This is a genomic window from Planctomicrobium aquicomposti (assembly GCF_051466325.1).
GTDB lineage: Bacteria > Planctomycetota > Planctomycetia > Planctomycetales > Planctomycetaceae > Planctomicrobium.
Window position 1 is genome coordinate 4,626,027 of sequence record NZ_CP195792.1, and the last position, 115,343, is coordinate 4,741,369.

Consider the following 115,343-nt stretch of genomic DNA (forward strand, 5'->3'; position numbering starts at 1 on the left):
GATTCGCGACTGGTCATCCGCAGAGGAGCGGGCCACGAGGCTGATCTGCTCGACCGCCGAGCTTTCCGCCGGTTCGCGATCGAGCGTGAACAGCAGAATCGTGCGGCCGATCTGGATCTGGTCCCCCGGCTGCAGCCGGGCCTCCAGCGCCGGCTGACCATTCAGATAGGTGCCGTTCGCGCTGCGCAGATCGACGAAGTGCCAGCTGTCCCCTTCGGGGAAGATTTTGATATGTCGACGGGAGACTTCGGTGTCGAGCACACGAATCTCGTTCTGGGCGCCCCGTCCGACGTAAATCGCATCGGCCGCCAGTTCATGTCGCCGCCCCTGATCTGGCCCCTGAATGACCAGTAACGTCGCTTCCAGCACGGAATGTTTCCGGATTCTAGGGCAGGTTGCTCGTTCCAGTGTCAGCGCTGCGATTGATGAAAAACGCGCAGCGGCGTGGCGAGAACGGGTCAATCCAAAGTCAAATTGGTCGCAGGGTTCCCGTTCCCGGCAGGGAATCCCCGGGGATCAAGTGACGACCGGGTCCGTTACTTCCAGTATTTCTGCGTGACCCACCAGATGGTGGCCGGCGCACTCAGGACAACCAGGTAAGGCAGATAGCCGATAAACGCCGGCAATGTGGCTTTCATCGGCGCGGACAGCATCGCCGGGAACATCGGGACCACGACACTCCAGCACATGAACAGCAGCCCCATCTGCTTCCGGGACTTCTGTTCTTCGGGCGTGAGCGAGGCAAAGCTCGCCCCGGCCTGACTGACTTTCGCGGGTTTGCCGGCATCTGCTTTGGCGGCCGGCTTGGCCCCCCCTTTGGCAGCAGGTTTGGCCCCACCCTTGGCCGGTGTGGCAGCGGGAGCTTTCACCTTGGCCTCGTCCCGCATCCCCGGAGCGTAGTACTGGGTGATCGCCTGATTGATGGCCCGCGGCGCAGCGATGATCGGTCGCACGGGAACGTCGTAACGCAGACGCAGTTCGTCTTCGAGTTCATGTTCCGGCTGATCGACGCAGGCCACGAGCAACTGGCCGTCATCAATAAACAGGGGAATGAAAGAGTGCGCCTTCACCAGCGCACGGGGCACGAGATCAAGAACGTTGTCCTCCGGAATCATGTCTTCCAGATCGACGTAGGAATATCCCAGCTGCACCGCCAGAGCCCGCGCGGCCTTCACCGGATCGACCAGTTTCATCTGAACGACGGCATCACGATGGCTGAGCCCACGGCGATCCGCGAAGACTTCTGCCTCCCGTTTCTGGTCGCGAGAGATGTCCCCCTGCCGGGTCAGAACGTCGAGAATCGGCTGTCGTCCAAAGTCATCCCGTTCGGCCGGGAACTCACGACCGAGAGTTTCATCATAATCCCGCTTCCGGTCCGGATCAGTGAGGCAGAGCATGGCCTTGGCCATCTCGTTCAACAGTTCCTGCGACTGCACGGAATACTGGCCGGTCGCATACTTGCGAACGTGAGCGTTCAACTTCTTGTAGTGCGCCCGCACTTTGTCGGGGTCATCTTCAAAGCGTTTGACCCGCAGCAACTCGTAGTGATCCGGCGGACGAGGGCCTTCCGGGATGCCCAGCCATTCCTTGTAAAAATCCATTGCAGAACCACTCTTGTCGAATGCCAGTGGAAAAACTGTCCGGCAGCTGCTCAATGCCGGACACCAGCTCAGTCAGGCGGACAGACGGGTCAGGCTATTCCACCGAGTACTCGCTGGCCAGGACTTCCAGACTGTCCAGGTTGTCATTCGTCAGTCCCGAGTCCCGTACAATCTCCGCCTTGGCTTCACTGTGCGAGGTCAGTTCACGGGCCCGGGCGTGAATCCGGCCGTTCTTGTCGTACAGATACGTCACTTCCACCGGGCTTCCCTTCGGCAGATTGTCGGGCAGTCCGGTAATGCGGAAGTCTCCGATCGTCGTACAGGCATCGGGATCGGTTGCATCCCCTTCCAGCACGCAGATATGAATCCGCTGCTGGTTCGGAGCGTTGGTGACGAACTTCTGTGACACTTCGAAGGGAATCGAAGTGTTCTTCGGAATCATGATGTGATTGATCTTCCGAGTCTTATTGTTCGGGTCGGTGATCTTGATTCCCAGTGAATGGGAATTCACATCGCTGGCCACCACGGATTTCAGCCGGTTCGACACCGCCTGAGCGAGGTGGCTGGCCCCGCCGGTCGCCTTGCTTTCCAGAATTGCGGCATGAATGGCGGCTCCCTGCGCGACCGCTTCTTCCGGAGTCACATCGCGGGTCGGAACCTTGCCGGTGACTTCGCGCAGCATGGTTTCGACCACGGGCATGTAGGTCGAGCCCCCCACGAGCACCACTTCGTCGAGTTCTCCCTTGCCGACCCCGGCCTGCTGCATCACCAGCTCGGTGGTATCGCGGGTCCGCTGCATGAGATCCCCGGTCAGACGCTCGAAGTCACCGCGGGTGAGCGCCACCGCCAGGTTCTTCCCTTTGTAATACGCGTTGATCGACATCTGAGCCTTCAGGCTCAGCTCGCGTTTGGCTTCTTCGCAGTCCTGCGTCAGTTGCATCATGGTTTCGGGATCTTCACGCGGATCCTCACCATGCTTTTTGTGGAACTGCTCGGCGATGTAGTCCACGATGCGGCGGCTCCAGTCGAGCCCCCCGAGCATCACATCGCCGTCGGTCGCCAGCACCTTGAAGTTGTTGGCTGTGTAACGGACCACGGTGACGTCGAAGGTTCCCCCGCCGAGGTCGTACACCATGATGGTCCGTTCCCCCTTGAACGCATCGGGACGTCCCAGCTGCCCTTTCTGCCAGGCCACCGCCAGGGTCGCGGCAGTTGGCTCGTTAATAATGTCGATCACATTCAGGCCGGCAATCTGCCCGGCGTCCTGCGTCGCCTTGCGGCGGACGTCATTGAAGTAATAGGGGACCGTGATGACCGCATTGGCCACGGGGCCCATGACCTTTTCCGCATCCTGCTTCAGCTTTTTGAGAATCAGAGCCGAGATGAATTCCGGCGTAAACTTCTTCCCCTGATAGACCACGAAGAAGTCTTTGTTCCCCATCTGGCGCTTGATCGCTTCCACGATGTTGCGTGGATTTTCGAGTGCCATTCGGTCACGGGTCGGCCCGACGATGATCTTGCCATCTTCACCCAGAATCACCACTGAGGGTGTAATCGTTTTCCCGTCGGCATTGGGAATCGCGATTGGCTCGCCTTGAGGGTTCAGCTGGGCAATGGTGGAGTAAGTGGTTCCCAGATCGACGCCAACAGTCTGCCCTTCAAGAATCTTCATGAGTCTCCCCGGTTGATCTGGCCACGGAATGCGGCCGCCTGCTGCAAGTACGATTTCCGCTACGACTGATCATTCATCCCGACTTCACCCGCGTAAGCAATTAGTGAAGGGGATTCTGCTGCTGGATGTGCTTGGATTCGCTATTCTGTCGCTGCCCCATAACGGATTTCAAGCCACTCGCCTACGATTGATTTGAGAACCGGTGCAATCCAACCGATCCTCCCATCCCAATCGCTCGGCGAATGCCGGAAATGGGTGTCAATTTTCATAAACCATCGAGCAGTGATTCGATTCCGTCGAAGTGATGAGTCCGCTAGCATTGCAGCAGCGGGGTTTCAGTGGACAGGGTGCCAGCACCGTGTCTCTGGGACATGATCACGTCTGCCTACAATACTTGTCGAGCCGCCGTTTTGGCTCGGCAACCAACCTCCTTGAGCAGCAAGGTCTTAAACGTGCCCACGACCAACTCCGCAAGAACCAACTCCGCCAGTCCCGCGACTCCTTCCTCCACCCGTCGCGATTTCCTGAAGACCGGCGCCGCCGCCAGCGTCACAGGCACACTCCTGGCCAACTTTGATGGCGTTGCCAAAGCCTTCGCCGATGGAAACGAGACCATCCGCGTTGGTCTGGTCGGCTGCGGCGGCCGCGGCTCGGGGGCTGCCTACCAGGCCCTGATGGCCGATCCTTACGCCAAACTCGTCGCCGTCGGAGATGCCTATCCCGAGCCGATCGCGAGCTGCCTGAAAACGCTGGGAGCGAGCAAAAAAGTTGAAGGGCGGGTCACAGTCGATCCGGAACAGCAACACTCCGGCCTTGATGCCTACAAAAAAGTGATCGACGCCTGCGACGTCGTGCTGCTCGCCTCCCCCCCGGGATTCCGGCCGGAGCATCTGGCCTACGCCGTGGAGAAAGGAAAGCACATCTTCTGCGAAAAACCGATGGCCACCGACGCCCCGGGACTGCGGTCGGTCATGGAATCGGTGAAAGTCGCCAAAGCGAAAAAGCTGGCCCTGGTCGCCGGTTTCTGCTGGCGCTATGACCTGCCCCGTCGCGAGTTCTTCAAGCGGGTACTCGACGGAGCCGCCGGTGATGTCGTGGCCGCCTACGGCACCTACCTGACCAGTCCCGTCAAACCGATGCCCGCCGCCGACACCCGTCCGGCCGGAATCACAGACGTCGATTGGATGGTCCGCAACTGGTACAACTTCTGTTGGCTCTCCGGAGACGGCCTCGTTGAACAGGCTGTGCATACCGTCGACTGGCTCGCCTGGGCCAAAGGGGATCAGACCCCGGTCAGCTGTGTCGGCATCGGCGGTCGTCAGATTCCCGCCAAGGGGGGAGACATCTACGACCACGTGGAAGTCAACTACCTCTGGGGAGACGGGACCCGCAGCTTCATTGCCCAGCGGCAGATTGCCGGATGTGCGGGGGACAACAGCCTGTACCTGTTTGGCACCAAAGGTCAGGGAACGATCGGCGGCCGGGAAATCACCCTGGCTGGGGAAACGATCTCCTCCGGCGGTCGCAAAGGTTCGAACCCGAATATGTATCAGGTCGAACACGATGAGCTCTTCGAATCGATCCGCAGCGGCAATCCGATCAACGATGGAGACCGGATGTGCAACAGCACGCTGATGGGCTTGATGGGCCGGATGTCGGCCTATACCGGCAAAGTCATTACCGCGGAAATGGCACTGAACTCCGAGGAGAAGCTGGTGCCAGACAATCTTACCTGGGAGACGCCGGTCACATTCCGGAGTCCGCCGCTCCCCGGCCTCACTCCCTTCATCTAAGGCTCGATGCGCTCAGATGTCCTATCCCAGAGTTTCCACGCTCAAGACAGCAGAACAGTTCCGTGCCTATCTCACCTCGCTGGGAGTCGAACTCCCCTTTGACGATGTGCTGCAGAGCGACGAGGCAGCCCCTCTCGCGCAGCCGATTGCGCATCGCGGCGGAGTAATTGGCAATCGATTCTGCATCTTGCCTATGGAAGGCTGGGACGGGACAACCGACGGACGCCCGACCGAGTTGACTCAGCGCCGCTGGGTCAACTTCGGTTTGAGCGGCGCCAAGCTGATCTGGGGGGGCGAAGCGGTCGCTGTCCGACAGGATGGCCGCGCCAATCCAAATCAGTTGATGATGAATGAAAGCACTCTCGCCGACATCATCGGCCTGCGCGAAGTGCTTGAAAAAGCCCACCTCGAACAGTTCGGCCGGACCGACGACTTGCTGGTCGGGCTCCAGTTGACCCACTCCGGACGCTTCGCCCGTCCCAATCAGAAATCTCGTCCGGAACCACGCATCGCCTATCGACACCCGGTTCTCGACCGGCGCCTGGGAATTACCGATGACAAGCCCATCTTCACTGACGACGAGCTGTCACGGCTGATCGAAGATTTCATCCAGGCAGCTGTCCTGGCTCAGAAGGCCGGATACCGCTTCGTCGACATCAAGCACTGTCACGGCTATCTCGGCCACGAGATTCTCTCCGGCTTTGATCGTCCCGGGATGTTCGGGGGCAGCTTCGAAAACCGCACCCGTTTCCTCCGCGAAATCGTTTCCGGAATTCATGCTGCCGCACCGGGGCTGGAAATCGGTGTCCGCGTCAGCGTGTTCGACTACACCCCCTACGAACCGGGGCCTGACCGCATCGGCGTCCCCTCCGCCAGTGCCCCCTACCGCTGTGCTTTCGGCGGCGACGGGACGGGCGTCGGCATCGACCTCACCGAGCCCCGAAAGTTCCTGCAGCTGCTCGAAGAACTCGACATTCGACTGGTCTGCGTCTCGGTCGGCAGCCCCTATTACAACCCCCATATCCAACGTCCGGCGATCTTCCCCCCTTCCGACGGTTATCTCCCTCCAGAAGATCCGCTGGTCGGTGTGGCTCGTCAGATCAAGGTGACTGGAGACCTGAAACGAGAGTTCCCGAACCTGCTGATTACCGGCTCGGGGTATTCGTATCTGCAGGAATGGCTCCCGAACGTGGGGCAGAAGGCGGTCGCCGCAGGCGATGTCGACTTTGTGGGACTGGGCCGGATGGTCCTTTCCTATCCCGAATTGCCGGCCGACGTCATCGCCGGGAAGACGATGGCCCGCAAGAAAATCTGCCGGACGTTCAGCGACTGCACCACCGCCCCGCGGAATGGAATCGTCTCCGGCTGCTATCCGCTCGATCCGTTTTACAAGGCGATGCCTGAACGAGAACAGCTGCTGGCGATCAAACAGGCGATGGAATAACGGCTCTCCCGCAGCCCGGGCACGCTTCCACGAAGCGGTCCCGGAACGATTCGGTTCCTAAGGGAGTCGGCCTGCTCGACAGAGATTTAAAAGATTGCCCCGCTCCATGCACTTCCCTGCTGCTGATGAGCCGATCGTTGAACTCGGAAAAGGGCGCTTCCTGCAACTGCTGAGCCGGGGAGGCTGGGAGTTCGCGGATCGGATTCGAGGCACCGGCGTCGTTGCGATCGTCGCCGTCACCGACAAAGACGAACTGGTCCTGACCCGGCAGTTCCGCCCCGCCATCGGGAAGCAGGTAATCGACCTGCCTGCCGGTCTTGTCGGCGACACGCCCGGATCGGAATCCGAGCCCTTCGAAGCCGCAGCCCGTCGCGAGCTGCTGGAAGAGACCGGCTACGAAGCCGGAATCCTCGAAACTGTCTTTACGGGCCCCTCCTCCGCCGGGTTGTCGACGGAGATGATCACCTTCTTCCGCGCCGATCAGGTCCGGAAAGTCGGCGCCGGGGGTGGAGACGAGTCGGAGTCGATCACTGTTCTGGTCGTCCCGCGGGCAGAACTGCGGGACTGGCTGCGGGGACACGAGAACCCATCCGAGTGCATTGATCCCAAAGTCTATGCCGCTCTGGGAATACTGGGGTCGTGAGACCGATTCCGGTGGGTCAATGCGTGGTGAATCACAGCAGTCGACTCACCATGTGAGGCGGCAAGAACTGAAGGCAAAAGGCCCGAATCCGGGCAGATTGCAGCAAATCGAGCCCCGTTCCCCCAAAAATGTGACACCGGTTGCCTCTCCAAATCCGAGAAAGTGCGGGTCCTCCTGATCCTCACGACTGGACCTGACGAAAAGATCTCAACCGTTGAACCTTGCAGGGTTTCCAGCCGCTTTCCGCGGTCGGAGCTGAGATGCGGAGAACTGGAAGTGAGTTTCCCCGCCGTTTCCGGTGGCCGACTTCTCCCAATTCAGCCTTTTCCCGGCAGGTGTCAGCGGATTACCATTCGCGGTAATGCAGGTTTTGCGGCGGTGGGTCGCTGCAGGCCAGCCTGATCCTATTGAGATCAAACGGTTCCCGACGTCTCACCGTCGTCGTCGAACCTGTACGGTTTGGGGAATACGGTGAGTTGCCAAAATCGGAGTTTGAGGATTATGCCTAGTCAAGATGAGATTTTCGGGACAGTGCAGGAAGTGCTTGTGGAGGCACTGGGAGTGGATGACGACGAAGTCACCCGCGAAGCGACCCTGATCGGCGACCTGGGTGCAGAGTCGATCGACTTTCTGGATATCGTCTTCCGCCTGGAAAAGGCATTCGACATCAAGATCCCCCGCGCGGAACTGTTCCCTGAAAACCTCGGCTCCGCCGATTCGGGCTACATCGCCGACGGCAAGGTGACCGCTGCCGGGATCGAAGAATTCCGCAAGCGCCTCCCCTACGCCAACATCGACAAGCTGGCAGCGAATCCCAAGGTGGAAAACATCTCCGACCTGTACACGGTCGACATGATCTGCAAATTCATCGGTGCCAAGCTCGGCTAGTGCTGACGGGTTGTTCCGGCCTGTGCACCGCAGTGGAGCGTGTGCAGAAGCAGGGAACGACCGGCACTCCGTTTCATCCGGAGCCGGAAAAATCATTCCCCCCGCAATCAGGGAGGCCATCACCGACGGCCTTCACGAAGGCGGTCAGCTCCGGAGTTCGGGATTCGCCGTTGAGTTGCTGACGTAAATCATCGCCCGTTCCGTCACCTGGCGGAACGGGCCTGCTGAAACACCAAGACCCTCTCGTCAGTCTGTGGTGAGAGTTCATCACCCGCCGCCAAGCCGGTCGGTGATTCACGGAAAGACCCATGCGCTGGTTCTGGATCGATCGATTTCTGGAGTTTGAAAGCGGCAAGCAGGCCCGCGCCGTGAAGAATGTCTCTCTTTCCGAAGAGCACCTTCACGACCACTTCCCCGGTTTTCCGGTGATGCCCTGCTCACTGATCATGGAAGGCATGGCGCAGACCGGCGGCATCCTGCTGGGGGAATCCCACAACTTCAAATACCTGGTGTTCCTCGCCAAGATTCCCAAGTTCGTTTCCCACCGCAGTGCGCGACCGGGCGACCAGCTGATCTACACCGCGCAGCTGCAGGAATCACGGGAGGAGGGGGGAATGACGACCGTCACCGCCCACTGCCAGGACGAACTGGTGGCCGAGGCGGAGATCGTCTTTTCGCATCTCACCGAGGCACAGGCGGGAATTCCCGCCAATGTCAGCCAGAAAAACGTCGTCCAGGTGGCACTGGCCGAGATTCTCTCCACGGTCAAAAATTCGACCTCTGCCTGAGTATTCCACGGTCGGACGCCGACCACGTTCGACCGGGTTCTGTGACGCATGGCTGAATCGACACGAGTGCTGATCACGCTGTGCACCTATAACGAACGTGAAAATCTCGAACTGCTGATTCCCGAGATCTTCCGCTACGTCCCGCACGCTGACCTGCTGATCGTGGATGACAATTCTCCCGACGGCACTGGCCGGTACGCTGCCGAACTGGCGCGGGATAATCCGCGGATCCATCTGCTGCAACGGCCGGGAAAACTCGGCCTCGGAACAGCCACGATGGCCGCCTTCGACTTCGCCCTGAAGCACGACTATACGTTCGTGATCAATCTGGATGCCGACTTCTCGCATCCCCCCCGGTTTCTGCCGGCTCTGCTGGCTGCCTCAGAGAACTTCGACGTCGTGATCGGCTCCCGGTATGTGCCGGGGGGAACGGTTGTCGGCTGGGGACCGCGACGCCACTTCATGAGTCGCGGCATCAATCTCTACGCGCGACTCATGCTCGGGCTACACACCCGTGACAACAGCGGCAGCTTCCGTTGCTATCGGGTCAGCAAGCTCCGCGAGGTCGACTGGTCGCAAGCCAAGGCGAAAGGCTATGCCGTCCAGGAAGAGATCCTGTATCGCCTCCGCTGCGTCGGCGCGACCTTCTGCGAAGTTCCCATCGACTTCGAGGAACGGCGGTTCGGGCAGACCAAGATCAACTGGAAAGAAGCGGTCTCCGCGGGCTGGGTCCTGTTGCGGCTGCGACTGCTGAAGTAACAGGGTGGAGCCGTATTCTCGTTCCCGTCTCCGCTCATTTCTCTCGATGAGCGGCGAAGCTCTGCGGGGCGAGAACTCGCAGTGCTGAAATCAGATCGCCCCCTCAGAACCTGTCGCCAGCGCGGGCGAGACAACGGACGCCGCTGCGAAGGGATCACCGGCCCGGCCGTGAGGAACGCAAAAAAAGCGGCGACTCTTTCGAATCGCCGCTTTTCCGTTGAACTGCATTTCACTGTGGATCAGGGAATCACGCCCCAACTGAAGGGGAGTTCGCCGATCCCCGCTCCCAGCGGAACGGTGGAACCGAAGTTATCACCCGATCCGAAGCCGGCGGTGTTGGACGGTGCGGAGACGCGGAAGGTGCTGACACCGACTCCCGAGTACTGGAAGTCGCTCGAGTTCCCACCAGCCCCCACGGTGTTGACCAGCGGCGGAGCGAAGATGCCCGTGCGACCTGCCAGACGCTGTGCGTTGCGTCCGCGAGTTCCCGAGGTGAACGGTCCGGCCGGGTCCTGTGCGTCGGTCCGGGACTTAAAGACCGATTCATCGTTCTCGAAGAAGGCTCCGAAGCGGGTCACGTCGACATCATCACCGGTGTTCCCGACGAAGTTCAGATCGAAGCGAGCCACCGGATCCTGCTGATAGCCGGTCGGATCGTAGTCCACCAGATCCCAGGTTCCCCCCGTGGTATCCGGAGTCACCGTGGAGACAAACGATTCGAACAGCACGTCTGCACCCGGATGACCCAGGATGTTGTTGTTGGTCACCGAGGCGAGGACACCCCCTGCCCCGGTCAGGTTGGCAGCCGTGAAGCCCAGACCGTTGCTCACGAACTGTCCGGCACTTTCATAGGCGTTGGCCGCGGTGCTGGCTCCGCTGGTTCCGACGCGGATCACCAGACCCGAGCCGTCGAAGCCGCTTCCCAGACCGTTGTTGATGACGGTGTTGCTGTCGAAGCCGAACACCAACTGCGGGTTGGCGAAGATGCTGCCGTCAGCATTCAGCGGGTCGGTTGCAGGTGCATCTACCGATTGCGTGGTCGAGGCGGTGTTCACCACATACACCCCTTCCAGGTTGTTCCCCTGAACCAGTCCGTTGTTGAACGAGACCTGTGCCAGGGTATCGCCGCTGACGAGCAGATTGATTCCGCGTCCCTCGTTGACCCGAATCTGGTTGTTGTCGGCGACGACCGTCAGATCCAGACCTTCCGAAGAGATCAGCTGCAATCCATCGCCCGCATTCTCCTGGATCAGGTTGTTGTTGATGGTGTGTGAACCACCGTTCAGAGCCACCCCATCGCCACCATTATTCAGCACGTTGTTGTTGGAGATGACGGTATCTGCACCGGCGAAGCTGATAATCCCTTCACTGGCGTTGTCGTTGATGTCGTTGTTGGTAATGGACGCGGTCAGGTTTCCTGCCGACAGATCAATCCCGTGAATCCCGTTGTTGGTGATCTGATTGTTATTGATCACCGTGGGGTCCGCAGGGTTCAGGGCAGCGGAGACGATCCAGATGCCGTCAAGACCGTTGGCGTCGAGGATGTTGCTGTCGATCGTCAGGTCATGCAGACCGGCGACATAAATCCCCGAGCCACCGTTGTTACTGATGGTGTTCTGCAGGATGTCGACGGTCAGCGAGCGGGAATCGGCCGGCACCACGATGGTTTCCATCAGCTCGATCCCTTCGTTTCCGTTGAAGGTGATCGTGTTGTTCGAGATGGTCGCGACCACGTCGGCGTCGTACTCGGCTGTCAGGGCAATTCCGCGATTCCCGTTCTGGGAGATCACGTTGTTATCCACGATGTAGGTGTCGGTCAGGTTGCCCACACTGCTGGTCAGGTTCAGACCATCGTTGGTGTTGTTGCTGAATTCGCTGTCCAGAATATTCACGGTTCCCACCAGGGCATTGCCGGTGCGGCGGAAGTTCAGACCGTCACCCTGGTTGCCGTTGGCCTGCACGTTCTGGATCGTCGGGTTCAGAGCACTGGAACTGAGATTCGCGAGAATCTGCATCCCGTGGCTTTCATTGCCGTTGAAGGTCGTGTTCACCTCTGCGGCATCACCAATCTGCAGCCCGGTCAGCACGGCGTTGTCGGTCGTGCGGATGTGCAGTCCTTCTCCATTGAAGGTGGTGTTGGTGCCGTTGACGGTCCCCGAAATGTCGGTGTGAGTCACGGTCACGCTGGCCTGGGAATCTTCGATCAGGCTGATGCCGATGCCGGCGTCGGTGTTTCCGGTGAACGTATTCCGGTCCGTTCCCCCACTGGAGGCCCCGGCCTGGAAGTTCAGGCGGGATGCATCTTCCGCCGTGATGTGCACACCCATTCCCAGATTGCTTTCCAGCGTATTCCGGGAGAAGTCCGCCACATCCAGAACGGAAGCGTCCTTCAGCGTGACCAGCACACCGTCCAGACCGCTGGTGCTGATGATGTTGTCGGTGAAGTTGCTCTGCAGTTCGGTCGTTCCCGCCAGTTCGATTCGCACACCCGCCCCACCGCTGTTGCCGGTGATGCTGTTGTTATCGAAGTCGATCTGCAGTGGCGTTCCGACGCCGGTCGGATTCACGATCCGGATCCCGTCACCAGCGGCATGACCGCTGATCGAGTTTCCGCTGACAGCACTACCGATGATGTCCGAGGAGGAGATAAGGAAGTTAATCCCGTTGGCACCATTGCCGGAGATGTCCGTGTTATCAGCGATCTGCAGATTGCTGACAGTGGTCGCCTGCAGATCGAGCAGGATGCCATCGGTCCCGTTTCCGGTGATGGTATTGCCCGTCACGGTCGTGTCGGCATTGAAACCCGCGATATCCCGGAACTGCAGGCCGGCAGTCCCGTTCGAGTCCAGAGTGTTGCCGCTGATGGTCGTTCCGGTCTGGGCCGAGAGAGTCGAATTCACCAGGATGCCGTCCCCGACGTTATCGGACGCACTGTTGTTGACGACCGTCAGGTCGGTGAGGCTCGAAATGGTCGAGGTGAGTTCAATCCCGTTGGTGCCGTTGCCATCTGCTGCGACAAAGGAGACGTTGAGATCTGAGGATGTCACCGCGAACAGATTCACTGACACCCCTGCGGTGGCGTTGTTCGACGCACTCAGGTCATGAATATCCAGGCCATTCACCAGCACGTTTTGAGTGAGCGTCGTCACGTTGATCGGAGCAATCGATCCTCCAAACACGTTGACCTGCACCCCGGCAGCTGCGTTACCGTCCGCAGAGGAAGTCCCATCGCCATTGAAGGCGGCAGCCGTCTGCAGAGTACTGAAGGATTCAATCCGCACACCGTTCACCGCGTTCCTGTCAAAGTTGCCGGCAGCCTGAACGGCCATCGAGTCGGCATTGTTGGCAATGGCGACCAGGCCATTGCCGCCGTTGTTGGAAGCGGTGGTATTGCCGGTCATGATCAGGGCACCGACGGAGCCGGCGTCATTCACAGTCAGGCTGATCCCGTTCAGGTCATTGTTGGAAGCAGAAGAGAGACCCGTGCTGAGGATCTCAGCAGTCATCTCGCCACCATTATCCACTGCGAATTCAAAGCCGTCGAAGGTATTGTTGTCGGCGACGACATCCGAGAAGCTCGCGGAGGCGACACTGCCAGCCCCGGTCGCATAACCGGCGATCCCCGAGCCCGCGTTCCCTGAGGCGGTCCCGCCGTTTCCGAGAACCTGCATCGTCCCGCCATTCAGGGCGGTGAAATCGAGGCCGTTGGATCCGTTATTGTCCATCGTCATGTCGGTCAGCTGGATCTGGACAGTGGCGTTGTCCGAGAGTGTCGAGATCCCGCTGAAGGCGTTGCCGGAAGCCGAGCCGTTGCTCAACTGAGCCAGCGCGACAGCCGAGTCGTCCGCATCGAGCATCACCCCGTAGGCTCCGTTGTTGTCAATCACGGTGTCATTCAGGTTCATGAAGGCCACGGAGTCGGCACCGCTGGCGGTAATTTCCACCCCGGAGCCGATGTTGCTGCTGATCGAGTTCCCGCCGGCGGTTCCGTTGAGACCGAAGGCTCCGGCCGTCACATTGGCGGTCACCCCGTGATTGCCGTTGCCGTCCACTGAGGTGTCAGCCAGCTGAACCAGCACATAAGACCCCGCCGTGTCGACGGTCGCACCGATTCCGTTCTGACCGTTGTTCCCGACCGAGGAACCATTCAGCCGCAGGGCGACATCGGCGGTCCCCGTTGAGGAGAGTTCGAAGCCGTTGTTGGTGTTTCCTTCCACGAGCACGCTGTCGAAGTCCATCGAGACGAAGCTGCTGGCTCCGCTCGCGTGGGCCCGCACACCGTTGCCGGAAGAACCCGAAATCGAACCGCCATTCCAGAATGAGGTGATCTGACCACCGGTTCCCCGCATCACGACATTGTCGACAGCGGCCGGACCATCGGCGGTCACATTGTTGAAGTTCAGAACCTGCTGGCTGCTGCTCTGGGCGACCAGGGCGATATTGCGGTTCGCATTGTTATCGAAGGAGCTGTTGCTGATGTTCGCCTGCAGCTGGCCAGAGGTGCTGGTGACGATATCGATACCGTCTTCACCCGAGTCGTTGCCGGTCACGTTGTCGAATGTCAGTGAGGCCATTCCGGCGGTGTCGACAGCACCGTTCACGGCATCGTCAGCAGAGCCGTCGATGGTCACGTCCCGGAAGACGGCGTTGAGTGTCGCCCCGCTGGTGACGCGGAACTCGAAGCCATTGTCACCGGCCATGCTCAGATCTGTGGGATCGACGAACAGGTTCAGGACAGAAGAGTTGTGAGCGTTGGTTTCGAGGTTGTCATCGAGGTTGCCCACGAGCGTGCTGTTGGTGATATCCAGCGAGACATTGGAACCCCCATCGGCGACAGCTCGCAGACCGTCGATACCGTTATTGGAAGCGTTCAACAGATCGAAGTCGATTTCTCCCGTGGCGTTGTTGGCCATGTAATCGACGCCGGTACCCGCGTTATCCGAGCTGTTCACTTCACTGAGCACACCGCTCATGTCGGCGTTGTTGACCTGCAATCGCAGACCTGCCACGGTCGCTCCGGTCGTCTCCAGGCGAGCGACATCGAGAGCGACGTCGCCACCCATCGCCCGCAGGGACGTCCCGAAGTTACCGCCATCGGTCCGCACGTCACGGGCCCACAGCAGCAACGGATCGGCGGAGGTATTGGCCACGGAAATCCCGGTTCCGCCGGCATTGACGTTGAAGTCGATGTTCTGCAGCACGCCGAGGCCGCTGGCGTTGGTGATGTTGATGCCGTTGGTCAGCGTGCCGGTCAGGTCCCGCAGACGGAAGTCCTGCACGTCAGTTCCCGCGATGCCGTTCATCGCGTTGATTTCGAAGCTGCGGACCACGTTGTGATCAGCCAGTGTGACGACCGGAATCGCACCACCCGAGCCCACGAGTACCGGGGCGGGGCCGACGCTGCTGAAACCGTCTTCCGGCAGGGCGATCGGACCGCGAGTTGTATTTACGATATGGGTCTGACCTTCACCCAGCAGCTGCTGGTAGTCGACCAGCTGAATCGTTCCGGTGGTATCACCGACTCCCGCCCGCACCAGGACCAGGTCAGACGAGGGGGCTGATCCCGGCAGGCTCTGGAACGGGTTTTCGAAACTGCCGTCCCCTCCCGGACCGGCGGTGTTGTCGACCCAGGTCAGGACGTAGTCGTTGCCGGTCCGCGGGTTGATGTACGGCACGAAGATGCCGTCGCGATCGACGTGAGTCTGCACGGGCCAGTTGCGGCGAACCTGATCGTAGCGCCGACCGTAGCCGGTGTAGTCCATGCCAAACCGCGTCGCCAGTGCATTGCCGCTGAAGCGAAGCTCGACGTTCAGGTTCAGGTTGGTACCGAACTTGTCGTCGTTGGTCACCATGAAGTTCACAGCCGTGCCGTAGGTGAAGCGGGCTTCCGCACGGGCTCGCACCCCGACTGTTTCCTGGCTGTTGTAAGCGACCACATAAGGACCGACATAAGCCCGCAGCCAGTCCGTTCCCGGAACACCGACCCCGGCTTCCGCATCCCAGCCGTAGTAGGCCCGTTCAAAGAACCCGATGCCGTTGGTTCCGAAGGTGTTCCCCATGTAGACGGGGATGTTGCCCGGATCATCAATGCCGACAAAGTTTTCACGGTTGCCGGTCGGGATATAGAAGTTGGTGCGCACGTCGAAGCCGGGGCTCAGGTATTCCCCGCCGATGCCAATCTGCTGATAGCGGAAGCCAGTATTCGACTCGTAGTTGTCGTACCAGCCGTTGACGCCCCACAGCCCGGCGCCGGAGTCCAGCCAGCGGTAACCGCCCCCGACGTTGAAGCCGATGCGTGAGTCGTCGGTCACCATCATGTGGGTTTCCCCGAACAGCTGGCTGTCGGTCCCTTCCCAGAGGGCGGACCGCAGACCGAAGCGGGACCAGCCGGTGGAGAAGCCCACCCCGTTCCCAATCATTTTGTCGAACAGCAGGTAGGTCCCGCCGTCATTGCTGAAGGCCATCGAGCCGCTGAAGCTATCCTCGTAGATCACACCCGGATCAGTCGGGCTGAGGATGACGCTCCCCACGGACGGATCTTGGCCGGAAGCGATTTCTGCCATCGTCCAGGGCAGCAGAAACAGGGCGAGCAGGCTGACTCGACGAGTCCAGTGCATGAGTCTCTCCAACAACCACTTCATTCAAGTGGAACACGATTCCAAGGGCCCGTCACCGGGCGACGCTTCCGCCGAAAACTCAACGCATCAACGAGTTGTGGCCGTTGTCCCCAGCCACTTCGCTGTTGTTCACCCAGCCGGCCCCCCCTGGGGACGATTTTCTGACGGTGGACGAACACAGACGGATCTGCGCGTTCATCAGAATCTTCGGCGTCGGCGCAGGTTGCGGATGAGTGAAAGTTTGACGGATCTAACGAAAGTGCCGCCAAAACCGGTTGTCGCGGTTGATCCAGATTTGCAAGCAACGCAAGACCCTCCTTTCTGCGCATTCCTCCTCGCACCCGCATTCCTCGCATGCTCGTGTAGAGATAAGGATCGACGTGGCACAGGCAGACTCTCTGTCTCCCGAAAGCGTGGCAGCGGTGGAAACTGCACCGCTCCCCCGTCCTGTCACAAATCCCGCTGGAACGACGGAGAGAACTGACCCGTCTCACGTTGTGACGATTTTCGCCCCAAGTCCTCCCAGCCGAACTAGGGCGCTCGCGAGACCGTTGTGGGCTTTCTACAATGGCAGCAGGGACCGGTGCGATTCGCACTGATCACCAACCCCTGCGGTTCGGCTTCCCGGAGAAGTTGACCGGCGGGGCGACCGGCAAAATCTGTCGGTGTGGCCCGGCAGGATTGGGTCCCACACGATGTTGCTGCAACTTGTAGCCATCCGACGCCGGGCAAGACCGGCGAACGTGCCAGGCGGAAACAGCACGAGATCAAACCATTCCATTCAATCCGTGAACGGCCCGGGCTGATCACGATGCAGCGACGACAGGCGCCTCACATGGCGAACGAAACCGAACTACTGGACGCCCTGCGACAGGTCATCGACCCGGAGTTGATGGTCAATATCGTCGACCTCGGTCTGGTGTACGAAGTGACCGCGGAAGAGGAAGGGAACGTGAAAGTTTCGATGACCCTCACCAGCCCCTCCTGTCCGGCCGGCCCGCAGATCATTCAGCAGGCCAAAATGGCCCTTGAACAACTGCCGGATGTGTCGGCCGCCGAAATCAAACTGGTCATGTCTCCTCCCTGGACGCCGGAGCGGATGACCGAAGAGGCCCGTGATCAACTGGGAATTTTCTAGAACAGGCTGCTCTTTCCAGTCCCCCGCAGCAAGAGTTTCGTATGGTGAGATGCTCACATCCGCGGGACGAAGAGGAAGTCAAAAAACAGAAGACTCTCGTAGGCTGCGGTCCACCCTCGCGGGCGCCCCGACCGCTGACCACGATGAACGCTGATAACAAAGATTGCCGGTGCCGTTCGGCCCTGCACAGACTGGAGACGTTTGGAATGAAACCACTGAGTCTGTTGGCACTGTCACTGCTCCTCCTGACCGGATGCGTCGCGGAGGCTCCGGATCCGGCGCCCCCCGTGCCGGCCCCGAAGGCCACAGCCGAGGATCACGACCACGACCACGATCACAACCATGATGATGAGGCAGAGGCGGCAGCCGGCGAGCCGTATCAGGTCGAGTTCGACACTTCCAAAGGGAAGTTTGTCATGGAGGTGGTCCCCAAGTGGGCCCCCCGGGGTGCCGCCCGCTTCAAGGAACTGCTCGACGAGCATTTCTTTGACGACGCCCGGTTCTTCCGGCTGGTCCCCGGCTTTGTCGTGCAGTTCGGCCTCCCCGCCGATGCGAAGGTCGCCACCAAATGGCAGCGCCGCCGGATTGAAGATGATCGGGTCAAGGTCCCGAATACTCCGGGAACAGTCACCTTTGCCACCAGTGGCCCCCATTCTCGGACCACACAGCTGTTCATCAACCTCGCCGACAACAGCGGTCAACTTGATGGGCAGGGATTCTCGCCCTTCGGCAAAGTGATCAGCGGAATGGATGTTATCGATGCCCTCAACAAGGAATATGGTGAGCAGCCGCAGCAGGACCGAATTCAGAAAGAGGGGAATGCGTACCTGAACAAATCGTTCCCCCGACTCGACTTCATCAAGAGCGCCCGCATTCTGCCTCAAGCCATTCCCTCGGAAAAACCGGCTGCGACAGAAGCGGAGCCGGCAAAAACCGAGGAGGCCGCGCCGGCCAAACCGGCAGCCGAACTCCCCAAGCCTGTCCACTCGGAACCGGCCAAGCCCGAACCGGTAAAGCCAGCTGACGAGCCGAAGTCCGAAGCTTCGAAGCCTGCCGACACCCCACCGCAGGAGCCTGCGGCAGAAAGTTCGAAGCCTGCAGATGAGAAGCCTGCTGAAGGCTCCGCTGACAAATAGCCCAGCGCAGCCCGATTCCCGATGGCATTCACCCCAAGGAGGATTCCCGTGCGTTACTGTCTGATGACTTTAGTCGCTTTCACACTTTTTTCCGGGCTCGCCCAGGCGCAGCCCGCAGCGGAAGCTCCCTACAAAGTGAAGTTCGAGACGTCCAAGGGAGAGTTCGTCGTGGAAGTCCACCCGGAATGGGCTCCTCTCGGTGCCGCCCGCTTCAAAGAACTCGTGGAGTCGAAGTTCTTTGACAACGCGAAATTCTTCCGCGTGATTGACGGCTTCATGGTGCAGTTTGGAATTCATGCCGATCCCAAAATCGCTGGGGAATGGCGCAGCAAGGTCATCAAGGACGACCCCGTCAAGCAGTCCAACACGCGGGGCATGATCTCGTTTGCCACCAGCGGTCCCAATTCCCGCACCACGCAGATGTTCATTAATTTCGTGGACAACAGCCGCCATCTCGACCGGACCGGTTTCGCTCCGTTCGCCCAGGTCGTTTCCGGGATGGATGTCGTCGATAAGCTGTACAGCGGATACGGCGAAGGGGCTCCCAATGGTCGCGGCCCGGATCAGTTCCGTATTCAGAAAGAGGGGAACGCCTATCTCGATCAGCAGTTCCCCAATCTCGATTTCATCAAGTCGGCCACGATCGTGAAGTAGTTCGACCGGCTCGAACAGCAGTTGACCTATTCGGCAGGTCGGCCGCCGCCGGCCTGCATCCTTTTCAATAGACGGAGAACCCTGTGTACCAGGTGAAGTTTGAAACGACTAAAGGGGATTTCGTCGTCGAAGTCCATCCGGAGTGGGCCCCCAACGGTGCGGAACATTTCCGTAAAATTGTCGAAGCGGGTGCCTATGACGAAGCACGATTCTTCCGGCTCGTCGAGAACTTCATGGTGCAGTTCGGCATTCCCGGAGATCCCAAAGTCGCTGCCGAGTGGCGTTCCAAGTCGCTGAAGGACGATCCGGTCAAGCAGTCCAACACGCGCGGCATGGTCACCTATGCCCAAACGAGTATGCCCAACAGCCGCACCACGCAGATCTTCATCAACTTCGGCGACAACAGCTTCCTCGACCGCCAGCGCTTCGCCCCCTTCGGCAAGGTGATCTCCGGCATGGAAGTCGTCGATGCCCTGAACAAGGAGTACGGCGAGCAGCCCGACCAGGGACAGATCCAGACCCGTGGAAACGCGTACCTGCAGGACCGGTTCCCCCGCCTGGACTACATCAAGAAGGCCACGGTGATCGAAGGCTGAGCGGAACGTTCCACCTGAACATGAGGACAGAGGCTGTCACATCCGACAGCCTCTATTCATGCGCCCACCATGAAATCTGCAAAGCCTGCGGAGGGCAATCCGGCAGAATCCCGCTGCCAGATCAAGAGAAGTTTCCGGGGACCACCGGCAGTTTCTGCCAGAGATGCAGGGGCCCGGCCACCAGATGTGGTAGCCGATTTTACAATTCCGGCGGGACTTCCCACAAAATCGTCAAGGTGCTTTACACCGTGAGAACCTGAGGTAACGTATGCAGATCTTGCCGGTCGGAACCATGCATCACGCACCGCCGGCAGTGAAGGCTGTGAACGCTCCTGTCGAGTATTCACGTCCTTCCGGACTGGTGGAACGAGTCCAGGTACAGGAATGGAATCCGATGCTGCTTCAGCCCGGCACTGCTGTAGTCCGAGGTTGTCTCTGCGAGGCTGGCCCCTACAGGCCTGACTTCCGGAGAATTGCTGGCACCAGGCTCCCTCTCTGAAACCGGCGGATAAACATTCCCATCCTGCGGCTGAGACGTAGCGATGGCCCCTGTTTGCCTGCTCTCCTGAACGCTTCCTCCCGACCGGACGGACGCTTCCCGTCACCGGAAGACAGCTCAATCACTGCGACCTTTCGATCAGCTCGCAGCCGTTTATTCAGACAAGGATGAGATGAATGAACAAGCCCGTAATCGCCATGAACGCCGATTTCCGTCCTGCTAAAGGAGACAGCTTCGCGTTCTCCTGGATTCACTCGGGATACTACGATTCGGTGTCCAGCAGCGGCGGCATCCCCATGATGCTCGCCCCGCTCGCGGAAGATGACGACCTCCGGGCTGTCCTCGAAAAAGTAGATGGTCTCGTGCTGACCGGCTGCAAACTGGACCTCGACCCGATCCGCCTGGGCTTCGAGAAGCACCCCATCACCCGCACCATGCCGGCCCGACGCGAAGACTTTGATCGTCGCCTCGCCCGCCTGGCCTTTGAAATGAAAATTCCGACCCTGGCCATCGGCTCGGGCATGCAGACGCTGAATGTGATCTGCGGCGGGACCCTGTTCCAGCACGTCGCCGAAGACGTGATGAAGTCGCTGTGTCATCGCGACCCCGTTGAAAACTGCCTGCGTCACGTGATTGAAATCGTCCCCGGCAGCCGGATGGATTCCATCTACGGGCCCGGAGAAATCCGCGTGAACAGCGACCACCACATGGCTGTCGACCAGCTGGCACACGTCTTCCGTGCTTCCGCGACCGCCATGGACGGTGTGATCGAAGCCTATGAGTCGGTCATGGAAAACTGGTGGTGCCTCGGCGTGCAGTTCCACCCGGAAAGCGAATCGGCTTCGGCTCTCGACATGCAGGTGTTCGAAGCCTTCATCGAAGGAGTCCGCGAACAGCAGGCTGTCGAAGCGGACGTGCTGCAGTTCGAGCCGCGCCGCCGCGTGGCCTGAACCTCTGGAGCATTTTGACATTTGATGGCCCCGTCCTCGCCACGCGAATGTCAGCATTTCACCAAACGAAACGCTGGCTGCGGGGGGACTGGACAGAGCAATCTGCTCTTGCTGACCAACTTCTTTCCGTCACGCGGCAGACTGTCCTGCACTGCAGGCATGTTGCCGCGTGACTGAAGGGGAGTTTTCCACTCCCAGCTCTGCGTTCCCATTCACCGTGTGTCGGTGTGCCGCTCATCGAGCATGATGCAACTCGCACGGGCAGACACCGGTGTCACGCCTCTATCCGGCCAGCGGACCGAGTCCCGCGAGTGTCGTCTGCGTCAGTGGATATCGATCGAGCAGTTCGCGAATGTCCTGCAAAGTCAGATTGCGCAAGGACTGCAGATCGTCCGCCACGCTGCGGTATTCCCGGCGATAGACCCAGTTATCCCCCAGCGCCGCGAGCCGTCCCATCGGACGTTCACTGCCGATCACGATTCGTGAAGCGACCTTGTTGCGGGCCTGTTCAAACTCTTCCAGGGTCGGTCCCGTCCGGTTGAACTCCTCATAGATCGCGGCGATTCGCTCGAGATTGCGATGCGTCTCTTCAGGCTGCGAGCAGAGGTACGTTGTCCAGGTGCCGCTGCCGTCGTAATCGTTGTAGCCCAGGTCGGCGGTCTCGGCGAGGCCGGTCTCCACCAGATCCCAGTAGAGGCGGCTGGCGCCATCGTCACCCACGATATTGGAAACAATCTCTGCGGCGAACCGGAGCGGACTCTGTGCCGAGGGGGCCGCTGCCAGCTGCATGACATGTTCCTGATTCATCGCCGGCCGCTGCTGCCAGACCCGTGAGGGGGCAGGCTGCGCCTCGACGACGACCCGTCCCGGCGTCCCTCGCTGCCAGTGGCCGCAATACGTTTCGGCAAGCCGCTGCAGCTGATCCCAGTCGATATTGCCCGCAGCGGCCAGCACCAGATTTGCCGCTCCATACCGAGCCCCGTGATAGGCCCGCATCTGTTCCGCAGCCAGTGAGGTAATGCTGGCGTTTGAGCCGAGAATGTTCTGCCCCAGCGGATGCCCTTTGAAGTGCAGGCCCATCGCCAGTTCATAGACGGCGAAGGCGGGCATGTCCTCGTACATGCCGATCTCTTCCAGAATCACCTGCTTTTCGACATTGAAGTCGGCTTCGCGCAGGCTGGGTCGCATCATGGCGGCCAGCAGTTCAAATGTCCGCTCCAGGTACTCCGGCAGAATGGCGGCGTAATAGAAGGTGACCTCTTCCCCGGTGCTGGCGTTCTGGCTGGCGCCCACTTCATCGAAGATGCGGTTGACGTCGGCTGCGGAGAACCGGTCGTCCCCCTTGAAGGCCATGTGTTCCAGAAAATGGGAGACTCCCGAGACGGCAAGGTCTTCGTCCCGGGCTCCTGTTTTCACAAAAAAGCCGACCGCCGCGCTTTGGGCCTGAGGCTTGATCTCGGCAACGATTTCAAGGCCGTTGGCCAGCACAGCATGCTGAAACTGCATAGGATTTTCTACATTCAATACGGACGGGCGGTGACCGGAAGCGGCTGACTCGAGAACATCTTGACATGTGATGCCCCCCCCCTCGCCACGCGAATGTCAGCATTCCATCATACGAAACGCTGACCGCGCGAGTACGGGAAAGAGCAACCGGCTCGAGAGCATTCCGATTCTAGTTCGAGCCGTCACGCCATGCAAAAGTCCGCGATGATCGACCGGACGCCCGAAACACGAGCATCCGGCCGATTCATGGATCCAGAGCATTCTGACTTTCCGTCGACGCAGCCTCGCCGCAGGCACTCGGCTTTTTCGTCAATCGAGCGGCGCACAGCGCGGGGACGGAACCGAGCAACCTGCGCTAAAAGTCATGAGCATCTTCACCGCCGTTAATCGTGGTGAGGGCCTCGAGAACACCGGGATCGATCTGATCACTGATCAATCTGACCGATCCATCTCCCAGTCCCATCAGCACTCCGTCGGGATGGCTGCCGCCAAAACCGTCGGGACCATTGAGGTACGGCTGCTGGGTGAAGGGGCGGATGGTTCCCCGGCCACCGGCTGCCCAGGGTCCGAGTTCTTGAGTCACTTCACTGGTCATCAGCGTTTGCGACAATCCGTCTTTCACATCGCTGAACCGGGTCACCCGATTATAGGCGAACATCCCCGCTTTGGGACTTGTCACGGGGAGTGTCGGTCCTGCTTCGCCCAGTCCGGCGATGCCGACGTAGTTGGAAAGGTTGGTTCCGGACCAGACGACCTCGCTCGGATTGTGGAACACGGGCAAGACGGTTTCGACAGCCGGTTCATTCGCCGGAGCGGCCCAGTCCAACTTCTGATTGATCTTTTCGTACAAAGCGGCCTGATCCAGATACGGCAGAATCGAGACCAGCCAGCTGAGCCGCTCATTCGGCTCGAGCTTGTCGTTGGGAATGGTCCCCTGCGGCAGATGGTCGTGCGTGTCTGCATAATTGTGAATGGCGAGGCCAATCTGCTTCAGGTTGTTCATCGACTGGGCGCGGCGGGCTGCTTCGCGAGCGTTCTGCACAGCAGGCAGCAGCAGTGAGACCATGACCGCCGAAGAGGCGACGCCGGTGTTGCCTCCCCCCAGGCTGCCTCCCAAAAGGGGGACGCCGGGAAGCGACTGCCGGGTGTACAGGCGACTGCCGTTGTCGGTCGGGGTCGACATGGCGACGTTATAAAACAGCGGATTCGTCACCAGCTCCGCCGGAGGAACGAGATCGGGAGTCACCGGGAAGGGTTGATCCTTGGGAAACACACCCGATTCTTTCATGCCGAGTTCCGCCAGCCCCAGCAGCGACGGGGCCAGGCTGACCAGCTGGCGAATCGGCGGAGTCGGATCCATCACCGTCACCGATGTGAACTCTGCGGGGAGCTCCGCCAGTTCGGAGGCCAACTCTTCCGCCGGATTGAACGACGCCAGATCCTCGTACATCCGCAGCAGTTGGGATTTCACCGCCTGCGGCATCATTCCCACAATCATCCATTCCTTGTCGACACTGATTGTCGGTGAGAAGAAGGGGGCCTTGGGAAATTCCAGATAGAACTTGGTATGTCCGTTTTCATTGACCTCGCGAAAGCGGAAGTCCTCGCCGGCCCGCTCCTGAATCTTATTCAGCAGGGTCCGGAGATTGGCCAGCAGCGTCCGGTGATCTTTCACGCTGACAACACCGACGGTTCCCAGCCCCAGAAATCCCTGGGCATCATCGGTATACAGGCAGTTGATATAGCCGAGCGGCGCGAATAGTTTCTCGACCGGTATGCCGAGTTCCCGCTCCACATCCTTGAGACCCTGTTCAAATTCTTTCCGATTCTGCGGCGGAGCGTAACTCAGCACCTCGCGGGAAACCGCGAGCAGCGTTTCGACCCCTTTCTGCCAGTTGAAGCTGGCCGCCGAAAAGCCGCCATGATGCCACGGAATGGCCGGCAGTTCTGCCCAGGTCAAGGTCTCCTGATCCTGCAGCGACATCAGCCCGGTCCGTTCTCCCGGTGCGTCCACAAACGTTTCCGACCAAAGCGCCTCACCTCGATAGCCGCTTTGAACAGCGACATGACTGAAGGTGTCGAGCCCCAGCACTTTCAAGGCTTCGTTCACCGTGGGTGACTGACCATCCGGACGCCGCGGCCCGGGAATGGTGATCTCGCCGAACATCTCCCGCAGCGTGCCGAAATCGAACCAGCCAACGCAGGTCATCGTGAATTCACGCTCGGCTTCAGGATCGGCATAACGTTCCCATAGCGGGTTCTTGGCCAGACTGTCCCGCTTCCCGTCAGCAACCTGAATGGCGTTGGCGACCGCATTGATGCCGATGGCAATCAGCATGTGGTCCCCCTCTTCCCACCAGCCGATTTCGGCAGGGGACTGGGGGATCATGGCGTATTCCACAAGTCGGGTCCCGATCTTCCGGGTGGTGACATTCAGGTTCAGCTCTTCCTCGTTTTCGACGAGGCTCTTGAGCAGTCCGACCCCTTCACCGCCGTTGTGAACGACAATCGTCCCCCAGACTGCGGGTGGTCCCTCGCGGGGGGGATCGACCGCCACACTCAACGACACGCCGTTTTCAAGAACATGGTGATACGCGGTGCTGACCTGCTCGGAGTCGTTGGCCTGTTCCATTAACAGCGTGACCAGCTGACGGGCCACATCCACGAGTCCCGACTCGAACAGCGCGGCATAGGCGGCAGTCTCTTCAAACGCCTCCTGATGCAGCAAACTCCCATCGAGCCGGGCATAAATGATGGAGTTCGAGGGCAACAGATCTTGCGGAGAATTCTCTCCGTTTTTCGCAAAACCAAAACCGTAAGTTGCGACGAGGCATCCCAGCCCCAGTGTCAACGCGACCAGCTTGAATCGCAGCAGCGACATCGAGCCCTCCTTCCGTGTGTCGATTGTGATTGTTCCCGGACGCTCCTGGATGACCGCGGAACCCGGCGCCAAAGTACCGCAACGGATGGCGGAATCGCAAGACTGCACAGTCGGCAGGTGGCCCAGCCGAACCGGCAATGAGTGAGACCGGAACGAAAAAGATCGGCCCCTCTGACAAGACAGGCTTACTTCAGCTGCCCCTGAATCGGTTCAAGCCCGATCGCATCAAACTGACGGATATCGACCCGATAGGGACGCCCCGGCGTCTCGAAGCTGCCAATCCGCGAGAGACATTGCTGCAGCCGCAGCAGTTTCTGATCAACCGTCGGCTCCAGCGCATCGGCACCGGGGGGACGGCCCCAGATGATGCGACTACCCCCGACCGTTTCAATCTCCAGGTTGAGCTGTTCCGGTGTTGCGAAACGATTCGCAGCCGAAACCAGAATCGCCTTGCAGTGGAAACGGTTCCAGTACTTTTCCAGATCCTGTTCGGGAGCGAGAATCGCCGCCAGCTGGGCTCCCGCCCGCACGGCATTGTCTCCCCAGGGGAATCCCGCCGCTGACTGTGGCTGCGTCGTAATCCCTCGAATGAGAGGTAATCGTCCCGTCTCGCCGATCTTGAAGTCCGAGGGGGGTAACAGAATCCCTTCCCGGTCAACCGGGTAAAGCCCCTTATCAGTCGCCACAAACGCGACTGGCTGTCGATATTCGACTTCGATGCGCAGCCCGGGCGCATTGGTGATCTGCACCGATTTCACGGACTGGATCCACGGATGTTTGCTCCACGCTTCCGCCACTTCCTGACAGAGACGTGGTTCCAGTAACGACACCGTCTCCGGCAGATTGGCCCCCTCCCGCACCTGTTCGGCGATCGTCGACGGAACCCACGCCGTCGGGGCATTGATTTCGATCCGGTCCAGAGTGAACTGGTATTCCGGTTGCTCAACGAGATTCGGCAGGAGCCAGGGCAGATAGGGCACCAGCACCACGATGGCTGTGAAGAACGCAGCAATGATCAGCGTTCCCGGTCGAAACAGCCAGTTCCTCAGAAACGAGGGTGCAGCAGGCTCCCCTGCTCCTGCCGAGGGAGGACGCGCTGGTTTCCGGGATTTCGTCGAGTTTGCCGCCGCTGCCATGCGAATCACGGTGAGTGCACGAGGAAAGATGTTCACTGCATCGGCAGACCCGCGGTCCCCGGGCCTTTGATTCGCAGGAATTCAGCATGTCCCGATCAGCCGACACAATCGCGCAGACTGTCAGACTCACCACCGAGAATCGGTCTGCGGATCACGCACACCGTGCGGCCGGCAACGCTCCCGGCAACCGCGAACGCTGCGCGAGCGCAGAGACGATCATCTCCTCGCAGAGCTGGCTCATCGACCAACCCACACTGGCGGCAGCTTTCGGAGCCAGACTATGCGATGTCATTCCCGGAATCGTGTTCACTTCGAGCAACCACGGTTGTCCGGCGGGGTCGACACGCAGATCCACCCGGCAGAGGCCGTGGCAGCCCAGCGATTTCACCGCCCGTAACGACAGATCACGCACGCGGCGGGTCACCGTCTGCTGCGGGTCATCCATGATGTCATAACGTGTCTGCACATCGCTGTACTTCGCCGCGAAGTCGAAAAACGAATGTGGTGTGGAGATGCGAATCGGTGGCAGCACCAGATCGTCCAGCACGGAGACGGTCCATTCTTCTCCCGGAATCGCTCGTTCCATAAAGATTCGATGATCGAACTGCAGCGCTGCCTCCGCCGCTGCCGCGAGCTGCGAGGGCTCCGTCACCAGCGTGACCCCCAGACTCGATCCCTGTGCTTCCGGCTTGATGACGAGCGGATAACCAATCTGCCCGGCCAGCTGCTGCAGCTGTTCGGCCCCCGCCCCGGCAGGAATTTCCCGATAGACCGGAGTCGGCAGGTTCTCTTCCAGAAACATCACTTTCGCGGCCAGTTTGTGAAAGGCCCGTTCGGAGGCGAGTGCGGAGCTGCCGGTGTAGCAGACCTGCAACGCTTCCAGTTCCCGCTGCACCGCTCCATCTTCACCATGCGTCCCGTGCAGCGCCAGAAATGCGACGTCGACGTCGGTCCAGTTCAACTGGGCCAGTGGAATCAGAGAAGGATCGACCGGACTGACACGATGCCCCGCCAGCCGCAGCGAGGCCATCACATTGGCGGCGGATTGCAGACTGATTTCCCGCTCGGCAGAATCGCCGCCGAGCAAGACGGCAACATGGAGCGGTGTCAGTGACATGGGTGAAGTCCTGAAGATCGGAGAATCCGAATGACGCATTTCGCTGCGATCACGACAGCAGTCGTCGACGGCACGCTCTTCGAAAGAATCGGCAGCGGTCTGAGGACCACTCCAGCGGGGCGCGCTGCTGACGGTTGAATCGTCTGGAAAACCTGTCCGGATCAACCGGTTGTACCTGGCGAAAGAAAATTCTTGAGGCTCGACCTTTTGAACCCGAATGATATTCTGACAGCCAGACATCGCGGTTTTCCCTGCACTGACGACTGCAGGTCAAAACCCCAGCCATTCCGCTTTCGGTGACCGACAGGAACAGCCAATGATTTCGTTGCGGCGGATCTCTTTGCCGGACTTTGGCGCCGCCGATGAAATTCCCGCGCTCCCTGTCTCCACTTACTTGGAACGGCTCGCGCTGACGATCGACCGGATGCGGGTGGAAGGACTCGATGTTCTGGCGATTTATGCCGATCGCGAACACTCGGCGAATCTGAACTTTCTGATTGGTTTCGACCCCCGCTTCGAAGAAGCCCTGTTCCTGATGGACCGCTCGGGGAAGCGGCTGCTGCTCGTCGGGAACGAGTGTTCCGAGTTCCTCCCACGCGATGAGCTGCAGATCGAATCCGAACTCTTTCAGGAATTCAGTCTGCTTGGTCAACCGCGCGATAGTTCGCGACCGCTCCTCACGATTCTCAGAGACTTCGGAATCCGCGGTAGAACCGTCGTCGGCTGTGTCGGGTGGAAGTACTACGACCGGGCGAATTTCCACTCCCCCGAAACGACCATCGAGATCCCCTCTTACCTGGTCGACGCCTTTCGTCTGCTGACCGACGACAACGCGCAGGTGCGCAACGCCAATGCCCTGCTGATGAATCCTTACGATGGCCTGCGGCTCCGCAACTCCGTGCATCAGCTCGCCCGGTTCGAATACGCGGGAACAAAGACATCTGAAAGTATCCTGTCGGCACTGAAGCATTTGAAGGTGGGCTGCAGCGAGAAAATTCTCGAACGCTTTTACGACAGTGGTGGACTCCCCCTGAACTGCCATGCCATGGCGAGCTTCGGTGAAAAAGCGCGGCGTGAACTCGCCAGCCCTTCCGACACTCGCGCGAAATTGGGTGAACCGTATACGATGGCACTCGGTGTGGAAGGGGCCCTGACCCGCCGGGCGGGGATGATCGCCCGAGGTCCGGAAGAGTTGTCCGACAGCCTCAAGACGTTTTACCCGCAGTTTGCCAGCAACTACTTTGAAACGGTTGCCACGTGGTATGAAAGCATCGCTGTCGGTGCCAACGGCGGGGCGGTCTACGATCGTGTGCAGATGGTGACTCGCAAGGACCTGTTTCAATTGGCGCTGAATCCCGGCCACTACATTCATCTCGATGAATGGATGAGTACCCCGTTCTTTAAAGGGAGTCAGGCCACGCTCCCCTCGGGGGCTGCACTGCAGGCCGATCTGATTCCTCTTTCCAAGGGCCCGTTCTGCTGCGCCAACGCCGAAGATGGTGTCGCTCTGGCCGACGAAAAACTGCGTCAGGAGTTTGCCTCTACCTATCCCGCAGCCTGGAATCGGATTCAGCTCCGCCGGGCCTTCATGCGCGATACGCTGGGAATCAAGCTGGACCAGAGTGTGTTACCGCTGAGTAACATTCCCGGCTGGTTCGCCCCTTATGCACTCAACCGCGACTACGCATTCATCAAGCATTAGCGCCGGTTGCTCTCGAAGATGTCCGCGCTGTTCCCGATCGATCAACCGGAAATGCTCCGTCTGCGGCAGGGCGTTCGGCGCCCAGACACTTGAGTCCCCGCGGAGTTGCCGATCACTGGTCACCCTGCCAACCTTTCCGGGTGACAGGCCTGAACCGTTGGACTGCCATTAGGCTGACCTGAACGGGTTGTCGAATCTTTCTCACGACAGCAACCGCGCCGCAGAGGACTCCCCTCTCGCTCACCGATTGACGTGACGGAAACATCGCAGCAGCCACTCTAAAAACCTTTGAAAAATGCCCTTTTCCGGCGGGGAAATCGGAGCTGACAGGCAGATTCCCTGAGGAGCGCTGAACACCTTCTCCCGGCAGAGATCGGCAATTTCCGGTCGTTGCGGGGAGCATCCCGAGCGAATAAGCTCACGATTGGTCTCGATCTCGAGCACATGGCAGTGCCCGCACCGCGGAATTTTCGCTGGATCAACAGCACCACCCCGCGTCAGAAGATCGGGGCGATTGAAGCGCAAGTCGGCCGCTGCGTCTCTTGTCGCAAGACACGATAAGTGACAACGCGGCGCCCAGCTGTTGACGTTCACAGCTGCCTGCTCACTTCTCCTGGATTGAACATAAGCACCATGCCCGCACTTCCGACTCTCTCGATTCCCGCAACGATTGACAGCGTCGAGCAGCTGGATGACCTCCTGAGCCTGCCGTCAGAAGCCGCGGTGGCGGCGATGGGCCGCATGCAGGGGGACCTGCTTCTCCTCGGAATCGGCGGCAAGATGGGACCAACACTGGCACGCATGGCAGTCCGCGCGAGCGAGATGGCGGGGGTCCGTCGGCGGGTGATCGGCGTTTCGCGCTTCTCCAGCCCGGAACTGCCGGCGGAACTGAACCGCTGGGGAGTCGAGACCATTTCCTGCGATCTGGGAGATGAGAACGCCGTTCGCGCACTCCCCGATGTTGAAAATGTCATCTTCATGGCAGGCATGAAATTCGGCTCGTCCGGAAACCAGCCACTGACCTGGATGATGAACGTGGAAGTCCCTGTCATGGTCTGCCGGAAGTTTGCCCGCAGCAGAATCGTGGCCTTCTCCAGCGGGAATATCTACGGCTTATCCCCCGCCGTGCAGGGGGGGTCGCGTGAAGAAGATCCCCTCGCGCCTGTCGGCGAATATGCCATGTCGATCGTCGGCCGGGAGAGAATGTTCCAGCACTTCAGCCAGGCGCTCGGCATTCCCACCCTGCTCCTGCGATTGAACTATGCGACCGAACTGCGCTATGGCGTGCTCGTGGATCTGGCACTCACCATCTGGAATGAACAGCCGATCGACCTCTCGATGGGCACGCTGAATTCCATCTGGCAGGGGGACGCCAATGCCGCAACGCTGGCCGCGTTCGACCATGTCGACAGTCCGGCGCGAATTCTGAATCTGGCGGGTCCTGAACTGCTGAGTGTCCGCAGAATCGCCGAGGAACTGGGACAGCTGCTGGGAAAAACTCCGAAACTGCACGGTACCGAAGCCCCCGACGCGATTCTCAGCAATGGACAGCGCGGTCAACAGCTGTGGGGCTATCCGCGGGTCGGCCCATCCCAGATGCTGAGCTGGATTGCTCACTGGGTCCGAACCGGGGGGCGGCTGCACAACAAGCCGACTCACTTTGAATCCCGCGAAGGCAAATTCTGAAGCACTCGGCGCACTTTCCCGCCACCCTGAAGCTCTCTTCGATCGTCATGGAAACATCAGTTCGTCAATCGTTGTTGCAGGGCATGGCCATTCCGGCCTGTCCGCTCGCCCTGAACGCCAACCGCCAGCTGGATGAACGGCGCCAGCGGGCACTCTGCCGGTACTATCTGGCAGCGGGTGTCGGGGGACTGGCTGTGGGCGTGCATACCACGCAGTTCGCCATCCGTGATCCGCAGGTCGGTCTGTTCGAGCCGGTCCTGTCCATCGCGGCAGAGGAACTCAAGCGGAGTGCGCGACCGGTGGTCCGGATCGCCGGGATCTGCGGACCGACACGGCAGGCGGTCGCGGAAGCCGAATTACTGCAGCGGCTGGACTATCAGGCGGGATTGCTCAGCCTGGCCGCACTCAAGGATGCCGACGAAGCGCAGCTGCTCGAACATTGCCGGATCATCGCAGAGAGGATTCCGGTCGTTGGCTTCTATCTGCAGCCGGCAGTCGGGGGGCGTGTCCTGTCGTACTCCTTCTGGCGGCGGTTTATGGAGATTGAAAATGTGGTGGCCATCAAGATGGCCCCCTTCAACCGCTATCAGACATTCGACGTGGTGCGGGCAGTCGCCGACTCCGGTCGAACAGACATCGCCCTGTACACAGGGAACGATGACAACATCGTCCTCGATCTGCTGACCCCCTTCCCGGCGAAAGAGGGGGCCAAAGAACTGCGGATCGTCGGCGGTTTACTGGGGCACTGGTCCGTCTGGACGCAGCGTGCCGTCGAGCTGCAGGCGACCTGCCGACAGCTCTCCCTGTCCGGACGGAGCATTCCCCCTGCCATTCTCCGGCTGGCGATTGAGGTCACCGACTCCAACGCCGCCTTCTTCGATGCCGCCAACGGCTTTGCCGGATGCATCGCCGGGCTGCATGAAGTGCTTCGTCGACAGGGACTACTGGAAGGGATCTGGTGCCTCGATCCCCATGAGACCCTCAGCCCGGGTCAGGCGGCGGAGATCGACCGGGTCTACCGCGATTATCCCCATCTGCACGATGATGATTTCGTCGCCGAACATCGCGATGAGTGGCTGAACGGTTAGAGTCGGTTGCTCTTTCCAGTTTCGGGCAACAGGCGCTTCGTCTGGTCCATGCTCCTTGTGCAGAGACTGGGGAAGCATTCGGCTTCGGAAGCAGATCCGGCAACTCGGCCTACGGCGAAGACTGCGGCCACCAGCGGCTGAGCCACGGAGCACGTACCTTGTGAGCGACCCGCTCGGAACGGGGTGAAACCACATGGGCCGCCGGGGCGCATTCCGTGGCCACGCAGTCCACCGGAGCGTCGCACGGAGCTCCATAGACCGGCAGAGGCTCTGCGGGAAGCATCGACGGTTTACGGGAGTCGGGGAGAGGTTCGGGTTCTGGGAGATACAACGTGTTGCCGCTCGATGTCCCGGCGGGTGTCGGGCTGAGATCCCGCTGCTGTTCGCCCGCTGCCAGAATCGTCTCTCCCGCGGGACGCCGAAAGAACGTGCGGGCCTGGGGAAACGCAATTCCAAAGAGCCGCTGCGGCTCGGACAGTGGCTGTGGTTGGGTGGCCGGTCGCTCCGGAATTGTCGCGGCAGCCGGTTCGGCCAGCACTTCACCCGGGGCGATCGTCTCGATCCGCTGTTCGAAAACAACCGGCGATCGGCGCGAGGGGGAGTGCGGTTTCGGTTCGGCTGCCAGGAGAGCTGAACTCAGGCAGAGTCCCCCTCCCAGCAGTCCGTAAAAGTCTCGGCGTCGCATCGTCAACAAAGTCTTCCGGGCTATGACCTGAAGAGTTCCAAATTCTGCCGTTGCAGGTGCACCTCGAGCCGTTGGCTCGTGCCGATCCTCACACCGCGCGTCTCGCGATCGATCATCACACCACTCCGCGTGGTGAGAACGGTCAGATCAACAATCAAAGTGCTCGATTCGCGAGGAATCGACCTCTGCACAGGCTGCAGGCTGTCAGGACCGGGAACCGGTCGGCATCGATGAGTCCCTGTCCGCGAGAGCCATCCCCCCAGTCGGCGCCCCGAGCAGTCACCCGCTCCGCAGGCACTGGTGGAGCAACCTGCTCTAGGCATCGGAAATCGGGGAATTGGAGGGATACACGCGACCGCCCGAATCGGCATTCCCCCAGCATTCCGCACCACTTGGACGCTACAATCGGAATAAAGCGAGTGATTCGAATTGCAGCAGGCTTACGCGTTCTCTCCACCACGCCCGGGATTTCACGATCCAAAAGTGTCCGAGTATCGAGAGTTACAACGCAACGGCGAGCCGCCCCCACATTTCCAACCGACGCAACCACTGAGGACAAAAGTGGTTAAAACGCAATTCCACAAAACGGATCAGGAAGCGCTTCGTCCGCACATTGACGCTCCCTGCCCCGGGTGCGAGACTCGAAGCAGTCCTCCCCATGACCTGTCCTCGCAGGAAACGGAAGCATGTCAACCAGTTGCGGACACCACTCCCATTCCGGGCCCGCGCCGACACAGCTGACCTGGCGGCTGGGGGGCACCCTCGGGCTGGTCACGCTCTATTTTCTGGCGGAACTGATCGGCGGTTTCTGGACCGGCTCCCTGTCGCTGCTGGCCGATGCCGCCCATATGTTCTCTGATATGGCGGCTCTGGCCCTCAGCCTGTTTGCCGCCCACATGGCGACCCGCAAACCGACCGTCCAGCAGACATTTGGACACCTGCGCGCCGAGATCCTGGCGGCGCTCGCCAACGGGGCACTGCTCTTTGTCGTCGCCGGGGGTGTCATCCATGAGGCGTATGAACGGTTCTCCAGCCCCCAGCCGATTCTGGCCGGGCCGATGCTCGGAATTGCTCTCGGCGGACTCGCCGTGAATCTGCTCAGCATGGCGGTGCTTCACGGAGGGCGGGAACACAATCTGAATCTGCAGGGGGCCTGGCTGCACGCACTGGGGGATGCGCTGGGGAGCATCGGTGTGATCGCTGCGGCGGCCCTGATCTGGATCTTCGGCTGGACGTGGGCCGACCCGCTGGCGTCCGTGCTCGTCTGCCTGCTGATCCTGTACTCCGCCTGGCAACTGGTTGCCGATGCCGTCCGCATTCTGATGGAATACGCCCCACGCGACATCGATGTGGAACATGTAAAGAAACAACTGCTCTCGGTCGACCATGTGGCGGAGATTCACTGCCTACATGTCTGGACCATCGCCAGCGGTCTCCGCGCCATGTCGGCCCATATCGTAGCGACCAGCGACCGCGTGGAACTCACACAGTTACAAAGCGTCCTGCGAAAGCAGTTTTCGCTCGACCACATTACCCTGCAGGTCGAGGTGCAGGGGGTCTCTACCTGTCAGGAGCAGTTGGTCGCCGACTGCCTGCTGGGGCCCACGCTCCGACACGTCCATTGAATAGCACTGCGGTTCCGCCGGACATGAAAAAAGTCGCCTCCGGACATTCCGCAGGCGACTTTTCGAGGGGAGCATCTTTTTGTTTCGGAAATGGAGTTTGCATCACCCCATTATCGAACGCTCTCGTTTCCGCTGGATGCGAATGTCAGCCAAGAGGCCGCCACCTGCTGCAGATTCTCGCTGACACTGCGAAGCCCCGAATCGGCGAGCAGTTCTTCAAACAGCCCCGCCGGAACAGCGGCCGACGTGACCGGCGATTCATTCACGGGCAATTGGACATCAGCCCGATCTTTGGATTCTTCTTCCCGACCTTCGGGGCGAGGGCCGGGACGATCTCCCTCCGGACGCGGACCACGTTCCGGACGACCTTCCGGGCGAGGACCACGCTCACCACGCCCTTCACCTTCCCGACGGGGACCCGGGCCGGGGCGATCTCCCTCAGGACGGGGACCACGTTCCGGACGACCTTCCGGGCGAGGACCATGCTCGCCACGGGCTTCACCTTCCCGACGGGGACCGGGGCCGGGGCGATCTCCCTCAGGACGGGGACCACGTTCCGGACGACCTTCCGGGCGAGGACCATGCTCACCACGGGCTTCACCTTCCCGACGGGGACTGGGGCCGGGGCGATCTCCTTCAGGACGGGAACCACGTTCCGGACGACCTTCCGGGCGAGGACCATGCTCACCACGGGCTTCACCTTCCCAACGGGGACCGGGGCCGGGGCGATCTCCCTCAGGACGGGGACCACGTTCCGGACGACCTTCCGGGCGAGGACCATGCTCACCACGGGCTTCACCTTCCCGACGGGGACCGGGGCCAGGACGATCTCCTTCAGGACGGGGACCACGTTCCGGACGCGGACCATGCTCACCACGCCCTTCACCTCCCCAACGGGGACCGGGGCGACCCGCGCCTCGTTCAAACTGCGTGAAGTGGAATCGACGGAAGTCTCCCCGACCTGGGCCCGCAAAACGGTTCGCCTGAAAACGACCGCGTCCAAATTCAGGCCGAGCCATCGGACGGTAACCACCGAAGTCCCGTCCGAATCCCCGCTGACCACTAAAAGGGGCCCGGTCATGCGAGAACCGGCCGTAGCCACCACGGAAGGCGAACGAGGGACGTTCGAAGCCACGGCCACGCGGAGCGAATCCACGCGGTCCGCCCCCGAAGCCTCGTCCAGAGGCAAACGAAGGTCGACCTCCGCGACCACGCTGCCCGAAGGCAGGACGACCCCCTCCGAATCCTCCCCGACCGCGAGCGGCGGTCCGGTGCTGTGACTTCATTTTCTTGCCGGCCTTGGCAAACTCTTCCCGGCTGATGGAGCCATCGCCATTGGCATCGAGCCGGTCAAACAGCGACTTGTGCTGTCGGCGACCTTTTGCTTTTTCGTGTTTCTTCGGGGCCGCCTGTTCGGTGGTCCCCTTCTTCGCTTCCGGCTTCTTCACTTCCGGCTCATCGGCTGCGAGGGCCAGTGTCGTCATCGACAACATGGCGATCAACGCGGGGGTGACTCTGGACACTGTGCGCACGATCTCTCTCCTTGAACGCTGGGGGACACTCCGCGCAATCGACGGATCAGGCCGACGGGCCCGCTGGATTTTCATCAAGAATGGGGATGAGCCGTGGAGCCCGGCTCGTAGCTGTCACAATAAACCCCGCTCGTTCGGCGGTGGTTTCGCGAAATCACGAAATTCTTCCCAAAGTCCCCCTCCGCCAGCAGACCCGGTTCATCCGCAGTGAGTAGACACTCGTTTCCTCAATACAGACACTGGAGCAGATTCGCTTTTGATGTCCCCGTTCTCGCCACGCGGAAATGAGCCTTTCATCAGACGAAACGCTCACTGCGCGGGCACAGGAAAGTGCCACCTGCTTTAGAAAAGTCTTTCCGGGAGAACCTGGTGCCGTTGCCCAAGAACTGGCTGCTCAAACCGATACTGGCGCCGATCCTGCGACCACTCGTGCGGCTGCTGGTCGGCCTGCTGGCCATTCCCCTGCTCCGCTCCATTCGCAATCGCTATCGCCCGGACGCCGCAATTGACAGCGAACTGGAAAAGGACATCGAACAGTGGACCCGCGCATCACTCGTGTTGCTGCTGGCGACCAAAAACGTCGAAGCCGCTATCTCGGATTTCCTGCATCTGGAGTTCTCACTGACGCTGAACGAGAACAACTGGCTGATCGCAGCGGGCCGCTTGCTATTGGCCATCGGCGTGGTGGAGTCGATGCCGGACCAGCAACTTTTCTCCATCATTCACCCGGGGCCCCCGCCCCTGAAATGGCGCAAAGGTCTCTCCCTCTGGCAGAACCTCAAAATCTATACCCGGCCCTTCCTCAAAGGGATCGCCTGCCAGCACCTGAACCGGTCTTCCCCTGTGTTTGCGATCATGACGACGATCTTTTCCGGGCCCGTGGGGTGGGCCTGCTATTTCCTCGCGATTACGCAGTATCTGATTATCGGGCTGGTCACATCGCGGGACAAAGCACTCGATGTCCTGTCGGAGTTCGACCGGCAGGTCGCCCGTCGCCGCCGCGAGATCGAACTGGAATTCGCCATTCCCCCGGTCACGCCCTCTCACTCCCCCGAACCCGCACTCCCCCGTCCGGCGGTCGAGAAAACGGACCCTGCCGCCTGACGCTTTTAATTTTCGCGAGGGGACCGATTCCAGCTCGGCGGGAACCTGTTGATCGACGGTACAGATGCTTAGAATGTCCCGCATGAACCACAATGTGATCAGTCTGGAATGGCACGGAGATGCTCTGGTCGTAGTGGCCTCGGGCGCCGTGGAAACCTTGAAATGGGACATCGTCGAGCAGGCTGCTGACATCGTGCTCGATCCGATTCGCGAACAGAAAGCGCCGATGGTGGTGTTCGATCTGTCGCAGGTGTCTTATTTTGGATCAGTTTTCATGGCAATGCTGGTCCGCTGCCACAAACTGGTCCGGATGCGGGGGGGCGTGATGGTGTTGTGCGGGGTTCACCGCCTCGCCCGCGAGCTGCTGCACACGACCGCTCTGGACACCCTCTGGGCGATATACGACACTCGCGAAGAAGCTCTGGAAGCGATCGGGGCCTGAGTCCCTCGTCACCGGAATTTCGACCGGTCCGGAGTCGCGAGCCACTCCCCCGGCGAGGTGTCACGGTGTTTCAGCGCGCATCGCAGATCAGACGCGGGACGTTCTGTCGCCTGGACATCAGTCGTATTTGAAATTCGCTCGAGGAACGTGAAACGAAGACCACGCGCAGCCTGTTGCCGCGTCTGTCTCGTGAAGGATTGTTTGCATGTCGAAGGATCGCCCCCGGCGGATGGCTCCGCCCGATGTCTCCGAAGAATTGCCGCTGACGACGGAGCATTTTGCTGACGATGTCCGCACTCAGCATCTCGTCGACGAAATCAAGCGGACGGCGGACAAGTTTGCCCGCGATCAGGCGACGCGGGGCGACATGAAACTCGTGTCCCGCGCGCTGCGGGAACTGCGCTATGCCCTCAAGGTCTTCACCCCCTACCGTCGCCACCGCAAGGTGACGGTCTTCGGATCTGCCCGACTCAAGCCGGATCATCCCGCTTACATTTCAGCGCTGGAATTCGGCCGTCTCGCCGCCGAAGCAGGATGGTACGTCGTGACCGGCGCTGGTGGGGGTATCATGGAAGCGGCCCACGTCGGCGCCGGCCGCAAGATGTCGATGGGGCTGAATATCATTCTCCCCTTCGAACAGGACGCCAACTACGTCATCTCGAAGGATGAGAAGCTCGTCAACCTGCGGTACTTCTTTACCCGCAAGCTGATGTTCGTCAAAGAGGTCCACGCCGTCGTCCTCTTCCCCGGCGGCTTCGGCACACAGGATGAGCTGTACGAGACCCTCACGCTGATTCAGACCGGCAAGCGTGAACTGATGCCGATCATCCTGGTCGATCCTCCCGGAGGGACGTACTGGAAGAACTGGCTGAACTTCGTCGTCGAGAATATGCGTGACACGGCGCTGATCTCACCCGATGATCTGTCCCTGTTCAAAGTCACCGACGATCCGCAGGAAGCGTTTCATGAGATGATCCGCTTCTACTGCGTCTATAACAGCATGCGGTATGTACGGGACAAACTGTATCTGCGGCTGCATGTCGCTCCGCCCCAGGAGTTCATCGATCGGCTCAACACCGAGTTTCAGGACATCATCGCGTCTGGAAAAATTGAACTCGTGAAACCGCACGAGCTGGAGCGGGAAGACGAGCACCTCGCCGACCTGCCCCGGCTGGCGTTCCGGTTCAACAGGCATGGCTTCAGCCGTCTGCGTCAGATGGTTGACCTGATCAACGACGAACTCGGCAAGTGTTAGAGCGTCTTCGCGGTTGACAGACCAGCTCTCACCATACGGACGTGTACATGCCTCATCCGCACAGCCTGCTGCGCGGGAAGCTGCTGCGAGGGAAGTTGCTGCGATCGATCACAGGCGCAACGCTCCCTGCGAGTCCGGAGGACGAAAGAGCCGGCTCTACTTCCGCTCCCAGATCACCAGGCACGACTGCGGCTGGCCATTGATGACCCGCCGCACTTTCATGACGATCGAAGACTGATCCCGCAGCTCGTGCAGGACGCTGTCCAGTTCTTCCGTCGTCTGCACCGGCTGTCGTCCCACTTCTTCGATCAGATCGTAGAGCTGCAGTCCCTCATCACCTTGTCCGGGACTCACCCGTTTGACGACCACTCCCCGACTCCCGGGAGTGTAGCCCAGCTGCAAGGCAAGCGACTGATCGAGCTGAAAAACCGACAGTTGCGTGCTGCGCATCGGTCGGAAGGGAGTGATCGGCAACACCTCTTCGGGCAGCGCACTCTGCTGCCCGCGCTCAGCGATGGTCACCGTGAGAACTTCTTTGCGACCGTTCCGCAGCACGATCATGCGGACCGGCTTGTTGACCGGCGTCAGGCTGACGCGGTTGATGAGGTCGTTCTCGTCTTCCACGTCGATGCCGTCGAAGTTGAGAATAATGTCGTCGATCCGGACACCGGCGAGAGCGGCGGGAGTCCGTTCCGTCACCTTGACGACGCGGGCGCCGTATTTCCGTTCGAGGGAATAGCGGCGAGCAGCTGCAGCATCGAACCGGTCATCCAGTTCCACTCCCAGAAAACCGCGCCGCACCCGTCCATTCTCGATCAGCTGATCGACAATGAACTGCACGAGGTTGCTGGGAATACTGAAGCCGATCCCTTCGTTCCCCCCTCCCTGTGAAGCGATAGCGGTGTTGATGCCGATGACGCGGCCATTGAGGTCAATCAGAGGACCACCGCTGTTCCCGGGATTGATGGCAGCATCGGTCTGCAGAAAATCCTGATTGATGACCCGCACTTTTCCGCTGGGAAGCTCCAGTGAACGGCGTCCCTTGGCACTGATGATTCCGAGCGTCACTGACTGGCTCAGTCCGAACGGACTTCCCATCGCCATCACGAAGTGGCCGATTTCGAGGTTGTCACTGTCGCCGAACTGGGCTGCTTCGATTCCCGGATCGTTGACGCGCAGCACGGCCAGATCACTGAAGGGATCTTCCAGCTTGGCGGTGGGATAGATAATGCGTCCGTCGTGCAGCAGAATTTCGATCTGATTCAGCGAAGCATCGCCGACGACGTGGCGGTTGGTGACAATGAAGACCCCTGCGACGCGCGGGCTTTTCATCAACACACCGGAACCGGTCTCTTCAACCGTTCCCGATTTGCCTTCGTGCCTGCTGTCGATGTTCACAACGGCGGGTGTCACCCGCGCTGCCACGATTGAGAGATGACGGCCCGCCTGCTTGAGGGCCTCTGCTGCCTCGTCTCCCCCGGCAGGGGTTGCATAGGCAATCGGCTTGCGCTGGAGATGACCGGGGGGGAGATCCGCCGCCACCACGGCACCCGCGGACGACCAGCCAATCAGAGCAGACAGACAGGCAGCAGCGCCCCGGGCGCGAAGTGACAGTGTCATCATAGAATTCTGTTTTCCAATTCAGTCCGATTCGAGCTGAATGTCGCGCATGGTCAACTCGCGATCGTTCTCCCGCGCTTGAAATTCCCAGGCCGATTCCCAGTCCGGCTGATCCGAAATCCGGGATCGGCGGGCCTCGAACTTCCTCTGACAACCGACACAGCAGGTCGTGTGCGGGAGCGCCTGCAACCGGGCCACGGGAATCCGCTCCCGGCAGCGCTCGCATTGACCATACGTCCCGTTGTGGATCGATTCAATCGCTTTTTCAATGCGAACCAGTTCCCGACTCTCCAGCGAAACGAGTTGCGACTCCAGTTCTCGCTCGACGTCGTAGTTGGCGATGTCGCCCGAGTCTTTGCCGATGTCGATGTGGCTGTCGATTGTGGGCAACGACAACTTCCGACGCAGGTCATCGCGTTGGGCAATCAATCGTTCGTGCAGTCTCAGCAGAGCGTCTTTCCGGGCCATGTCCAATCCTCGTCATCTCAAAGCGATCAAGTCGCTGAACGTCGATTCTGGGAAGGGATGTCGTCGACATCCGACTTCAGGGGAAGAAAACCTCCGAATTCTACGTCTCAGCGATTTTTGACGAGGACAAAACTCGAACGGATTTCTAAATACCGTTGCAACAATGAGTTACAACAAGCCCAAACGACTCCCGCTGCGCAGGTGTCGACTGACTGTGTCCGCAGCCGTCCTGTTCATTGGGTCGGTTCGTCCCGCGGTGGACGTCGATCTTTTTCGACGGGACGCCTAAAAGCGACACAACCCGGGAAGTCCACGGGGTGCGGGAGGCGTTCTGATCGCTGAGACCGGAAGAACCGGCCTTATCGCGCTGAGAGATGGCGCGGAGCAAACGGGTTGGTCGACTCGACTCCGGCCGAGGACCGATGGCTGGCGGGGACCACCTGGTCCGCCTTTTCTTCCGGCACGCTGTGCAGCGATTCTCCCGGAGCCTTGGCGCGGGTCGCCCGTAAATGCGCCAGCCAATTCTGAGCCTGAGTCAGTTCTGGCTTCTTGTTCACGGCAATCAGGAAATGCCGCTCGGCATCGTCCAGCCGTCCTTCTTCCTGCAGAATCAGGCCGACGTTGTAGTGGGCTTCCGCGTCGCCAATCGTCCTGATGAAGTGCGGGAGCGCCGCATCGACATCCCCTTTATGAACGAGGGAGACCGCCAGCTGGTACCGGTAACGGGTCTCGTTGGGAGAGGCGAGCATCGCCTTGGTCAGCGGGCTGATCGATTCTTCCCACTTCTGCTGGGAGGCGTAGAACATCCCCAGTGTGAACTGTGCTTCCGCATTGTCGGGAGCGGCCTTGATCGCCTTTTTCAGGTGTTTTTCCGCGTTCGCAGCTCCACCGAGCTGCATTTCCATGCGGGCCGCACCAATCAGGGCCTCCACATTGCGGGAGTCGTCTTCCAGTGCCGAGAGGTAATGGGTGCGGGCTTCCGGATATTTGCCCGACTCTTCCATCAGCCGGGCATAGGCCAGCTTCAGCTTCTCGGGGTGCTTCGGCTCGGGCAGCATTTCTTCCGCTTCACGCGAGAACGAAGCCTGCTCCACTTTCGACTTATTGAGATTCCGAAACGAGAACGTGGCACCTTCCGGAGAGATGGAAATACAGCCAGCCGCGGTGAACGACAGCACGCATCCAGCGGCTAAAGCCTTCCACGTCGCAGCGGTGTGCACCACTTGTTCTCCTGATTCCGTTCAGTGAGCGATCTGAATTCCGCCCAGGCATTCCTGAAAAGCTTCCAGGAGAATTTTTTCACTCAGGTGCGGTTTCTCATTTCTGAATCGGCAAATGGCATCCACCACGTCCAGCAAATCCCGGGGATCGCTCGATTTGGGCGGATTTTGAGCGTGGTAACGTGTTTCAAAAAGCTGCGTCACCAGCCAGTCGTCGTAGCGAATTCCCCTTTGTTCACAGCACTTACGAAAAATATCGCGGTATTGGCGTTCTGTGGGATGCCCGATCTCCACTTTGTGGCGGATGCGTCTGAGAAAGGCGGCGTCCACAAGTTCCGCCGGGGCCAGATTCGTGGAGAAAATGATCAGCTGTTCAAAGGGGACGGCAAACTTCTTCCCGGTCACCAGCGTCAGGAAATCGACCCGCTCCTCGAGCGGCAAAATCCAGCGGTTCAATAACTGTCGCGGAGGGACCAGCTGACGACCAAAATCGTCCAGCAGAAAGACTCCCCCATTCGCCTTCACGTGGATCGGTGCCGTGTAAAACCCGCTCCCCGCGTGAAATTTCAGGTCCAGTTGCTCCAGGCTTAACTCCCCTCCGGAAACGAGAAAGGGGCGCCGAACCTTTCGCCAGCGAGCATCGAACTGGGACTCCTCCGCCGCATCGGGACTCACCGCCTCCTCTGCCGCCCCCGTCAGGCCTGCCTCTTCCGAGGTGCGGTGCACCGCCGGGTCAAAGACAGAAATGATCTGACTGTCGACGGAGATGGCGTAAGGGACATAAATCTCCCCTCCGTAATGATTTAGCAGCCTGCCGATCGCCCGGCCGATGACGGTTTTCCCGTTACCCGGGGGACCATGCAAAAAGATCGCCTGCCCACCATTCACAGCCGGCCCGAGACGTTGGACGAGGTCTGCATCCACGATCAGCTCCCGCAGCGAGTGCTGAAGCTGCTGGGGAGTGAGCGTGAGATGCCGGATCGATTGCACCCGACACTGCCGGGAGTATTGTTCCAGAGAGACGGGGGCGGGGCCGACATAGCGGCATTCTTCGAAGGCCTCGCGCGCCCGAACTCGACCCGCTTCCGTCAAGAGGTAGCGATAGCTCAGACGGCCCATCAAATCACCGGAGGTGACCTCAACACAGCGTTCACCCTTCAGGAACTCAAGCCCCTCATCCGCCACGCTGAAGGGAAGCTTCAGGTTCCGGGAGATTTCGTAGCCCCGCAACATGCCATGCAGGTACAGGAGCTTGAGAATCAGGTTGGAAATCTGTCCCAGATGCAGATCCGCTTCGTGCAGTGATTTCGGAGCGGCAGGTGGGGCAACAGCCATGTCCGGGGGAGCGAACGACTCTTCTGTCTGCTGGGCAGCGGCCACAAGCTCCGAGACCCGTTTCAGCTGGTCCACCACCTGTTGCGAATCGTCCAAAGGGAGCGCTGCCGAAAGATTCGGCTGCACGGAAGGATCCGTTGAGGATTCTGGTTCGGGCAACATCTCGGTTCGTCCGGACGGTGGACTCGTAATCAACAGTCTTCGCCAAGCAGTCTCAGCAGATGGAAAGTGCCCGTTGCTGCCGCGGTCGCCGCGCAGCTGGCACTTCGTCTGATGAAGTGCTCACCTCCGCGCGGAGAGCACGTGGCGACTTCAACTCAGGATGCTTTAACCGCCGGTGCTCGCGTCGTCCTGATTGGCGGACTGGTACTCGATCTTCGGTGGCAGCTGGTTTTCAAGTGCACTCTTGAAGATGAACTGAACTTCCGCCGCGGGGCGTCCCACAGGATCGGCCAGGCGGGGAACAACAGCGACATGCTGACCCGCACCCGCATAGCTGGCGAGTGTTTTCTCCACGCTGCTCATGCGGGAGCTCGAGATCTCCGGAGTCGAGGCAATCGAGACATAGACCTCGCGATACTGCTCCGGAACATGAGTGAGAATCCACGCCAGCTGAGCCCGGCCGGAGCTGTTCAGATCATTCGTCTGAGGGTCAAAGTGATACTCGTAAAGCGTCGTTGCCGAGGTCCAGCCGTTCTGAACCTGAGTATCGAGAAAGGTGTGGACGGTTTCGCGGTCCGCACAGACATACGGTAGCGGCCAGTAATGCGTGCTGTGAAATTTCTGCCAGAAGGGCTGATGGTCGCCGACCGGGCGCGGATACGGGGGCCAGAGCTTTCCGTATTTATAAACCTGCCGGCTGCCCGTTGGTTCGGCGGCATGGGCTTCGTAGTATTCCTGCGAGCCTTTGCGACGTCCTTGGCTGTCGTGGAAAAGTCCCCCTGCGAGGGCCGTCTGCGACGCACCCGAGAGTAACAGCAGTCCACACGCAATCCACCGTGATCCCACCATGTCACGCCCCTGCCTGATCACCAGAGTTGTGGCCCTCACTCGGGCAGCCGCCGACGTGAGAGCCTTCTGATGCGAGTTGAACCCCACCCTGCCGCGCAAACGCAGGCCAGCTTTGTCCGCCATCCCTGCGGAACGGACAGGGGCACGAGTCCCTCGCTCTAATGGCTATCGACATTCGAATCGTCTGGTCGTGACGATAAGTTGGGATCTGCCGGGTCCGTCTCCCAACAAAAACGCCGCCCAGGCAGGGGCGGCGTTCGCGTTTCCAGTAACTCGGGTGCCGGTCAGGCTGCACGGCGGATCTCGCTCCGCTGCTGCAGGTCCAGTTCGGCGAAGACCCGCCGCATCGTCTCGACGACCCGTCGCTGACGGTCCGCTCCGAGTTCGGCGAAGATCGGGAGGGCGATCGTCTCGGCCGAGGCCCGTTCCGCATGCGGGAACTGGCCGGCGCGGTACTTCAGATTGGCAAAGCACTCCTGCAGGTGCAGGGGCCGGGGGTAGTAGATCGCACAGCCGACCCCCTGCTTTTTCATTCCGGCGAGTACGGCGTCACGCTGACCACCTTTCACCCGAATGACATACTGATTGAAGACATGGTGCCGGTCTTCCTGTTCGGTCGGCTTCACCAGGCGATGACTCAGGTGGTATTCGTCGAACATCTGGTCATAGCGTTCGGCGTTTTCACGCCGACCATCGGCCCAGCTGTCGAGGTGCTTCAACTTGACCGACAGCACCGCCGCCTGCAGGGCATCGAGCCGGCTGTTCAGTCCTACTTCCAGATGCGTATAACCGCCAGCGTCTCCGTGGACCCGCAGCCGTTTCATCCGGTTGGCGAGATCGGCATCGTCGGTGGTGATCATTCCGCCGTCCCCGGCTCCCCCCAGGTTCTTGGTGGGGAAAAAGCTGAAACAACCAATGGTTCCCAGCACCCCCGCATGACGACCCCGGTACTTGGAACCGATCGCCTGCGCGGCATCTTCCACCACTGCCAGACGGTTGCGAGTGGCGATCCGCCAGATCGGGTCCATATCGGCACACTGTCCGTACAGGTGCACCGGCATAATGGCTCGGGTCCGGGGGGTAATGGCTGCCTCGACCGCTTCCGGGCAGAGGTTATAGGTTTCCGGATCGATGTCCGCGAAAACCGGCTTCGCTCCGGCCCGCACAATACAGCTGGCGGTAGCGAAAAAGCTGTACGGTGAGGTGATGACTTCATCGCCCGGGCCGATCCCCAGCCCCATCAGGGCCAACAGGAGCGCATCGGTACCGGAGGCACAGCCGATGGCGTGGCGTGCATCGCAGTACTCGGCGATTTCGTTTTCAAAAGTTTCGACCTCTTCACCGAGGACGAAGGTCTGTCGTTCGAAGACCCGATTGACAGCTTCCTGAATCTGAGGCTTGATCGACTGATACTGGCCAACAAGGTCAATCAGCGGGACAGGGGCCTGGGCAGGGGCATCCGCAGGACGGTGCAGAGGGAGGATGTTAGACATGGTCGCGACTCCATTCGCTGAACACCCCCGGGGCGGTCTGCCACAGGGGTTCTGGGAAAGTAGACCTCGTTGAAAATCCTGTCAAGATGACGCGTTGTATCGATTGCGATGACGGAAAGGATCGGCAGCAACAGCCTGTGCGGATCAAATCTTTTCTATTAAAGTTCGTCCCGTTCAGCGGTCCGCTCCCGGGGAGTATGGCGTATGCGACGCATTGTGTTGTTTGAAGATCTTGGGGCGACTCGGTTTTCGCCAATTGCACTCTTCCGGCCGGTCTTCGAACTCCTCTGCGGACATTTCACGCTGCGGGAAAGATTGATTGAAAGCCTCCCCGTCGATGAGTGGGGGGGCTTCGTCCGCCCGCATCTGGCAGAGACCTATGCCGAACAGCAGCCCCAGGCCTCGGTGAACGACCCCGCCTGGTGGAACGCCGAGCCGACCCTGTGGGTCAACGGGCGATGCCTATTCGATCCGCAACTGCTTACCTCAGTGGACGTTGGAACGGCCGCGTGGATTGGAGACACCCTCGCGGCCGTTCATTTCCCCACGGGAATGGGGCCGTCGGAGGACTGGCTGGAGGGGTCGCAGGCACTGCAGGACCGTGCGTCAGAACTGGAACGGGTCGATATCGAAGGGACCGTCCTGCATTACCCGTGGGATCTCGTTTCCGAGAATGCTGCCTGGCTGCAGCACGACTTCCAGACCCGCATCCGCAGTGAACGTCTGTCAATCCTCGACCCGCAGTTTGCCGTCGTCGGAGACCCCGCCCACCTTTTTATCCAGGCTTCCGCCCGGATTGACCCGTTTGTCGTCGTTGATGTCACGCAGGGGCCGGTCTGGATCGCCGCCGGAGTCCGGATTCAAGCCTTCACGCGAATTGAAGGTCCCTGCTACATCGGCCCCCGCACCCAGCTGTTCCGGGCGAATCTTCGCGAAGGAACCAGCATCGGCCCGGTCTGCCGGATCGGCGGGGAAGTCGAGGGGAGCATCGTCCACGGCTTCGCCAACAAATATCATGACGGCTTTCTCGGCCACAGCTACGTCTGCCCGTGGGTCAATCTGGGGGCGTTGACCAGCAACAGCGACCTCAAAAGCGACTATTCCGACGTCAGTGTTCCACTGGAAGGGGTCAGCCTGAAGACCGGCTCCATGAAAGTCGGCTGCTTTATCGGCGACCATACCAAAACCGCGATCGGCACACTGTTTAATACCGGAACAGCCGTGGGGGTGATGTCGCTGATCCTGCCCGGGGGAGAACTGCTGCCGAAGTATATCCCCTCCTTCAGCCGGGTCTGGCACGGTTCCATCGAGCCCCTGCCGGACGGTTGTGAATCGGGAATCCGCACCGCGCAGGCCGCACTCGCCCGACGCGACCGAACCCTGACACCGGCGATGGAGCGGTTGATCCGCACCCTGTACGCCGAAACCGGACTGAAATCAGACCGCTGCTGAGCCGGTCGGTTGCGGCTACTCGAGCACTTCCGACGGATGCGCAGTCCGGTCGACGAGGGGCAGCACATGCGGGGCGTACACCGTTGTATAGGCCTTTGCCGTCCGGTGGACGTCAATCGCCTCTTTCGATTCCCAGCGTTCAATCAGAATGAACAGCCGAGGATCGGTCTGGGAATGGCAGACCTCAAACAGCAGGCAACCCGGTTCCTCCCGCGACAGCCTGGCCTGCTCCCGGAGCAGTTCCTTGACCTGGGGGATGTCCTGTTCCTGTTTGACGGTGAGAATGACGTTCAGGGCGTACATAGGCTTTACGATCAGAAAGTTCGCCGGGGATTGCCGACTCGCACTGAGTGGCGTGATGGTCGCAACGCCTGCGGACCGATCTTTGACACCGTTGGATCCGGTCCCGAGGCGACCCTATGATAACGGTCGGTCGTCGAATTGCCTCTCCGCGTCCCCCGGGTGCAGAACGTCCTGGTCGTGGACAAAGGCAAGCGGCTCCAGCCGTTCCGCCCCGGCAGACCGGGCCGAATGCGGCGTTCCCGGTGGTGTGCAGAACGAAGTGTGGAGTCACTGATGGCAGACAAGCTGCTGCAACGCATCAATTCCAAGGAAGCCAGCATCGGCGTGATCGGGTTGGGATACGTTGGCCTCCCTCTCATCGACGCTTTTTTCAATGCCGGTTTCCGGACTCTCGGGTTCGATATCGATCCCCCCAAGGTCGAGCAGCTGAATCAGGGCCGCAGCTATATTAAACACGTCTCCTCCGAACGGGTCTCGGAGTGGCGCCAAGCGGGACGGTTCGAAGCGACGGCCGACATGGATCGGCTCAGCGAGCCGGACGCCATCATCATCTGCGTCCCGACACCGCTCAACGACAGCCGCGATCCCGATCTGACTTATATCATCAAGACCGGAGAGAGCATCGCCGCCCGGCTGCGGCCCGGGCAACTGGTCGTTCTGGAAAGTACGACCTACCCGACCACCACGCGTGATGTGCTGTTGCCCATTCTGGAAAGCAGCGGACTCCAGGCGGGGAGCGATTTCTTCCTCGCTTACAGTCCGGAACGGGAAGACCCGGGAAATCCGGTTTACTCCGCAGCCAAGATCCCGAAGGTCGTGGGGGGACTCGATGAAACGAGCCTGAAACTCGCCTCCGCTCTTTATGGTCACGCTGTGGTCTCGGTCATTGCTGTCGGCTCCGCCGAAGTCGCCGAAGCGGCCAAGATTCTCGAGAACACCTACCGGGCGGTGAATATCGCGCTGGTGAATGAGCTGAAGATGCTGTTCGACCGCATGGGGATCGACGTCTGGGAAGTGATCGAAGCCGCCAAAACGAAGCCGTTCGGTTTTCAGGCGTTCTATCCGGGGCCGGGCCTCGGGGGGCACTGCATTCCGATTGACCCGTTCTATCTCACCTGGCTGGCGCGGCGGCATGGACTGTCGACCCGGTTCATCGAGCTGGCGGGGGAAGTCAATTCGCGGATGCCGGAATATGTGGTGCACCGTCTGGCGGAATTCCTCAACGATGTGGAGCGCCCCATCAAAGGAAGCCGGATCTGCCTGCTCGGGATGGCTTACAAGAAAGATGTCGATGACCCGCGCGAGAGCCCCTCATTCCATCTGATGGAACTGCTGCTGGCGCGCGGAGCCCTGATGACGTACAACGATCCGCATGTGCCGACGCTCCCGAGTATGCGTCACCACCAGCTGCCTCCCATGAGCAGCACGGAGCTGACTCCGGAATTTCTGGCAGCACAGGATTGCGTCCTGATTGCGACAGACCATTCCGCTTACGATTACCGCTTCATCGTCGAGCACTCGCGCCTGGTACTCGATACCCGCAACGCCACGCGGAATGTGCTGCACGGACGCGAGAAGATCCGCAAGGCGTAGTCCCCCGGATCACCGCATAAAGGCGACGTAGTAAAACCAGAGACCCGTCACCGACGTCGCCACGATATCGAGCACCGACAGCCAGCCGAGCGTCTTGTGCGTTCCGCTGTGGGGTGCCGGTTGCGGGGGATTGGGAAATCGCCGCCAGGCGAGGATCAGCGTCGTCGCCCACAGGACCGGAGTGCTGATCGCGAAGATCAGGTGAATCCGCAGGACGGTTCGAATGGGCTGCAGCTGCTCAACAGTCAGCCGCGGAACGTCTGGATTCTTGTTGACGATTTTCTCCCAGCCACCGTGCACGAACTGGGTGTCGACTTCGAAGGCAACAACCGCCACCAGCAGCGTGATCCCCAACAGAAGTTGCAGATTACGGTGCAGCATCCACTTTCTCCGCTTGACCGCGCGCACGCTATACAGCTGCACAGGAACGATCAGCAGGAGCGCGACGACCACGAAATCGAGCATGAAGGATGCGTCGTAGCCGAAAAAGCCGTTTTTCATGGTCGGAGCAGTTTTCACTCAAGCGCTGCAGAAGAATCTCAGGGACTGTAGCCGATTCCAGCTCTCCATGTCAGCGAGGTCGAGCGATTGTAACGGTCCTGTGGGCCAACGGGATTCACTTTGAGCGACGCTTCGGACCTGTTCGATACACGTCGGCATGGACGACTCTGATCTGCAGCTCCTGAAAACCCACCTCGAGTGGCAACAAATTCTCGAAGCCTATGCCGAGCAGACGGAAGAACAGCCTCTCCCCCCGGGGGAGTTGCATGGCCCCCGCTGGTTCAAGCGGATCGGAACGCTCCCCGGCCTGGAGGGCGTTGACCTGAATCGGGCTCACGGTCAGCTGATTGCACTGGGCTGGCTCAAGGTTCAGCTGGACGATGGGTCGGCCGGCTTGTCGTATCGGATCGCTTCGGAAGGTCGCCAGGCACTGGAACTCTGTCGTCGGCAGACGCAGCCCGTTCGAGACTCGGACACGCTCGCCGCTTGAAGCAGGTTGCGGTTCCCTGTGCCCGCGCAGCAAGCGTTTCGTTCATTGAAATGCCCATTTCCACGGGCGCGGACGGGCCGAACGACAATCAGAGCCGCTTCGGATTCTTGAGCAACTTGTCGAGCAACGGCTCGACCAGCAGTCCCGGAACAAACTTGTAAAGCTGTTCCCGACTCGCCTCCTGCCCCATGATGGCGATCTGCTTGATGAGCGTGCTGGAGATATGCGAATAGCGGTCGGCCGCCATCAGAAAAACGGTTTCAAGTTCCGGGGCAATGACGTCGTTGGCGAGTGCCATGGTGAATTCCGATTCAATGTCGGTCACCGTGCGAACTCCGCGAAGCATCACCTGAGCCCCACAGGCCCGGGCGAAGTCCACCGTCAGCCCTGAAAAACATTGCACGTCCACATTGGGCAGGTCCGACACCACATCGCGGATAAACTGCTCACGTTCGGCCGGGCTGAAGAGAGGCTGCTTGTCTGGATTGATGCCGATTCCGACCACCAGCCGGTCAAACAGGTTGGCGCTGCGACGGATGATATCTTCGTGCCCCAGCGTCAGGGGATCGAAGCTCCCGGCGTAGAGTGCGATGCGTGGCGTGGAGAGAGTCACTCAAAGGGCCCCGTTCATCTGCAGGTCGTCAACGACGGACTGCCCGGCACAGTAACACTCCTGTCGCCGTGCGGGCCCGGCGGTGCGACATGCTCAGTCCTGCTTCTTGACCTTCGGGACAGCTTTCTGAAACCCGAATTCGACGAAGTCTTTGCGAGCCTTCTCTTCCTGAGCTGCAGAAACTTTCGGGTTGGGCGCAGTCTCGACGTCGATATCGCGGCGAATCCAGCGAACTGCCTGCGTCAACGACTCCAGATAGGCCGGATTCGTCCAGGTGGTCGGGTTATGTCCGAGGTTGTTGCAGTAGACCCGTCCCTCGCCGTACTGCTTGATCCAGCAGACCGGAACATGATACCCGAATTCGGTGTTCACCCCCCGCCCTTCCGGCAGCGGGCTTTTGGCATAATCGAGGCTCATGAGCACCCGCACTTTTTCCGGCTGCCAGTGCCGGTACATGTAGATCTCTTCCTGGATGGGGAATTCCTTGCCGAACGACTGCACCAGCGGATTGGTGGGATCGAGGTTCGTCAGCGTCACATTCGCATTCGACGTCCACGGATGGCTGATGAACGTTCCGCCGATCATATCCCAGTACGGCTCGTATTCATGGAACGTGTCCATCGCCGAATGCAGACCGAGGACGCCATGGCCGGGTTGCTTGAGCCACTCCCCGAAGAAATAGGTCAGGGCTTCCGGGGAAATCGGAAGATTGCCGGTCGTGTAGAACGCAACGATGTCGTAATTCTGCAGATTCTCTTTGGTGAAATCGGCTTCGCAATCCTGGGTGCAGTCGACCTTGAACAGGCCGGTCTGCTCACCGAGCTGAGTCAACGCCACTTCCGCGGGGGAAAGGCTGAGCTGGTTCAGCTCCGCGGGACTCGGGCGATCTTTCTTGCCGTTCTTGGCTCCGGATTCCTGACGATTTACCACGCCGTGAGTGAAGCCGACGCTCTGCGTGACAAACAGGACGCGCGACGGTTGCCGCTCTGCGGCCGATGCTGTGCCGGGAAGAACCGACGACAGAAACAGGCTGAGAAAGCAGAACAGCAGGCGGCGGGACATGGCGAGTTCCTCGAACGGAGATCGAATTCGGAAGCTGGCAGGGGCAGTTGTCCATCATAAGGACTGCTGCCCCGGATTCCAGCGCAGTGCTCAATTCGATCGGTGAGACGCGAACTTCCTGTCCCCGGGGCGTGTCCCGGTGGTGCCGAACTCGTTCCGGACTGACTACGGGACAGTGGGCGGATGCAGTTCTTCCGCCAGCAGAGTCGGATCAACCGTTCGCAGGCGGCTCTGATGGACCCCGTACAGCAGATAGATCATGATTCCCAGCGCCAGCCAGATCACCAACCGCATCCAGGTGTCCAATGGCAGGAACATCATCATCGAGATGTTGACGAGAATTCCGAGCGGGGCCACGACCCAGAGCGCGGGGCAGCGGAACGGACGATGCACTTCCGGATGACGAATCCGCAACAGCATGACCGATACACAGACCATCACAAAGGCCATCAGCGTGCCGATGCTGACCATTTCTTCCAGCTTCTTGATCGGCAGGTACCCCGCCACAAGTGCGATGACCAGACCAGTTAGGATCGTTGATTTGTAGGGAGTGCGGTACTTCTCATGAATCGCGGCGAAAATACTCTGCGGCAGGAGGCCGTCGCGGGCCATCGCCAGAAAGACTCGCGCCTGACTGAGGAAGGTCACCAGCAGCACGCTGGTCATCCCCGCCAGGGCTCCCACGGCAATGATCCCTGCCGATGCCGAGAGCAGGGGGCTCTCAATGACTTCCGCTTTCTTGCGGAACACCGCCGCAACCGCCGCCTTGGTATCGATTCCCGGATACGGCTCCATGCCGGTAATCACCGCGGAGACCAGAATGTAAAGCAGGGTGCAGGAGATCAAGGCCCCCAGAATGGCGATCGGTACATCGCGTCGCGGCTTGACCGCTTCCTCGGCGTGCGTGGAAATAGAATCGAAGCCGACGTAAGCAAAGAACACCAGTGCCGCTCCGACCATCACACCGGAGAACCCATAGGGCATAAAGTTGCTGCGGACCGAGGCATCAATCGGGTCGAGCAGATGCTTAACTCCCAGCAGTGCCAGCAGTCCCCACTTCTTGTTGGCATGTGGCAGCTTGCGGATCTCGGCGACCTGTTCTGCAGGCAGACCTTCCAGCACTTCAGGGTGCTGGGTGGCCAGCATTTCTCCGCTCGTCCATTCCGTCACTCCCAGACCTTCCACTTTGCTGGCCAGTTCGGGATGACGGCTCAGGTAGTCGGACAGGTCGCCCGAGTGACGGGACTCATAGGGAATTTCTGTCCAGTTGGCGGGGGTGACGTATTTCGCGCCGAGACCAATCACGAAGAGGACCACAAACAGTTTGACGATCACCAGCAGCGTATTGGTGGTGGCACTTTGACGGATGCCCACCACCAGAATGTAGGTGACCCACATCATGATCAGCACAGCCGGCAGGTTGCCGTAGGCCCGCTGTCCCAATTCCGCAGAAAAGGGGTCCGTCGTAATCGCTGCCGGGAGCCTGATCCTGAAAAAATTGTATAGAACTTCGTTGAGATAGTGCGTCCAGTGCGAGGCCACCACGGCACAGCTCATGGCGTATTCCAGCACCAAATCCCAGCCGATGATCCACGCGAAGAGCTCACCCATCGTGGCATAGGTATACGTATAAGCACTTCCCGCAACGGGAACCATCGCCGCGAACTCGGCGTAGCAGAGCGCGGCAAAGACACATGCCAGCCCGGCCACCGCAAAGGAGAGAACCACAGAAGGACCGGCGTCTGTCGCAGCGACACGACCGGTCAGGGCGAAGATCCCTGCCCCGATAATGGCTCCCACCCCCAGCGAGGTCAGCGAAATCGGCCCGAGCACCCGATGGAGCCGGGATTCCGACTCCAACTCTTTGTTTAGCATCCCTAAAGTCTTGCGCTCGAACAGATGTTTCCACTGCATAGCTTGCTTGAGCTCTCTGTTTCAAAAGGGGCCACTCAGTTGCTTCGAGCGCGCAACAACACCGGCGTTCCGGACGTGTTTGCGGCACCAGCCATTCCTGCAGCGTCGTGCATTCACATCAGCTCAGCACAGACGACATCTGGCCCGACGGCAACATCATTCGCATCGCGCTCGGAAATCCGTCCAGATTCGGCTCGGATCATAGAGCGACTGACATTCTAAAGCAATCAGTTGAATGCGTAGAAAAGTTGGGACATTGCGCAAGAAGTTGGCCATGAGACAATCCGGACCACTCGTCCCCAATCAGAAAATCATTCCGTTTTTTGAGGGGACTCCAGCTGCACCTGAATCTGGTCGTCCTGCACCCGGACAACATAGGGCCGGCTGCGGATCTTCGACTTGGGATTATCGAGCCAGCTGCCATCTTTCACGCAGAAGCGCCACGCATGCCAAGGGCAACTGATGGCACCCTCCTCGACATATCCCGCTCCGAGTGAGGCCCCCATATGCGGACAGGCATCATCCATGGCGAAGTAGCTCCCCTGATCGAGAAAGACCGCCACCATGCGGCCTTCGACCGCATAGGTTCTTCCTTCCCCTGCGGGAATCTCACCCACGCGGGCGATCGTTACAAATTCGGACATGACTCCTGACGCCGCCTGATTGCCACTCGCATTGCCACCACGGGCGATGTTCACCGCTTTCGACAGCAGCACACATTTCCGCAGTCCCCTTGTCGGCTCCCCGCTGGAGCAAACGCGACCATTGTAGGCCCCCCTCGCCACGCCGGACAGCGAAGAGACGGTACCCCTAACGCAGCATCTCGTACTTCTTCATCTTGTTGTACAGCGTCACTCGGCTGATCCCCAGATCCCGCGCGGTCTTCGTCCGACTGAAGTTGTTCTTGCAGAGGGCCTGCTCGATGATTTCTTTCTCGCTGACGGAGACCTGTCGCTCCAGTGACCGATCCGGCTCACCGACCGCGGTGCCCAGCCGCACCGTGGGATCATTGGTCGGCCCGGCATGTCCATCGAGCAGATGAGACGGAAGCTGATCGCGGGTCAACACGCCGTCCCGGCAATAGATGACCGCCCGCTGGATCACGTGTTCGAGTTCACGAACGTTGCCTGGCCACGGATAGCTGAGCAGTGATTCGAGCACCGATTCTTCGATCCGATGAATCTGGATCGAGTGTTTCTGTGAGAACTTGGTAATGAACTTTTTCGCCATCGGAATGATGTCGACCTTCCGCCGACGCAACGGGGGAATGACGAACCTCAGCATATTCAACCGGTAATACAGGTCAGGACGAAACCGCCCCTGCTCGACCAGTGGTTGCAGTTCGAGATTGCTCGCCACGACCAAACGGGCCTGCGAGCGGAGAGTCGTATTCGAACCGACCGGCTCAAATTCACCGGTCTCAATCACCCGTAGCAGCTTGACCTGCTGTTCCGGTCCCAGCACGTCGATTTCGTCGAGCAGCACGGTTCCTTTGCGAGCGGCGACAAACTTGCCGTCTTTCTCCGCATGAGCACTGGTGAACGCCCCTTTGGCGTGCCCGAACAGTTCACTCTCGATCAGTTCGCGCGGCAAGGCACCGCAGGCGACATGCAGGAACGGCTCCTGTCGCCGCGGGGAAGCCTCGTGAATCAGGTTCGAGAGAAATGTCTTGCCCGACCCGGTTTCACCGATGAGCAGAATGGTGACATCATGACTGGCTGCAATCATGAGATCTTCGAGCATCTTCTTCAGTTCGGGGGAGCGGGTTTCAAAGCGTCGCGTGACTCCCTCGAACACCGCTTCCCCGAAGGTTCCCGGGTCCCGTGTGAGGGGAACAGGAACATCGACGGGTGCCGGAAGGGACTCTTTCGCCGGCTGCAGGAGTTCGTCGATCAGCTGTTTCACCTGAACCGGTGTGTGAGGACCACGCATCAAGACGAGCGAAGTCTCCGACGCTCGCCGGGCCAGAACTTCGGGACAGGCTGCCGAGACGAGACAGGCGACCCGCATCCCGGGGAAACGGGCCCGTAAGGTGTCGAGCAGCTGCGCTGCCCCATGTCCCCCGTCAATGAACTGCCGGACATCGAGGATGAGCAATTCCGCAGGCCGATCGAGGAGCAAGGCGGCAATACTGGAAAAACTGGTGGTGACGCTCAGGGCACACTCAGGCGTGCACAGTTCCAGAAGCTGACGGCCGAGCGGTTCGTCAGCACTGGCGAGCAAAACCGTGGGGCGACTCATGCGAATCCCTTTGTGGCACCGGGGTGAGAGATTCGACCGTTTCTCTCACACCGGCATTTGGATAACTGAACGGGCTGTATGCGTTACTTCACAGCAAGCGTGTCGCCACAAGTTCAAATCCAGTGCCGCAATGGCCTCCCGTAAAACACTCACAACACTTAACGAAAAACACTGCCAACACTTACAACAATCGACTTCTTTCAGACTGCGTGTTTCTCCTTCACAACACACGTGGCGAAACAAACACGGACCCCGGGCAACACGTTGTCAAACGGCAACACCTCGGTCCTTCGCAGCGCTCAGCGAAAGTCACAGCCGATCGGAAAGACCGGCACCCCTGAGAACATTTGGAGTCTGGATGGCCTCGCCATCGCCGCGCGGATGTCAGCGCTTCACCCTACGCAGCGTTTGCGGCGCGGGCACAGGGAAGAGCAACCTACTGGAGCGAATCTCAAATACGCTTGGCGTTCTGGCGGCGGAAAACCAAGCGTTCAATCAAGGTTGGTCGCTGAAACGCCGCGACATTTCCCCGGGATCGGGGCTAGGGCATTTTGTTTATTGATCTACCCGTTCTTGCCACGCGGAACTGAGCATTTCATCACACGAAACGCTTGCTGCGCGGGCACCGGAAAGAGCAACCTGCTCTAAACGCCCGCTTCGGCCAGCATCTGTCGCGAGATCCTCACACCGGCGTCGTCGCTTTCCTGAAGGTCCCGGGGAGTGTCAGGGTATTCGCGGGACAGGCGGGCGAGTTCGTCGTACACAGAAAAGAAGAGACTCAACAGCCGGGGATCAAACTGTCGACCGTTCCCCTGGGCCATCAGGTCGAGGACTTCAGAGTTGGACAGAGCCCGACGATACACACGATCGTGAGACAGAGCATCATACACATCGACAATCGAGACAATACGGGCTGCCTCAGGAATCTGCCTGCCGACCAGCCCCGCCGGGTATCCCCGTCCGTTCCAGTGTTCGTGATGGGCCAGAGCGATGTCATGAGCCATCTGCAGCACCGGGCAATAGGAGTTCTCCAGCAGACGCCCGCCGATCACCGTATGCAGCTTCATCGTCTCAAATTCTTCCCGGCTGAGCGGACCGGGCTTGCGGAGAATCGCATCGGGAATGGCAATCTTTCCCAGATCGTGCATCGGGGCGGCCATGCGGATCCTGCGAGTCTCCTCGGCTGACCAGCCTGCTGCGCGGGCGAGGACTTCACTGAGCAACCCGGTTCTACGGATATGTCCGCCCGTTTCCTCATCGCGATAGACCGTCGCATTCACCAGTCGATGGATCGTCTCCTCCTGTGCCAGTTGCAGAGCCCGCTTCTGTCCCGCGATCTGACGTTCGAGGTGGTGAGTGTAGTCCTGCTGATGCGACCAGACCCGCTGTCGGTCGAGAGCACGCTGAATGTGCACGAAGAGTTCATCACGCTGCACCGGCTTCAGCAGAAATCCCGCCGCTCCGCCGATGAACGCTTTCACAGCGAGCGGCTGATCGGCGGGGTCGCTCAGAATCAGCAACTGACTGCGAATTCCGGCCGGTGTCTTTTCAATCTCGGGAATGAGTTCCAGACCCATTCCGTCGGGAAGGCGGTTTTCACACAGAATGATCTGGGGCGATTCGCTGCGCAGCCGTTCCCGCGCCGCTGCGAGACTTTTCACCCAGGCCGCAGCATACCCCGGTACTGCCAGCCAATCGGACAACTCCCGCGAGATTGCGGCGTTGTTGCTGACGATCAGAATCCGAGGAATGTCACCTGGGAACATCTGCATGCGGGCTTCTGCCTCCTCTGTAAACATACAGAAGAATTCGGCACGCGGACGTCAGGAGATGTGAAATCAACTGGTTCTTGTCGACAGGAGCGACTTCTCAGACTGCAACACGAAGAACCGGCGGAGTTTGACAGTCGAAAATTGCAGCAGTTGACAGGACTCGCTTCCGCTTTTGCCAGCAAATCGGGTCGCAACAGAAATGCGGAGTACAGCGATTTCACCGGTCACACTGATTCATCAGGAACCGATTCGAAGCGCGTGGGAGGGCCCTCCAGCGCCACTCGCACCAGCGTCGCCAATTCCAGCGACGTGAACGGCTTCTGCAGGTAGTGAACATCACTCCGGGAAATCCCCCGACGGACGACGGCATCGTCCATGTATCCGCTCATGAACAGGACCCGAATCTCCGGACGACGAACCTGAATCTGATCAAACAGCTGCCGCCCCCCCAGGGTCGGAATCACCACGTCGGTCAGCAGCAGGGAAATTTCTCCATCATGGTTTTCGGCAATCCGCAGCGCCTCGTGTCCCTCGGCGGCTGCCAGCACGTGATAGCCGCAGCTGGAGAGGATTTCGCCCACCAGCGAGCGCACACCGGCTTCGTCCTCCACAAGAAGAATCGTTTCGGTGCCGTGCGGCAACGGCTGGTTCACCGCGGGCTTGGGTTCCGGAAGGGGAGGAGCATCCGAACGGGGAAGGTCGATCGTGACCGTGGTCCCCTGCCCCGGCTGGCTTGTCACCTGAATGGAACCACCCGACTGCTTGATGATTCCATGCACCACCGGCAGCCCCAAACCTGTCCCCTGACCGACCGCTTTGGTCGTGAAGAACGGCTCGAAGATATGTGCCATGACTTCCGGCGTCATCCCGGTGCCCGTGTCGGTAATCGTCAGCCGCACGTAGGGACCGGGCTGCAGGTCCTGACGCATCTCCGCTTCCCGTTCATCGATCAGGACATTCTTCGTCTTGATCGTGAACAGTCCCCCATCCGGCATCGCGTCCCGAGAATTCAGAGCGAGATTCAGCAGCACCTGCTCCAGCTGTCCCGCATCGGCCTGGACCTGTCCCAGATCTCCCGGAAGCGAGGTCGTCAGCTCGATATCTTCGCCGATCAGTCGCCGCAGCATCGATTCGGTATCGCGGACCACCCCGTTCAGATCGAGCAGTCGCGGGGTGAGGACCTGACGACGGCTGAAGGCGAGCAACTGCTTGGTCAGGCCGGTTGAACGCTCACCCGCTTTGCGGATTTCGCGGAGCATTTCGTAGTTGGGATGTCCCGGCGGCGTCTGTGCCAGCAGCAGCTCGCAATAAACGTTGATGACGGTGAGCAGGTTGTTGAAGTCGTGGGCCACGCCCCCTGCGAGCTGACCGATCGCTTCCATTTTCTGCGCATGACGAAACTGCTCCTCGAGGCGGCGGCGCGCCGAGATATCGGTCTGCACGCTGACGAAGTGGGTCAGCAGGCCGTCATCATTCCGCACCGGAAAGATCGACAGTTCATTCCAGAACGAGGAGCCGTCTTTGCGGTAGTTGAGAATCTCAACCGTGCAAGGCTTCCCTTGGGCGATCGCTTCGTGCAGACGCTGAGCCGTGGCCCGGTCGGTCTCCGGTCCCTGCAGAGCGCGGGGATTGCGACCCAAGAGTTCGGCAGGCGTGTATCCGGTGATGCGCGTCACGCCGGGACTGGCGTAGATAATGGGATTCCCCGGCTGCTTGGGGTCGGTAATCAGAATTCCCTGTGTCACAGCCCCCATCGCCCGGTCCAGCAGCCGCAGATCCTGTTCTGCTTTCTTGCGAGCAGTCACATCTTCGATGACGGCCACGCCCCCCAGAATCTCCCCACCGGCTCCCCTGATCGGAACCGCGGTATTGCTGATCGTCTTGCGGGTCCCATCGAAGGACTGAATTTCGACTTCCGCCTCTTTGGTCGTTTCACCGGTCCGAACCGCACGTGCAAGGGCACGCTCCTGGTTCTCCAGCTGTCGACCGGTCTCCGGGTCAAAACCCTGATAGAGATTGTAATTCTCAACCCCCACCAGCGGAGCCCCACCCCAGATGCGTTCCGCAGCCGGATTCACCAGCGTGATGTTCCCTTGGGCGTCCGTCACGAAGACCCCGACAGGGAGCGTGTTCAAAATCGTGCGCAGCTGCTGCTCGCTGGTGCGCAGCGCTTCTTCGGAGTGTTTCTGTCCGGTGATGTCGAGAGCCATTCCCCCCACCGCCATCCCTGTTTCGGGATGCGGAAGTGGAAACATATAGACGAGAAAATGCCCGACCTTGCCGTCTTTATACAGACCTTCGGTCACCGTCTGGACGTAGTTGTCGGTCTGAATGACCGTCTGCACATAACGCGAATATTCTTCAGCGCGTTGCCTGTCAAAAAGTTCGTACAGCGACCGGCCGATTGGATTTTCTGCAGCAAACTGCAGAGATTGGTGCCCGACACGATTCAGATAAAGCAGGTTGAGATCCTGATCCAGAATCCACGCTACCGCCGGGCTGTGCTCCATGAACGAACGGAATTGCCGCTCACTGACCCGCAGCGCTTCCTCCGCCTCCTTCTGTGCGGAAATATCGCGTGCCAGCCCGATAATCCCTTGCAGCCGACCCTGCAGATCGCGAAACGGAGCTTTGGTCGTCAGAAAGGTACGGGCCTTTCCCCCCAGCATCAGGAGCCGCTCCCGAGTCACCGGTTTGTCCAGTTCCAGCGGTGCCTGATCTCCCTGCTGAAAATACGCGACAAGTTCCGGTGAGAAAAAACGACTGTCTTCCTGGCCGAGAATCTCGTCCACCGAAGAGCCGAAGAGCTCTGCCGCAGCCGGGTTGACCAGCAGATACTTCCCTTCAAGATCTTTCACAAACAGCGCGTCCGGGACCCCGTCGGCCACTGCCCGCAACAGCTCCTTCTTCCGCCGCAGTTCGGTTTCGGACCGCTTCAGGTCATCAATATCAGTCCAGGTTCCCAGCCAGACCATCGTCGCTCCCCCGGCATCACGCACCGGGACACCCTGCGCCAGATACCACCGATAGCTGCCATCGGCGACCCGCAGCCGATATTCATTCCGGTAAGCGACCTCTTCCCGGACAGCCTTCATCCAGTGATCCCGGCTGCGCTGGCGATCTTCGGGATGGAGCAGATCGAGCCACCCCCAGTCACAGGCGGCGGCGCTGCTGATCCCCAGCTTCTCTTCCACCTGCCGGTTCAGAAAGTTGGTTCGGCCGGTGTGATCCGCTTTCCAGACCATGTGCGGAATGGTTTCCAGCAACACCTGGAGGCGGTGTTCATCTTCGGCGGGCGGCGCAGGATTCGCTCCACCAGCGTCCGACTTCTTCCGGCCTTCCTCCGTCCGGCGACGCGCCGATTTCAATTCAATCCCACTCTCAGCCCGTTCAACGTGAAGGCTGAAGTCAGAAGCGGCTCCCGCAGGCAACAGGAATCGCGATAACGCTCTCTGCAGGCGGGCCGGATCGTTCGCAGGGATGAACTCAGAAATCCCAGCGTGATAGAGATCAGCAACTGCGGCCTCACCGATGGTCCCGGCAATGACGAGCACCGGGAGCGACGCTGCCTGCGTGCGCACGCTGCGCAGGACCTCTTCCACAAATTCAATCGAAGGAGCACCATCGACGATGACCGCATCCCAGGTCTGCCCCGAGAGTCGAGAGTGAAGCTCATTGAGCGTCGAGACCGACGGAACAGGTTGCTCAAGAAATACCGAGCGGAGAGCGGGGGAGCACTCTCTTCCGGAAGCCGCGATCAGCAGCCGAAGAGGAACGGCCATACATTGCTACCTGGAGAATTTCTGAAACACATCCCTCCCCGCTAGAGACGATGTACTGAATAGCAAACCAGCCCGAGAAATGCATCTCTATCGGGTTTCCGTCCATCGGCAACACGCAGCCAGCGAGCGTGGGACTCACATCCTCTGTTGTAGCCCCGCTGCAGAGGAGGGCGCAGCTTCCAATCGATCCTGCCACTCGGATTCCGCCACTGGAAGCGCCGGTCCACTCGCCCGGCGCTGACGGACAGAGCGCCGCATTGAACCCGACTCAGGCGAGGAGTGCCTGCACGACTTCTCCGTGCACGTCAGTCAACCGGAAATCCCGTCCCTGAAAGCGATAAACGAGCTGTGTGTGGTCAAATCCCAACAGGTGAAGAATGGTCGCCTGCAGGTCGTGGAGATGAACCTGATTTTCCACAGTCTCGAAGCCAAGCTCATCTGTTTCGCCGTAACTCAGCCCCCCTTTCACTCCCCCTCCCGCCATCCACATGGTGTAACAATCGGGATAATGATCGCGTCCAAGAATCGCCCCGGAAGAGGTCCGCCCTTCCCGAAACGGAGTCCGCCCGAATTCGCCGCCGCAGATCACCAGCGTGTCCTCCAGCAGGCCGCGCTGTCGCAGGTCCTTCAGGAGCGCCGCGACGGGACGATCCATCGTCGCGCACTTGCGGACCAGTCCATCGCCGATCCCTTCATCAGGGCGGGTCCCATGAAAATCCCAGCCCCAGTCGAACAGCTGCACGTAACGGACTCCCTGCTCGATCAGCCGGCGGGCCAGCAGACAGTTGTTGGCGAAGCTCGCCGCGCCCGGTTCGGCCCCGTAAGCCTGCAGCAGATGCTGCGGTTCGCGACTGATGTCCATCACTTCCGGAACAGAGGTCTGCATCCGGAAAGCGAGCTCGTATTGAGCGATACGGGTCAATGTCTCCGGATGCCCCAGTTCTTCCATCTGCAGCTGATTCAGATCCCGCAGTGCGTCGAGCGTGTCGCGTCGCAGCTCACGATCCATTCCGGCGGGATCGGAAACATAGAGCACAGGGTCCCCCTTCGACCGGCATTGGACTCCCTGGTAAACAGACGGCAGAAAGCCGCTGCCGTACGAGTTCTGACCGGCATTCGGCTGCGTGCCGCTGGAGATCAGCACCACGAAACCGGGAAGATTGTCATTCTCGGACCCGAGTCCATAAGTGACCCACGCCCCCAGGGAGGGTCGTCCCGGTCGGGGTGACCCGCTGAACGCCATCAGTTCAGCCGGAGCATGATTGAACTGGTCCGTGAACATCGATTTGACCATGCAGATTTCATCGGCCACCTGATGCAGGTTCGGAATCACTTCCGACATCCACATCCCCGATTCCCCTTGCCGGGAAAAACGAAAGGGGGTCCCCATCAGTCGAGGGACACCGGTGGTGAAGGCAAACCGCTTGCCCTTCAGAATGGATTCAGGAGTCTCTTCACCATTGCGGCGGACGAGCTCCGGCTTGTAGTCATACATGTCCAGATTCGGCGGAGATCCTGTCAGGTGCAGATAGATCACCCGGCGGGCCCTCGCAGGGAACTGGGACGGGCGGGCGGACATGGGATTCCGCACTTCCGGCAGCGAGGCTGCAGCTGCCGGACGATCCTGCAGGAGTCCGGACAGGGCAATTCCTCCCAGCCCCAGGCCGGTCTGTCCCAGAAAATGCCGACGGGTCTGCTGCTGAAGATACCAGTCAGAAGTTATCATAAGGTGTGTTCCTACCGATTGGTCATTTGCAGACAGGGTGTTCCGTGTTGCTCAGTGGGTGATGCGATGGCGATGGCTTAGCGCTTCATCATCATTTCATCCAGATTCAGGAGGACGTTCGCGACGACGGTCCAGGCAGCGAGTTCAGCCATCTCCTCCCCTTCCGGCAAGGGACCGATCGGTTCGGTGGCAAGCGAACGCGCGGCATCCGGCCGCTCAAGGAAGCGAGCCAGCGCATCGGCTCGCAACTGCAGCAGTCGCGCCAATTCCTGTTCCCGGGGAAACCGGGACAGACACAGACGAAATCCGTACGTCAACCGCTCTTGTGCACTGGAACCTCCCTCGCGGACGATTCGACGGGCGAGCGCCTGGGCAGCCTCGATGTAAACCGGATCGTTCATCGTCACGAGTGCCTGCAACGGGGTATTAGTGCGGCTGCGGCGGATGGTACAGACATCGCGATTGGGCGAATCGAAAGTCGCCATCGAGGGATACGGATTCGACCGCTTCCATTGCGTGTACAGGGCTCGACGAAATTTGTCTTCCCCCTGGCTTGTCTGCCAGTCGACCGAACCGCCGAAGGCCGCCTTCAAGCCTGTCTCCGGCTGCGGCGGGTAAACCGGCGGACCGTACATCTTCGAACTCAGCAGCCCGCTGACGAACAGCGCCTGATCGCGAATCGTCTCCGCATTCAGACGGAACCGGGGGCCACGCGCCAGCAGGCGATTGTCCGGGTCCCGTTCGTAATCCTTTTCCGTCACCGCGGACGATTGCCGATAGGTGGCCGAAGTCACCAGCAGCTTCAGAAAGGCTTTCGTATCCCAGTTCAGCCGAACCAGCTCCGTGGCGAGCCAGTCGAGCAGTTCCGGATGAGAAGGGAGCTCGCCTTGCGATCCAAACTCTTCACTGGTGGAGACCAGACCGATTCCGAACAGCTGTTCCCAATAGCGATTTGCGGTCACGCGGGCCGTCAGCGGGTTCTCAGGACTGACCAGCCAGAGAGCGAGTCCGAGCCGATCGTTCGGCGCACCTGCGGGAATCGGAGGGAAGACAGCGGGGGTTCCGGGAGAGACGACCTCTCCCAGATCCATGAAGTTCCCTCGACGTTGCAGTCGCGTCACACGCCGCTGTTCCGCGGGCAACTCTCGGCAGATCGGAACCGTCGTGGCCCGAATCCCGTCCAGCTGTTTCTGCAGGCGGGCCTGTTTCTGACGTGCCGCATCGAGTTCCGGTGCTGTCGACAGGAAGTATTCCAACAGCCGCTGTTGCTCGGCTGGAGTCCTCTGAGCCGCACCCATCATGAGCAACGACACCACCGCCTGCGGCGTGGTGCGCCATGGTGGCGCGAATTCTCCGCGCGCCAGCGAGAGCCGGAATCGACCGATCATCGGCATCTGCCGTCGCGGGGAGTTCTCCAGCTCGACGCTGAATGTTCCCCCTTGAGGAAGTTCCGTCGGCTGCGCAAAAGCAAAAACGATCGACTGCAGCGGATCGGGGTGCCTCGACTCGGCAGCGAGGGAGACATCGTCAGCGACTCCCGCCACGAGTGGGAGAAAACGTTCGGTGGTCAATGAAAAGGCCGCTTCCCCTTCACTAGTCGGCAGCCCCCGTTGCCACACCACCTGCTTTGCCGAGTTGGACAGAGTTACCCGCAGGTCGCGCTGCTGTTCTCCTGCCGGAAATCGGAGCACCAGTCGATCGACCAGCTGCTCGCTGCCGAGATCCAGTTCCCACCACGGATCATCCATCACTTCCGTTTTTGCCGGTGATGACTTGCCGGCGGGCCGTCCGTCAATCGCCCGTTGCGGTGTGCCGACTGCCTTCGTGCTGCTTTGTGTCACCTGTCCCTGCAGCGCCAGATTGCTCCCCTTCTGAAATACTTCCACCTCTGCGAGTGCCAGTGAACGAGCTTTGCCGGGGGCCTGAACACGAATCGTGCGCGTCCCGAGCGGAGTCGCAGTGGGAAGCGTGACCGTGGCCGAAACGATGGGCACGACCCCGTTTTTCTTTCCGTTTCCCGGTCCTCCTGGGAAGTCAGAGTCATCCGGCTGAACTTCAATGCGCAGAGCGCTGTACGTTCCCTCCGGGAGCGGAATGGAAACGCTGTAATGATCCCGACGGTTCGGCTCGGAAATGTGGACCGAATGACCTTCGACCTGTAGCGGCACTCCGGTCTGTGCAGTCGCTCGATCGATGGGCAACGTCACCCATTCCAACGGACGCGGAAAGCGGGCATCCCATTCCTTGCACCGCGCTTGCAGTTCCGGAGTGGCGGACTGGAGTTCCCGGGCAACCGTCGCCAGCTCCTGCTGCAGCCGCGCCCGTTGTTTCTGCTGGGCTTCGGTGTACACGGAGAGCACTGGCGCTTCGTCCTTGCGGTCAGCATCGGCGGTGTTGTTCAGGATCGCGAAGAGCTTGAAGTATTCTTCCTGCGTGAGCGGATCAAATTTGTGGGTATGGCACTGTGCGCAGGCCATCGTCGTTCCCATCCAGACCGCCATTGTGGTGTTCACGCGATCAACGACGGCGACGTTGCGAAATTCTTCGTCGTCGGTTCCCCCTTCGTTATTGGTCAAGGTATTGCGATGGAAGGCGGTGGCGATCAACTGATCTTCGGTCGGCTGGGGCAAAAGGTCTCCCGCCAACTGTTCGATGGTGAACTGGTCGAACGGCTTGTTGTCATTCAGTGAGCGGATGACGTAATCCCGGAACAACCAGATCTGGCGGGCGGGATCATCCGCGTAGCCCGCCGAGTCGGCATAGCGGGCCAGATCGAGCCACATCCGCGCCCAGTGCTCTCCATAAGCGGGCTTGGCTAACAGCCGGTCGATTAGCTGTGGATAGGCATCGGGAGCGGGATCAGCGACAAACGCTTCCACTTCCGCCAGCGTGGGGGGAAGTCCCGTCAGGTCGAGTGAAACCCGCCGGATCAGTGCTTCACGATCGGCGGGGGAAGCGGGCCGAAGCCCCTCCGTTTCCAGCCGCAAGAGAACAAAGGCATCGACCGGATTCAGGCCCCACTCTGTATTCTGCACCGGAGGAAGTTCCGGCCGCACCGGTGGTTGATAGCTCCAGTGCCCGGCATACTTCGCCCCCTGCTGAATCCACTTCCGGATCAGCTCTGTCTCCTGAGGAGTGACTTTCTTTCCAGAGCTGGCAGGCGGCATCCGCAGATCCGCATCGCTGCTGGTCATCCGCCGGACAATTTCGCTGGCGTCGGGATCACCCGGCCGGATCGCTGCATAGCCACCCAGGTCTTCGAGAGCCGCCTCTCGTTCATCGAGCCGCAGCCCGTTCGTGCCCCCCTGTCGATCCTCCGCATCGGGTCCGTGACACTGGAAGCAGGCATTGGACAGGATCGGCTTGATCTCACGGGAAAAGTCGAGCTCCCGTTCCGCTGCCGCTGTCCCCTTTGTCAGCGCCAGCAGCAACAGTCCCTGTTGCAGAATCAGCACTGCGAAACGCACGCTTCCGCTGGAAATGTTCTGCATCACAAACATGGCTTCCTGTTCCACCTGAATCCCATGTCGAGACAGTGACCAGCTGTCGCGTCGTCCATGACCTCCAGCCGCAGCGGTCCGCCCAGCCCGACTGATTCCCTCCTGGCCCCCGTCGGCGGCCGGGCAGAACGACACGGGGACAGTCATCGCAACATGTTGACCGTTGGTCCGCCCCCTCGCTTCGGGGCGCTGCACTGGGGTTCAAACGGGAGACGCTGCGAGAAACGGAAGCAAGCCGCCTGCTCCAGCCATCCTGGAGTCCTGCCCCGTCCCCATTCTCGCGGCTCGCAGCCTCCTCCTGCAAGGGGCTGAGCCGGTTCGCCACGTCTGCCGCGCAACAAAAAAGGATGGCCGAAAGAATTCGGCCATCCTGGGTTCGTCATCTCGCCATCCCCCACTGCGGGGTGCTGGGCTGGAATCGTCTCCGCATTACTTGGCGACGGTCCGCTCTTTCTGCTTGCGGTTCATGATGTCGGCATAGTCGAGCGCGATGTTCAGCACTTCGTTGTTATAGGCACCGACCGGGAAGATCGGTCCATCCGGCTTGGGAGTTTCGGCTTCTTCGTCTTCCAGAGCCTTTTCTTCATGCTTCTTGGCCTGTTCATCGGCCTTCCGCTCTGCGCGAGCCTTGTCTTCATTCAGGGGCAGAGCTGTGCGCGACTTGCGGGCTTCATAACGGGAAATCGCCCCCTTGATCTGCTGGAAATCACTGTTCGCAGCCACGCGGCTTTCGCTGTTGCGTTTCAGCAGGGCGATCGTTTCGGCATCCACGGAACGGTTCGGCGAGTACTTGGCGGCCGGAATCGCGTCGAACGGCAAGGCATTGTCCAGGAACTCTTCACCCAGTTCGAGATGATCGATCAGGCTGGGGAGGACGACATCCGAGCGAACGCCACGGTTCTGGGTGCTGTCCCCGTTGACCCGATAGAACTGCTGGATCGTCAGCTTCAGCTTCCCGCGGTCATTCCCCTTGAAGAAGCCGAAGCCCTGCCGGGGAGCGACATCCATCAGGTTCTGAACGGTTCCTTTTCCGTGCGTCGTGGTATCTCCCACGATGACCCCGCGGTTGTAATCCTTGATCACGCCGGCAAAGATCTCGGAGGCTGAGGCCGACAGACGATTGCACAGCACGATCAGCGGCTTGTCGCACTTGACACCGTTGTCCTTGTCATCGAGACCGTGAATATATCCGGTCGGTTCCTTCACCTGCACAACCGGTCCCCGGTCGATGAACAGACCGGAAACTTCGATCGCTTCCTGCAGTGCTCCTCCGCCGTTGTTCCGAAGGTCAACGACCACAGCATCAACGCCATCTTTGTTGAACTGGTCGAGCACGCGGGCCAGATCGGCGGCAGCACTCTTGAAGTCCCCCCCTCCCTGAGCCCCTTCGAAGTCGCGGTAAAACGCCGGGAGGCTGATGACACCGATCTTGCCGGGACGACCCAGCCGGCTGGTGCCGTCAATGATCTCCCCTTTGACTTCCGATTCCTTGAGTTCGATCTTCTGGCGGGTCAGGGCGATGATTTTCTTTTCGCCCCCTTTGTCAGGCTGCACTTCGAGACGGACAATCGTTCCCCGCTCACCGCGAATCATGCGGACGACTTCGCTCAGCTTCATTTCGAAGACTTCGACGATCTCTCCGTCCTTCTGACCGACGCCGGTAATCTTGTCGCCGACCTTGAGTCGACCATCGACCGCGGCTGCTCCACCGGGAACGATCTGTGCCACCACGGTGTAACCATCCTCACCCCGCAGCGCAGCCCCGATTCCGTCGAGGCTCAGCTTCATCTGGATTTCGAAGTCCTGCCACGAGTGCGGAGACATGTAGGAAGAGTGCGGATCGAAACACTTGGAGAGAGCCGTCAGATAGACTTCCAGCTCTTCGCCGGTGTTGTACTGATCAACAATCCGCTTGTTGTTGCGGTAACGCTTGTGCAGGCGCTCCTTGGCTTCTTCCAGAGTCTTCGGCTTGCCTTCCAGTTCAGCGGCCCGGGCAACCGGACTTTCCCCGTTGGGAGAGACTTCGGTTTTGGCGGTCGTGTCGCTCTTGTTCTCATTGTCCAGCTTGAACTGCAGCAGATCGTATTTGACTCGCTTGCGCCAGCGGTCGTTCAGTTCGGCCTGGCTCTTGCACCAGTCCAGCTTCTTGGGATCGGTTTCAATGGTTTCATCAATCGTGAAATCCTGAGGCTGATCGATCCAGTAATGGGCCACCTGGGTCTGCGCGGCAAACCGTTCCTTGTACCGGTCGAACAGCTGGTAAGCGAAATCGACATTCCCGGCCTTCAGCTGGTCATCCAGCTTGGTGCGATACTGGTTGAACTCCTGAATGTCGCTGTCGAGAAAGTAGAGCTTCTGCGGATCCAGATCCTTAATCACCTGATCGAGCAGCTTGCTGGAGATCTGATCGTTGATCTCGGGCCGGTTCAGGTGGTGACGCGGAATCATCGAGGTGACGTATTTCGCAGTTTCCTGATCAGCGGGATCAGCTGAAGAAATCTGCTGCACATACACAGACAGGAGGCCCAGAGCAAGAAATGCTGCAGCGGTGAAGCGCCGCAAGCGGGGAACATCGAATGAAGCCATGCGATCCGCCTGTGATAAATTGCGTGTTCAGAGTGGCAAACGCCGCGACAAATCCGTCATCGCAACGGGTGATGTCGGCTTCAACCCGTGCAACCACCGCTGTTTTCGTGGTCACGGGCCATCAACTGCATCAGCCGAATGCTATCCCATCCCCCAAAATGCGGCAAGATGCGGTTTCCAGAGCGATGTGGCGGTCCGGGGACAAATTCCCTCCACTCCGAATGCGAAATCTGAAAATTATTCACCACCGGAAAGTCCCCCTCCCCACGTCTTCGACTCCCTCCTCCGGACCCCACCTGCCAAAGTGTCCAGCCTTACCCCGCCCGTTTTCATTGCCATTTCCGGGCTGCAAGCTGCCCCCTCCTCCGTTCCCCTGATAAACTGGGGGGGGGTCGTGGAGTTCTCCACCGTTCGGCCCAGCTACCCTCTCCGCTCCCTTGCCGGTTCAGTCTTTCATGTGTGGAATCACAGGCGCAGTCTGGTCCTCTCCGGCAACAGCGATTTCACGGGGGACACTGGGACAGATGGTCGAGGCGATCCGCCATCGGGGCCCCGACGATGATGGGTTCTTGTATTCTCCCGAGGAACCCGCCCGCCATGAACGTGCCACGCAGGTCGCCCTCGGACACCGGCGACTGTCGATCATCGATCTGGACAGTGGTCGTCAACCGATTTCAAACGAAGATGGCACCATCTCGGTGATCTTCAACGGTGAGATCTACAATTATGTGGAACTCCGGGAAGAACTGCGGCGACGCGGTCATCATTTTGCCACGTCGACCGACACCGAAGTGATCGTCCACCTGTATGAAGAGGAAGGGCCCCATTGTGTCCAGAAGATGCGGGGGATGTTTACCTTCGCCCTCTGGGATGCCCGGCGCGAACGGCTGCTCCTCGCCCGGGACCGACTGGGCGAAAAGCCCCTTTATTATCGTCACGACTCGCGTCGACTGATTTTCGGCAGCGAGCTGAAATCGCTGCTGCAGGTGCCGGGCGTCCCACGGCAGGTGGACCCGGAAGCGATCGATCTGTTTTTGACTTATCAATACGTGCCGCACCCGCGATCGATCTTCAAGGGTTTCCACAAACTTCCACCAGCCCACGTCGCGGTTTATGAGAACGACCGGCTGACGGTCGAGCGCTACTGGAAACCTCCGTTTCAGCCCGACGAGCAGACCCCGCACGACGAGTCACTCTCTCCCGATCAGTGGCGTCGACAGCTGCGGGAGACCCTGACCGAATCGGTGCGAATCCGCATGCGTTCCGATGTTCCGGTCGGGGCGTTTCTATCCGGCGGGGTCGACTCCACGATCATCGCGGGACTGATGCAAAGCCTCTCTCCCCGACCGATCCATACCTTTTCGATCGGCTTTCCTGTCCCGGAGTTCGACGAACGACGTTATGCCCGGCTGGCAGCGCAGCATCTGCGCACCGATCATCATGAATTTGTGGTTGAGCCCTCCGCGCTGGAGACGTTGCCGCAGCTGATCTGGCACTACGATGAGCCGTTCAGTGACAGCTCGGCGATACCGATGATGTATCTCGCGAAGGTGACCAAGCCACTGGTCACTGTCGCTCTCTCGGGAGACGGGGGAGATGAACTGTTCGCGGGCTACACACGTTATCAGGCAGTCGATCTCGCCTCGCGGACCGACCGCCTTCCCGCACCGCTGAAGTCCCTGCTCGGCTGGTCGGGCTGGCAGCAGATTCCGACATCGACAAAACAACGTTCATTCGGCCGCAGGGCCAAGCGATTCATCGCCCAGCTGGGGCAATCTCCCGAGCGTCGCTATCTGCGGTGGATTGGCATCTTCGATGAAGAGAGCCGGCAGCGACTCTATTCTCCGTCGTTCCGCGAAGCGGTCCGGGGATTCGACAGCGCCCGCTTCATCCTCGATGCCTATCAGGAGTGCCCGGACCGGGACATCGTCACCCGCACGACCTGCGTCGACATGTTGACCTACCTCCCCTGCGACATCATGACCAAGGTGGATATCGCCACCATGACCTATGCGGTCGAATCCCGCAGCCCCTTTCTCGATCACCCAGTCGCTGAACTCGCCGCCCGCATGCCGATCGAACTGAAGTGCCGGGGCGGTCGAGGAAAACAGGTTCTGATGGAGACATTCTCCGATCTGCTCCCGCAGGAAATTCAGCACCGTTCGAAGATGGGCTTTGGTGTCCCTATCGACCACTGGTTCCGCAATGAGCTGACCGGACTGCTGCGCGGAACGCTGTTATCGGACCGGGCCCTGGATCGGGGCATCTTTCAACGTGAGCGCGTCGAACAGCTCATTCAGGAACACGTCAGCAAAAAATGGGACCACGCCTATCGGCTCTGGGCGCTCCTCTGCCTGGAGAGCTGGCATCGGATCTTTGTCGATCAGCCCCCGCCACTCGTCCCTCCCGCGACTCTCGGGCACGACTGAGTCCGGGTACGAGCGTCTCTGCAGACGATCCTCCTGTCGCCGACCGGCTGATCTCCCAGGTTCCGTCCGGGAGTGGAAGCATCCCCTGCACTCTGCCAGCGTAGTGTCCCGGACGATTGGTTAATGATCCAAAGCCTTTCCTGGCTCGGGCGACTTTTTCGCGGATGGAGGGAGGCCGACAATCAACACCGGGTCAACTTTCTGCGAGGGGGAGGTGTCCAGAAACTCCAGTCGCTGGAGTGAGGCTCCTTCCGGGTATCCCAGATCGGTCAGATCGATTCCCAGAGCGATCGCTTTGGCGTCGATGTTCACCTGTCGCCCATGCAGAAAGTCCCCATTCACCAGTCCTTCCACAGATTCGGTGGGCGCGACGGCACGATACGTCATGTGCGGCAACAGATTCAGGGCGTACGGAGACATGAGATCGAGGTCGTACTGGGACACTCGCAGCAGCGTTCGCGGTCCTCCCGGATCACCGGAGCGCAGGGTCACCCGGTCTCCCCCCGGCAATCCCACGAGCAGGTGGAGATCGAACAGAACGATGTCCGGACCGGGCAGATTGATCACGGGATGTTCGAACTCCACTGCCATCGTGACCAGAGTTGACTGATCCCGATTCTTGCTGCTCACCTGCGGATTAATAATACCGGTCACCAGACTCCAGTCGTTGTCGAGCAGGCCGAGTCGATCTTTCCCGTCGGGAAGAGATTCCCCCTTCCGGGTGCAGAACGTCACCGTGTTCGCCCGATTCGTGAAGTGGACCAATCGGGCCCGCTGCAGCTGATCGCGTGGATACTCGACAATCTTCCCGCCGCGCTGGACCGTGACCGAAAGAAGTTCGTCTGCGTAGCCTTCCGGATTCCGCGTCGCTGTATAGCGGACGACCCGGTCCGGAAGGAGGTCGAGAAACGAACGGGGTTCGAGTTGCTGGGCCGACGGTTGAAGCGCGAGTCCCGGTTCAACCCGTCCAGATTCGCCCTGCTGGAAAAGTCGGGGAGGCGACGAATCGGCCGAGGTGGCCGCCATTGTCGCTGCCCCATCGATCACCAGCAGTTCGGTTTCGCCGGTTTCGGCCACATCGACCACGAATCGCGTTCCCAGATCGACAACTTCCGCTGTCGGGCTGATCACCTGAAAGCCCTCCGCTCCCGGCGGGGCATGGACGGAGCACTGACCGGAGCGAACCTGCAATTTCTCTGGCTCGAGTGGAGTGAACACCGCCGGCGCCTTGAGCACCGCGCGGGCCCCGGAGGCAAACTTCAACGCAAGGTAGCCCTGTGTCAGCACGTACTTTTTCTCAAACACCAGCCGTTCGCCCGGCACCGGATCAAATCCTTCTCCAAAGAGCTTGGCCCCAGCTGTCTCGGCGATGACGGGGGACAGGTCGATTGCGGTCGGGCCTGGCGGGGAGAGCGTGTTGTCGGACGGACTGACTGCGATCTGCTCAGGTTGCGAAGCAAATCGGGCCCAGCTCATCCACAGCGTCAGCATTCCCACGACGGCGACCACCCCCGCAGTGAACCAGCGGACTGCTTTCGGCTTTGTCCGCACCGGCTGCCGGACCGGAGTGACCTGGTCATCCGGGGGAGGAAAGCGCTGACTGACCGTATCGAGATCGATCTGGGTATGCATGATTTGCAGATAGCGCGAACGGAGTTCCTGCGATTCCCGCAGCAGCTGTTCGAGCTCTTCATGTTCCAGCTGAGTCAACTGCCCTGACAGGGCCGCTTCAACCAGCAAGTGAAAGCGTTTCAAGGAAGTGTCCATGCTGAATTTCCGCTGATATTCTGGAGCGGGTTGCTCATTCCGGGACCCGTACTGTGCGATGTCGGTTTGATTAAAACAGAACTTCGCGGGCTGAGAACGGGTCAATCAAATCTCAATTTGCTCTATCCCTGAACATCCACACGAAGCCGCCGCGCGACACACGCCATCAGCCGTCGTCGCAACAGATACATTCGGTTGTAAAACGTCTTCGGGGAGCATCCCAACTCGTTGGCAATGGCTTCAAAAGAGCTCCCCTCCCAGTAAATCCGGCGAAGAAAGCTCTGTTCGGCACGAGGGAGCGACTGAATGCAATGATGAAGTGCGTTCAGCCGCGACTCTTCCATCGACTGGTCCAGTTCCGCTGCGGAAATCGCCAGCAGATCCAGCACATCGGTTTTGAAAAGATGGCGGTCCGCAACGCGTGACCGGGTAAAGTTCATGGCCTCCAGCTTGGCAATGCCACAGGCCCAGGAGAGGAAGCTGCGCTCTTTCTGGAACTGTGAAAATTTCTGCCACATGATCACGCTGCAGCGCTGGCAGAGATCTTCCGCATCCGCGAGATGGTGAACGATCGACAGCAGATACAACATGATCCGGGGACGATGCTCCACAAGCAGCGCCGTGAATTCCTGAAAGTCCGCATCCGCATCCGGCATACTGGATGTGCTGCTCGCTGGGGGGAATGCTCGATTCATAGGCGAAACCTGGAGCGACGGACTCATGACGATGCGGGAACTGCCGCAGCCCCGACCGCTGAAACAGACTGCACCACGAGATCGTAACGAGTCGACCAAACCGGAACCGCACTCATCCCTTTTTTTCCCTCGGCGCGTCGTCGCTGCCGCTGCACTTTCGCTTCCGCAGGTTCAGGAATCGAAATCGGCGTCGGCACTGTTGTTCGCGACAATCACGCCTCTCTGGTGGCCGGATCGTTCGATCCCGGCCGCAAACTTCCCCGCGACAACATTGCTGCTAACGACACCCGCCGCGACGTCCAACAGCCGGATGCCGGTCGCTCCGGGGGCGGCAGCGTGGTCATGGAATTCAATGATGTTCCCCGAAACCACAAAGTTGCGAGCATTCTGGAACTGAATCCCGGTGACCGTGTGGGGCTTTTCCATCCGCACCTGCAGCACGTTCCCTTGCACCTGAACACGCGACTCCCAGACCGAAAAGTTGATCAGAGGGTTGGTGGCGACTTCTTCCGTTGTCTCTTTCGGGATTTCGATGTCGATCACATTGCCCGTGAAGACCACATCCCGAGTGAAGGATGCAGACGTTGTGGCCGGGTCGACTTTGCCAATGGTCCCGATGATGCTGACGGTCTTCGCCTCGGGCCCTCGGGCACGAAAATAAAAACGGTTGTTGGTGCACTGACAGCGCTTCGAAGCGGAGAAAGGCTTCACGAGATAATTCGCATGAGTCGTCCCGCCGGTCACGTAGAAGTCGCAGTCTTCGATGATCAGCGTCCCCGTGTGCCCTGAAATCCCGTCCTGGGCGGTTCCCCCTTTGAGATAAAAGCTCGAGTTCACAAACCTCAACTGAGACTGCACATAGTGCTCATCGCGGGGCATCTGGTCTCCATGCACTTCCGCGAAGGCATGCCGCCAGACAGGGTTTTCGGCAACAATGGTTCCATTCTGAAAGGTGATGTCCAGCGACCCGTAGGCCACAGACAGCGGACGGTAACCCGAATCGGTGAGGGTGCAGCGATCCAGAGTGCCGTGCAGGGAGTTCGAGAACATCATGCACTCACCGCGAAAGCGGGAGCCCTTCATCTCGGCGATGGTTTGCGGATGATCTGAGGGCATGCAATTCACAAAATGGACATTCTCCAGCAGGCAGTCGTCCGTGCTGTCGAACAGCACGCAGGCACTTCCATAGCCTTCGGTCGGACAGCGATTCCAGTCGATGGTGAGTCCCGACAGACCTGAGTGGGAAACGATTTGCTCACGCACGGTCCCGACGCTGGTGGTCGTGACCATGGATCTCCGCTGTCGAATCTCCGAAGTTCTGGGATCCGGCTTGAACAGGGGAAACAGAGTTCCCGCCACCGCCTGCAGAATGGTCAGCCCCGGTCCGGCGCCCACAAGCGTCAGATTTGACGGCAAGCGGAGCGTGTCCGACAAAGCGTAGGTCCCGGCCGGAAGATAGACGATGCCGACGCGGTCCTGTTCCGCCTGGCGAATCGCCTGCTGCAAGGCGCGGGAATCATCGGTCCGTCCGTCACCCGCCGCTCCAAAATCTCGGGCATTCAGGTATGGGGACGGCGCAGCAGCGGCCTCACTCCCCGCAGACTCTCTGGCCTGCGAGATCCCGGCTCCCAGTGCGGAGCCCAGCGCGATGAGAGAACTTTTTCCGATGAAGTTGCGGCGGGTGTGGGCGGGTGTTGTCGAGTGGTCGTTCATCGTGGGAGAACTGCCTGCAAGATAAGGGAAGAGGCGGTCAGGCTGCATGATAGACTGCATGCGGGCGAGACCGTCACGCGCAGGAAGCCCGGAGAACAAAACTGATCCCAGGCTTCCTGCGCGTTCACGAGACCGGTCCGACAAGGACAGGCTGAAGGTGCATCACTCACTGGTCAACGCGAAGTCAATCGCATTCTTTCCAGGTTTGACGTCTGCGGTCAGTTCGGTCTTGGAGTTGTACTTCGCGGGGATCCGGACCGTATTCTTGGCAGTTTTCGCTGCATCGTCACTGAGTTCGAGTGGCGAAATCATGACCGAATAATGTCCGGGGACAGCCCCCTTCTGCTGCGAAGAGTATTTCAACTCATACTTCCCCTGCGCATCGGTGATCCCCTGCGAGGGGCGTCCCTGTCCGCTGTTGAACAGGACAACAGCATTCGGGAGCGGCTGACCATTCATCAGAATAGTCCCCACCACCACGCCTCGATCATCTGCGCTGCCGCCGCATCCCAGCAGTGTGGCGGTGGTCATTGCCAGCACGAGCAACCTGAATTTCATAGCACGTTTCACAGATCAGGAGTTAGAAAGAACGGAATGCAGTCTGGTCTGAGATCACCGACTACCACTGTCCGACGGGGTTCCCGTCAAAGCGGCTCAGAAGGTTTTCATAAACACTGTCTGCATCGCTGTCGTTTCTGGCCCCGGTGAACTTGAAGTCAATGTTTTCACTGAGGAAGTGCACGGACCCATCGGCAAACAGGAACTGCGATCCCCCCGTGTGGCGGCTGTTGAACGACTCACGACGGTCGTCGATGTTGGTGGAAGCGGTGTTAATGGCGTGGCGTCCGTCAGCCAGAATGTCGTCGAGGCACTGACTCCCGCCCCCTCGGGCACAACCTGCCCAGGCTTTGGCAGCCCAGCGATTGCCTTCGGGATCACCATCGTGGTCATAGGCGGCTTCACCTACAGCAATGGTGTTGCTCAACCCGTCCGTGATATCACGGGTGCGGACGTCGCTGGAGCACCAGAACAGCCCGGTCACCAGCTGTTCATTTCCATCCAGAGCATCGACGGCATTGGTTGTGGCGTTCGGCAGCTGACGATGAGAAAAGTTCCCGGCGTAGTTGCTGGTCGCCGTAAACAGAAAGCCGGCTTCTTCACCACGGATCGTCGGTCCCAGATCGGACGGGCAGCGGTAGGCCGGAATCGGGGTCATCGCCGCCTGTCCCGCTCCTTTTTCCTGCTCCAGGCGGCGACCGGCTCCGATCGAGGCCTGATAAAGACCTGCCTGATCAATATAAGGCAGCAGAAACGCGGACCAGCCCCAGCACTCAAAGCCCGAGGCGGTATGAGCCAGCATATGCCCCTTCGGAGTCAGTGACGTGGTCTTGTAACTGGCATCTCCCTTGTTCTGGATCCACCCGGGCGGAAACATGCCATGCACGTCGTTGTAATTGTGGATCGCCAGCCCGATCTGCTTCAGATTGTTCTTGCACTGAGATCGACGTGCTGCTTCCCGGGCCTGCTGGACCGCAGGGAGCAACAGGGAGATGAGCACCGCGATAATGGCGATCACCACCAGAAGTTCGATCAGGGTAAACCCACTTCGCATCATTGTTTTTCGTCGACTCACCGGAAACACTCCCAGAGCGAAAAGAAAGAAGTCACACACCGTGAAGCAGTGCGAGACAGAAAATTTGACGTCGCCAACAACTTAAAAAATTAATGCGGGCCGGGCTTCCAGATCCTTGCTCGAAACCGAGCAAGGATCCTCCACTCGCCGGGGCAATGGAAGTCACCCCGATGGTGGACGCACAAGGCTCCCTGCAGGGATCGTGGGCGGTTCAATGAAATTCACGGAGAAATATCGCGAAATTTTTAAAACCGATCACTGAAATTTCAGGCGGATCTCTGCGCAATTTCACATAACATCTTCTGCGGAAATGGGATGAACCGCAAACGACAGCGTCGGCCTGCAAGCGACTTTTCAATCCGATACTGCCTCTTCGACGAGCGGGAGAGGAGGTGGCTGATGCCTGGCGGCCTGCAGGTCCTTTTCTTCTCGAACCGAACGGGCAATTGCCTGTGCCCGCAACGGGTCAACCCTCCCTGCAGACGATGCTCGCTGAATGCAAATCGCACGTCGCGCAGACTCCCCTCTCCGCCGTCCGCGCGGCAACCATTCCGCACTCAGAACTGCTCACTCACGGGTGCAAAAGAACGGGGCGATCGAAGGTCAGAATGCTCTACGCCAGGATCTTCTCGACAACGTTTCCGTGGACATCGGTCAACCGGAAATCACGTCCCTGCACCCGGTACGTCAATCGGGTATGGTCCAGTCCAAAGAGATGCAGAATCGTGGCATGCAGGTCATGGACATGAATGGGATCGTCGACCGGGGACCAGCCAATGTCGTCGCTGGAGCCCACGATCTTTCCTCCGCCGACCCCGCCCCCGGCCATCAGAATCGTGAAAGCAAACGGGTGATGGTCCCGACCGGTGACGGCCGATTTCCCGGGCCGGTTCTCACCCAGCGGCGTGCGACCGAACTCGGATCCAATGACCACCAATGTGTCCTCCAGCATCCCCTGCTGCTTGAGATCCCGAATGAGGGCCGCAATCGGCTGATCAACCATTAAAGAATTGTGCTTCAGCTCCGGATCGAGCCGGGAATGATGGTCCCAGGAAGAGTGAATGATGTTCACCACCCGGACCCCGCGCTGAACCAGTCGCCGGGCCAGCAGACAGTTGTAGGCGAACTCGCCGAACAGACCTTTGCCCCCCCGATTGCTGGAAATCTCCGGCTCCTGTCGATCGAGACCGTACATCTCGCGCATGCCCTGGGTCTCACTGGAGAGATCCACAAGTTCCGGAGCGGACGACTGCAGCCGGAATGCGAGTTCATAAGCCTGAATCCGGCTCGCCAGCTCCGAATCGCCTGTCGCTCCGAGATGATGATCGTTCAGGTCATTGATGGCACTGACCGACATCCGCTGCAGCCGGGGATTCACTCCTGCCGGATTGTCGACGTTGCTGACGGTCGCCCCCGGCTTCCCGAACAGCACTCCCGAATACGTTGAGGGAAGGAACCCACTCGACCAGCTGGCCGATCCGCCCGGAACACCCCGACCCGTGGAGACGAGCGAAACATAAGCGGGCAGATTCCGGGACTCGCTCCCCAGTCCATAGCAAAGCCACGAGCCAATACTGGGACGTCCGGCAATGGGCGATCCACAGTTCATCAACAGCTGCGCGGGGACATGGTTGAACTGATCACAATGGACAGAACGAATCATGCACAGATCATCGGCGCAGCCCGCAAGATGCGGCAGCAGGTCGGAGAAATCCATTCCGCATTCGCCGTACTTCCGGAACGTACGGGGGGTCCCCATGATCCGTGCCGTCTCTTTCTGAAGGAACGCGAACTGCACGTTTTTCAGGAAGGATTCCGGCAACAGCTGCCCATCGAGCTCGTTGAGCTTGGGCTTCGGATCGTACAGATCCATCTGGCTGGGCCCACCCTCCAGATAGATGTAGATACAGTTCTTGGCACGGGGAGCAAAGTGCCCGGGCTTGGCCTGGAGCGGATCCTCCCCAGCCCGCGCCCCCCCAACTTGCGAGGCAGCATGTCCCTCGGACTGCAACAGATGAGCGAGCGTGAACGTGCCAGCGCCCCACAGGGAGTCGGTCAGGAAACGCCGGCGGGCATTCAGGAGTGAACTGGAAGAGTTGAAGAGCACGATCGTTACTCCCTCGTAATAAACTCGTCGAGATTCATCAGGCTCCGTGCCAGCAGGACCCGGGCCGCCTGTTCGCGCAGGCCGGTCGACTCCGATTCTTCACCGACAATCAGCAGCAGATCCTCGCGCGGCAACTGCTCCAGTTCGACCTGCAAATCGCGGTACAGTTGCAGCAACCTCGCTGTCTCATCGCTGTCGGCAGGCCGCCCTAAGGCGCGTTCGACAGCTTCGGGAATCCATTGCTCCGCTGCTCCGTTCTCTTTGTCCGCCAGATGGCGTCCCCAATATTGGGCACACTCGAAGAACACGGGATCATTGAGCAACGTCAGCGCCTGCAGTGGCGAATTGGACCGGCTGCGATCGGCACACGATGTCGAAGAATCGGGCGAGTCAAACGTCAACAGCATCGGATACGGGGTCGCCCGCCGGAACAGAATGTACACACCCCGACGGTACTTCTCGGCACCCGGGCTGACATTCCAATCAGGGTTTCGGCTGATGGTCGTCACCCGGGAATTCAATGGCGGGCGAATGGAGGGTCCGCCGATCTTCGGATTCAGCAGTCCGCTCACCGCCAGTGCGTTGTCGCGGATAATCTCGGCGTCGAGCCGATAACGTGACTGCCGTGCGAGCCAGCGATTGTGGACGTCGACTTCACGCAGTTCGTCTGTCAGCTGGGAACGTTGCCTGTAGGTGGCGGAATTCACCACCAGGCGGATCATCTCCTTGCGACTTCCTCCCGACTCCACAAAGCGCGAGGCCAGCCAGTCCAGCAGCTCCGGATGCGATGGCTCGGCCCCGGCCGTGCCGAAATTCTCCTCCGTATCGACCAGTCCCTTTCCGAACAGGTGCTTCCAGATGTGGTTCACCGCCACCCGTGGGGTCAGCGGATGATCTTCGCGAACCAGCCAGCGGGCAAAATCGAGACGATCAGCCCGCTCACCGCGTGGTTGAAGAGGAGGCAGGATCTCGGGGGTTCCCGGCTCGACCACTTCCCCCGGCTGTCGAAAGTCGCCACGGTGGTGAATCGCCGTCGGGCGGAGCTGTTCCCGTTCGTGGATCGCAGAGGCGACCGTCTTCTTCGGCTGGGGACGCTGCTGCACCAGCTGTTCATACCGCTTCGCCAGCTGACGCCCTTCGGCGTCGAGATCCGCACGCCAGTTGTCGAGTGCTTCGATGTCCGATTCACTGCGACTCTCTTTGGGTTCCGCCAAAGTCTCTAGCGCTTTCCGGAAGGCGAGATCACTGCCGGACCCGACGGCGGTTTTATTGTTTTCCAGCTGCCGCAGAATGTCGGCCAGTTTCCGTTCGCGAGCATCGCGGTCGGCTTTTGGTTCCTCGCGTGGGGGGGAGACACTCAGCACGATCTCGTCTTCTTCAAGATTGTTGAAGAAGGCGTACATCTCGTAGAACTCACGGTGCGAAATCGGATCGAATTTATGCGAATGACATTCCGCACAACCGATCGTTAACCCGAGCCAGGCGGTTCCGATGGAACTGAGTCGATCGACCGTCTGCACCACCCGATCCGCTTCCCGGTCAGCTCCCGCCTCGGTGTTCTTCATCGAATTCCGATAGAAGCCGGTCGCGATCTTCTGAGCCGGAGTGGCGTTGGGGAGTTGGTCTCCCGCCAGCTGCAGAATAGTGAACTGATCATAGGGAAGGTCGTTGTTGACCGCTTCGATCACCCAGTCCCGATAGCGGTAAGCTGCCGGACGAAGCTCGTCCCCCAGATAACCATTGCTATCGGCGTAGCGAGCCAGATCGAGCCAGTGCCGCCCCCAACGCTCGCCAAAATGCGGCGACGAGAGGAGCCGGTCCACCTGCCGTTCATAAGCATCAGGTCGGTCATCCGCGAGAAAGGCTCGCACTTCCTGCACGGACGGCGGCAGTCCGACCAGATCGAACGACAGCCGCCGCAGCAATGTGGCACGATCGGCCTCCGGAGAGGGAGACAGCTGCTGTTGCTGCAATCGATTCAGAACAAAGTGGTCGATGCCGTTGCGGGGCCAACTGGGATCACTCACCTCCGGCGGAACAGGGTCCTGCACCGGACGAAACGCCCAGTGATCCTCGTACCCCGCACCCTGCTCGATCCAGCGGCGAAGCAGGTCCACCTCTTCCGGCTGCAGCGACTTTCCGGTTTCTACGGGAGGCATCCTGACGGACGTATCCGTGGTGGTAATCCGGTGGAGCAGCTCACTCTGATCCGGCTCGCCGGGAACAATTGCCCGCTCTCCACTCTCCAGTTGCAACAAGGCCCCTTCCCGGTGATCCAGCCGCAAACCGGCTTCGCGGGAGCTCTCGTCGGGGCCGTGGCAGGAGAAACAGTACCGCGAAAGCAGCGGTCGGATATCGCGAGAATACTCAAGCTGCTGCTCGCTGGCGTACACGGGCGTCAGGAGAGCAAACCACACAACCAGCGAGAGATAGGTGAATTGACCAGCCAAGGGGTGACCGCCGTTTTGATCGATCCAGACAAATTCGGGGCCGGCCGCTGACAATGGCGATCCGATCCCCGTACTGGACTCGTTCTCAGGTGGCGGATGTTCATGCACCTTTCCAGAAAATTCGGGCAAGATGCTGCGACTGACAGCGAGCGGCAACGGGTCGAAACACGTCGGGAAGGGGCCCGCCGGTTCCAGCAACGTCAATGCTGGAAATCTTTTCTGTCAAATCCATCGTTTCCACCGGTTTGCCAGCGAGCTCGCAAGCGGTGCGGGGATGTGAAGTGGCGCCTCTCACACATCAGTAATCTCCACTTCCCGCTCGTAGGGAACCGCACCATGGACCAGTTTGACAGCCCACTTGCGAATCCGGCCATCGACCCGCATGATGATCTCGGCTCGACAACGGGGAAGTTCCATCCCTTTCTTCAGCACGACAGACCGGGGCCCAATTCTCGACAACTCAATTGTTTGAGAGCCGACGATCAGATTCAGCTGAACTGTGGAGGAGTATCGTTCTGGCAATGACTGAACAGGCATGGAATCAACACCGGAGAACATGAAAGCTCGCATGCAGTCTTACTGCAAGCGGCGCGATATGCAACCGGGAGACAAGCTCGGCCACGGACAGGATGGGAACGTATATTCGACGAATCGCCGTACAGCAGTCAAGGTCTTCAAATACGACGAATTATTCCGCAGAGAATTGCAAGTTTACCAGCGTCTCACTGAAAGGCAGGTCTTCCAGGTAGAAGGTTTTGCGGTCCCTCGTCTCCTTGGATCAAATGCAGAACTCCACGTGATTGAGATGGAGGTTGTTCAACCTCCATTTGTCGTCGATTTCGCAGGGGCCTATCTCGATCGGCCACCGGATTTCTATTCTCAAGAGGATCTGGAAGACTTTGAACGCGAAGCAATGGAACGCTTCGGCAATCACTGGGATACGGTTCAATCGATTCTCGCGACATTTCAGGGCTACGGAATCTGGCTCATGGATTTGAAAATCGACAACATCAAATTTCAATAGCGACACGTCGATTGAGATTTTGCACCGCCGTTCTCCCTCCCGGATCCAATTCATCATCAGTCCCCCCGAAATTGTGGCAGCTGCTGCCTCCTCAATCGACCGCTGCAGGATCGTTGCAAGTTCATCAACGCAGATGCATACTTGGCGATTGTCATCCGCTTCTCAAGTCGAGTCCCCTCCTGAAAGGCACCCCCCATGCGACCACGCGCGTCACTCTGGTGTTCTCTGATCATCCTCGCCCTCGGGGCGCACAGCTTCGCCTTCGCGGAAACCGGCACCCCTGCGGTGAAAGAGAAGAAATCCAACAAAGAACAAAAGGCAGGCAAGGCCAAGAAGGCGAAAGCCGACAAGGCTCAGCCTTCCAAAGAGGCTGAGCCCGCGAAAGTCAACAAGGCCTTTGAGAAGGTGGAAGATGATCCAAACCTGCCGCGCGTCCTGCTGATCGGCGACTCCATCTCGATCGGCTATACCCTGCCTGTCCGCGAACTGTTGAAGGGGAAGGCCAATGTCCACCGGCCCGCCATCAATTGCGGCCCCACCACCCGCGGTGTCGCCAGCATCGACGAGTGGATCGGCGACGGAAAGTGGGATGTCATTCATTTCAACTTCGGACTGCACGATCTGCGGTACATGGATCAGCCGAATGCTCCGCTCGACACAGCTCCTCCGGCTCCCCGTCAGACTCAGGTCCCTCTGGACGAATATGAGAGGAACCTCACAAAAATCGTCGAAAGCCTGAAAAAAACCAATGCCAAGCTGATCTGGCGGAACACCACTCCCGTTCCCCCCGGATCAACGAACCGGGTCCCCGGATCGGAACTGGCTTACAATGAAGTGGCCGAAAAGATCATGAAGGCCAATGGCATCGAGATTGAAGATCTGCACGCCTTCATCGTGCCGCGCATCCAGGAAGTCGGCATCCCCAAGAACGTGCACTACACGGATGCAGGGAGCCAGGTGCTGGCAGAACATGTGGCCAACACAATCCTTGCCGCATTGCCGAAGAAGTAACGGACAACGACGACAGACAATCTGAGTCCACCGGCCCGGAGCGACGATGCTGCCGGGCTTTTTTTGTGAACCGGACTCTCCAGCGGAAAACATGCCCGGTCCGGGACTCATTCTGATAGAATGCAGCGTGCGTTGATGCTGTTCTCTGCTGTTCCGGTTGAGGAGATGAGTCGATGTCCATGCCTTCTGATCGCAGATCGTTTCTGACGGCTTCGACCACCAGCGGCATCCTCGCACTGGGTGGAGCCTTTGATTTTCTGAGTCGGTTGCCCCGCCTGACGGCAGCCGAGGTGACCCTCCCTCCCGGAATCGTCCGCTTTCAGCCCTGGATTGAGCCGCTCGTTCAGCTCATCGAAGAGACGCCCCGGCCCCAGCTGCTGGAACAGGTCGCCGCCCGGATTCGAAGTGGAACGTCCTACCAGCAGATTCTGGCAGCGCTGCTGCTGGCAGGCATTCGCAATGTACAGCCACGGCCCTCCGTCGGTCATAAGTTCCATGCGGTTCTCTGCGTCAACAGCTGTCATCTCGCGAGCCTGTCCGGTCCCGATGAAGATCGCTGGCTTCCGATTTTCTGGGCACTTGATTATTTCAAGGGGTCGCAGGCCGAAGAAGTCAAGCAATCGGGCTGGCGGATGTCACCGGTCAACGAAGCCCGGGTCGCCTCTGCCTCACAGGCCCGACAACAGTTTGTCGACGCGATGGAGCGTTGGGATGTGGAACAGGCCGACGCCGCTGTCGCCGGACTGACACGCAGCGCCGGGGCCAGCGAGATCTTCAACCTGTTCGCCCGGTTTGCAGCCCGCGACTTCCGTTCGATCGGACACAAAGCCATTTTTCTCGCCAACAGCTGGCGGACACTGGAAGTGATCGGCTGGGAGTACGCCGAGCCGGTGCTCCGATCGCTCGCGTTCGCCCTGATGAATACCGAGGGGGCCAGCAATCCCGCGCAACAGGATCTCCCCGCCGACAGACCGTGGCGAATGAATGAAGAACTCGTGACGCAGGCCTGGCCGGAGAACTGGGAGAACGGCACCGCGCATCCCACGGTCACCCGCAGTCTGATCGGCGAATTCCGAACGGCCAATCCGGAAGCTGCCGCTCGGGCGGTGACGGATGTGGTGCAGCGGGGAGTCTCGCCGCAATCGATCTGGGATGCGGTGTTCGTCGGCTCGGGTGAACTGTTGATGCGGCAACCGGGCATTGTGGGCCTGCACGGACTCACCACCGCCAACGCCATGAACTACATCTGGCGCAATTGTGCGGACGACACGCTGAGAAAGCGGTTGCTGTTGCAGGCCTGTGCGTTCAATACGATGTTCCGCGATGCTGCCAGCAGACGGGGGGCACTGAAACCGGAAACCATCGATTCCCTCCCCCAGCAGGCAGCTTCGTCGGGCGAAGCCCCGACGCTCGACGACATCTTCGCCACCATCTCGACGGACAAGTCCCAGGCGTCTGCTGAAGTGCGTGCCTATCTGGCAGCAGGGGGCAGCCCGGAAAACTTCATCGCCGCCGCCCGACGGGCCATCTTCCTGAAGGGACGCGATGCGCACGATTACAAGTTCAGCTCCGCCGTGCTGGAGGATGCAGCGCACGTCAGCCCGGTCTGGCGGGATCAGTTCCTGGCGTTGTCGGTGTTCAACCTGCGCGGGACGGGTGACCGAGATAACAATGTGCTCGCCCGGACCCGGGAAGCCTTCGCCTAACGTGAGTGACTGCGGTTGACGTCGACGCTTCATCCTTGCGGCGGGCGACGTGGAATCGCTGCAGAAGTCTCGGCGCGCAAAAAAAATCCCCGCCGTTGCGGGCGGGGATGGAATTCTTTTCGGGAATCAGGCGGCATCGTATTCGGAGATGCGATTCCGGGGAGCGAAGCCTGCTTCGTCTTCGCTCGAGGCATTCAGCCGGTACTGCATGATGTAGGCATCTTCTTCGGTATCGTCGAAGTGCCGCCGCAGAACACAGACCGCTTTGAAGCCCTGCTTTTTGAAGAACAGCTGTGCTTCGAGATTGCTCTCGCGAATCTCCATGAGGATTTCGCTGCGTCGCTGCTGCGAGAGCTTGTCGACAAGCCGCAGCACCATCTGGGCACCCACGCCATGCTTCCGCATTTCCGGAGCGACGGCAAAGTTCAGGATATGCAGCCGGGACTTGTGGAGTTCATAGATCATGAACCCGAGAATCTTCTGATCGTATTCGGCCACCATGCCGATGCAGTTCCGCTGGCGCAGGCAGCAGAGAAAATCTTCGTCGGTCCACGGAGTGCCGAAGCTGGACTGCTCGATCCGCAGCACTTCCGGCATATCGCGACGGATGAGCCAGCGTATCTGAATATCCAGCTGCTTCGTAAATTCAGAGTTCACTTCGGCCTCCATGCCGCGCTCATGTTCGATTTCAGCGAGCAGCTCCCCGGGGGGACTCGACGACCAGCCTGCGAGGCGGAATGTCAAACTGCTGTCGCTTGGTGTGGACTTCGGCGTGTTGATCGCTCCAGCTTTCGCGACGCTCGATGGGCGAAACTTAGCACAGGTCGGAACGGGAGGTGAAGCCGGAATTGGTGGAAACTTCACGAAGGCCTTTGAATTCGCGAATTCTGCCGCTTGGCCGCTTGACAGAGTCCGCGGGCCGACCGCAGACGACAGTCCTCGCACTCGCCGCGCAGCCTGAAATCCACGCATTTCGGAATTTCGCCGCTCGACACCGGAGACCGCGTTCCCGCAACGTGCCCGGTGTCCATCGGCCCGGATCTGGTGAGCTGACAAGCCCTGATGGCCGCTGGGTTGTGAATTGAGGGTTTCTGGGGCATCCGGAAGGTTTTGATTCACAGCGGCACCCGATTTCAGTGGCGACCGTGATGACGGACGGGCGAAATCGGTCTCCTACCCTTACTAAACGCTCTGGCACAGCGAATAATGGGAGTTGAGCCCGGCCAGCGTCTGAACTGAAGGGAGAAACACCCCATGCACGTCATGCGACCGGTGAAAATGGACGACCTCGACCGCCTGCTCGAACTGGCGGACCTGACGTCGTTTGGACTGACGACACTCCCCAAAGACCGGGAGCTGTTGCAGAAACGAATCAAGGCCTCGCTGCGGGCGTTCCAGCATCTCGATGACACCGAGCCGAGCGGACAGGCGTATCTGTTCGTGCTGGAAGATCTGGAGCAGAGGCTGGTCATGGGAACCAGCGGAATCGTCGCGAAAGTGGGCGGTTTCGAACCGTTCTATTCCTACCGGATCGAAACCACGGTGCATGAGTCGCCGACGCTGGAGATTCGCAAGGAGATCGAAGTTCTCCATCTCGATGAGAATCACAACGGGCCCTGTGAGATCGGCAGCCTGTTTCTGCATCCTGAGGCCCGGGGGAGCGGGAATGGTCGACTCCTGTCGTTTTGCCGGTTCCTGTTCATGGCGGAGCATCCGCAGTTATTCGATCCCGAAGTGGTGGCCGAGATGCGGGGCGTCATAGACGACCGGGGTCGCAGCCCCTTCTGGGATGCACTGGGGAAACACTTCTTCGATCTCGAATTCCCCAAAGCGGACTACCTGAGCATCGTCAACAAGGAATTCATCGGCGATCTGATGCCGCGGCTGCCGATCTACATTCCGCTGCTGCCAGCAGCTGCGCGGGCTGCGATCGGTGAAGTTCATGAACTGACCCGACCGGCCCGGAAGCTGCTGGAATCCGAAGGCTTTGTATACCGCAATCAGGTCGACATCTTTGAAGCGGGCCCCCTGCTGCACTGCCCTCGCGATGAAATCCGCTGCGTCCGCGAGAGCCGCAGCAGTCCGGTCCTCAGGATCGAAGACCAGATCTCCGCGGGAGTGGATTCAGTGGTCGCTTCCAATTCCGAAGGCTTTCGTGCGCTCCTCGCCCAAGTCGAGGTGACCGGCGAGGGTGTTGTTCTGGACCGGAACGTCGCGAAAGGTCTGCAGTGCCAGGTGGGGGACATCGTGCGGCATGTCCCTCTCAGAGCTGCTGCCAGTTCCTGACGTGTCACTCCATAAGACCTCACAGCCAGTGCATCGAAACTCTTCTTATTTGTGAAGGACGCAGGTGCGGCATGTTGCTGATCAACGGAACATGGGTGGAAGGAGGAGGAGAGCCGTTTCATTCGCAGGAACCGGTCCGTAACGACGTGATCTGGTCGGGCCGCGCCGCGAACGCCGGAGATGTTGAGCGGGCGGTCGAGTCTGCGAGGCGGGCACTCCCCGACTGGAGCCGAAAGGGAATCGCCCAGCGGACGGCATTTTTGCATCGCTTTCGAAGTGAGTTGAAAGAGAACTCCGAACAGCTCACGACACTGATCAGCTGCGAAGTGGGCAAACCTCTCTGGGATGCCCGTACCGAGGTGCAGGCGATGATCGGCAAGGTCGATGCCTCCTTGCAGGCGCTCGAACAGCGCCGGAGTCCGACAGAAATTGCTGTGCCGGGAGGAGCGGGCTGGACGCGCTACAAACCGCACGGAGTGGTGGCGGTGTTTGGACCGTTCAATTTTCCGGGACACATCGCTAACGGACAGATCATTCCCGCGCTCGCTGCCGGGAATACGGTGTTGCTGAAGCCAAGCGAACTGACGCCGCTGTTCGCTGAAGAAATGGTGAGATGCTGGGAGCGGGCCGGACTTCCCCCGGGCGTGCTCAATCTGCTGCAGGGAGCGAGGGAAACCGGAGAACTGATTGTCGATCATCCCGCCGTGAATGGCATCTTCTTCACCGGCAGCCTGCAGACCGGAATTGCCCTGCGTCGAAAGCTGGTAGAACATCCCGAGAAAATTCTCGCACTGGAGTTGGGTGGCAACAGCCCGCTCGTGGTCCATCACGTTCGCGATGCTGCCGCAGCCGCCTACTGGACCGTGCAGTCGGCCTATGTCTCCGCCGGTCAGCGCTGCACATGTGCCCGCAGGTTGATTGTGACCGACGGCAATGACGAGTTTCTGCGGCAGCTGACTGCGATGATTCAAGGACTGAAAATCGGACTCCCCGATGCGGAACCGCAACCATTTTTCGGACCACTGATTCACGCCAAGGCGGCACAGCAGATGCTCGACGAACAGCGACGACTGATCGAGTCTGGCGGCGTCGCGATTGTCCCGGCACAGCCTCTTAGCCTGGGCCCGGCGTTTGTTTCTCCGGGCCTCATCGACGTCACCGATTGCCGCGCGATTGTCGACGAGGAAGTGTTTGGCCCCCTGCTGCAGTTGTACCGGGTCCGTGATCTGCAGGAGGCGATTCAGGTTGCGAACCAGACACGTTACGGACTCGTGGCATCGTTGTTGTGTGACGACCGGGCCGATTTCGAGACCTTTTTTGATGAGGTGCAGGCCGGGCTGATCAACTGGAATCGACCCACCACCGGTGCGAGCGGACTGCTTCCATTTGGCGGAGTCGGCAAGAGCGGCAACCACCGTCCGGCCGGATCGTTCACTGTCGACTTCTGTAATGTTCCGGTCGCCTCCCTCACTTCACCGGCATTAGCGCTGCCGGACGAACTGACGCCCGGAGTTCCCTCCCCATGAACTGGCAGGAAGTCAACTTTGACGGACTGGTCGGCCCGACACACCACTATGGGGGGCTCGGACTGGGGAATCTGGCGTCACAGGCTAACCGCCACGCGATCTCGCACCCCCGGCAGGCTGCGCTGGAGGGGCTCGCCAAGATGAAGCTGCTGGCGGAGAACGGAATCAAACAGGCGATTCTGCCTCCGCATCCGCGACCTCATTGGGGAGTTCTGCGAGAGGCGGGCCTGGCCGGAAGTCCAGCGCAGATCATTGAACAGGCGGCCCGTGAACACCCGGCGCTGCTGTCGATCGCGTATAGCTCCGCCTTCATGTGGACTGCCAACGCCGCCACCGTTTCCCCCAGTCCCGATACGGCCGATGGCAAAGTTCACCTCACGCCCGCCAATCTGGTCTCGACAGCCCATCGCCGCCTCGAAGCCCCCTTTGTCACGAGGCTGCTGCGTGAGATTTTCAACGATTCCCGCTTCTTCGCCGTGCATGATCCGTTGCCGCCCGAGGCACGTCTCGCAGATGAGGGAGCGGCGAATCACCTCAGGCTGTCGAGCCCCTCTTCCTCCGCAGTCGATCGACATGGCACCCCGTCCGTCGAGGTCTTTGTGTATGGCCGCGATGCCGAATCGGAAGGCCAGGCCCGACCGGCCCGGTTCGAAGCGCGACAGACATTGCAGGCGAGTCAGCAGGTCGCCCGGCAACATCGTCTTTCGGACATTCGAACCCTCTTCGTGCAGCAGAACCCGGTCGCCATCGATGCTGGCTGCTTCCACAACGATGTGATTGCCGTTTCAAACGAGAATGTGCTGCTCTGTCACGAGCGGGCCTTCCTGCATCAGGATCAGGTGTTGTCCGAACTCCGCAACCGGGTTCCCGGCCTGCAGATTCTGGAAGTCGCCGAAGCGGAGGTCAGTCTGGCGGAGGCAGTCCGGACTTACCTCTTTAATAGTCAACTGGTCTCCCTGCCAGCGGGGGGCATGCTGCTGCTCTGTCCGGCCGCCTGCTCCACAAGTCCTTCCGTCCAGCGGGTGGTCGAGCGCTGGCTCGCTGGTGACAATCCGATCCGGGAATTCCGCACGGTGGATGTCCAACAAAGCCTGCGAAATGGCGGAGGGCCTGCGTGCCTGCGGTTGAGGGTCGTCCTCAATGACCTGCAGTTGGGAACGGTCAATCCCCGACTCTTTCTGAACGATGCTCTTTACGACGACCTGTGTGCTTGGGTCGAACGGCACTACCGAGCCGAACTGAGCATCGACGATCTGGCCGACCCGCAACTGGCTGACGAAGTCGCTGCCGCGCTCACCGATCTCGCCCAGCTCCTGCAGCTCCCGTCGACCTTCTTCACTCACTGAGAGCCCCGAGCCTCATCCATCTCCTTCCCTCTGCGAGACGCCGCAAACCCTCTGGCTTCGCGTCCGCTGACTCATTCGGCAATTTCTGCCGGTTTCGTCATCACCTTTTTTCATGCGAGGTCGTCCGAATCTCTCAAGTCACCAAAATCGGTTTCAACAAGCTGGGAAGACTTTTCCGATAAATCCGATCGCGGAGTCTCCGCAAGTCCGAATTACGAGATCTCTGACAGCCCCGAGCAGTTTTGCTCAAGTCACTCGAAGGCGACGCAGTCCAATGCACCGATCACGGTTCATGAAAGTCGGCTCAACTCTCGCAACCGCAGCGTGCCTGGCTGTTGCCGGTGGAGCGTCGACGTCGTATGCCCAGTCTCCCAAAGCAAATGCCCCTGCCGAGACTCAGGCTGTCAGCACGAACAAGGATCCGCGCAGCAAGTTCGGTGAAACCCGTCTGAACTTCCTGCAGAAGGAGTGGCCCGAGGTCCTGAAGCAGGTCGCCGACCAGACCGGGTCGACGTTGGAAATGCCGGAAGTTCCCCCGGGGAAATTCACCCGGACCGATTTCGGCAAGCATAGCCGGGAAGACGCCTGCCGCATTCTGAATCGCGACCTGGAAAAAGTCGGATTTCGACTCGTCGCCAGTAACGAACGGCTGATCGTCCAGAAGATCAATCGAACTCATCCCGAGTATCCCCGTCATACCGTGCTCTCCGAGAAGAAGGAGCCGGCACCGCAGAGCAACTCCGTACCGAAACAACTCCCGGCAGATGGGCGGATTCAGCGCATTGGACACGAAGTGGCCGAATCGCAGCCACGGGACGAATCCGTCAAGTTTCAGCCCAGCAACCGCCCGGCGATCGACATTGCCCGGCAGGTGCATGCCACGTTCAAGCAGCGTTCGCACCTCGAAAACAACGGCCCCAATGGCTTTCCCGCGTTTGTGGTTGACCACTTCGACGAAGCTGCGGCCAAGGCAGGTCGCCCGTTATTCGTGATCGAGATCGATACCGCCGGGAATCAGTTGCTGATCACTGCTCCCGCCAGCGTGCAGGTCGGCCTGATGCAGCTGGTGCGCGGCCTCGATGTCAATCCCCTGGCACAGGACAAACAACCGGTGCTGATGGCGGGCGATGGCCAGACTGCTGAAGTCGGCAAGAAGCTCGCGCAGCCGCTGCGGCTCATCGCACAAGCGCAGGAGACCAACAATACACCCCCGGCACAGGCCCAGCCCCCCGCACAGCCCGACGGAGCCACACAGTCCGCTCCGCTGCCGGCCATCCTCGGCAATCTCAAGGGGGACGTCTCCATCGAGGCCATGACCGACCTCGATCTGCTCATTCTGCGAGGAAATGAAAAAGACGTTGAACAGGTGATGGAAGTCATCAAGGCCATCGAACGGATGGCACAGGGGAGCCTGCCCGAAATTCATCTGCTGACGCTGCAGCATGTCGACTCGCAGTCGATGGCGACGCTGCTGAACGACGTTTACACCAAGATGACCGAACTCCGCGCGGACAATGCCCAGCGGAATCAGGCTCAGGTCCGTGTGGTGCCGGTCGTCACTCCGAATGCGGTCCTCGTGCTGGCACCCGGTTCCGCGATGAACTCCATTCTGGAACTGGCCGATCAGCTCGATCAGCCGATCGATCCGGAACATCAGGTGCAGATTTTCCGGCTGGCTCATGCGGTCGCGACGACCGCCAAGGAAATGCTCGACAGCTTCTACGGAACCGAGCCGGTCGGCCTCGGAACCCGCCTGAAGTCGGTCGCTGATTCCCGCACGAACAGCGTGATCGTGCAGGCCCGGCCTCGTGACATGACGGAGATCGCCAAGTTCATCAAGGATCTCGATAGTGAACAGAGCAACGCGGTCAGCCAGCTGAGGGTCATCACCCTCAAGTCGGCCACCGCTACGGAACTGGCCGAGTTCCTGAACAATGCCTTCCAGAGCGCGTTGAATCCGGCCCGCATGACTGCCACCGGTGGCCAGGGGGGACAGATTCAGGGTGGAGGAGCCCAGAACACCACAGCCAAGTCGGTGGTGCTGGAATTCCTGATGGAAGATGGTCAGCAGATGATCCGCTCCGGACTCCTGAACGACATTCGGTTCAGTGCCGAACCGCGGACGAATGCTTTGCTCGTGACGGCATCGGAGCAGAGCTTCCCGCTGATTCAGGAACTGGTCAACATTCTCGACCGCCCCAGTGGGGCTCTAGCGGAGATCAAGGTCTTTCCGTTAATCCACGCCGATGCGGTCGATGCCCAGACGCTGCTGAACCAGTTGTTCAACATTTCGCAGACGAATCAGAACCAGGGAGGATTCGGACAGTCGAGCCAGCAGCAGAATGCTCTCGGATTTGAACTGATCGGAGCCCAGAATTCCTCAAGTGCCCTGGTGCCGATCCGCTTTTCGGTCGACACCCGCTCGAACAGCATTGTCGCCATCGGCGGCGGCGATGCCCTGAGAATTGTGGAAGCGGTGTTGCTGCGACTCGACGCCGCACAGACCCGCAACCGTGAAACGACCACGATCAAGCTGCGGAACAGCTTTGCTCCCGATGTCGCCGAAGCGATCAACGAGTTCCTGCAATCCCAGCGGGACCTGGCCACGCTCGATCCGACCCGCATCAGCACCAGCCAGCTGCTGGAGCAGGAAATCATCGTCACCGCCGAGCCGATCACGAACAGCCTGATCATCAGCGCCACACCGACCTACTTCAAGCAGATCGAAGAACTGGTGAAGAAGCTCGATGCCGAACCGCCGCAGGTCGTGATTCAGGCGATGATCGTGGAAGTCGAGCTCGACAACACCGACGAGTTCGGAGTCGAGCTGGGAGTGCAGGACCCGATCCTGTTTGCCCGCAGCGAGATTTCCGATCTGGTCACGACGACAACCAGCACGCTGGTCCCCGGCGTCGGGACAGTCAATACCACCAACGTGATTTCCCAGAACGCCGTTCCGGGGTTCAACTGGAACAACCAGCCGCTGGGGAACAACAACGGTCCGGGATCGAATCCCTCCAAAATCGGAACACAGGGTCTGACCAGCTTCAATGTCGGTCGGATCAACAATGATCTCGGTTACGGGGGAATGGTCCTCTCCGCCAGCTCCGATTCGGTCAGTGCGCTGATTCGGGCGCTGGCTGCCCGCCGCAATCTTCGCGTGCTCAGCCGACCGCAGGTGACCGTGCTCGATAATCAGCGGGCCATGGTGCAGGTGGGACAGGTTGTCCCCGTCGTGAACGGCGTGACCATTCTGGGAACCGGCGTCGTCAGCCCGAACGTCGAGCAGGGTGAGGCCGGGATCATTCTGACCGTCACTCCACGCATCAGTCCGGAAGGTCAGGTGGTGATGGAAGTCGCCGCCGAGAAAAGTATCTACCGCCTGAATGAAGGGGTCCCCATCTACGTCGACGCCACCACCGGAGCGACGGTGACCGCCCCCATCAAGGATGTCACCACCGCTTCGACCTATCTGAAAGTTCCCGATGGCCAGACGGTCGTCATGGGGGGATTGATCACCAAGAGCGATCAGAGCGTGGAGCGCAAAGTTCCCTGGCTCGGCGACCTGCCGCTGATCGGACGTGCCTTCCGCTATGACCTGTATGAACACAACCGGACGGAACTGCTGATCTTCCTGACGCCACGCATCGTGCATAACGACGCCAGCATGGAGCTGATCAAAACTGTGGAAGCTGGCCGGCTGCACTTCTTCCAGGACGATGTGGAATCCCTGCACGGTCCGATCTTTGGAAATCCCTCGGGCCCGCCAGCCCTCTTCCAGGGAGCCCCTCCCTTTGACGTTCCTCCCATTGCCCCGCCGACCTTTGACGGCAGCAATGAACGCTTGAGACTGCCGCCGCCAGTCGAGGCACCCAGTGCGACACCCACACCGGCTCCCCCGGTGATCGACCCGCTCGCAGCGGAATTTCCGGAGCAGGCCCAGACCGTCATCACTCTGGGGGAACCGCCCCGTCGTCCCTAGCGCGGTTGCTCATTCCAGTTTTCGCGCAGCTGGCGTTTCGTCTGATGAAATGCTGACACTTCCGCGAGGCGAGAACGGGTACACCCACAAACGCATCAGCTCTCGTCCCGCGTCCAGTCTTCCGTTTCCACCGGCATTTGAGCGATCCGTCCATGTCTACTCGCAACGTCGTTCACTGCACCGTCTCTGCCCTGTGGTTGACTCTGTTGGCGGGTGGCTGCTCGTCGATGAATCTGTTTCATCGCGACGGCAGCACTCCCACGGTGACAGCCAGCGCCGAGAATCCGGTCATCGACATGGTCTGCGTCTGGGAGAACGCCACCGGCACCGGACTGGATAACCTGCCCGCGCGGGGCTTTGCCGGCAAACTGATGTTCTTTACGCATCACGATCCGCGACCAGTCCGCATCGCGGGAGCGGTGTCGATCTACCTGTTTGATGATCACGGGGAGATCGAAGAGCAGTCCAAGCCGATTCACATCTTCAACTTCGACGATGTGGCGTTTCAGAACTTCTTCCAGGACACCAAACTGGGGGGAGCCTACCAGCTCTTCATCCCCTACACGCGCGGGGGAGCGCATCATGCCAATTGCTCGCTGCGGGTCCGCTACCTGCCAACCAATGGAACCGCGGTGTATTCGAAGATGGTGACAATCGCCGTCCCGGGAACCGATCGCCCGAAACCGAATGTCCCTCTCGGCAAGACCGCCGGCGAACCCGGAAATGCCATTCAGCAAGTGAACCATCAGGTCGTCACGCCGGAGCCGGTCCCGAGCAAGTTCGCCCAGGAGAGCATCGTCATTCCGAGTGACCTGAAAACTCCTCCACCGGCAGCGGCCGATGCGGGGGATAAAGTCCGTCTGCAGTCCAAGCTGGCAGAGATTTCGAAAACACAGACCGGTCCCGCTTCGGCACCCAGCCCCCTGACCACCATCACCAAGTCAGAGCCGCAGTACCTGCGGGCGAATCGTCCGAATCCGCTCGCGACCGCTGCAAATGAACCCGCAACGCCGGTTACCGAGCCGGCCCCCAAAGCGACGGAACCGGCACTTCCGGAAGTGGCCGCTCCCCCGCCAGCGGCAGCCCTGCATCCCCTGGAAGCCAACTGACCCGATTGCGGCAGGAAGTGAGACTGCGCAATGACACCCCAAGTCATTGGGTGAAGAGGAGTTGCTTCAACCCGGCAGCTGCTGCGCCCCTGCGAACTGATTCTGCGGAACTCGTTGTTGTGTTCGGGGTTCCATTACTGGATGATGTTGTGAAGATCTGAGGAGCCTCCCGATGCGCCGTCCCCTGCTGGTTCTCGCTTTTGTTCCCGGCATTCTGCTGCTCTCTGCACTCGATTGCTCCGCACAGTCGCTGTTCGGCGGTGGAGGGGGCGGTTCCAGCGGAGCAGGTGGTTCGGGCGGCGGCCGATCCGGCTCGGGCGGCGGATCCGGAATGGCGACGGGCGGCTCAATCGGTTCCGGTTCGTCTTCCGGCAGCGGTGGCGGGAGTAGCCGGTCGGGCAGCGGCGGCTCCAACCGCTCAGGCAACAACAGCCAGGGGGGAGCTCAGGCGGGGATCGGCAACAGCCTGCTGAACCTGACAGAGCGCGCGGGGGATTCGATCGGCCAGAACACGTTCGTCGGGCGTTCTGACAACACGTCCTTTGTCGGTCGGACAGGAGCGGCTTCCGCCACGGGCAACCGCGGCCGCAATAACGGTCTGAACAGCCTGATGTCGGCCCTGAGCGGCGCCGATTCCATGAACGGCAACTTCAACCAGAACGGCCTTCAGAACCAGAATACGCAGCGGATCAAACCGCAGCTGCAACTCGGCTTTTCCCCGCCTGAAGTTTCGGCGGTGCACCTCAATACGACACTTCAAAGCAGGATGGCGTCCATTCCCACCTATAGCACCCGGCTCCCCGGCGTGAACTTCGCAGCCGACGACAGTGGCACGGTCACTCTGACCGGCACGGTCTCCAATGACAACGACCGGCGGCTCGCCGAAACACTGATCCGGATGGAACCGGGAGTGCGTGACGTGAAGAACGAGCTGAAGGTCAGGCCCTGACGAGCCTTCGGATGAGACGTTGTCACCCTCCTCCGACGGCCGACGCCGGGCGATTTTCTCGCCTGATCAGTCGCCAAGTTCTTCTGCTTTGCTTACGATAGGCAGGTCAGGGAAAGATCCCCGCCTGAATTCCGAGACGGTGGCATGATGCTCCCCGCCGGGCCTACCGCAACTTGTTTGACTGGAGTGAAGAATGGTGCGCTTGCTGATTGCGGCTGTCGCTGTATTGGCGTTTCAACTCCCCGTTGTTGCCGAGGAATGGGGGTCCGTCAGTGGCCAGTTCGTCATCGATGGTGACGTCCCGGAGCAGGGAAAGTTTGACAACACCACCGCGTGCAACCTCCCTTCAGTGCCGGATGAAAGTCTGATCGTCGATCCCGCCAGCAAGGGGATCAAGAACATCTTCATCTACATGCGAAAGGCTCCCGCTTCCATCCATCCTGACCTGAAGGCCAGCAAGGAAAAGGAAGTGATCTTCGACCAGAAGGGCTGTCAGTTCATTCCGCACGCCCTGATTCTGCGAAACGATCAGACCATCGTCTGCAAGTCGAGCGATCCGATTCCGCACAATCTGCACACCAACCCGATCTTCAACCCGACCACAAACGTCATCGTTCAGCCGAACGATCAGACCGGAATCCGGCTGACCCTGCCGACTGTGGAAGCACTCCCCGTCAAGGTGAATTGCGACATTCACCCGTTCATGAACTCCTACTGGGCGATCGTCGATCATCCCTATGCGGTGATCACCGATGAAGAAGGAAAGTTCAAGATCGAGAACCTGCCGGCAGGGGAACACGAATTCCGCGTCTGGCACGAACTGACCGGCTATGTCCCCCCGAAGATGGGCTTCCCCAAGGACAAAAAGTTCACCTTCAAGGTGAAGGGTGGCGAGAACACAGAGCTTCCCCCGTTCAAAGTTCCAGCTGCCGCTTTCAAGAAATAAGCGCACTCGGTTCCGGCAGAACCGAGTTGAAACCAAAGCGTTGATCAACAGCCCGGCGTGAAAACGTCGGGCTGTTTCCTTTGACGATCCGAGTCCCTTTGACGGCCCGAGTTGGAACGTCTCAGAGCCCGGGGCGTCAGCGCGGGGGTTCTGAGAGTGCCCGGATGAGGTTTCTCTTCTGAAAAATCATGTCAGGGAATCGCGCGCAGCCCGGGCCGCAGCTGCAGCCTGAGGACCGTCTTCTCCCAGCACCGTCAGGTGTCCCATCTTTCGACCAGGTCGAGCCGAGGCTTTGCCGTAAAGATGCAGCGCAATATCCGGCAGCGCCAAAGCGGCTCCCCAGTTCGGTTGCCGGTCTCCCTGCCAGAGATCCCCCAGCAGGTTGGCCATAGCCGCCGGCCGAATCTGCTCGGTTGACCCCAACGGCAGGCCGCAGATCGAGCGGACCTGCTGTTCAAACTGGCAAGTCGCATGGGCATCGATGGTGAGATGCCCCGAATTGTGGGGACGGGGTGCGATCTCGTTCACGAGCAGATCCCCCGACGTCGTCAGAAACATTTCCACACAGAGGACGCCGACGACATTCAGCGAAGTCATGATGGTTGTCGCAATCTCCCGGGCCTGCTTCGCCAGGGTGTCCGACAAGCCCAGCGCGGGAGAGATAGAGAGATCGAGAATGTGATGGCGATGGATGTTCGTAATGGGAGCGTAGGTCCGCACATCCCCCTCGGGATGCCGGACCGCGATGACGGAGAGTTCACAGTCGAAGTCGACGAACCCTTCAAGGATTGCTGACTGTCCCGCAAATCCGGACCACACGCTTTCCAGATCATCACCCGGCTGCAGCAGCCGCTGCCCTTTGCCGTCGTAGCCCCAACTGGCCGTCTTCAGCACTCCCCGACCACCAAACTCCGCCAGGCGGGTCGTCAGTTCAGACAGGTCCCCGATTTCGGCGAAAGGGGCCGTCGGCAGGCCGAAGCTGCGGAGCGCCCGCTTCTCGCGCAGGCGGTTCTGTGAAACTCCGAGCACTTCCGGCCCGGGACGCACGGGGACGAACTTTTCCAGCTGATTCAGCGCTGCGGCGGAGACGTTTTCAAATTCGAGCGTGACCACACTGACTTCGCGGGCAAACTCCGAGAGGGCCTCAATGTCATCGTACGGGGCACACCACTCGCGGTCGGCGACCTGCCCGGCCGGCGTCTGGGCATCGGGCGAGTATACCTGAACTCCGTACCCCAGACGGCGGGCGGCGATGGCGAACATCCGCCCCAATTGACCGCTTCCCAGCACACCGAGACTGGCACCAGGAAGAATCTGCTGAGTCATAATTCCGAGTCTTCCAACACTTTTTGGGTTTGCTCGCGGTGAAAGGCGTGCAGCTTTTCAGACAGGTCGGGCCGGGTCGTCGCCAGAATGCGAATCGCCAGCAGCGCTGCATTCTTGCTGCCGGCCTCTCCGATCGCCAGTGTGCCGACCGGCACCCCTCCCGGCATCTGCACAATAGAGAGGAGCGAATCGAGCCCGTTCAGGGCCTTGCTGCGGACTGGAACACCGAGCACGGGCAACACCGTCTGCGACGCCACCATCCCGGGGAGGTGGGCGGCTCCCCCTGCTCCCGCGATGATCACCTGCAGACCACGAGCTTCCGCCCCTTTCGCGTATTCGTTCATCCAGTCCGGGGTCCGATGAGCCGAAACCACCCGGCATTCATGCGGAACACCGAAGTCCGTCAGGATTTTTGCAGCCGGTTCCATGGTCTCCCAATCGGACCGGCTTCCCATAATGATTCCGACGAGGGGGGCAGCGTCAGGCATAGTTCTATCCACACTCCCGGACAGGGGAGCGATCAGCGTGATTAATTTCTCACTCCCGTCGCGGAAGCGTTCCCGGGATGACTCAACACACCCGGCGCCCGCTAGTGTAACAGAGACCTGTTGCTGAGCAGAAATGAGAGGCGGATGCCCCCTTGCACAGGACCCGCGGGACAATCCACAGTCGGGCAGAGGAAGTTCTGCTCAACTCGTCCCTGCCGAACAAATCTGAGCCATTTGTCACTCGAAGCACGACCGGATGCACGGAAAAGAGCTGCCTGCTCTAAAACTGCTTCTTGCTCTCCAGCAGCAGGGTCGTCGGTCCGTCATTGACCAGTGAGACCTGCATCGATTGCTGGAATCGACCGGTTTCCACGTGAATTCCCTGCCCCCGCACCTCGGCGACAAAGCTCTGATAGAGGGGTTCGGCCTGTTCCGGGCGGGCTGCCGTGATGAAACTCGGCCGCCGCCCCTGTCGGCAGTCTCCGTAGAGAGTGAACTGACTGACGACCAGCATCTCTCCCCCCACATCCGCCAGCGAGCGGTTCATTTTGCCGTCGTCATCTTCAAAGATTCGCAGTCCGCAAATTCTGGCTGCGAGAGAGTTCACATCCTGCTGTGTATCGTCGGTGGCGACCCCGAGTAACACCAGATACCCGTGTCCAATGCGGCCCACGGTCTCTCCATGCACATCGACGTGTGCCGAACTGACTCTCTGGACGACCGCGCGCATCGCTCCCCGATCCCTTCTGCTTTGCCGAACACGAAGATTCTATTCCGGTTCGCCTGACGGGGGACGAACGGCGGTGGTCTGGGTCCCGAGACTTCGCAGGAACGCGTTCAGGTCCGCCAAGTCTCCCGGCGACAGACCTTTCAGCAGGCCACCCGGCATCAGCGACTGACTGAGGGGCCGCTTGATTTCGATATCCTGCGATTCCAGGCGATAGGTGCGGTTGTTCGCATCCCGCAGCACGAGGCCATCCACCGATTCATAGACGATCAACCCTGTGCGAACCTGTCCCTGCTTGGTGACAATCTGCATGGTCTGATAGCGAGGAGAAACATCCTGATTCGGAAAAGCGATGGCGATGAACAAATCGTCGCGTGAAAAACGACCGGCGACACCGGTCAGGTCCGGTCCCAGTGCGGTCCGGCTGCCGTGGCACTGCACACATCCGCGATGCTGGAAAATGAGCTGTCCCCGCGCGGCATCCCCGGCGGCCCAGTTCACCTGTTCCAGCTGCTGTTTCAGTTCCGCGATGCTGCCCGCCTCTTCGCCGGACTGCAGGGCATACTCCGCGGGAAACCGGCTCTGCACCGCAGCAATCCAGGCACTGATGGCTGACTGCTGGGGATCACCATCACGGCCGAGAATGTAACCGTGGTCTTCCTTCAGATTGCGACGCAGCATCTCAACCAGCATGTCCCGCGAGAGCCGTTCCTCTCCCTTGTCGCCCAACTTGCGCAGGGCCCGCACGCACATGACGTTTTCCAGCGGGTCCGTGGAGGGCTTCAACGATGCCAGGGCATGAATGCAAGCCTGAGTCACTTCCAGCGGCGCTGAATCGAGACCCTGAATCAGCAGCCGGCGGTCCTGCTCTTCCGGTCGTTCGGCCAAACTCAGCAGGACAGCGCTCCGCAATGAATAGTCCGAGAACTTCTGCCGCAGCAGATTACGGTCAGCGGGATTCGGTGACTCGGCCAGCAGGAACACCACATCCGGATTCCAGACATAGTCATCATCATTGGCGATCTGCCGGCTGAAGGCAGCAATCACCGCATCGAAGCTGTCTTCGGGCATGGACGGGATGTAAGGGACATGTCCTGGCAGCCCGAACTGCGGATGCTCGAGAATGGCCACCGGCAGGCGCGGATCACGTTCGACTAGCGCCTGATACAGTTCGCCGATGCGATCGGGCCAATGCGTATCCTGTCGCAGCTTCCGTTCGGCAATTTTGACTTCCAGCTGAATCATGGCATTGGCAATCACCTGCCGTTGTTCCGGTCCGGGCTGCGCCGGAATCCGGGAGGCCACGATCAGGTGATGAATGTCATCAACGGGGTCACTCGTGGAGGTGATGCGGGTCAGCACTTCCCCCAGCAGACGATCATTCGGGGGCTGGATCATCGCGATAATCCGTTCCAGTTCGTGGTCCAGCTGCGCATCGCCCGAGGGATAAAGCGCACTGATGGCAATCCGCAGTCCGTCGAGCTGCTGCTCGTGTTCTGCCAGACTGGCCCTGGGGGCATAACCATCGAAAACCGCAGGGAGTTGGCCATCGGGGGGCGTCAGGTCCCCCAGTCCCAACTGCAGCACGCGTGCGGCCTCCAGCTTCAGCCCCACATCCTGCTTCCCTTTCAGGACCCGCAGGGCGATCTCCACCGGGTATTGCTGATAGCCGCTGTTCCGGGCAGCGTAGGCAGCAGCGACCGGCATGGCAGCCCGCCAGCCTGCAGGAAACCCGACTTCGGCCATTTTGTAGAACGTGGTATTGGACGTCAGAGTGAGCAACCGCATCGCGGACTGACGGACGAAGCGGTCGGGATGCGCCAGCTGTTGACCGAATGAGGCAATGAGCTCATCAAAAACTTCGGCCTGGGCACCTCCCAGCGCTTCCATGGCAGCGCGGACGACAAACGGACTTTGATCTTTCAGAAATGGTTCGATGAACCGGTGATTGGGAGTGCCCGGCTGCGTTCGGCCGACGGACCAGACGGCGCGAGTCCGTACCGCGGCACTCGGATCTGCCGACAGGCTCAGCACCGCATCCCCACCCAACCCGTTGAACTTCTCTGTCAGAATTTCGATGGCCCGAATGCGTTCGGCATCCGGACGGCTCCGGTCTTCCGCAGCCTGCAGGAAGGGCTCACTGTTCAGTTGCAGCGCCAACGGTTCCCAGACACGACGGGCCCAACTGCTCAGCGGCTGCGGAGCCTGCAGGCAGAGCTGCAGCTTCTGTGAATTGGTCAGCGCAGCAAGGTTCAGTTCCGCCGGCGGCCAGACGACCGGTTGCGAGTCTTTGGCTTTCACACGGTACACACCGCCGCGGGTCCCTCGTCCCCCCACAGCAATATACAGGGTGCCATCCGGAGCGACTTCCACATCGGTCGGTGCAAAGCCATGCTGGCCGACAGCGGTCATGAAATCGGTTGACTCACTGGTCCACGTGCTTCCCTCCGGCTTGAGCTTGAGCGCCAGCACCCGGCCATAGGTCCAGTCGAGCACGAACAGCGCTCCCTGATAGGCAGCGGGAAAGTGCCGATGCTGGTAGCTGGCGACGCCGGTAGGGGATCCGCGTCCAAACGAGCCGACCACCGGTGGCATATCGAAGAAGTAGTCCCGGCGTTTCCAGCTGGAACTGATCCAGCCCTGATGCGATCCGGGCAACACATGGAAAACCCGATTTTCGCAGTACCACGGCAGGCTGATATCGCGCTCGTCATCGCTGTCGAACGAGAACACGTCCCCCAGCGCATTGAAATCAAAGTCATAGGCGTTGCGAAAGCCGTGAGCGAACACTTCCCCTTTGGAAAGATCGGGCGAGAGCCGCAGCAGCGTGCCGGCCACCGGCTGTGTCACCGGAGAGGTCGGCAGCGAAATATACTTGTCAGTCACACCGGCGTGGTTGCCGGCGATGACATACCACCAGCCGTCCGGTCCCTTGCGGATGGCATGCACACCATGTTCGTTGCCAGCCTTGATCTTGAGGAACACATCCGGGGGGCCATCTGCCCGGTCATTTCCATCACGGTCCCGGAAGCGGATCAATCCGGCATCACCCGCGCAGAGCAGATCGCGGCCGACAAAGTACATTCCCTGAGCACCGGTCCGGGGCCCGTCCGCGAATGGAATGGCGACGTCGGCGACGCCGTCTCCATTTGTATCCTGCAGGATCTTAACGTAGCCCGCACCCGAAACGACTACCCGCCCCAGCGAATCAATCGTCATCGAATAGATATCGTGGGCGAGATGGTCATCGGCATAGAGCGTGACCTCAAACCCTTCGGGAACCTGAACTCCCAGATCTTCCGCAGCCTGCAGGAAATCACAGGCTGCGAACACTCCGAGAACCAAGCCGGCGGCGAACACCCATCTGCCCGGAATCTGTGCCAAGAGACTCATCCTTAGTCTGGCCAATTCAAAACACAGAAGACAAAGGAACAGTCCCTTGACCTGCGATCCGTCTCATCTTGCATCATGACAAGCCATTGCGGACCGTGGCATGATACTCCGATCGGCATTTTCAGGGCAATGCGGGGTTGTTAGACTCCCAAATCCGGTTCCTCATCCAAACGGGCGAAAGCCGTTTCAGCACGGCGATTGCGATTGACCGTGAGAGGAGCCTGTGTTTTATCAGGCAAAACAACGTCGGCCTGCTCCCGGAGACGGAACTCAGTCAATCCGGCTCCGCACCAGAAAGCCCTGCAGCCGTCAGGAGACCGCTGCACTTCCCGGTTGAATCTCATGCACTTTTCGGCTCCAGCCCCCGAGTTGACTCTTCAGCCCTCATCCTTCCACCAGCGCGGAGGGATGTTTCGGAAGATGGTCCTGCTCGTTGGTTCCATCTGTGCGCTGCTGATCACCCAGAGTACGTTCACCGCCGCACAGGAACCGTCTGCGTCGGCACCCCCGATCACGAGTGCGGCCGCTTCAACATCTGCCGAGCCGACCTCCCCGGCGCACGAGACGGGCGCAGCCGATGCCCCTGCCGGGGAAACCCAACACAGTCCGGTCGGTCAGCTGCTGCTGGCCCTCGTGCTGATTCTGCTGCTCGCCAAGATCTTCGGAGACATTTTCGAACGGCTGGGAATGCCGGCCGTGCTCGGAGAACTGGCGGTCGGAATTCTGCTGGGGAATCTGGGGTGGCTGTTTGGCTGGCATCAGCTGAATTTTCTGCACGCCCCCGACCCGCATGACCTGACGAATCCCTATACCACGGGAGCCATGCTGAAGGTGCTGGCGGAGATCGGGGTAATTCTGCTGTTGTTCGAGGTCGGTCTGGAATCGACCGTGGCGGGAATGATGAAGGTGGGAGCCTCATCGCTGGTGGTCGCTCTCCTCGGAGTGGTGGCGCCGATGCTGCTCGGACTGCTGGTGGGCAAGATGCTGCTGGCGGATGAACCCTGGCAGATCTGGCTGTTTCTCGGAGCCACGCTGTCGGCCACGAGCGTCGGAATCACCGCGCGAGTCCTCAAAGATCTCGGCCGGAGCCAGCAGCGGGAATCGCAGATCATTCTCGGAGCAGCGGTCATCGACGATGTCCTCGGCCTGCTGGTGCTGGCGGTGGTGGTCGGAATTATTCAGAAGGGTGCCGACTTCGACGCCAAGAGCCTGCTGACGTTATTGGCTAGTTCGATCGGCTTTCTACTGGGAGCGGTGCTGATCGGCGGAAGAATCGTCAAGCCGCTGTTCAAGGCGGCCAACTTCCTGAAAGGGCACAACCTGCTGGTGGTGACGAGCCTGGTGATTTGCTTCACCTTCGCCTACCTGGCCGGCCTCGCCGGGCTGGCTCCGATCGTCGGAGCCTTTGCCGCCGGACTGATTCTCGAGCACGCGCATTATCACGACGTCGCGCTGCGCGAAAATGTTGAACTGGAAGCAGCCCTCAAACCGCTCACCAGCGTGCTGGTTCCGATCTTCTTCGTGCAGATGGGGATCATGGTCGACCTGAGCAGCTTCACAAACCCCGAGGTCTGGCTTCTCGCCGGAGCCTTAACCGTCGCTGCGGTCATCGGCAAACAGATCTGTTCGCTCGGCGTGCTGGAGAAAGGGCTCGACCGGCTGTCGGTCGGTCTGGGGATGATTCCGAGGGGCGAAGTCGGATTGATCTTCGCCTCGGTCGGTGCAGGCCTGATGGTCGGCGGTGAGAAAGTGATCAGCGACGAGACCTATTCCGCCATCGTGGTTATGGTCCTGCTGACCACCCTCGTCACGCCGCCACTCCTGAAATGGTCCATGAGCCGCCGACCGGCGTCACCTCCCGTCGCCTGACTTCCAGAAGACGAGGATCCGCCGCCGCATCAGTTGTGGGCCACGCTGCAATGCGGGCAGGAGTAATGTAGGCTGAGTCGTTCCACCGTCCACTCCGGTTCCGGTCCGGAGCCGACATGGATCAGGTGGACCACGCCCCGTCCCAGTTCAAGGGCCGTCTCCACGGAGTCGGCGATGCGGCCGCGGGAATCGGGATCGACCTTCACCCGGTCGACGATCGCCTCGACCGTGTGCTCCCGCTTGTGATCCATCTTCGGAATGTCATCGAGAGGATACGTCACTCCGTTGATCCGCACCCGCAGGAAGCCCTGCGTCCCGAGACGATCCCACAGCTTGGCATAGCTCTGGCCATGATCGATCTGAATCGGAGCCCCGAGATAGAGCTTGGTTCCCTCGGAGAGAGACATCACCCGGCTGACAATCTGATCAGTCGTCTGTCGCGTGACCGGCTGCTGGCAGTCGGGACAGTACATCTGGCCGAGCCGGGCGAAGAGGACCCGCAGGTAGTCGTAGATTTCGGTCACCGTTCCGACGGTCGAGCGGGGTGTGGAGCCGACGGTCTTCTGTTCGATGGCAATCGCCGGTGAGAGGCCGGAGATATGTTCCAGCCGGGGCTTGGGCATCTGACCGAGAAACTGCCGGGCATACGCGGAGAGGGACTCCACATACCGCCGCTGCCCCTCGGCATAGAGCGTATCCATGGCCAGCGATGTTTTCCCCGAACCGCTGGGACCGCAGAAGACACTCATCCGATCGCGAGGCACGGTGATGTCGATCGATTGCAGGTTATGCTGGGCTGCGCCACGAATCACGATGGAATCCTGTGCCTCATGCTCTTTCGCAGCGGCCTGCTTCTTCGTGGTCGTTTTCTTCGCGACCGCACGCTGGGGAACCGGCTTCGCCTTCGGGTTCAGAATTTTCTGCAGCGCTCGCCCGGTGTGTGATTCGGGGCAGGCGGCAATCTCTTCCGGAGTTCCACACGCGATCACCCGTCCCCCTCCCGAGCCCCCTTCCGGACCGATATCGATAATCCAGTCGGCGGTCTTGATCACATCGAGATTGTGTTCGATGACCAGCACGGTATTGCCGTCGTTGGCGAACCCATGCAGCACCTCCAGCAGTTTGTGGACATCGGCGAAGTGCAGACCGGTGGTCGGCTCATCCAGCAGGTACAACGTTTTGCCGGTCGAGCGCTTTCCCAGTTCCTTCGCCAGCTTGATGCGTTGCGCTTCCCCTCCGGAGACCGTGGGAGAGGGCTGCCCCAGCTTCATGTAATCGAGCCCGACATCGTGCAGCGTCTGCAGCATCCGGTGAATCTTCGGATGATTCTTGAAATGCTCCAGCGCTTCCTGCACGTCCATATCAAGCACGTCGGCAATCGATTTATCGCGGTACTTGACCTCCAGTGTTTCGTGGTTGAACCGTTTGCCGTTGCAGAGTGTGCAGGGGACCCAGATGTCGGCCAGAAAATCCATTTCCAGCCGCGTGGCGCCGTGTCCTTCACAGGCTTCGCAGCGTCCTCCCTCCACGTTGAAGCTGAAGCGTCCCGGCTGATATCCACGCAGCTTGGCCTGCGGCAACTGGGTGTACAGATTGCGAATTTCGTCAAACAGTTTGACGTACGTCGCCGGATTGGAACGGGGGGTCCGTCCGATCGGCGACTGATCGATGTCGATCGCCTTGTCGAGATGATTCAGGCCGTTGATCCGCTTATGGGCTCCCGGCTGACCTTTTCCCTGATTCAGATCCCGATTCAGGACTTCCCAGAGAATGTCGTTGCAGAGCGAACTCTTCCCCGAGCCGCTCACCCCGGTCACGCAGGTGAAGACTCCCAATGGAATCTCGACATCGACATTCTGCAGGTTGTGATGCGTGGCGCCGACGATCTTGAGTTTGTTCTTGCCGATCGGCCGGCGTTCTTTCGGGACGGCAATCGATTCCCGCCCGGAGAGATAGGCACCGGTCACGCTGCGGGGATTGGCCATGATTTCATCAGCCGTTCCCAGGGCGACGATTTCTCCGCCGCGTACTCCCGGCCCCGGTCCGAAGTCGACAATATGATCGGCTGCCCGCATCGTGTCTTCATCATGCTCCACCACGACCACGGTGTTCCCCTGATCGCGGAGATTGAGCAGGCTTTCGAGCAGCAGGTCGTTGTCGCGCGGGTGCAGACCAATCGACGGTTCATCCAGAATATACAGCACCCCCACCAGTCCGGAGCCGATCTGCCCGGCCAGTCGAATCCGCTGCGATTCTCCCCCGGAGAGTGTCGGCGCGGTCCGGTCGAGCGTCAGATAGCCAAGTCCGCAGCGCAACAGAAATCCGAGCCGGCCCCGAATCTCCTTCAACGCCTCGACTGCGATCAGCCGACCGGAATCGTTCAGCGCGAGTTCTTCAAAGAAACGGGCAGCATCCGAAACCGCCAGATGACAGACCTGCGGCAGCGACAATGCGGTGTCGACCGATCCGTAGGTGCGCGAAGTCAGCCGTACGCTGCGGGCCTGGGCGTTCAGCCGCTCCCCCCGGCAGGTGGAACAGGGAATGACCTCCATGTACTTCTCCAGCTGACGCCGGCGCATGGGGTTCTTCCCTTTGGTGTATTCATCAAGGAGTCCGCGCGTGTAGCCCTCCCACTTTCCCCCATGCTTCCACATCCCGCCGGAGTGCCGCCACGAGAACGTGATGTTGCGGTCCCCCATGCCATACAGAAACTTCTGCCTCGCTGCTTCCGGCAGCTCTTCCCAGGGAGTCTTGAGAAACGAATCCTCTTTCAGCTGACAATCCTGTTCGATCGCCCCGGCTACCCCCTGCAGCAGATGTCGCTGCCAGCGTCCCACTTTCCGCAGTGACTTCATCAGCGTGATCGCCCCTTTCGCGATCGACAGCGCGGGGTCGGGAATCAGGTGTTCGATCAGAAAGTCATGCCGCATACCCAGGCCGGTGCAGTCCGGACACATCCCCAGCGGACTGTTGAAGCTGAACAGCTGCGGCGACGGGGGCTCATAACTGATGCCGCAATCCGGGCAGGCGTAACGGGCAGAGTACAGCCGCTCTCCCCCCTGCTCTCCATCCGTCAGCACGATCAGGCGGCCATCGCTCACCTTGAGCGCGGTTTCGATGGCATCGGCGAGTCGCGTCCGCAGCCCTTTCCCGGAAACCAGCCGATCGATCAGCACGTCAATCGTATGCTTGAAGTGCTTCTTCAGGCCGAGGTCTTCGGACAGGTTGACGATCTCGCCGTCAACGCGGGCGCGGATGAAGCCCTGTTTCAGCAGATCGGCGAAGAGGTCGCGGAACTCCCCTTTCTGCTGCTGGATCAGCGGTGCGAGGATCTGAAACTTCGTCCCTTCCGGCAGGGCGAGGATGCTCTCCAGAATCTGGTCGGTCGACTGCGCGGTGATCGGCTGGTGGCATTTGACACAGAAGCCCTGGCCGACCCGGGCGTACAGCACCCGCAGATAGTCGTAGATCTCGGTAATCGTGCCGACGGTGCTGCGGGGATTGCGCGACGTCGCCTTCTGCTGAATGGAAATCGACGGCGCCAGCCCGGTGATGGTGTCGACTTCGGGCTTGGGCATTTGTCCCAGAAACTGCCGGGCGTAGGTGGAGAGCGATTCCACGTATCGCCGCTGCCCTTCCGCGTACAGGGTGTCGAAGGCCAGCGAGCTTTTCCCCGAGCCGCTGACGCCGGTCATGCAGATCAGCTTGTTGCGGGGGAGCGTGACGTCGACGTTCTGCAGATTGTGCTCTCGCGCCCCCCGAATGACGATGTCAGCTGCCGGCATGGAAGTCCGTTCCGCGAAGAATGTCTCGTGGGCCGCAAGACTGGCCCTGATTTCGGTATTGTACAGGCGTCAATTATAGGCCTCCCCCCGCAGGCCAGCCACCAGCCGGAAAGCAGCGTTCAGTACAATTTTCGATCTGCCGGGAAGCGCTGACACCAGTCACCGCCACTGCTCTCCGATTCCTGAGTTGTTGCGGACGCACCTCGCGGCCGCATTGGAGATCCTCCATGCGACTCTGCTACAACTGCGATCGTCCACAGGTTCAACAGGCTGCGACATGTCTGACAAGTCCATCTGGCCGGAATCCGATGTCACGCGGCAACTCGTCAACGCGGCTGCCGCAGGGGACCCTGCCGCCGTGAATGCGGTGATGGAGCGGCACCGCGACGCCCTGAAGCGGCTGATTCATTTTCGCCTCGACCGGCGCATCGCCGCACGGGTCGATGCCAGCGATGTCGTGCAGGACGTTCTGCTGGAAGCCAGCCGACGACTGCGGGAATACGTGGAGCACCCGCAGATGCCGTTTCACCTCTGGTTACGGCACCTCGCTCAGGACCGCATGATCGACCTGCATCGGCGGCATCATGCGCAGCGACGGTCGGTCGATCGCGAGCAACGTCTGGCCGGCGCCGGACGCCCCGACCAGTCCTCCATCGATCTCGCGGCGCAGCTGGCGGACGCGGAACTGACCCCGGCGGCAGCCACCATTCGCAAAGAACTGGAAGAACGGTTTCTCGATGCTCTCGACCAGCTCGATGAGACCGACCGCGAAGTGATTGTAATGCGGCATGTTGAACATCTGGAGAGCCGCGAAATTGCCGAGGTTCTGAAACTCTCTCCTTCTGCCGCCGGCATGCGTTACCTGCGGGCCCTGCGCAAGCTGCGCGCGCTGCTCACCGAGCCACCCTCGGTGAGTTAGCGCGGGTTGAGTTCTGATTGACTCGTCCTCGCCACGGGGATATCAGCATTTCACCAGACGAGAGGCTTGCAGCGGGGGGACGGAAAACAAGGCCCGCACGGCCCCGCATCCGACACGGGACCAACTGGTCAGCGGGAGTAAACGACCTCGCCCCGGGTCACGGTCTGTCGAACATCAATTCGCCCGGCAACCGGGTCGTGATCGAACAGGACCAGATCGGCCGCGGAACCGGGCTCCAGCGAAGCGATCGTGACGTTGAGGAGTTTCGCGGGATTGACGCTCGCCATCCGCCAAGCTTCCGCCAGCGAACAACCGAGAATCTTGACCGCCCAGCCGACACAGCTTTCAGTGAAGGCTCCCGAACCGGCGAGATAATTCCGCTGCCCCGCGACCACGATCCGGCCATCTTCCAGCACTTCGTAACGGGACTGCAGATACCCATATTCACCCGGAGCACAGCCCGCCAGGCCGGAGGCGTCACAGGTGATGATCACCTTGTCCGCACCTTTCGCGAAGTAGACAGATCGCAGAAAACTGGGAGGAATGTGGAAGCCGTCGCTGATCACGCTGGCGGACAACCGGGGCTCGCCCAGCTGATCCCAGAGATAGTTCGGGTGCCTTGGCAAGACCGCATGGGCGCCGTTGCCCAGGTGCGTACTGAGCGATGCGCCGGCATCGACGGCGGCTTCAATCTGGGCGCTGTTGGCAGCGGTATGTCCGATCGAGACCACCACCCCCGCAGCGGTCGCCCGGCGGATGAATTCCGGTGCCCCCGCGGACTCGGCAGCCACCGTGACCAGTCGGATCCGGTTCCCCGAGGCCCGTTGCCACGATTCAAACTCTTCCCAGTTGCAGCCACGCACCTGATCACGATGATGTGCCCCGCGCGGACCATCCTCAGACGCCAGAAACGGTCCCTCCAGATGACAGCCCGCCACCATCCAGTTCACCCAGTCGTAGCGCTCACACGCTTCGCGCACCACGTTGAACCCATGCTCCAGAACTTCGCGCGAGTTCGTAATCAGCGTCGGACAGACACGGGTCATGCCGTGCGTGCGATACGCCTCGAGAATGGTAATGACCTGTTCAACGGTCAGATGGTCGTCACCAAACCAGATGTTGCCAAAGCCGTTGACCTGCAGATCGAATAAGCCGGGAGCGATCCACGGCAGCGTGGCGGTGGTGTCCAGGGAGCGAATGGAAGCGATCGCATCTCCCTCGACAGTGACTTCAATAGGAAGACCGGTTTCGAAATGACGTGCTTGAAGTTTCATGTTGATCTTACTGAAAAACTGTCATGAGCGCAGTGCGCTCTTCAGGGCTGCTGACCAGAAAAACCAACCCGGACGCTGCCGGGCGAAATGAGGTGATTCCGGACACCTCTTTCTAGTTCGCACGCAGCGGGCTTTCCAACGGAAACGTCGTCCGGAATGCGAAAAGTCCCGATTTTGGGGGAGCGGGAACGCTTACGGAATGCGGCGTCCCGCAGCGGGCCACGGTCCCGGGACCAGAACATCCCGTGCACCAATGCGTTATTACCGATCCTCTCCGGGAACATGGCAGACTTCGACCACAACAGCGCTGGAGTTGTCGCGTCCCGATTCTTCTGTGGCTGCCTGCACAATCCGCTGTGCAATCGTGGAGGAATCGACCGCTCCCCCGGGGCCGGCTTCGCGCACCATCTCATCCAGTGCCCGGTCCCACAACCCTTCCACCACGCCGTCGGTGCAGAGCAGGAAGCGGTCCCCGACCTCGCAGCGGACATCGCCGAGATGCGGACGGACGAACTGGTTCCCGGCTCCCAGCGCCTGCGCCAGCACATTCTTGCGAGGATGATTACGGGCCTCACGTTCATTGAGCTGGCCGTTTCGACGAAGCCAGCCGACATGCGTGTGATCTTCCGTCAGCTGAATGATTCCCCCCGCTTTGGGAAGATGATAGATCCGGCTGTCGCCGATATGCCCGAAATAGAACCAGCCCGAGGAGTACCAGAGCATGCTGAGCGTCGCCCCCATGTTCCGTCCCTCATCATAGCTCTGTCCAAGGGTGGTCAGCTGTCGGTGAATTCCCTGAAACAGGTCCTCCAGACAGTCTTTGATCCCCGAGCGGTTGTGCGCGGGCGAAAACTGGTAACGTCGGGACATTAACCGGGTGATGTTGTCGAGCGCAAACTTGCTCGCAAACTCGCCGGATCGTTCCCCCCCCATGCCGTCGCTGACCGCGAAGACATAGTCGAAGTCCCCCGTCGGCACTTCTCCCTTGCTGGCGAGATAAATGAACTCGGCCGGATTGAAAGCCACCGCCAGATATTCATCTTCGTTGTTGGGCCGGTACTTGCCCCGATCGCTGCTGCCCGACCAGCGCAGTCCCAGCCGGCCTTCTCCCGTGATGCCCTGCGGGGCCGCTTTGTCACCTGCAGCGACAGGTTCCAGCGTCGCCTGTTCATCAAGAATCGTGGCGAATTCAAAGTCGATAATGCAGAATCGGCCATCCTTCGCCCGGTAAGTGATGTTGCGGAGAAACGGGTCGTCGTGCCGCACTCCGAAACTTTCCAGTTCCTGAAACAGCTCCTTCAATCGCTCGTCGCTCAGCTGCTCCACGCGGGCGCCGCAGTTGGAGGTGACCAGCTCCAGCTTGTCGCGATCGAACGACAGGACCCGGGGGACGAACTCGCAGCCCCGCTGTTCCAGATATTTCAGCACCCGGATTTCGTTCTCGAACCGCTGTTCGGCATCCTTCGCCCGGAAGAACTTGTGCACCGTGCCGTCGTAGCCGATTCGAACCAGTGCCCGAGCGGTGTTTTTGGCTTCTTCCATAAATTGCAGTTCTTCCAACCAGATCCCGGATGAATTCCAACAGCGTCCGCAGTCGGCCTCAGGGTGGTTCCGAAGAGGACTCCTCAGACTGCGGAAGTCAGGGGCCCTTGCCTGTCCCCTGCGGAGCGGGTGTGAGCACGATCCGAAACGGTTCAAGCGTTTTGGTGACGTGCACTTCGGCCAGGACCGCGTCCAGAATATTCCCCACCGTCGTGTTTTCCAATGTGATCGCGACCGTCTGTCGGCGAGTTTCTTCCGGCAACTGCGAGAAATCAATCGGCACACCGGCCGCTTCCCCGAGATCCTGCAGCAGATCGACAAGCGGAGCCGGAGTCGATTGCTCAAAGCGGAGCACCGGTTGCGAGAGCTGTTGCGCAATGTCGAATTTCGGCAGGTTCATCTCCAGGAATGCAGGAATCGGAGCTTCCGGCACGACGGGAGGATCGGCAGTCCCTGCCACGGGGGGAGTCGTCACCGCTACGGGGAGGTTCATGGTCAGGGGATCACCCGCCACAGCCAGATTGAGCGGCAGGCCGTCGGCCATCGCTGCCATTCGTCGCATCAGAACGGGGTCTGTCGCCTTCGACAGAAAGCGCACACTTCCATCCGCCAGTAACACGAACATGCCGTCGGGTTGTCCGGTTCCGAAGCCGTCCGGTCCGTTGATGTATGGTTCCTGTGTCAGCCCCCGCTGTGTCGATTCATCCGCGCGCGCCCAAGAGCCGAGTCGGCCGGTGACACCCGCCAGCAGTAGCGTATTGGACAGCCCATCTTTGACATCGCTCAGCTTGGTCTGTCGCTGCTGCGCGAAGATCCCGGCCCGGGGATGCTGCGCGGGCAGCGTGGCGGAATCGGCCCCGACGCCGGTGATCCCCACAAAGTGACTGGCCGGATAACGGTCTTCCCCGACTTTGGTCTCGAGGGCAGGATTATCAAACGCCTGAAACCGTCGCCGCACGAATTCATCGTTTACCGGGGCGTTCCAGCGTTCATCCCAGTCAATCCGGGCAGGCGGAAGTGTGCTGCCGGCCAGCGGCGCAATCCAGCTGTAGGGACGGGGCGTTTCTCCCCCCCCTCGATAGACACCGGCGGGGAACAGGTCCTGCTCTGCGATTTGGGGGAGCATCAGGGTATAAATGCCCAGCAGGCGCTCCTCGGGCCCCTCAGCTTTGGCGGCCGCAGGCTCGGGCTCTCTGACAGGCGGAGCGGTCGCGGAGGCCTCGGGCGAGTTCCCCTCGGGTTGCGGTAAATCTGCGGGGGGAGCCTTCACCACTGTCGGCTCGCCCATGCGCAAGGCGAACCAGAGTCCGCCCAGCACCAGCACCACGGCCCCCGCAATCGCCAGCCACCGGGCACTCCCAGCCACCGGGCCGGGCTGCTCGAACAGGTCCGGTGCCGCTTGCGTCGACTCAACGACACTTCCGATAAACCCGTTCGCGGTCTCCTCGACGCGGAGGGGCTGCCTGCAGTCGGGGCAGTCGATCGTCCGGCCGCGGAGACTTTTGTCGCGCAGACGCAGCGGTGTCGAGCAGTGAGGACAATGGAATTCGTGCATCTCAAATCCGTTCGAGAAAAGCGGCTCTCACTCAATTGTGGTGCAGAGCGCCCGCCGCTCCAAGTCTGCCGCCCCTCCACCGATGAAAATCCAGTCCCGCGGCCCTGAATCGGCCGCAGCAGCACTGCCGGACAAGCCTTCCGGGAGCGATGTCAGTGGAACTTCAA

At 60.1% G+C, this 115,343-nt stretch carries 78 protein-coding genes and 1 pseudogene (1 of these 79 only partly in view); 34 read left to right on the plus strand and 45 right to left on the minus strand.

The annotated features are described in order from the left end of the window. From SH664x_RS17805 to SH664x_RS17815, 3 genes are all read right to left on the minus strand, one after another. Positions 1–369, minus strand: partial view of an ATP-binding protein gene (locus SH664x_RS17805; protein WP_437203170.1) — the 5' end (the start) only. Its footprint begins 1,299 nt before the window's first position; the window shows 369 of its 1,668 coding nt (coding positions 1–369); its start codon is at positions 367–369; its stop codon lies off the left edge, out of view. A gap of 167 nt (positions 370–536) precedes the next feature. After that, a complete protein-coding gene (locus SH664x_RS17810; protein WP_437203171.1) occupies positions 537–1,601 on the minus strand; it encodes a hypothetical protein in 1,065 nt (354 codons plus the stop codon). 94 nt (positions 1,602–1,695) lie between these two features. Beyond that, positions 1,696–3,273, minus strand: a complete 1,578-nt coding sequence (locus SH664x_RS17815; protein WP_437203173.1) for an Hsp70 family protein — start codon at positions 3,271–3,273, stop codon at positions 1,696–1,698. Between the two features lie 452 nt (positions 3,274–3,725). Between SH664x_RS17815 and SH664x_RS17820 the strand changes: the two genes are divergently transcribed. From SH664x_RS17820 to SH664x_RS17845, 6 genes are all read left to right on the plus strand, one after another. Then, the gene (locus tag SH664x_RS17820) at positions 3,726–5,066 is read left to right on the plus strand and encodes a Gfo/Idh/MocA family protein (RefSeq protein WP_437203174.1); all 1,341 of its coding nucleotides are present in this window, start codon (positions 3,726–3,728) and stop codon (positions 5,064–5,066) included. A gap of 16 nt (positions 5,067–5,082) precedes the next feature. Next, positions 5,083–6,510: an NADH:flavin oxidoreductase gene (locus SH664x_RS17825; RefSeq protein WP_437203175.1), complete on the plus strand. Its 1,428-nt coding sequence runs from the start codon at positions 5,083–5,085 to the stop codon at positions 6,508–6,510. A gap of 106 nt (positions 6,511–6,616) precedes the next feature. Beyond that, the gene (locus tag SH664x_RS17830) at positions 6,617–7,153 is read left to right on the plus strand and encodes an NUDIX hydrolase (RefSeq protein ID WP_437203177.1); all 537 of its coding nucleotides are present in this window, start codon (positions 6,617–6,619) and stop codon (positions 7,151–7,153) included. Positions 7,154–7,654: 501 nt separating this feature from the next. After that, on the plus strand, positions 7,655–8,041 hold the full coding sequence (locus SH664x_RS17835) for an acyl carrier protein (protein ID WP_437203179.1): 387 nt from the start codon (positions 7,655–7,657) through the stop codon (positions 8,039–8,041). 308 nt (positions 8,042–8,349) lie between these two features. Continuing rightward, positions 8,350–8,829, plus strand: a complete 480-nt coding sequence (locus SH664x_RS17840) for a 3-hydroxyacyl-ACP dehydratase FabZ family protein (protein WP_437203181.1) — start codon at positions 8,350–8,352, stop codon at positions 8,827–8,829. A gap of 48 nt (positions 8,830–8,877) precedes the next feature. Then, the gene (locus SH664x_RS17845) at positions 8,878–9,588 is read left to right on the plus strand and encodes a polyprenol monophosphomannose synthase (RefSeq protein ID WP_437203183.1); all 711 of its coding nucleotides are present in this window, start codon (positions 8,878–8,880) and stop codon (positions 9,586–9,588) included. Between the two features lie 239 nt (positions 9,589–9,827). Here the strand turns inward: SH664x_RS17845 and SH664x_RS17850 are convergent, their stop codons facing one another. After that, positions 9,828–16,205, minus strand: a complete 6,378-nt coding sequence (locus SH664x_RS17850; protein ID WP_437203185.1) for a right-handed parallel beta-helix repeat-containing protein — start codon at positions 16,203–16,205, stop codon at positions 9,828–9,830. An 835-nt stretch (positions 16,206–17,040) separates the two neighbouring features. Between SH664x_RS17850 and SH664x_RS17855 the strand changes: the two genes are divergently transcribed. The 5 genes from SH664x_RS17855 (at position 17,041) to SH664x_RS17875 (ending at position 21,178) form a co-directional block, all read left to right on the plus strand. Beyond that, positions 17,041–17,343, plus strand: a complete 303-nt coding sequence (locus SH664x_RS17855; RefSeq protein ID WP_437203187.1) for a metal-sulfur cluster assembly factor — start codon at positions 17,041–17,043, stop codon at positions 17,341–17,343. A 206-nt stretch (positions 17,344–17,549) separates the two neighbouring features. Continuing rightward, complete coding sequence (locus tag SH664x_RS17860) at positions 17,550–18,479, plus strand: peptidylprolyl isomerase (protein WP_437203188.1); 930 nt, start codon at positions 17,550–17,552, stop codon at positions 18,477–18,479. A 48-nt stretch (positions 18,480–18,527) separates the two neighbouring features. Beyond that, positions 18,528–19,133: a peptidylprolyl isomerase gene (locus tag SH664x_RS17865; RefSeq protein WP_437203190.1), complete on the plus strand. Its 606-nt coding sequence runs from the start codon at positions 18,528–18,530 to the stop codon at positions 19,131–19,133. Positions 19,134–19,216: 83 nt separating this feature from the next. After that, positions 19,217–19,729, plus strand: coding sequence for a peptidylprolyl isomerase (locus tag SH664x_RS17870; RefSeq protein ID WP_437203192.1), 513 nt, complete (start codon positions 19,217–19,219; stop codon positions 19,727–19,729). 675 nt (positions 19,730–20,404) lie between these two features. Further along, positions 20,405–21,178: a gamma-glutamyl-gamma-aminobutyrate hydrolase family protein gene (locus SH664x_RS17875; RefSeq protein ID WP_437203193.1), complete on the plus strand. Its 774-nt coding sequence runs from the start codon at positions 20,405–20,407 to the stop codon at positions 21,176–21,178. Positions 21,179–21,460: 282 nt separating this feature from the next. Here SH664x_RS17875 and SH664x_RS17880 read toward each other — a convergent pair whose 3' ends face one another. From SH664x_RS17880 to SH664x_RS17895, 4 genes are all read right to left on the minus strand, one after another. After that, entirely contained in the window at positions 21,461–22,684 is a 1,224-nt protein-coding gene (locus SH664x_RS17880; RefSeq protein ID WP_437203195.1) for a M16 family metallopeptidase, read from the minus strand. A 355-nt stretch (positions 22,685–23,039) separates the two neighbouring features. Then, entirely contained in the window at positions 23,040–25,565 is a 2,526-nt protein-coding gene (locus SH664x_RS17885; RefSeq protein ID WP_437203197.1) for a DUF1559 domain-containing protein, read from the minus strand. Between the two features lie 185 nt (positions 25,566–25,750). Next, positions 25,751–26,701, minus strand: a complete 951-nt coding sequence (locus SH664x_RS17890; RefSeq protein WP_437203199.1) for a cell division protein FtsQ/DivIB — start codon at positions 26,699–26,701, stop codon at positions 25,751–25,753. 151 nt (positions 26,702–26,852) lie between these two features. Beyond that, on the minus strand, positions 26,853–27,818 hold the full coding sequence (locus SH664x_RS17895; RefSeq protein WP_437203201.1) for a D-alanine--D-alanine ligase family protein: 966 nt from the start codon (positions 27,816–27,818) through the stop codon (positions 26,853–26,855). 316 nt (positions 27,819–28,134) lie between these two features. On the opposite strand from SH664x_RS17895, the gene SH664x_RS17900 reads away from it, so the two are divergent. From SH664x_RS17900 to SH664x_RS17910, 3 genes are all read left to right on the plus strand, one after another. Next, positions 28,135–29,520, plus strand: coding sequence for an aminopeptidase P family N-terminal domain-containing protein (locus SH664x_RS17900; RefSeq protein ID WP_437203203.1), 1,386 nt, complete (start codon positions 28,135–28,137; stop codon positions 29,518–29,520). Positions 29,521–30,153: 633 nt separating this feature from the next. Further along, on the plus strand, positions 30,154–31,206 hold the full coding sequence (locus SH664x_RS17905; protein WP_437203205.1) for an NAD-dependent epimerase/dehydratase family protein: 1,053 nt from the start codon (positions 30,154–30,156) through the stop codon (positions 31,204–31,206). A gap of 47 nt (positions 31,207–31,253) precedes the next feature. Next, entirely contained in the window at positions 31,254–32,294 is a 1,041-nt protein-coding gene (locus SH664x_RS17910; RefSeq protein WP_437203207.1) for a dihydrodipicolinate synthase family protein, read from the plus strand. Positions 32,295–32,403: 109 nt separating this feature from the next. Here SH664x_RS17910 and SH664x_RS17915 read toward each other — a convergent pair whose 3' ends face one another. Beyond that, positions 32,404–32,979 carry a hypothetical protein gene (locus SH664x_RS17915; RefSeq protein ID WP_437203208.1) on the minus strand — a complete coding sequence of 192 codons (576 nt, stop codon included), beginning with the start codon at positions 32,977–32,979 and terminating at the stop codon, positions 32,404–32,406. A 686-nt stretch (positions 32,980–33,665) separates the two neighbouring features. Between SH664x_RS17915 and SH664x_RS17920 the strand changes: the two genes are divergently transcribed. After that, positions 33,666–34,604 (plus strand): cation diffusion facilitator family transporter, encoded by a 939-nt coding sequence (locus SH664x_RS17920; RefSeq protein WP_437203210.1) that lies wholly within the window; start codon positions 33,666–33,668, stop codon positions 34,602–34,604. A gap of 110 nt (positions 34,605–34,714) precedes the next feature. Here the strand turns inward: SH664x_RS17920 and SH664x_RS17925 are convergent, their stop codons facing one another. After that, entirely contained in the window at positions 34,715–36,136 is a 1,422-nt protein-coding gene (locus SH664x_RS17925) for a hypothetical protein (RefSeq protein WP_437203212.1), read from the minus strand. 369 nt (positions 36,137–36,505) lie between these two features. Here SH664x_RS17925 and SH664x_RS17930 point away from each other — a divergent pair, with 369 nt between their 5' ends. The 3 genes from SH664x_RS17930 to SH664x_RS17940 all read left to right on the plus strand — a co-directional run bounded on the left by SH664x_RS17930 (position 36,506) and on the right by SH664x_RS17940 (position 38,937). Continuing rightward, the gene (locus SH664x_RS17930) at positions 36,506–37,240 is read left to right on the plus strand and encodes a DNA topoisomerase I (RefSeq protein ID WP_437203214.1); all 735 of its coding nucleotides are present in this window, start codon (positions 36,506–36,508) and stop codon (positions 37,238–37,240) included. An 82-nt stretch (positions 37,241–37,322) separates the two neighbouring features. Beyond that, a complete protein-coding gene (locus tag SH664x_RS17935) occupies positions 37,323–37,682 on the plus strand; it encodes an STAS domain-containing protein (protein WP_437203216.1) in 360 nt (119 codons plus the stop codon). A gap of 205 nt (positions 37,683–37,887) precedes the next feature. Next, the gene (locus tag SH664x_RS17940; RefSeq protein WP_437203218.1) at positions 37,888–38,937 is read left to right on the plus strand and encodes a TIGR00730 family Rossman fold protein; all 1,050 of its coding nucleotides are present in this window, start codon (positions 37,888–37,890) and stop codon (positions 38,935–38,937) included. A gap of 156 nt (positions 38,938–39,093) precedes the next feature. Here the strand turns inward: SH664x_RS17940 and SH664x_RS17945 are convergent, their stop codons facing one another. The 6 genes from SH664x_RS17945 to SH664x_RS17970 form a co-directional block, all read right to left on the minus strand. Continuing rightward, positions 39,094–40,560, minus strand: a complete 1,467-nt coding sequence (locus SH664x_RS17945) for a trypsin-like peptidase domain-containing protein (protein WP_437203219.1) — start codon at positions 40,558–40,560, stop codon at positions 39,094–39,096. Positions 40,561–40,578: 18 nt separating this feature from the next. Continuing rightward, complete coding sequence (locus tag SH664x_RS17950) at positions 40,579–41,025, minus strand: TraR/DksA family transcriptional regulator (RefSeq protein ID WP_437203221.1); 447 nt, start codon at positions 41,023–41,025, stop codon at positions 40,579–40,581. 359 nt (positions 41,026–41,384) lie between these two features. Then, complete coding sequence (locus tag SH664x_RS17955) at positions 41,385–42,248, minus strand: tetratricopeptide repeat protein (RefSeq protein WP_437203223.1); 864 nt, start codon at positions 42,246–42,248, stop codon at positions 41,385–41,387. Between the two features lie 18 nt (positions 42,249–42,266). Next, complete coding sequence (locus SH664x_RS17960) at positions 42,267–43,706, minus strand: ATPase (protein ID WP_437203224.1); 1,440 nt, start codon at positions 43,704–43,706, stop codon at positions 42,267–42,269. A 201-nt stretch (positions 43,707–43,907) separates the two neighbouring features. Further along, the gene (locus SH664x_RS17965) at positions 43,908–44,591 is read right to left on the minus strand and encodes a hypothetical protein (RefSeq protein WP_437203225.1); all 684 of its coding nucleotides are present in this window, start codon (positions 44,589–44,591) and stop codon (positions 43,908–43,910) included. A gap of 284 nt (positions 44,592–44,875) precedes the next feature. Beyond that, positions 44,876–46,084, minus strand: coding sequence for a DegT/DnrJ/EryC1/StrS family aminotransferase (locus SH664x_RS17970; protein WP_437203227.1), 1,209 nt, complete (start codon positions 46,082–46,084; stop codon positions 44,876–44,878). Positions 46,085–46,288: 204 nt separating this feature from the next. On the opposite strand from SH664x_RS17970, the gene SH664x_RS17975 reads away from it, so the two are divergent. Continuing rightward, complete coding sequence (locus SH664x_RS17975) at positions 46,289–47,536, plus strand: putative sugar nucleotidyl transferase (RefSeq protein ID WP_437203228.1); 1,248 nt, start codon at positions 46,289–46,291, stop codon at positions 47,534–47,536. A gap of 15 nt (positions 47,537–47,551) precedes the next feature. Here the strand turns inward: SH664x_RS17975 and SH664x_RS17980 are convergent, their stop codons facing one another. Further along, positions 47,552–47,839: a putative quinol monooxygenase gene (locus SH664x_RS17980; protein WP_437203230.1), complete on the minus strand. Its 288-nt coding sequence runs from the start codon at positions 47,837–47,839 to the stop codon at positions 47,552–47,554. A gap of 273 nt (positions 47,840–48,112) precedes the next feature. Here SH664x_RS17980 and SH664x_RS17985 point away from each other — a divergent pair, with 273 nt between their 5' ends. Further along, positions 48,113–49,432: a nucleotide sugar dehydrogenase gene (locus tag SH664x_RS17985; RefSeq protein WP_437203231.1), complete on the plus strand. Its 1,320-nt coding sequence runs from the start codon at positions 48,113–48,115 to the stop codon at positions 49,430–49,432. A 9-nt stretch (positions 49,433–49,441) separates the two neighbouring features. On the opposite strand, the gene SH664x_RS17990 is transcribed toward SH664x_RS17985, so the two are convergent. Next, complete coding sequence (locus SH664x_RS17990) at positions 49,442–49,951, minus strand: DUF420 domain-containing protein (protein WP_437203232.1); 510 nt, start codon at positions 49,949–49,951, stop codon at positions 49,442–49,444. Positions 49,952–50,090: 139 nt separating this feature from the next. Here SH664x_RS17990 and SH664x_RS17995 point away from each other — a divergent pair, with 139 nt between their 5' ends. After that, positions 50,091–50,423: a hypothetical protein gene (locus SH664x_RS17995; protein ID WP_437203234.1), complete on the plus strand. Its 333-nt coding sequence runs from the start codon at positions 50,091–50,093 to the stop codon at positions 50,421–50,423. An 88-nt stretch (positions 50,424–50,511) separates the two neighbouring features. Here the strand turns inward: SH664x_RS17995 and coaD are convergent, their stop codons facing one another. The 10 genes from coaD to SH664x_RS18045 all read right to left on the minus strand — a co-directional run bounded on the left by coaD (position 50,512) and on the right by SH664x_RS18045 (position 69,619). Then, on the minus strand, positions 50,512–51,036 hold the full coding sequence (coaD, locus tag SH664x_RS18000; RefSeq protein ID WP_437203235.1) for a pantetheine-phosphate adenylyltransferase: 525 nt from the start codon (positions 51,034–51,036) through the stop codon (positions 50,512–50,514). 93 nt (positions 51,037–51,129) lie between these two features. Further along, positions 51,130–52,098, minus strand: coding sequence for a ThuA domain-containing protein (locus SH664x_RS18005; protein ID WP_437203236.1), 969 nt, complete (start codon positions 52,096–52,098; stop codon positions 51,130–51,132). A gap of 165 nt (positions 52,099–52,263) precedes the next feature. Then, positions 52,264–54,012 (minus strand): amino acid permease, encoded by a 1,749-nt coding sequence (locus SH664x_RS18010; RefSeq protein ID WP_437203238.1) that lies wholly within the window; start codon positions 54,010–54,012, stop codon positions 52,264–52,266. A 311-nt stretch (positions 54,013–54,323) separates the two neighbouring features. Next, entirely contained in the window at positions 54,324–54,656 is a 333-nt protein-coding gene (locus tag SH664x_RS18015; protein WP_437203239.1) for a Rieske (2Fe-2S) protein, read from the minus strand. Between the two features lie 166 nt (positions 54,657–54,822). After that, positions 54,823–56,253 carry a sigma 54-interacting transcriptional regulator gene (locus SH664x_RS18020; protein ID WP_437203241.1) on the minus strand — a complete coding sequence of 477 codons (1,431 nt, stop codon included), beginning with the start codon at positions 56,251–56,253 and terminating at the stop codon, positions 54,823–54,825. Positions 56,254–56,897: 644 nt separating this feature from the next. Beyond that, a complete protein-coding gene (locus SH664x_RS18025; RefSeq protein ID WP_437203242.1) occupies positions 56,898–58,025 on the minus strand; it encodes an HD-GYP domain-containing protein in 1,128 nt (375 codons plus the stop codon). Positions 58,026–58,249: 224 nt separating this feature from the next. Beyond that, positions 58,250–61,807, minus strand: coding sequence for a PAS domain S-box protein (locus tag SH664x_RS18030; protein WP_437203243.1), 3,558 nt, complete (start codon positions 61,805–61,807; stop codon positions 58,250–58,252). Between the two features lie 268 nt (positions 61,808–62,075). Further along, positions 62,076–63,533, minus strand: coding sequence for a DUF1501 domain-containing protein (locus SH664x_RS18035; RefSeq protein WP_437203245.1), 1,458 nt, complete (start codon positions 63,531–63,533; stop codon positions 62,076–62,078). Positions 63,534–63,610: 77 nt separating this feature from the next. Then, on the minus strand, positions 63,611–67,033 hold the full coding sequence (locus SH664x_RS18040) for a DUF1553 domain-containing protein (RefSeq protein ID WP_437207264.1): 3,423 nt from the start codon (positions 67,031–67,033) through the stop codon (positions 63,611–63,613). Positions 67,034–67,462: 429 nt separating this feature from the next. Beyond that, positions 67,463–69,619, minus strand: coding sequence for a carboxy terminal-processing peptidase (locus SH664x_RS18045; RefSeq protein WP_437203246.1), 2,157 nt, complete (start codon positions 69,617–69,619; stop codon positions 67,463–67,465). Between the two features lie 455 nt (positions 69,620–70,074). Between SH664x_RS18045 and asnB the strand changes: the two genes are divergently transcribed. Then, complete coding sequence (gene asnB / locus SH664x_RS18050; protein ID WP_437203248.1) at positions 70,075–72,048, plus strand: asparagine synthase (glutamine-hydrolyzing); 1,974 nt, start codon at positions 70,075–70,077, stop codon at positions 72,046–72,048. A gap of 120 nt (positions 72,049–72,168) precedes the next feature. Here the strand turns inward: asnB and SH664x_RS18055 are convergent, their stop codons facing one another. The 8 genes from SH664x_RS18055 to SH664x_RS18090 all read right to left on the minus strand — a co-directional run bounded on the left by SH664x_RS18055 (position 72,169) and on the right by SH664x_RS18090 (position 82,950). Next, the gene (locus SH664x_RS18055) at positions 72,169–73,815 is read right to left on the minus strand and encodes a hypothetical protein (protein WP_437203250.1); all 1,647 of its coding nucleotides are present in this window, start codon (positions 73,813–73,815) and stop codon (positions 72,169–72,171) included. A gap of 122 nt (positions 73,816–73,937) precedes the next feature. Next, positions 73,938–74,510, minus strand: a complete 573-nt coding sequence (locus SH664x_RS18060; RefSeq protein WP_437203252.1) for a sigma-70 family RNA polymerase sigma factor — start codon at positions 74,508–74,510, stop codon at positions 73,938–73,940. A gap of 171 nt (positions 74,511–74,681) precedes the next feature. Next, on the minus strand, positions 74,682–76,271 hold the full coding sequence (locus SH664x_RS18065; RefSeq protein ID WP_437203254.1) for a glycosyl hydrolase family 28-related protein: 1,590 nt from the start codon (positions 76,269–76,271) through the stop codon (positions 74,682–74,684). A 114-nt stretch (positions 76,272–76,385) separates the two neighbouring features. Next, positions 76,386–76,781 (minus strand): carboxypeptidase-like regulatory domain-containing protein, encoded by a 396-nt coding sequence (locus tag SH664x_RS18070; RefSeq protein ID WP_437203256.1) that lies wholly within the window; start codon positions 76,779–76,781, stop codon positions 76,386–76,388. A 61-nt stretch (positions 76,782–76,842) separates the two neighbouring features. Continuing rightward, positions 76,843–77,856, minus strand: coding sequence for a DUF1559 family PulG-like putative transporter (locus SH664x_RS18075; protein ID WP_437203258.1), 1,014 nt, complete (start codon positions 77,854–77,856; stop codon positions 76,843–76,845). Between the two features lie 613 nt (positions 77,857–78,469). Further along, positions 78,470–79,963 (minus strand): DUF1501 domain-containing protein, encoded by a 1,494-nt coding sequence (locus SH664x_RS18080; RefSeq protein ID WP_437203260.1) that lies wholly within the window; start codon positions 79,961–79,963, stop codon positions 78,470–78,472. Between the two features lie 5 nt (positions 79,964–79,968). After that, positions 79,969–82,413: a PSD1 and planctomycete cytochrome C domain-containing protein gene (locus SH664x_RS18085; RefSeq protein ID WP_437203261.1), complete on the minus strand. Its 2,445-nt coding sequence runs from the start codon at positions 82,411–82,413 to the stop codon at positions 79,969–79,971. Positions 82,414–82,704: 291 nt separating this feature from the next. Continuing rightward, positions 82,705–82,950, minus strand: a complete 246-nt coding sequence (locus tag SH664x_RS18090; RefSeq protein ID WP_437203263.1) for a hypothetical protein — start codon at positions 82,948–82,950, stop codon at positions 82,705–82,707. On the opposite strand from SH664x_RS18090, the gene SH664x_RS18095 reads away from it, so the two are divergent. The 3 genes from SH664x_RS18095 to SH664x_RS18105 all read left to right on the plus strand — a co-directional run bounded on the left by SH664x_RS18095 (position 82,949) and on the right by SH664x_RS18105 (position 86,154). After that, positions 82,949–83,437 carry a hypothetical protein gene (locus SH664x_RS18095; protein WP_437203265.1) on the plus strand — a complete coding sequence of 163 codons (489 nt, stop codon included), beginning with the start codon at positions 82,949–82,951 and terminating at the stop codon, positions 83,435–83,437. The genes SH664x_RS18090 and SH664x_RS18095 overlap by 2 nt on opposite strands. Before the next feature lie 195 nt (positions 83,438–83,632). Further along, a complete protein-coding gene (locus tag SH664x_RS18100; protein ID WP_437203266.1) occupies positions 83,633–84,448 on the plus strand; it encodes an SGNH/GDSL hydrolase family protein in 816 nt (271 codons plus the stop codon). Between the two features lie 173 nt (positions 84,449–84,621). Further along, positions 84,622–86,154 carry a hypothetical protein gene (locus SH664x_RS18105; protein ID WP_437203267.1) on the plus strand — a complete coding sequence of 511 codons (1,533 nt, stop codon included), beginning with the start codon at positions 84,622–84,624 and terminating at the stop codon, positions 86,152–86,154. 126 nt (positions 86,155–86,280) lie between these two features. On the opposite strand, the gene rimI is transcribed toward SH664x_RS18105, so the two are convergent. Beyond that, on the minus strand, positions 86,281–86,751 hold the full coding sequence (rimI, locus tag SH664x_RS18110; RefSeq protein ID WP_437207266.1) for a ribosomal protein S18-alanine N-acetyltransferase: 471 nt from the start codon (positions 86,749–86,751) through the stop codon (positions 86,281–86,283). A gap of 657 nt (positions 86,752–87,408) precedes the next feature. Between rimI and SH664x_RS18115 the strand changes: the two genes are divergently transcribed. From SH664x_RS18115 to SH664x_RS18145, 7 genes are all read left to right on the plus strand, one after another. Continuing rightward, positions 87,409–88,440 (plus strand): arginine N-succinyltransferase, encoded by a 1,032-nt coding sequence (locus SH664x_RS18115; RefSeq protein WP_437203268.1) that lies wholly within the window; start codon positions 87,409–87,411, stop codon positions 88,438–88,440. 71 nt (positions 88,441–88,511) lie between these two features. Then, positions 88,512–89,966, plus strand: a complete 1,455-nt coding sequence (astD, locus tag SH664x_RS18120) for a succinylglutamate-semialdehyde dehydrogenase (protein WP_437203270.1) — start codon at positions 88,512–88,514, stop codon at positions 89,964–89,966. Continuing rightward, positions 89,963–91,312 (plus strand): N-succinylarginine dihydrolase, encoded by a 1,350-nt coding sequence (gene astB, locus SH664x_RS18125; protein ID WP_437203271.1) that lies wholly within the window; start codon positions 89,963–89,965, stop codon positions 91,310–91,312. Before astD ends, astB begins: the two co-directional genes overlap by 4 nt. 292 nt (positions 91,313–91,604) lie before the next feature. Further along, positions 91,605–95,294, plus strand: a complete 3,690-nt coding sequence (locus SH664x_RS18130; protein WP_437203272.1) for a secretin N-terminal domain-containing protein — start codon at positions 91,605–91,607, stop codon at positions 95,292–95,294. A gap of 152 nt (positions 95,295–95,446) precedes the next feature. Then, entirely contained in the window at positions 95,447–96,403 is a 957-nt protein-coding gene (locus SH664x_RS18135) for a hypothetical protein (RefSeq protein ID WP_437203274.1), read from the plus strand. Between the two features lie 172 nt (positions 96,404–96,575). Continuing rightward, on the plus strand, positions 96,576–97,352 hold the full coding sequence (locus SH664x_RS18140) for a BON domain-containing protein (RefSeq protein ID WP_437203275.1): 777 nt from the start codon (positions 96,576–96,578) through the stop codon (positions 97,350–97,352). Between the two features lie 193 nt (positions 97,353–97,545). After that, on the plus strand, positions 97,546–98,298 hold the full coding sequence (locus SH664x_RS18145) for a hypothetical protein (RefSeq protein ID WP_437203277.1): 753 nt from the start codon (positions 97,546–97,548) through the stop codon (positions 98,296–98,298). A 186-nt stretch (positions 98,299–98,484) separates the two neighbouring features. On the opposite strand, the gene SH664x_RS18150 is transcribed toward SH664x_RS18145, so the two are convergent. The 4 genes from SH664x_RS18150 to SH664x_RS18165 form a co-directional block, all read right to left on the minus strand. Further along, on the minus strand, positions 98,485–99,624 hold the full coding sequence (locus SH664x_RS18150; protein WP_437203279.1) for a 5-(carboxyamino)imidazole ribonucleotide synthase: 1,140 nt from the start codon (positions 99,622–99,624) through the stop codon (positions 98,485–98,487). Next, positions 99,621–100,112 carry a 5-(carboxyamino)imidazole ribonucleotide mutase gene (gene purE / locus SH664x_RS18155; protein WP_437203281.1) on the minus strand — a complete coding sequence of 164 codons (492 nt, stop codon included), beginning with the start codon at positions 100,110–100,112 and terminating at the stop codon, positions 99,621–99,623. Before purE ends, SH664x_RS18150 begins: the two co-directional genes overlap by 4 nt. Positions 100,113–100,392: 280 nt before the next feature. Then, positions 100,393–100,842, minus strand: coding sequence for a D-aminoacyl-tRNA deacylase (gene dtd, locus SH664x_RS18160; RefSeq protein WP_437203282.1), 450 nt, complete (start codon positions 100,840–100,842; stop codon positions 100,393–100,395). Between the two features lie 39 nt (positions 100,843–100,881). Beyond that, positions 100,882–104,223 (minus strand): PVC-type heme-binding CxxCH protein, encoded by a 3,342-nt coding sequence (locus SH664x_RS18165; RefSeq protein ID WP_437203284.1) that lies wholly within the window; start codon positions 104,221–104,223, stop codon positions 100,882–100,884. A 429-nt stretch (positions 104,224–104,652) separates the two neighbouring features. On the opposite strand from SH664x_RS18165, the gene SH664x_RS18170 reads away from it, so the two are divergent. After that, entirely contained in the window at positions 104,653–106,101 is a 1,449-nt protein-coding gene (locus tag SH664x_RS18170) for a cation:proton antiporter (protein ID WP_437203286.1), read from the plus strand. Between the two features lie 89 nt (positions 106,102–106,190). Here SH664x_RS18170 and uvrA read toward each other — a convergent pair. Next, positions 106,191–109,886, minus strand: a pseudogene (gene uvrA, locus SH664x_RS18175) (excinuclease ABC subunit UvrA); the annotation flags it as partial. Positions 109,887–110,163: 277 nt separating this feature from the next. Here uvrA and SH664x_RS18180 point away from each other — a divergent pair. Continuing rightward, positions 110,164–110,805 (plus strand): sigma-70 family RNA polymerase sigma factor, encoded by a 642-nt coding sequence (locus tag SH664x_RS18180; RefSeq protein WP_437203287.1) that lies wholly within the window; start codon positions 110,164–110,166, stop codon positions 110,803–110,805. A gap of 128 nt (positions 110,806–110,933) precedes the next feature. Here SH664x_RS18180 and SH664x_RS18185 read toward each other — a convergent pair whose 3' ends face one another. The 3 genes from SH664x_RS18185 to SH664x_RS18195 form a co-directional block, all read right to left on the minus strand. Beyond that, complete coding sequence (locus SH664x_RS18185; protein WP_437203289.1) at positions 110,934–112,079, minus strand: N-acetylglucosamine-6-phosphate deacetylase; 1,146 nt, start codon at positions 112,077–112,079, stop codon at positions 110,934–110,936. Between the two features lie 261 nt (positions 112,080–112,340). Further along, entirely contained in the window at positions 112,341–113,639 is a 1,299-nt protein-coding gene (locus SH664x_RS18190; protein WP_437203291.1) for a protein phosphatase 2C domain-containing protein, read from the minus strand. 79 nt (positions 113,640–113,718) lie between these two features. After that, a complete protein-coding gene (locus tag SH664x_RS18195; RefSeq protein WP_437203293.1) occupies positions 113,719–115,176 on the minus strand; it encodes an H-X9-DG-CTERM domain-containing protein in 1,458 nt (485 codons plus the stop codon). Between the last annotated feature and the right edge of the window lie 167 nt (positions 115,177–115,343).

Excerpts from the sequence above, each read along its gene's own strand:
- SH664x_RS17810 (WP_437203171.1), bottom strand. The coding sequence starts at position 1,601 with ATGGATTTTTACAAGGAATGGCTGGGCATCCCGGAAGGCCCTCGTCCG.
- SH664x_RS17815 (WP_437203173.1), bottom strand. The coding sequence starts at position 3,273 with ATGAAGATTCTTGAAGGGCAGACTGTTGGCGTCGATCTGGGAACCACT.
- SH664x_RS17825 (WP_437203175.1), top strand. The coding sequence starts at position 5,083 with ATGTCCTATCCCAGAGTTTCCACGCTCAAGACAGCAGAACAGTTCCGT.
- SH664x_RS17830 (WP_437203177.1), top strand. The coding sequence starts at position 6,617 with ATGCACTTCCCTGCTGCTGATGAGCCGATCGTTGAACTCGGAAAAGGG.
- SH664x_RS17835 (WP_437203179.1), top strand. The coding sequence starts at position 7,655 with ATGCCTAGTCAAGATGAGATTTTCGGGACAGTGCAGGAAGTGCTTGTG.
- SH664x_RS17840 (WP_437203181.1), top strand. The coding sequence starts at position 8,350 with ATGCGCTGGTTCTGGATCGATCGATTTCTGGAGTTTGAAAGCGGCAAG.
- SH664x_RS17845 (WP_437203183.1), top strand. The coding sequence starts at position 8,878 with ATGGCTGAATCGACACGAGTGCTGATCACGCTGTGCACCTATAACGAA.
- SH664x_RS17850 (WP_437203185.1), bottom strand. The coding sequence starts at position 16,205 with ATGCACTGGACTCGTCGAGTCAGCCTGCTCGCCCTGTTTCTGCTGCCC.
- SH664x_RS17855 (WP_437203187.1), top strand. The coding sequence starts at position 17,041 with ATGGCGAACGAAACCGAACTACTGGACGCCCTGCGACAGGTCATCGAC.
- SH664x_RS17860 (WP_437203188.1), top strand. The coding sequence starts at position 17,550 with ATGAAACCACTGAGTCTGTTGGCACTGTCACTGCTCCTCCTGACCGGA.
- SH664x_RS17875 (WP_437203193.1), top strand. The coding sequence starts at position 20,405 with ATGAACAAGCCCGTAATCGCCATGAACGCCGATTTCCGTCCTGCTAAA.
- SH664x_RS17880 (WP_437203195.1), bottom strand. The coding sequence starts at position 22,684 with ATGCAGTTTCAGCATGCTGTGCTGGCCAACGGCCTTGAAATCGTTGCC.
- SH664x_RS17885 (WP_437203197.1), bottom strand. The coding sequence starts at position 25,565 with ATGTCGCTGCTGCGATTCAAGCTGGTCGCGTTGACACTGGGGCTGGGA.
- SH664x_RS17890 (WP_437203199.1), bottom strand. The coding sequence starts at position 26,701 with ATGGCAGCGGCGGCAAACTCGACGAAATCCCGGAAACCAGCGCGTCCT.
- SH664x_RS17895 (WP_437203201.1), bottom strand. The coding sequence starts at position 27,818 with ATGTCACTGACACCGCTCCATGTTGCCGTCTTGCTCGGCGGCGATTCT.
- SH664x_RS17900 (WP_437203203.1), top strand. The coding sequence starts at position 28,135 with ATGATTTCGTTGCGGCGGATCTCTTTGCCGGACTTTGGCGCCGCCGAT.
- SH664x_RS17905 (WP_437203205.1), top strand. The coding sequence starts at position 30,154 with ATGCCCGCACTTCCGACTCTCTCGATTCCCGCAACGATTGACAGCGTC.
- SH664x_RS17910 (WP_437203207.1), top strand. The coding sequence starts at position 31,254 with ATGGAAACATCAGTTCGTCAATCGTTGTTGCAGGGCATGGCCATTCCG.
- SH664x_RS17915 (WP_437203208.1), bottom strand. The coding sequence starts at position 32,979 with ATGCGACGCCGAGACTTTTACGGACTGCTGGGAGGGGGACTCTGCCTG.
- SH664x_RS17920 (WP_437203210.1), top strand. The coding sequence starts at position 33,666 with ATGTCAACCAGTTGCGGACACCACTCCCATTCCGGGCCCGCGCCGACA.
- SH664x_RS17935 (WP_437203216.1), top strand. The coding sequence starts at position 37,323 with ATGAACCACAATGTGATCAGTCTGGAATGGCACGGAGATGCTCTGGTC.
- SH664x_RS17940 (WP_437203218.1), top strand. The coding sequence starts at position 37,888 with ATGTCGAAGGATCGCCCCCGGCGGATGGCTCCGCCCGATGTCTCCGAA.
- SH664x_RS17945 (WP_437203219.1), bottom strand. The coding sequence starts at position 40,560 with ATGATGACACTGTCACTTCGCGCCCGGGGCGCTGCTGCCTGTCTGTCT.
- SH664x_RS17950 (WP_437203221.1), bottom strand. The coding sequence starts at position 41,025 with ATGGCCCGGAAAGACGCTCTGCTGAGACTGCACGAACGATTGATTGCC.
- SH664x_RS17965 (WP_437203225.1), bottom strand. The coding sequence starts at position 44,591 with ATGGTGGGATCACGGTGGATTGCGTGTGGACTGCTGTTACTCTCGGGT.
- SH664x_RS17970 (WP_437203227.1), bottom strand. The coding sequence starts at position 46,084 with ATGTCTAACATCCTCCCTCTGCACCGTCCTGCGGATGCCCCTGCCCAG.
- SH664x_RS17975 (WP_437203228.1), top strand. The coding sequence starts at position 46,289 with ATGCGACGCATTGTGTTGTTTGAAGATCTTGGGGCGACTCGGTTTTCG.
- SH664x_RS17980 (WP_437203230.1), bottom strand. The coding sequence starts at position 47,839 with ATGTACGCCCTGAACGTCATTCTCACCGTCAAACAGGAACAGGACATC.
- SH664x_RS17985 (WP_437203231.1), top strand. The coding sequence starts at position 48,113 with ATGGCAGACAAGCTGCTGCAACGCATCAATTCCAAGGAAGCCAGCATC.
- SH664x_RS17995 (WP_437203234.1), top strand. The coding sequence starts at position 50,091 with ATGGACGACTCTGATCTGCAGCTCCTGAAAACCCACCTCGAGTGGCAA.
- SH664x_RS18005 (WP_437203236.1), bottom strand. The coding sequence starts at position 52,098 with ATGTCCCGCCGCCTGCTGTTCTGCTTTCTCAGCCTGTTTCTGTCGTCG.
- SH664x_RS18010 (WP_437203238.1), bottom strand. The coding sequence starts at position 54,012 with ATGCAGTGGAAACATCTGTTCGAGCGCAAGACTTTAGGGATGCTAAAC.
- SH664x_RS18015 (WP_437203239.1), bottom strand. The coding sequence starts at position 54,656 with ATGTCCGAATTTGTAACGATCGCCCGCGTGGGTGAGATTCCCGCAGGG.
- SH664x_RS18020 (WP_437203241.1), bottom strand. The coding sequence starts at position 56,253 with ATGAGTCGCCCCACGGTTTTGCTCGCCAGTGCTGACGAACCGCTCGGC.
- SH664x_RS18025 (WP_437203242.1), bottom strand. The coding sequence starts at position 58,025 with ATGCAGATGTTCCCAGGTGACATTCCTCGGATTCTGATCGTCAGCAAC.
- SH664x_RS18030 (WP_437203243.1), bottom strand. The coding sequence starts at position 61,807 with ATGGCCGTTCCTCTTCGGCTGCTGATCGCGGCTTCCGGAAGAGAGTGC.
- SH664x_RS18035 (WP_437203245.1), bottom strand. The coding sequence starts at position 63,533 with ATGATAACTTCTGACTGGTATCTTCAGCAGCAGACCCGTCGGCATTTT.
- SH664x_RS18040 (WP_437207264.1), bottom strand. The coding sequence starts at position 67,033 with ATGTTTGTGATGCAGAACATTTCCAGCGGAAGCGTGCGTTTCGCAGTG.
- SH664x_RS18045 (WP_437203246.1), bottom strand. The coding sequence starts at position 69,619 with ATGGCTTCATTCGATGTTCCCCGCTTGCGGCGCTTCACCGCTGCAGCA.
- asnB (WP_437203248.1), top strand. The coding sequence starts at position 70,075 with ATGTGTGGAATCACAGGCGCAGTCTGGTCCTCTCCGGCAACAGCGATT.
- SH664x_RS18055 (WP_437203250.1), bottom strand. The coding sequence starts at position 73,815 with ATGGACACTTCCTTGAAACGCTTTCACTTGCTGGTTGAAGCGGCCCTG.
- SH664x_RS18060 (WP_437203252.1), bottom strand. The coding sequence starts at position 74,510 with ATGAATCGAGCATTCCCCCCAGCGAGCAGCACATCCAGTATGCCGGAT.
- SH664x_RS18065 (WP_437203254.1), bottom strand. The coding sequence starts at position 76,271 with ATGCAGCCTGACCGCCTCTTCCCTTATCTTGCAGGCAGTTCTCCCACG.
- SH664x_RS18070 (WP_437203256.1), bottom strand. The coding sequence starts at position 76,781 with ATGAAATTCAGGTTGCTCGTGCTGGCAATGACCACCGCCACACTGCTG.
- SH664x_RS18095 (WP_437203265.1), top strand. The coding sequence starts at position 82,949 with ATGGAATCAACACCGGAGAACATGAAAGCTCGCATGCAGTCTTACTGC.
- SH664x_RS18090 (WP_437203263.1), bottom strand. The coding sequence starts at position 82,950 with ATGCCTGTTCAGTCATTGCCAGAACGATACTCCTCCACAGTTCAGCTG.
- SH664x_RS18100 (WP_437203266.1), top strand. The coding sequence starts at position 83,633 with ATGCGACCACGCGCGTCACTCTGGTGTTCTCTGATCATCCTCGCCCTC.
- SH664x_RS18105 (WP_437203267.1), top strand. The coding sequence starts at position 84,622 with ATGTCCATGCCTTCTGATCGCAGATCGTTTCTGACGGCTTCGACCACC.
- rimI (WP_437207266.1), bottom strand. The coding sequence starts at position 86,751 with ATGCCGGAAGTGCTGCGGATCGAGCAGTCCAGCTTCGGCACTCCGTGG.
- SH664x_RS18115 (WP_437203268.1), top strand. The coding sequence starts at position 87,409 with ATGCACGTCATGCGACCGGTGAAAATGGACGACCTCGACCGCCTGCTC.
- astD (WP_437203270.1), top strand. The coding sequence starts at position 88,512 with ATGTTGCTGATCAACGGAACATGGGTGGAAGGAGGAGGAGAGCCGTTT.
- astB (WP_437203271.1), top strand. The coding sequence starts at position 89,963 with ATGAACTGGCAGGAAGTCAACTTTGACGGACTGGTCGGCCCGACACAC.
- SH664x_RS18130 (WP_437203272.1), top strand. The coding sequence starts at position 91,605 with ATGAAAGTCGGCTCAACTCTCGCAACCGCAGCGTGCCTGGCTGTTGCC.
- SH664x_RS18135 (WP_437203274.1), top strand. The coding sequence starts at position 95,447 with ATGTCTACTCGCAACGTCGTTCACTGCACCGTCTCTGCCCTGTGGTTG.
- SH664x_RS18140 (WP_437203275.1), top strand. The coding sequence starts at position 96,576 with ATGCGCCGTCCCCTGCTGGTTCTCGCTTTTGTTCCCGGCATTCTGCTG.
- SH664x_RS18145 (WP_437203277.1), top strand. The coding sequence starts at position 97,546 with ATGGTGCGCTTGCTGATTGCGGCTGTCGCTGTATTGGCGTTTCAACTC.
- SH664x_RS18150 (WP_437203279.1), bottom strand. The coding sequence starts at position 99,624 with ATGACTCAGCAGATTCTTCCTGGTGCCAGTCTCGGTGTGCTGGGAAGC.
- purE (WP_437203281.1), bottom strand. The coding sequence starts at position 100,112 with ATGCCTGACGCTGCCCCCCTCGTCGGAATCATTATGGGAAGCCGGTCC.
- dtd (WP_437203282.1), bottom strand. The coding sequence starts at position 100,842 with ATGCGCGCGGTCGTCCAGAGAGTCAGTTCGGCACACGTCGATGTGCAT.
- SH664x_RS18170 (WP_437203286.1), top strand. The coding sequence starts at position 104,653 with ATGGTCCTGCTCGTTGGTTCCATCTGTGCGCTGCTGATCACCCAGAGT.
- SH664x_RS18180 (WP_437203287.1), top strand. The coding sequence starts at position 110,164 with ATGTCTGACAAGTCCATCTGGCCGGAATCCGATGTCACGCGGCAACTC.
- SH664x_RS18185 (WP_437203289.1), bottom strand. The coding sequence starts at position 112,079 with ATGAAACTTCAAGCACGTCATTTCGAAACCGGTCTTCCTATTGAAGTC.
- SH664x_RS18195 (WP_437203293.1), bottom strand. The coding sequence starts at position 115,176 with ATGCACGAATTCCATTGTCCTCACTGCTCGACACCGCTGCGTCTGCGC.